Source organism: Duganella sp. AC917 (assembly GCF_979258245.1).
Genome location: NZ_OZ409848.1, coordinates 2,979,241 through 3,091,543, shown reverse-complemented (window position 1 = coordinate 3,091,543; position 112,303 = coordinate 2,979,241). Strand labels below are relative to the sequence as shown.

Here is a 112,303-nt window from a genome sequence, read left to right as displayed (position 1 = left end):
GCTGCCGTCGATCCGTCACCTGGCGCAGCAAAAGCGCCTGTCGGTCAGCACCGTCATGCAGGCGCTGCGGCTGATGGAGGATCGCGGGCTGATCGAGTCACGGCCGCAGGCGGGCTATTACGTGCGTCACCGTGCACGGACGATGGCGGTGATGACCGACGCCGCGCACCTGCAGGAGCCGGCCTATGTCGGCATCAACAACCTGCTGATGCGGGTGCTCAAGGCCAACGAGGACCCGCACATCGTCCAGCTGGGCTCGGCCTGGCCGCTCGACGAGCTGCTGCCGATGAAGCGCATGCAAAAGATCGTGGCGGCGGTGGCGCGGCGCGATTCGGCGCTGCTGAGCTCCGTGAGCTGTTACGAAACCAATCATCCCGAGTTCACACGACAGATCCTTCGCCGGGCGTTGGACTGGGGCCGCCTGGACCCGGCCGAGATCGTCGTCACCACCTCGTGCACCGAAGCGATCAGTCTGTGCCTGCGCGCGGTCGCCAAGCCGGGCGACACCGTCGCGATCGAATCGGCCAGCTATTTCGTGCTGCTGCAGCTGATCGAATCGCTCGGCATGAAGGCGCTGGAAATACCGACCCATCCCAAGACCGGGCCGTCGATCGACGCGCTCGAACTGGCGATGAACGCCGGCCTGGTGCAGGCCGTGCTGTTCGTCCCGAACGCCAACAATCCGCTCGGCTGCATCATGCCCGAGGCGAACAAGAAGCGGCTGGCCGGTTTGCTGTCGCAGCACAACGTGCCGTTGATCGAGGACGATGTCTACGGCGAGCTGTGCTTCACGCCCGAGCGGCCGTGGCCGGTCAAGGCATACGACACCAGCGGCCACGTCATGCTGTGTTCTTCGTTTTCGAAAGCGGTCAGTCCCGGCGCCCGCGTCGGCTATGTGCTGGCCGGGCGCTACGCCCAGGATGTCGCCGTGCTCAAGATGGTGTCGAGCGGCGCCACCAGCCACTTCTTCCAGGCCGTGCTGGCGGACTTCCTGACCGGCAGCGCCTATGAGAACCAGCTGCGCAAGATGAGAAGGGCGCTGTCGCAGCGCATCGCCCGCATGTCGGACGCGGTGTGCGCCGCGTTCCCGCAACAGTGCACGGTTTCGGAGCCGCAGGGCGGCTTCGTGGTGTGGGTCAGCATGCCGGAGCAGGTCGACGCGCTGGTGCTGCACCAGCGCGCGCACGAGGAGGGTGTGGCTTGCATGCCGGGCCAGCTGTTCTCGGCGTCTGGCAAATACGGCAACTTTGTCCGCCTCAACTGCGGCAACGCCTGGAGTCCGCAGGTGGAGGCGGCGGTCGCCAGGCTCGGCGCGCTGGTACATAGACTTTCGGACGAGGCACGACCGTTGCGCACCGCCGCCTGATCCTCTACATGCCCCCGGGCATCGCCATTTTTTGCACTTCATCCGCCGTTTCTGGCGCTTCGTCGCATCCCGGTGGTTTCGCATACGCCCTTTAGGTACAGTACAACCATACCAAAGCGGCAGACATAAGTCGGTCGAAACCACCACCCAGGGAGCTATCATGAACATCGCTAAAAACATGGAAATCATCTTCGTCACCGTTGCCGTCATCGCTTGCGCAACCGGCTTCGCCACCGCCGCCGACGCACCCGCGATCAAGGTCGCCGCCGACACCCGCACCGCCCATGTCGCCACCGCCCAGGTCGACATGCCGGTGGTCACCGTGACCGCCAAGCGCCTGACCGCCGCCGAAAAAGCCGCGCTGTAATCCCCGGCGGCTTTTCCCCAGCCGGCGGGCTGCTCAAAACTCGCGAGGAAGTGGCATCCTCTTGGTACAATTGACGTTTTCGATACAAACGGCACTTGTCCCCATGATTGATATCCAACTTCTCCGCAAAGATATAGCCAACGTTGCCGCGCGCCTGGCAACCCGCAAGTACCAGCTCGATGTGGACGCGTTCAACGCGCTCGAAGCTGAACGGAAAGCGATCCAGACGCGCACCGAAGAGCTGCAGGGCAAGCGTAATTCGCAGTCCAAGCTGATCGGCATGATGAAGGGCAAGGGCGAAGACACCACGGCGATCATGGCTGAAGTGGCCGGCCTGGGCGACGAGCTCAAGGCCAACGAAACCGCGCTGTCGGCGGTGCAGGCCAAGCTGGGCGATTTCATGCAGGCGATCCCGAATCTGCCGCACGAATCGGTCCCGCAAGGCACGGATGAATCGGGCAACGTGGAAGTGCGCAAAGTCGGCACGCCGCGCAGCTTCGACTTTGAGGTGAAAGATCACGTCGACGTCGGCGCGCCGCTGGGCCTGGACTTTGAAGTGGCCACCAAGCTGACCGGCACGCGCTTCTCGGTCATGAAGGGCGGCATCGCCCGTCTGCACCGCGCGCTGGCGCAGTTCATGCTCAACACGCACACCGACGAGCACGGCTACACCGAGTGCTACACGCCCTACATGGTCAACGCCGACTCGCTGCGTGGCACCGGCCAGTTGCCGAAGTTCGAAGCCGACCTATTCTCGGTCAAAAAAGGCGGCGTCGAAGGCGAGGGCGAGACCTTCTACCTGATCCCGACGTCGGAAGTATCGCTGACCAACATCGTGCGCGACGAGATCGTAGCCGCCGACACCTTGCCGCTGAAGATGACCGCGCATACGCCATGCTTCCGCTCGGAAGCGGGCAGCTACGGCCGCGACACGCGCGGCATGATCCGCCAGCACCAGTTCGACAAGGTCGAAATGGTGCAGGTGGTGCACCCGGACACCTCGTACGCCGTGCTCGACGAAATGGTCGGCCACGCCGAAACGATCCTGCAGCGCCTGGGTCTGCCGTACCGCGTGATGTCGCTGTGCACCGGCGACATGGGCTTCGGCGCCACCAAGACCTTCGATCTGGAAGTATGGCTGCCGGCGCAGAACACCTACCGCGAAATTTCGTCGCTGTCGAACTGCGAAGCCTTCCAGGCACGCCGCATGCAGGCGCGCTTCCGCAACGCCCAGGGCAAGCCGGAGCTGCTGCATACGCTCAACGGGTCGGGCCTGGCGGTGGGTCGCACGCTGGTCGCCGTGCTGGAGAATTACCAGCAGGCCGACGGCAGCGTCGAGATCCCGGAAGTGCTGCGTCCGTACATGGGCGGGCTGACGCATTTGAAACCGTAAAAATAGTCCTTCCCTTTTTGTTGGGGGCTGCTATAATCTTGCCTTCTCGCAGCAGTGACGCGGGAAAAGGAGAGGTGGCAGAGTGGTCGAATGTACTTGACTCGAAATCAAGCGTACGTTAAATCGTACCGTGGGTTCGAATCCCACCCTCTCCGCCAGTATTGAGAAAAACCCGCTTCGGCGGGTTTTTTGCTTTCCGGGGATGAACGAACGCCGGTTGCATAAATCCCATTTTGGCACTTCCGTCTTTTATCACCGGCTGTTATAATCTTGCCTTCGCCGAACAGGCGGTGCAGGACCATTAGGAGAGGTGGCAGAGTGGTCGAATGTACTTGACTCGAAATCAAGCGTACGTTAAATCGTACCGTGGGTTCGAATCCCACCCTCTCCGCCATGATTGAGTAAAAAAGCTCCCGGAAGGGAGCTTTTTTATTTTCCGCGCCGGTGTTTGCGCGGCACGGTTGGTTTGCGCAAAAAACATGTTTTTCGCCAAGATCGCGTAGCATTAGCGCGGAGAAATGGAGGAAACATGGAACGTGCAGTTACCCGGTCATGGACTCTGGACAACGCAAAGATTGTTGCTTACGCCCTGTTGATGGGCGCGGCGTTGCCCGCCTTGGCGCAGCGAGCGCCGCAAGCGGTTAAGGCGCAAGCGGCTGTCGCCACGCCGCACGAGCTGTTCGGCCCCTTGTTCGAGGCGGTGCAGGCGGCGCGCATTTATCCCGACGCCAAAACGTTCGCCGACGCGGTCGCCAAGGAAGATCCGCAAACCATACTTGCGCATTACCAGCGGGAGCAGCCCAAGGATGCGGCCGCGCTGAAAGCCTTCGTCGAGCGCTATTTTTTGCTGCCGACGCCCACCGCCGTCACATTGCGCCAGCACATCGCCTCGCTGTGGCCGGTGCTGACCCGTCCGCCGCTGGACCCGCCCAAATGGTCGTCCGCGCTGGCGCTGCCGGCCAATTACGTGGTTCCCGGCGGCCGTTTCCGTGAAATCTACTATTGGGATTCGTACTTCACGATGCTGGGTCTGCAGGCCGACCATCGCGGCGACCTGGTCGATTCGATGATCGTCGACTTCAAAAGCCTGATCGAACGCTACGGTTTCATTCCGAACGGCACCCGCAGCTACTACCTGAGCCGATCCCAGCCGCCGTTCTTTGCCGCGATGACCCAGCTCAAGCCGCTTGGCGACCGCGCCGACGACGCCAAGGTGCTCGCCGCGCTGAAGACCGAACACGCGTTCTGGATGCGCGGTAGCGCTTGCTTGCCCAAGGCCGGCGCCGGCGCATGCGAGCGTGTGCTGCGACTGGCCGACGGCACGGTCCTGAATCGCTACTGGGATGCCAAAAACTCGCCGCGCGACGAGGCGCTGGGCGAGGACGTCGCCACCGCGCGCGAAGTGCAACGGCCGGCGCCCGAGGTCTACCGCGACCTGCGCGCGGCGGCGGAAAGCGGCTGGGACTTCTCGTCGCGCTGGCTGGACGACCCGGCGCGGTTGTCGTCGATACGCACCACGTCCATCGCACCGGTCGATCTCAACAGTTTGATGTACCAGCTGGAAGGGGAGATCGAAAGGCGCTGCAAGGCCGCTAACGACATGGCCTGCACGACCCAGTTCCGCCGTGCGAAGGAAGTGCGCGCCGCAGCCGTGCAGAAACATCTGTGGCTTGCCGCCGAACGGCGCTACGCCGACTTCGACATTGTCAAAAACGCGCCGACGACGGTGCGCAGCGCCGCCATGCTCTACCCGTTATGGGTCGGCATGGCGACGCAAGCCCAGGCCGACGCGGTCGCCGCGACGACCAAAGGCGAATTGGTGGCCGAAGGCGGTTTGCGCACCACGCTGGTCCGCAACGGCCAGCAATGGGATACGCCGAACGGCTGGGCGCCGTTGCAGTGGGTGGCGATCGACGGCCTGGAGCGCTACGGCCACAAGGAACTGGCGCACGAGATCGCCCGCCGCTGGGTCGGCACGGTCGCCCGGACCTGGGCCGAGACCGGCAAGCTGCTGGAGAAGTACGACGTGGAGGAACGCAAGAGCGGCGGCGGTGGCGAGTATCCCACGCAGGATGGCTTCGGCTGGACCAACGGCGTCACCAGCGCCTTATTGGAGCGCTATCCCGACTTGAACCAGTAAGAACCGACGCATAATAGTTCCTCACGGTTAGCTGAAAGCGCGCCGAGTCACACCGCCGTGGCGTGGCACGTGGCACAATCTGCCAACTTTCAAGGGGATATTCATGTTCGGATTCGATTTGCGCGCGGCCAAGGTGACGTGGACCGTGTTTCTGGTGGCGCTGCTGCTGTTTGTCGGCTACCTGATTTCTTCGACGCTGCTGGTGGTGGCGTTCGCGGTGTTCTTCAGCTACCTGTTGTACCCGCTGGTCGAATTGGCCGAGCGCTTCCGGCCCCGGCGTGTCTCGCGCACGGTGTCGATCGGCGTGGTGTTCGTGCTGGTGATCGCCCTGGTGGCGGTGGCCGGCACCTTGTTCGGCACCCAGATCGAGCAGCAGGCGAGCAGCCTCAGCCAGCAGTTGCCCGCCTTGCTCAAATCCGGATCGCTGATCGACCGCATCCCCTTGCCCGATTTCATGGAGCCGCTGCGCGCGCGCATCCTGGCATTTCTGCAAACCCAGATGGACGCCGGAACCGACCAGGCCGTGCCTTTCGCCAAGCAGTTCGGCGTCGGCGTGCTGCATGCGGCAGGCAATCTGATTTATCTGGTGCTGGTGCCGGTGCTCAGCTTTCTGTTGATCAAGGAGGCGCCGGCCATGCGCGTGGGGCTGCTGGCGATGCTCAAGCCGGCCAAGCGCGGCTTGTGGTCCGGCATCATCGCCGACCTCGATTTGCTGTTGTCGCGCTATGTGCGCGCCGTGCTGATCCTGTCGATTGCCACCTTCATCGCTTACGGCATCGCGTTCTCGCTGCTCGGCGTGCAATATTCGCTGCTGCTGGCGGGCGTGGCGGCGGTGCTGGAATTCATTCCGTTTGCGGGACCGCTGGCCGCCGCCGCGCTGGCCGTGCTGGTGGCCGGCTTTACCGGCTACGAGCACATGCTGTGGCTTGTCATGTTCATCGTGGCTTACCGGCTGGTGCAGGATTACGTGATCAACCCTTACCTGATGAGCGAAGGCGTCGAAGTGAGCCCGCTGATGGTGATTATCGGCTTGCTGGCCGGTGAACAGCTGGGCGGTGTGGCCGGCATCTTCCTGTCGGTGCCGGTGATGGCGGCGGCCAGGTTGTTGTTCGTGCGCCTGCGCGCCGCCCGGGCAAGCGAGCTGGCGCCCGATCCGGCGCCGGTGCGTATCGTCGGATAAGGCAAACCCGACCGGCGGCTATTTACCGTCGCCGCAGCACTTCTTGTACTTCTTGCCGCTGCCGCAAGGGCAGGGATCGTTGCGGCCGACCTTGACGGCTTTCACCGGTTCGGGATGCCAATGGGCGTTGATGCGGATGACCGACTGAATCAGCGCGTGCTCCCAGTCTTCGCCTTGCCTGTGAAGCGGCGCGAACCATTCGGGCTGGGCCGCTTGCAGCGGCGCCCAGCCTTCGGCGTCGAGCGCCATGCCGGTCTCGAAACCGGCGGTCCACGCCTCGGCGCTCCAGGCGCCGCCGCACTCGTAGATCGGCTCGAAGCTGCCGGGATCCTGCGCCATCCATTTGCGCATGTATTCAAGGTGGCGCAGGACCAGGCCGGTCGCCGCCTCGGTGCCGGCCGCCTGGCCGCCGCCCCACACCTTGTCCAGCCACAGCGCTTGCGGCACCGGGCGCGGGCCGATCACCAGCGCCGTCAGCAAGCCTTCCAGCGCCGAGACGTCTATTGCCTGCTCGCCGATGTCGCGCAACAAGTCGTCGAGTTGGTCGTATTCTTCGTCGCTGAGGGGTGTTGTAAGCATGGTCTGAACCGATAGTCTGGGGGAGACGACATTCTACCTGCAAGTGACGATCTCAATCAGGCAAGCAATTTTATTGAATTCGCAATATGATGCGTGCCAACATTAATTCATTCCAAATCCCAAGGAGTCGACATGAAACCTAGCATTTTCCTGGCTGCGGCCACCCTCACGATCGCCGGTTGGGCCAGCGCCGCCGCGCCCGACGCGGTCCAGGTCAAGGCCGCCCACGATCTGCTGGCGTCGATGCAGGCGGAAAAGCTGCTGCGCATGACGGCCGGCATGAGCAAGTTTCCCAGCCCGGCGCAGCGCGAGCTGACCATGGCCAAGGTCGAAAAGCTGACGCCGGAGATGGTCTATACCAAACTGTCGCAACCGGTGGCGCGCCTGGTCAGCACCGAGACGGCGGTCGAGATGACCCGTTACTACCAGTCCAGCTACGGCCAGCGGCTGCTCAAGGAAACCTACAACGGCGGCCCACGCATGTACGCGGCCGATCCGACCCCGACGCCGGCCGAGAAAGCCGAGCAGAAGAAGCCGGCCTTCGTCAAAGCCCAGAAGGAATTCAAGGCGGTCGAGCCGGCCATCCGCCATGAGGTGTTCGTGCTGCTGACGGAGATCAACAAAGGCAAATAACGCAGTTGCAAATTGAAAATTATTAAAAAATAAAGCATACTAAGTCCTTAACTTTCAAGGACTAGTCGATGCTGAAGAAATTTGCTCTCGTGCTGGCGCTGTCGTCGGCGCTGTCGCCATTCGCCGTGCGGGCCGCCGATCTACCGACTTACCCGTTCATCCACGTCAGCGGCGAGGGTTTTGTCATGGTGGCGCCGGACATGGGCGAAATCGACTTCGACGTCAGCGCCTTCGATGCCGACCCGGCGGTTGCCGTGGCGTTGATCCAGACGCGCGTGGAGGAAATCCGCGCGCTGCTGGTCGAGCATTCCGGACCGCCCGAGGGCGACAGCGCGGCCGGCGCCGAAGTGCAGGACATGCGCAAGGAAATGCGCAAGTCCGCCAATCCCGATCCGGCGGCATCGCCGGAATACGATATCCGCAGCTCGGTCCACATCGTGGTGCGCGACCTGACCAAATGGGGTCCCATCATGCAGGCGCTGCTGGACATGAAGAACATTGACCATATGTCGACCACGTTCGGCAAAAGCGATCGTCTCAAGGTGGAGGAGGAGCTCACCGCCGCCGCCATCAAGGATGCGCTGCGCCGCGCGGAGGGCATGGCGGCCGGGTTCGGCAAGAAGGTCGGACCGGTGACGGCGATCTCGTCGAGCCCGCTGCGCAACCTGACCAAGGCCATCGGCCTGATGCCCACCGATTACTACAATCCGGATCGGCGCACGCAAGCGAAGACCAGCGAAAAGGATTTCCTGTCGATCACGGTGTTGCGCTGGACGCAGAACGTCGACATGATTTTCCGCATCAAATAACGACAAGATGGCTTGCGACCGGCTGCGTGCGTTCACGCACGTAACTGAACAATCAGGCGCTTGTGAATCGCGACATGTGCCCGATCTGCATCTGGAACACACTTAGGAGGAATCAGCCATGACCGCCATCGATCAATACGCCGCTACGCAGCGCGCCCATTCGACACCCGATCCCGAGGTGCCGCCGCCGCAGCCGGAAAAAGATCCGCCACCTGACGATATGCCGGTGCCGGACCAGGCGCCTATCGAGGAACCGACGCCGAAGGCACCGCCACTGAAGGTGTAGCGGCGGGTTCAAGCGTGAGGCAGGGGTTAAGGGTGCGGCGCCTGCTTGGGCTTGCCGCTCCCGTTGTCTTCCGGCAGTGGCGGGATGCTTTTGATCTCCTCGTCGGTTTCGCGCTGGGCAGGCGTGCGTTCGCCGCTGCCGATGTCGGCTTCGTCAAGCATGTGGCCGCCTTCAGCGGCGTGCTCGTCGCGGTGAGGGGTGGTTGATTGATTCATGATGGACTCCGTGGTTGACTAAAACCCATGCTAGCAGTTTGACGCCGTGACCGGCGCACCGTGGACCGTGTGAGAAAGTGTGACTATCGTTGCTCGATAGATACAAATTTATATGATTGTGTTCGACGTCACACTGCCGTCATGAAACTCTTCCTATAATTTAGTCATGTCATCGTTTTTCGTTCACGGAGAGCATCATGGGCAATTCCTTACACAACAAAATCTACCTCGGTCGTCGTAGTGTCGCGTTGAGCGCGAAGCGTGTGCAGGCCCTGATTTGTATCGCCGCCTTCGCCAGCATCGGCCTGGTGTGGCTGGCGATCCGGGCGCTGTAAAGTCCATTCCGCCGTTTTCCAGGTGGGCAGAGCGTTTCGTTGGAAACGCGTTGGCGGCGCATTTTCTTGCCGTCATCCCGCCGGGCGCGTACCATGAGGGCCGCAGCAGTCTCTTATGGAAAAAATGGCAATGAAGAACGAGAAATTAACGCAGGACGAATACAACGCGCTCGACGAAGTCAAACGCGGTATCAAGGGCGAGCGCGTCAGCGCTTGCGTCGGTCGCAACACCAAACGCCTGGCCGGCCTCAAACTGTTCACCATCGCCAAGAACGGCCGCATTTCGCTCACCGACAAAGGTGAGGAAGTCTTGTTCCTGCGCCGTTGCATCCTTGGGTTGCGCGCCATCGAGGCCGACCCCGCCAGCCCGCTGGACGCCGACGTGGCCATGTTCCTCGGCAAAAAATCCCACATTGTCCCGCGCGCCGAAGGCGGCTTCGAGCTCAGCGACAAAGGCCGCGAATCGCTGGCCGATATCGCCAATCAAGGTTTGTGATCAAAAAACGCTCCGCTGGAGCGTTTTTTTTGATGTAATGTAGTAATGATTGAGCAACTGGCGTAAAGGGAGCACGCATCCCGTGATGAGAGTCGAAACCCTGCGAAGGTTTAACAAACTGTTTGGCGTGATGCTGATCGCCGTTGCCGTCGTCTTGCTGGTCGTCTTGTTGGGGATCGCCCATGTGCTCAACCAGAGCCGGCTGCGTTATTACGCCGCCGCCGACGAGACCGCGCGCAACCTGGCCGTCACGCTGGAAAAGTTCCTCAACGCGCATATCCTCGAGGTGGACCTGGCGATGCGCCGCGCCGGCGTCGAGTTCCAGGCCATGCACGCGGGCGGACGCTTCGATGATGAAAAGTTCAGCGCCTACCTGCGCTCGCTGAAGGAGCGCATCCCGCAAGCGGACGCCGTGCGGGGCGCCGACGCCGCCGGCCGCGTCATCTACGGCGAACGGATCGACCGCGCCAAGCCGCAGGACCTGAGCATCCGCGAATTCTTCCAGCGCGCCAAGAGCGAACAGGAGCTTATCATCGGCACGCCCGCCAGGTCGCGCATCAGCGACGAATGGGTGTTGCCGCTGGCATTTCCGCTGACCATGCCCGACGGCGGTTTCGGCGGCACCGCCTACGTACTCATGAACAGTTCGCGCCTGACGTCGGCGTTTGCGGCGCTTAACATCGGTCAGCACGGCGCCATCGTACTGCTGGATAACCGCAAGCGCGTGCTGCACCGCTACCCGGAAGCGGAGGACATGCTCTTCGGCACCACCATCAAGGTCAACGCCATCACCCAGCGCATCATGGACGGCAAGCAAGACCGTGGCACCTACACGGTGATCAGCCCGCGCGACAATCGCGAGCGTACTTTGAGCGTGTCGCGGGTGGGCGCCTACCCGATGTATGTGGTGGTGGGGCTGGCCAGCGACGATTTCCTGGCGCCGTGGCGCAAGGAAGTGCGCAACGCCGGCATCTTCGCCGCGCTGCTGGTGCTGCTGTCCGCCGGTTTGCTGATGAGTGTGCGCTTCGGCCTGCGCAAGCAATACCAGTCGGTCGAACAGCTGGTGGAAAACAAACAGGCGCTGCAGGATTTGCTGACCCAGCTGACGGCTTCCGAGTCGCGCTGGCGCTCGCTGACGGAAGGCTTGCCGCAGATGGTGTGGACCGCCACGCCGAGCCTGCGCGTCGATTTCCTCAGCCACCACTGGGAAGAGTTCAGCGGTATTCCGCCCGAGCAGATGATGGGCGACGACAACTGGAACAGCGTGATCCACCCGGACGACATCGCCGCGATGGCGGCTGCGTCGCGGCAAGCCAGCAGCGAGGGCACCGAATTCCGCTGCGATTGCCGCATGCGCCGCCGCGACGGCGTCTGGCGCGTATTTGACAACCACGCGCTGCCGCAGCGCGACGCCGGCGGCCATATCGTCAGCTGGGTTGGCAGCAGCACCGACCGCACCGAGTCGCGCGCCTCGCGGCTGGCGCTGCAACAGGCCAAGGAAGAGGCGGTTCAGGCCGGCCGCGCCAAATCGGACTTCGTCGCCAACATGAGCCACGAGATCCGCTCGCCGATGAATGCCGTGCTGGGCATGCTGCAACTGCTGCAGCAGACCGAGATGAGCGAGCGCCAGCAGGACTACACGTCCAAGGCCCACTCCGCCGCCAGCGCCTTGCTGGGGCTGCTCAACGACATCCTCGACTTTTCGAAGGTCGAGGCCGGCAAGCTGGCGCTGGACCCGCATCCGTTCCGGCTCGACAAACTGTGGCGCGACCTGGCGGTGATCCTGTCGGCCAATGTCGGCAGCAAGAATATCGAGGTGCTGTTCCGCATCGATCCGGCGCTGCCCGACCTGATCGTCGGCGACTGCCTACGGCTGCAGCAAGTGCTGCTCAACCTGGCCGGCAACGCCATCAAATTCACCGAACACGGAGAGGTCCTGCTGTCGGCCAAGCTGCTGGCGCGCGACGGCAAACGGCTGTCGATCGGGTTCGCCGTGCGCGATACCGGCATCGGCATCTCCCAGGAGCAGTGCCGCCACATCTTCGACGGCTTCTCGCAGGCCGAGGCCTCGACCGCGCGGCGCTTCGGCGGCACCGGACTGGGCCTGGCGATCAGCCAGCGGCTGGTGGCGTTGATGGGCGGCACGCTCGGCGTCGACAGCACGCCAGGCAAGGGCAGCGTGTTCGACTTCACCGTCGAGTGCGAGGCGGCGGAGCAGCAGCCGGCGCGCGAGGCGCAGCCCGGTGTGCAGCCGGCCGACGCGTTGATGCGCGGCCTCAAGTGCCTGGTGGTCGACGATAACCCGGTAGCGCGCGTGGTGCTCAGTGAAATGGCCGGCTCGTTCGGCTGGCAGGTCGATCTGGCGGCCAGCGGCCAGGAGGCGCTGGCCGCCGTGACCGAACAGGTCGCCCAGGCGCGCGCCTATGACGTGGTATTCATCGACTGGCGCATGCCGACGCTCGACGGCTGGGAAACGAGCTGCCAGATCCGCAAGCTCGCGCCGTCGGGCAAGATGCCGTTGATCGTCATGGTCACCGCGCACGACCGCGAACTGCTGGCGCAGCAGCATGAGGATTTGTCGCCGGTGCTGGACGGCTTCGTGGTCAAGCCGGTCACGGCCTCGATGCTGTTCGACGCCGTGGCCGACGCCCGCATGGAACGGCGCGCGCCGCTGTCGCTGGTGGCGGTGCCGTCCAGGCAGCGGCTGGCCGGCTTGCGGCTGCTGCTGGTGGATGACAATCCTGCCAACCAGCAGGTCGCCAGCGAGTTGCTCGGCAACGATGGCGCGCGGGTCGAGGTGGTCGCTTCCGGTGCGTTCGCGATCGAAGCGGTCACGCGCGGCGGGCCGATGCCGGATCTAATCCTGATGGATATCCAGATGCCGGAGATGGACGGCTACGAAGCGACGCGGGCGATCCGCCGGCTGCTGGGCGACGGCGCGCCGCCGATCGTCGCCATGACCGCCAACGCCATGGCGGCCGACCGGGTGGCCGCGCTGGAGGCCGGCATGGTCGACCACGTCGGTAAACCGTTCGATCTGGCGCAACTGATTGACGTGATACTTAAACACGTCGGGCGAGCGGCCAAATCGAGCGGTACGGCCGGGTCGCCGGCGGCGACCGCCAGCGACAGCGGCGCGATGGCGCTGCCCGAGGCCGGCCTGAACAGCACCGCCGCGCTCAAGCGCATGGGCGGTTTGCAGCCGGTCTACCTGATGGCGCTGCGCAGCTTCGCGGTCGAATCGGTCAAGCTGGCTGAGCAATTGAAGGAGGCGCGTGCGGCCGGCGACGCGCAGTTGGCGTTGCCGGTGCTGCACACGCTCAAGGGACTGTCCGGCACGGTGGGCGCCGACCGCATGGCCGCCCTGGCGCAACTGGCGGAAGCGGCGTTGAAGGAGGGCGCCTCGGCACGCGCGTGGGATCAGCTGGGGCTGGTCTTGGACGCCGCCCCGGGGCTGGTCGCCGACATCGAGCAAGTGCTGCGCCAGCTAGCCCCCGCAACACCACGGACCTGAAACCGTCAGAAAAACGCAGGGCGGATTAGCGAAGCGTAATCCGCCAGGCTCCGTCAGCGGCCGCGCACGGAGGGCGGACGAAGTTGAGAAGCAATCCAAACGACAAGGCCATCGCGCCACAAAACGATTTTTATAACTAAACTAGGGAACAAACAATGGAAAAACCAATGACCTGGTCGGCCCACGAACTGAGCATGACGGTGCTGATGACTCCGGACATGGCCAACTTCTCCGGCAACGTGCACGGCGGCACCATCCTCAAGTACCTGGACAGCGTCGCCTACGCCTGCGCCAGCCGCTATTCGGGCAGCTATGTGGTCACGCTGTCGGTGGACCAGGTGATGTTCCTGCAACCGATCCACGTTGGCGAGCTGGTCACGTTCCTGGCCTCGATCAACTACACCGGCCGCACGTCGATGGAAGTCGGCATCCGCGTGGTCACGGAAAACATCCAGCAGCGTCTGGTGCGTCACGCCAACAGCTGCTACTTCACGATGGTGGCGGTCGACGCTGGTCGCAAGCCGGTCGAAGTACCGACCCTGGTGCCGGAATCCGACGAACAGCGGCAGCGCTGGGAACAGGCGCTGCTGCGCAAACAGTCGCGTCAGATGGTGCACGACGGCGCCCGTAAGGGCTGATCACGGGAGCGCGCGAGGCGTCGCTTGCTGAGCGTGATGTCCGCTGGCCGGCTTCGCCTTGCAAGCGCACTAGCCGACGCATTCTGCCCACACCTCACAAGGATGAAAGTGAATCGATACACGCTAAAAAATTTCTTAATGGCCTCGACAATTTTCTGTCTCAGCCTACCGCTTGCCGCACTTTGTGCCAACCAGAACCCAGATAAAATAAAGTTAGCAAAGGCGGCATGCCCAGCCCCAAGCAAAAGCAATGCTGTGTGCATGAAGGCGATTGTCCCTGAAAACTACGATTTACCCCTTGGTCGCCAAATCAGCTTGGATTTGATCATTCTCAAAGCGGCCACCCCGTCTAGCCCGCCACGATCAATTTTTGTACTCCAGGGTGGTCCGGGTCAAAGAACTACTTCGACAATAGACGACGAATCCGAGGTCTGGAAAAAAGTAGGACGGACGCACGACTTGGTATTTATCGATCAAAGGGGCACCGGCATTTCGCCAGACCTGCATTGCGCGAACCCTGATGAAGACAAAAGCGTATTGCTGAGAGATCTATGGCCGACTGAAAACCTCGCCAGATGCGCTAAGCGCTTGTCAGCCACCGTCGATCTGACGCGATATACAACCACCGAAGCCGCACGCGACTTAAACAATGTTCGGGCAGCTTTGTCTTACCACCAGATCGGTATAGTGGCTTACTCTTATGGCACTCGCTTGGCACAGGAATATCTTCGCCACTATGACAATTCGGTGCGCGCCACTTTGTTGATGGGCCCAGAGGCACCAGCGGCGTATGTACCAGCAGGTCTCGCCAGCGAGACTGAAATCTCGTTGACCGACATATTAAACCGATGCAAAGCCGACAAAGAATGTTCAACCGCGTATCCAGATATCTTTGGCGATCTACAAAAGTTGAAGGCTATTCTCAAGGAACGTGGCCTTGTTCTGCGCGGAGCATCGAAAGACCGAGCCGAGGACCTGCATATTTCTTCCGGCGTCGTGGCGTCATATTTGCGTATGTATCTTTACGCAGTATCAAGCGCAGCGTCCCTGCCGCGGTTGATACACACGCTTGCTGACGAAGACAAGAATCAAGAAGAGCTCGCGTTGATTGTTCAATGGCGCGACCAATTTGCAGCGGCGGCGCCTTGGGCGTTGTACATGGCGATCACATGTAATGAGGATTTACCTTTTGTCGATGAGGATAAAGAACGGTCCGCTGCCGCAGGCACCCTTATTGGATCATTCCGGATCGATCAACAGTTTGCCGCGTGCCGAACATGGCCGCGTGGTCAGGTAAGTCCAGCACTCCATACTCCTGTGCATTCCGACAAGCCAATCTTGCTGCTTGCTGGACAATTTGATCCAGCTACCCCGTCAAGCAACAGCGAAAAAATAATCTCCCACATGCCGAATGGCAGGGTGGTCTTTGTTCCCAACAGATCGCACATCATGTCCGAAGATTGGGGCGAGTGCCTTGAAAAGGTAGCGACCAATTTCCTGGAAAATGCGAATCCAAGAAAAATCGACACGGTCTGCTTGAAACGCCTCAGGTTACCGAAGTTCGACACCCCGCGTTCGTAGATATTGGTGCTTCAAGAATACACACCAAAAGGTAACGGCCTTTGGTCTGATAAACATAATCGGCAAGCCCAGTTTGCAATCGGCCGCGCCGTTGCAGCGCGCGCATCGTGCCGCACGGGAGCACATGATGGCGCTTGTTCCGCAGGGTATCGAACACCCGCGCCTGCCGCTAATTGGATAGCATCGTAGACATCGTTTGTCGTGTTCCGGAGTTCAAATGAAGGCCTTCCACCAGACTCTGCAGCGGTCCGCGCTGCGCGTATTGTTACTGCTGTCATTCCTCGTCTTGAGCGGGTGCGCCAGCCTGTCGGCGACTGACCAACAGAATGTCGCCGGTAAAACCTATGTGATCACGGGCGCATCGAGCGGCTTCGGGCGTGGCGTAGCGCTGAGGTTGGCTGGCATGAAGGCCAACGTGGTGCTGGCCGCGCGCCGCACCGCAGTGTTGAACGAGGTCGCCAGCCAGGCCCAGGCGGCTGGCGGCACGGCGCTGATCGTCACCACCGACGTCTCGAAGCCGGAGGACGTGAGCAGGCTCGCCGATGCCGCCGTGCAGCGCTTCGGCCGTATCGACGTCTGGATCAACAATGCGGCCGTTGGCGCGATCGGCGCCTTCGATACCATTCCCGTCGAGGACCATGCGCGCGTGGTCGATGTCAACCTGAAGGGCGTGATCTATGGCAGCCACGCGGCGCTGCGCCAGTTCCGCAAGCAGGGCGCGGGTGTGCTGATTAACATCGGCTCGGTCGAGAGTGAAGTCCCGCTGGCCTATCACGCCTCGTATTCGGCGACCAAGGCGGCGGTGCTGAGTCTGGGCCGTGGCCTCAACGAGGAGCTGCGACTTGCCGGCCTGCGCGGTCCGATCGAGGTGGCAACCGTAATGCCCTGGGCAACCGACACGCCGTTCTTCGAGCATGCCGCCAACTACACGGGCCGCACCGCGCGCGAGCCGGCCATGGATGGGCCGGAGAAGGTGGTCGAGTACATCGTCTACACCTCCCTGCATCCGAGCGAGGAGGTGCCGACCGGCTGGAAGGCACGCACGGCGATTTGGTCGCACCACCTCGCGCCGGACCTGACCGAGCATGTGTCGGGCAACATCTCGCACACATCGCAGATGGAGCATGCGCCTGCGACCCAGCCGCTAACCACCGGGTCGCTGTATCAGCCGATGCCAGGGGGTACCGGGGTCGATGGTGGCGTGCGGGCGCGCATGGAGCGCGAGGATGCGGAGCGTCAGAAGGCCGAGCAGCGGCAGTAAGCTGGCGGTGACCGCCTTGATTGCCTCCTCGTCCTTGAACGAGCGCCAATAAGTCATGACGTGCCGAATAAACTACGGCTCTATTCTGCCGCGCGCACGATTCGGGGGCTTTCCTGTGGTCCCAGGTAACTTGGTCGCAATCCTCCCGCGTCGAGCACAAGCCGCTGCAGCACAAGTCCGGGGTCTAGCGACCAGAACTTCAACGTGTGCTTGCCGGGTTGGTCAATCTTGTGCGTCGTGACGAAGGTCGCCACGCCGTCCGATACGATTCGGCGCCAGTTATCTTCGGACTGGTCGGCGTGCACGTTGACTTCCTGGGGCGGACCCTCATCGATCGAGACAGCGTAGCGGAAGCCGGCGCCGGGTTGGAATTTCAGCGTCGGTGACAAGACCATTTGCAGTTTTACTTCTCCCGCACTGAACAGATGCACGTCGTACTCCAGGCGCATGCCGTCCTGCATAGTGAGGGCCGGCGCCGCCCCGGGCATCGCCGTCACGCCCGACAGTGTCCGCCCATAGCCAGGGATCGTCTGCCACCGTCTGCCCGCCGGCGCCAGTGCACGGGTGTAGTGTTCGGCCTCGATGGCGATCACGCCGCCCGTCTCAACGTAGCCTTCCACCGCACCCTGGCGCGCATGCACCGGCACCTTGATCACCACACTGGCCTTGTCCGGACCGCGTACGGTCAGCTCCGCCTCCGTCACGCCGGCCGGCACGGCATCCCAATCGACATCGACGGCGATACGGCTATCCTTGCTCACCCGGCCGGAAGGCTCGCTGATCTTGAGCCACGATTGGCTGGCGGTGATCGTGTAATCGAACGCTCCGCCGCTCCGGTTGAACAGGTCGACATGGCGGGGCTTGCGTTCGTACCGGTCCAGCGCCGGCAGAACCAGCTGGCGGATCGGGAAGACGGGCCACGCGACCGGGCTGCCGTCGACCGCCACGCCCATTTGGTCCGAAGGGTGGATGCCGTTCGGCGCGGCCAACTGGCCGGGTTCGGGAACGCGCAGCTCGGACACGGCCGGCATCACATCGCGATAAGGCTGGTCCCAGTTCGTGTAGCCGAAACGCGTTTGCGACATCATGTGATTCCACTTGCCCGCGCTGATGCTATGCTGGTATTGGCGCGCCAGTTCGGCGTCGTGCTGGAACAGTCTGCGCACCCGCGCCGCCATATCGTTGGTGCTGACCCGTCCCTGGCGCGCGTAGAGCTGGTTGCGGCCGGCGGAGATAGACAGATCGACCGCGTTGGCGGAGGCCCGCACCGGGTACTCCACGAGCTGGAAGTAGGCGTCGCGCATGGCCTTGGGCAGCGTCTTGCCGATGCGTTGTGCTCGGTCCGCCAATTCGGTGTAGTCGGCCAGCACGCGTTCGGCCTCGTCATAGTTCACCAGGCTGTAGGTGTCCGGTGCCAGCTGTTCAGGCCGGCGGCGCGCGTTGTAGCGGGTGTATTTGTCGACGATGTCGGCAATCTGGTGTGCGTGCTCCGTCCCGAATTCGCGGGCGGCCCACTGGCGCAGATAGTCCGGAAGGCGCTCGGCGGGCCAGGCCGCCGGGTTCCATGCGTAGGAGAGGAAAAATTCGGTTGGCACCTCCATCGGCTTCAGGTCGCCCACGTTGACGATCCACATCCGGTTTGCGCCGTACTCGTTCGCCAGGTTCATCTGCTCCCACACCTTGCCGATCTGGGTCACGTTCAGCCATTTGTAGGAGCGGGGCACTCCGACGTAGTCGAAGTGGTAATACACTCCGGCGCCGCCGCGCCGCTTGCGCTCCTCGGCCGTGGGCAAACGGCGGATATTGCCCCAGTTGTCGTCGCACCACAGCAGCAGCATGTCATCCGGCACGCGCATGCCTTTTTCATAGTAGTCCTGCACTTCCTTGTACAGCGCCCACAACTGGGGAACGGTCTCGGGCTCACGCCGCCATTCTTTGCGGATCAGGTCGCGCTGGTCGGCGACGATGCGTTCGAGTAGCCCCACGTTTGCGCTTTCGGACATCGGCTCGTCGCCGTCGCCGCGCATGGCCATCGTGATGACGCTTTCGTAGTTGCGCGTATTGCGCAGGCCGCCGACCCAGAATTCGCGCAGCGTGTCGCCATTTTTCTGGTAATCCCAATGGCCTTTGCCATAACGATGCCATTCCTGCTGGGCGCGCATCATTGGTTCATGGTGCGACGTGCCCATGACGATGCCCATCGTATCGGCCAGCTCGCCATTGCCCTTGTCGTCGTCGTAGAACGACGAATACCACATCGCGGGCCACAGGTAATTTGTCCGCATGCGTAGCATCAGTTCAAACAGTTTTTCGTAAAACTGCCGGTTGAAGCCGCCGAAACGTTCCTTTGCCCAGTTGGTGAGCGCCGGCGCCTCGTCGTTCAGGAAAATGCCGCGGTATTGCACGACGGGCTTTTCCGCAACGCGCGTGGCGAGCGGAATGGTGAGCGAACGGTGGCGCGGCGTCGGCACATCGGCCCACCAGTGCCAAGGCGAGACGCCGATTTGTTCGGACAGCGTGTACAGGCCAAAGATCGTGCCGCGTTTGTCGCTGCCGGCGATGACCACCGCGCGCTTCACGCCGGGCATCGGATCGACGACGGCCTGGATCAGAAACCCTTCCCATTGCCCGGCAAGGTTCACCGCATCGATTTTTCCTTCCTTCGCCAACCGGTCGATCACGGCGTGCCGGCCCAGCGTGCCGGCGATAATGATGTCGCCCGCCGTGGTCACCGTATCCGTGCGCCACGCCGGGGTGGCGCCGCTGACCTTGGCGATATCACGCTGCACATCGCGCGCCGCCCGCAGCACGCCCTGGAAATCGCCGGGCGACACCAGCAGTGGCGCCGCGCGGCCTCCGGCTGCAATGACAACGCCGTCGCCGCCGTCCATTTGTACGAAGCGGGCGGTGCCCAGCGCGTGGGCTGCGTTCGCGGCCGCCAGCCAGGCCAGTGTCGCCAGCAGCCGCGTGAGCCGGGCGACGCTGATGGTGCGGTGCCGGGTCACGCTGGGAGGAGGCTCCCTCATCACCGCACCATGCACGGACTCTTGTTGTTGAACTTCCAGCCCGGGATCAGGTACTGCATCGCCACGCCGTCGTCGCGCGCGCCCAGGCCCATGCCCAGGTAGAGCTGGTGGGCGGCCTCGACGGCATCCATGTCGAGCTCGACGCCGAGGCCGGGCTTGGCCGGCACCTTGACCATGCCGCCTTCGATTTTTAACGGTTCGCGCGTCAGGTGCTGGCCGTCCTGCCAGATCCAGTGGGTGTCGATGGCGGTGATCCTGCCCGGCGCGGCGGCGGCCACGTGGGTGAACATCGCCAGCGAGACGTCGAAGTGGTTGTTCGAGTGCGAACCCCACGTCAGGCCCCATTCATGGCACATCTGCGCCACCCGCACCGAACCCTGCATGGTCCAGAAATGCGGATCGGCCAGCGGAATGTCGACCGATTGCAGCTGGATCGCGTGGCCCAGCTCGCGCCAGTCGGTGGCGATCATATTGGTGGCGGTCAGCAGGCCGGTGGCGCGGCGGAACTCGGCCATCACTTCGCGGCCCGAATAGCCGTTCTCGGCGCCGCACGGATCTTCGGCGTAGGCCAGCACGTCGTGCTGGTCGCGGCACAGGCGGATCGCGTCCTTGAGCAGCCAGCCGCCGTTGGGGTCGAGCGTGATGCGGGCGTCGGGGAAGCGTTCGGCCAGCGCCGTGACCGCTTCGATTTCCTCTTCGCCCCGGAACACGCCGCCCTTGAGTTTGAAGTCGTTGAAGCCGTAGCGCTGATACGCCGCTTCGGCCAGGCGCACCACCGCCTCCGGCGTCAGCGCCGCCTCGTTGCGCAGGCGCAGCCAATCATCCGGGGCGTCGGCCGGCGTGTCGGCGTAGGGCAAGCCGGTGGCTTTGCGGTCGCCGATGTAGAACAGGTAGCCGAGCATTTCGACGGCGTCGCGCTGCTGGCCGTCGCCAAGCAGGGCGGCGACCGGGACGTTCAGGAACTGGCCGAGCAAGTCGAGCAGCGCCGCCTCCAGCGCGGTGATGGCGTGGATTGCCACGCGCAGGTCGAAAGTTTGCAGGCCACGGCCGCCGGCGTCGCGGTCGGCGAAGGCGCGGCGCGCGTGGTTCAGCACGGCGTTGTAGTCGCCCAGCGCGCGGCCGATGACCAGTTCGCGCGCGTCCTCCAGCGTCTGGCGGATCGCTTCGCCGCCCGGCACCTCGCCGACGCCGGTGCGGCCGGCGCTGTCGGTCAGGATCACGAGGTTACGGGTGAAGTAGGGGCCGTGGGCGCCGCTCAGGTTGAGCAGCATGCTGTCGCGGCCGGCGACCGGGATGACGCGCATGGCGACCACGCGCGGAGTGTCGTTGCCGGAGGGAGTGGGTTGTTGTGACATCGTGATTCCTGTTTGACGTGCTAATGATTGCGCTATCATTCGATCATACCGGCCGACCTTGGAAATTTCAACACAAATTTACGCATCGGATGGCATTTAAGCCTGCCATAAATGATTGAAAATGATGTGCTGATGTATAATCCATTGTTATGGATAACAAAAAACCCGCCAAGCCTGCCGTGAAGAAGGCCAAGCCCGCTACCAAAGGCGCCGTCAAAGCCACCGGTAAAAACGCCCCCCAAAGTGCGGCGGTCAAGAGTGCCGTCAAAAACGCCGAGAAGAACGATTTGCGGGTGTTGCACACGCCCACCGCCGACCTGAGCGTCAGCGGCGCGACCTTGATCGACGTCGCCAAGGTGGCGGGGGTGTCGCCGATCACGGTATCGCGCGCGCTGAACCAGCCGCATCTGGTGCGACCGAACACGGTGGCCAAGGTGCAGGAGGCGGTGCAACAGACCGGCTACGTAAAGAACATGATGGCCGGCGCGCTGGCGTCGAACCGCAGCAAGCTCATTTCGCTGGTGCTGCCGACCATCGCTACGCCGATCTTCGCCGACATGGTGGAGGCGGCCAGCGACCGGCTGACGCAGGCCGGCTACCAAGTGCTGCTGGGCTTGTCGCGCTACGAAGCCTGGCGCGAAGAGGTGCTGGTCGAGACCATTCTGAGCCGGCGTCCGGACGGCGTCATGCTGACCGGGACCTTGCATACCGATATCACCCGGCGCCGCCTGCAACTGGCGCGCATACCGGTGGTGGAGGCGTGGGATATGTCGCCGTCGCCGATCGACATGGTGGTTGGTTTCTCGCACGAGGGCGTCGGCCACGCGCTGGCGCGGCATCTGGTCGAGCGCGGCTACCGGCGCATCGCCGTGCTGTCGGCCGACGACCCGCGCGCCGAGCGGCGCAACCAGGGTTTGCAGGCCGAGCTCGCCAGAATGGGGATCGCCGTGGCGGCGGTGCAGACGATGCCGCCGCCGACGACGATGCAGGCCGGCCGCGAGGGTTTAACCCGGCTGCTGGCGCTGGCGCCGGATATCGACGCGGTGTACTGCAGTTCGGACACGCTGGCGCACGGCTTGATGATCGAGGCGATGAGCCGTGGTTTGAAGGTGCCGGAGCAGCTGGCGGTGATCGGCTTTGGCGATTTGAATTTCGCCGCGCACACGCATCCGCCGTTGTCGACGGTGCGGGTGGACGGGCGCAATATCGGGCTGGTGGCGGCGCAGGCGATCCTGGACCGCATCGATGGCGTGACCGCCGACACGGATACGGCGTCGCGCGTGTTCGATACGGGGTTCCAGCTGATTCAGCGTGGTAGCAGCTGAAGTCGGGCCCGGGCCGCGAAAACAGCTTATTGCCGGCCGCTCCACCTTAGCTTCAGCACCGTCCAGTGCGCCAGCAGCCGGTTCAGCACCGGCAACGGCAATCCATGACTGCGCGCCACCTTCTGCTGCATCGCCAACGCCGGCGAGGGGGCATTGCCCTTGACCGCGAATAAAATCCGGTTGTTGCCCGCAATGCCACGAAACCAGCAGATCCGCCCCTGGAAAGCGTGTCGCAGCCGCCGCAACATGGCGCCGTAGTGCTCGTCGTAACTGAAGATATTGGCCACCAGCACGCCGCCGGGACGCAGGGCGCGGCGGCAGTCGGCGTAAAACGCCGCGCTGCCCAGCTCCGGCGGCAGGCCTGCCGCGTCGAAACCGTCGACCAGCAACACATCGACCGCTCCGCGCAACTGTCGCATATACACGGCGGCATCGGCCTCGACCACGCGAAAGCGCGCATTGTCGCGCGGGATGGCGAATTGTTCGCGCAGGGCGATGACGTCGGCGCGCAACTCGAGCACGGTGATGCGGCTGTGCGGCAGGTAGCGGTAACAGAACTTGGCCAGCGAGCCGCCGCCCAACCCGACCATGACGATGTGCTCGGGCCGTGGATGAAACAGCACAAAACACATCATCGCTCGCGCATAGCTCAGGATGAGATCGTCCGGGCGCGACAGCCGCATCTCGCTTTGGATCATGCCCGGCTCAAATTCAAGCGAGCGCTTGTCGCCGCGCGTGTGGACCAGGGGGCGAGAGGTGGATGGCGTCAAGATTTGTTGTCTTGTGGATTTATATGGGCGATTTATAGTAGCATGCCGGTCCGGTACCACGGGGCAAAAGTACTGCGATTGTGTCACCGGAGCTCGCCGCCGCCATCTTGCATTTACAGACGGAAAAATAATAGGTACATTGACGTTAGCCCCGGCAGCCCCCTGGCTGCCATCTTGGAGAGAGACGATGTTTTTAGATCACCCTACGCTTACCGCCACCAACAGCCTGACCGAACCGGACCGCATCGAGCGGCTGACCCGGATCTACGGTTACGTTGTCGCCCTGGCAGACGTGGCCGGCAAGCCGACGTTCATCGAGAAGGTCAGCCAGCTGCACGACCACAAGGGCACGCTGATCGTGTTCTGGCACGACGCCCCGGCCGAGGACGAAAAAGCGTACTTCACGCAGGCATGGGCCAGCAAAATTGGCGACGGCAGCACCAACGTCGAGCACGAGGTCTGACCAGCCCCCGGTCATGGATATAAAAACACTGGTACTGGCGCTGGCGCTGGGCAATTTGAGCCTGTGCGCGGCGCTGTTCTTTTTTGAGCAGCAACAGGGCGTCGCCGCTGGCGCTGGCCAGGCGCGCACCGCCACCTGGTCCCGGGCCAAGCTGTTCCAGGCCGTCGCCTGGACCTTGCTGTACCTGCGCGGCACTTTGCCCGATTTCCTGACAATTCCCTTCGCCAACGCCTTGCTGTTCGCCGGCTTCGCGCTCGACGCTTCGGCGCTGTGGGAGCAGGCCGGCCGGCGCGTGTGGCGCCGCTATCTGGTGCCGATGCTGACGGCGTCGATCGCGATCTTTGTCAGCGCCTGGCTGCTCGACAAGCCGGCGCCCGAGCGCATCGCCATCACGTCGGTCGTCACCGGGTTCTTCTTTGTCGCCGGCGCGGCCGCGCTCGGGCGCGGCTGGTCGGCCGGCAGCATGTTGCGCCGCTATCTGGTAGTGGCCATGCTGGTGCTGTCGCTGGCGGTGGTGGCGCGCGGCTTGCTGTCGCTGGCGCTGCCCGACGGCTGGGGCTGGGTAAGCCCGACGCTGATCCAGGGCGTTGGCATCGCCGCGCTGTATTTGATGATGCTTAGCAACGCTTTCGGCTACCTGCTGCTGGGGCACGAACGGCTCGACGGCGAGCTGGCGCGGCTCGAGGTGCTCGACGCGCTGACCGACGTGCCGAACCGGCGCGGCTTCTACCAGGCGCTGACGCCGTGGATGGCGCTGGCGCGCCGTCCGGGCCTGCCGACGGCGCTGATCATCCTCAATCTCGATCATTTCAAGCGCATCAACGACGATTATGGCCACGCCGTGGGCGACATGGTGCTGGTGGCGATGGTCGACGTCTGCAAAAAACAGCTGCGCGACAGCGATTTGATGGGGCGCCTGGGCGGCGGCGAGTTTGCCATCCAGCTGCCGCGCACCACCCAGGACGACGCCATGATGGTGGCCGAGCGTATCCGCAACGCCATCGCCTTGCTGCCGATAAAGGCCGAAAAAGCCGTCATCAACATGACGGCCAGCCTGGGCGTGACGACCATCCGCGCCGACGACAGCCCCGTGAGCCTGTTCAAGCGCGCCGACGAGGCCCTGCGCGAGGCCAAGGCGTCCGGCCGCAACCGCGTGGCGGAGGCGCAGTCGCCCGCCAGCGCGCTGGAGGCGTAAGCCGTTCTGTTGGGCGCGTCCGACAGTGCGCGCGCGCTGGCGTCATCACGCTGTCATAATGGGCGCATATCGTGATGATTTTCGCAACCGTGTAAATCGTTTAGTTTGATTCCGGTTCGGTCCGAACCACCGCAAGCCTTCGTAGCCGTTTGCACAGAGAGGCTTTCAATTATGTACGCAGCAGTAGATTTGGGTTCCAACAGTTTCCGCCTGCACGTCGGCAAGCACGACGGCGATGCGATCCGCGTGCTGAAAAGCGTGCGCGAGCCGATACGCCTGGCCGCAGGCCTGGACGACAAGGGCAACCTGACGCCGGCGGCGATGCAAAGCGCGCTCGCCTGCCTGAAGAATTTCCGCGCCGTGCTGGACGGCTATAAGCTCGACGGCGTGCGCGTGGTCGCCACCTCGGCCATGCGCGTGGCGCGCAACGCCGCCGCCTTCCTGCCGCAGGCCGAACTGGCCATCGGCCATCCGATCGAGATCATCTCCGGCGAGGAGGAGGGGCGGCTGATCTACATGGGCGTGGCCAATGCGCTGGCCACCCCCGGCGAGCGGCGGCTGGTGATCGATATCGGCGGCGGCTCGACCGAATTGATACTGGGGCGAGGCCAGGAGATCGAAAAGGTCGAATCGTTCAGCGTCGGCACGGTCAAGCAAAGCCTGGCCTTCTTTGTCGGCGGCCGGGTCGACGCGCCGTCGTTCGAGGCGGCCATCCTGTCGGCGCGCAGCCATTTCGAGGACGCCGCGCCGCCTTACCGGCCGCAGTTCTGGAAGCAGTGCTACGGCTCCTCGGGCACGGCCCGCACCATCGCGGACATCATCGTCAAGAACGGCATTGGGCGCGAAGTCAACGCCGTTACCCTGAGCGCCCTGAAACAGCGCTTCATCGACTTCGGCCATGTCAGCAAGATCGAAATGGCCGGCCTGCGTCCGGATCGCGCCGGCACCATCATCGGCGGCCTGGCGATTTTGATTGGCCTGGTGCGCGAGCTCGATATCCCGGCGGTGCAGCCGATCGAGGCCGGCCTGCGCATGGGCGTGATGTGGGATTTGCACCTGCGCTCGACCAAGCGCGATCGGCGCGAGCAGTCGGTGCAGGCCTGCCTTCAAAAATTCCACGTCGACGAGCGCCGCGCCAACCGCGCGGCCGACGACGCGCTGGCCCTGTACCTGCAGACCAAGCCGGCCACCGAGGAGTACACGCGTCATCTGTACTGGAGCGCGCTGCTGCACGAGGTGGGCCTGGTGGTGTCGCAGACCGGATACCACAAGCACGCCGCCTACATGATCGAGAATGCCGACCTGCCGGGTTTTACCACCCGCGAGCAAAAGGTCATGAGCCGCCTGATCCTCGCCCACAAGGGCAATCTGCGCAAGGTGGTCGAGGTGCTGTCGGAGCCGGACTTCGCCAAGGCGGTGGTGGCGCTGCGGCTGGCGGTGCTGTTCATGCACTCGCGTATCGATATCGATTTCAGCCTGCTCAAGCTGCGCGTGAAGAACCGCATCGAGCTGGAGATCCGCCGTGAATGGGTGGCCGAGCATCCAACGCTGTCATACTGGCTGGAGAAGGAACAGGAGAACTGGGACGAAGTGGGCGTGGATTTCAGCATTCGCACCAGCGGCTAAGCAATATCAGGACGGGAGACGCCGATGACCCAACACCACCATGTTGTGCGTAGCTTTACGCGCACGGTCATCGCCTTGGCGGCGCTGGCCGTGCCGCTGGCGTCGCACGCGGCCGACAAGCCGAAGGAAGTCGTCTCCCTGTGTTTCGAGGCGCAGGACGTGCTGCCGTGGCGTACCGAGAAGGGCGGCGGCCTCAATTTCGAGCTGCTCAAGATGGTCGAGCAGCGGCTCGACATCCAGTTCAATTACCTGAGCATTCCGTGGAAGCGCTGCCTGGCGCAGCTCAAGTCCAACGCGGTCGACGGCGCCTTCGCCGTCAGCTTCAAACCGGACCGGCGCGAGCTGGGGGAGTACCCCGGCGGCGAGCAAATCGACATCACAAAGCGCATGCACGTCGACCGCTATGTGGTGCTGCGCAAAAAAGGCAGCAAGGTCGAATGGGACGGCAAGAGCTTCCGCAACCTCGATGGCCCGATCGGCTTCCAGCTTGGGTATTCGGTGGGCGATGTGCTGCGCGCGCAGAACCTGGAAGTGGACGAGGGCAGCCAGCGCGCCGTCGAACTGGCCCGCAAGCTGATCGCCGGGCGCGTGGCGGCGGCCGCCGTCGGCGGTAGCGACGCCGGTGGCCTGATGCGCGGCCCGCTCAAGTCGGAACTGGAGCAGTTGCCGATTCCGATCATCGAAAAACCTTATTTCCTGATCCTGTCGCACGCGATGGTGGCCTCGCGCCCGGAATTGTCCGAGCGGATCTGGCGCGCCGTCGAACAGTCGCGCAACAGCGCGGCGTACAAAAGGCTGGAACGGGCCGAAAGTGCCAGCCATTGACACCAGGCGGCCTGCCGCCGCCAGCGATGCCGCCGCCGACGCGGTGCTGCTGCGCGGGCGCGGCCCGCTCGCGCGGCTGCGTGGCGCTTGGCGCCGCAATATCTTCCTGCGGCTGGGGTTTGGCATCTTCTTCGCACTGGCCGTCTCCACCGCCATCTATACCACCTATGTGATGCAAACGCTGCGCACCGAGGCGGAGCAGAACCTGCGCGAGAGGGCGGAGCGGCTCACGGCGGTATTGTCGCGGGCGCTGGCGCGGCCGCTGTTCGACATCAACAGCGCGGCCGTCTCCAGCGTTGTCGACGCCTCCGGCGCCACGCCGGAAGTGCTGGTGCTGCGCGTGCTGGCGCCAAGCGGCGCCGAGATGGCCAGCTACGTCTCGCCGCTGCGTGAGCCGGCGGCCGCGATCCACGTGCGCCGCGCCATCAGCTTCAGCGACGCGCGCCGCACCTATGAATTGGGCAGCATCGAGCTGTCGTTCTCGCGCCAGAAGATCGACGAGGACCTGCGCCGCCGCATTGTCGATACGGTGGCGGCCAACCTGCTGCTGGCGCTGGGCATCGGACTGTCGATTTTCGTCGTCGCGCGCCGCGCGGCGCGGCCGTTCTCCGATATCCAGGCCGGCCTGGAAAAGCTGACGCACGGCGAGACCGACATCAAACTGTCCGGCATCGGCCGCGAGGACCAGGTGGGGCGCATGTCCGAAGCGGTGCTGCGCTTCCGCGATACGCTCACGCGACTGCGCGACGCCGAGCGAGAGCTCCGTGATCTGAACGCCGACCTGGAACAGCGCATCAGCGAGCGCACCCGCGAGCTGACCGAATCGATGCTGATCGCCGAAGATAGCGAAGCCAAGCTGCAAACCATCGTCGACACGGCGCTCGACGCGGTGGTGCGCATGAATCCCGAAGGCTGCATCGTCGGCTGGAATACCCAGGCCGAGCGGATCTTCGGCTGGCGCCGCGACGAGGCGCTGGGTCGTGAACTGGACCAGACCATTATTCCGCCGCGCTTCCGCTACGACCATCACCGCGGCATGCGTCGGCATGCCCTGGGAGGTAGTGGCGGAGCGCTCGATAGCCGCATCGAGGTGTTCGCGCTGCGCCGCAACGGCGAGGAATTCCCGATCGAGCTGTCGATCACCAAGGTCGCCACCGACGCGCAGGGCGGCTATGAATTTTGCGCCTTCATTCGCGACATCAGCGTGCGCCGCGAGCGCGAGCAAAAGCTGGTCACCGCCAACGCCATGGCGGAAGCGGCCAGCATCGCCAAATCCGAATTCCTGGCCAATATGAGCCACGAGATCCGCACGCCGATGAGCGCCGTGCTGGGCATGGCGTATCTGGCGCTGCGCACGGAGATGACGCCCAAGCAGCACGATTACATCAACAAGATCCACATGGCCGCGCTGTCGCTGCTGGGGATCATCAACGATATCCTCGACTTTTCCAAGATCGAAGCGGGCCGTCTGGAGTTGGAGGCGATTCCGTTTTTGCTGGACGATGTGCTGGCCCATGTCTCCAGCGTGACGGCGCAGCGCGCCGCCGACAAGCAACTGGGCTACGTCATCGACGTTGCCCCTGACGTGCCGCGCTATCTGGTGGGCGATCCGCTGCGACTGGGCCAGGTGCTGATTAACCTGGTCAACAACGCGGTCAAGTTCACGCCGGCCGGGTCGCTGGAACTGCGCTGTGCGCTGGTAAGCGGCCATGCCGCGGCCGACAGCGAGGCCAGGCTGGCTTTTTCGGTGCGCGACACCGGCATCGGCATGACGCCGCAGCAGAAGGGCAAGTTGTTCCGCGCCTTTATCCAGGCCGACGGCTCGACCACGCGCCAGTACGGCGGCACCGGGTTGGGATTGTCGATTTCGCAGCAGCTGGTGCGGCTGATGGGCGGGACTATCGAGGTCGAGACGCAGGTCGGTCACGGCTCCACCTTCCGCTTCGATGTGGAACTGGCGGTGTCCGACGCGGCGGCGCTGGCGGTGCGTGCGGCCGTCTACGATGGACCGGTCGGGGAGCTCAAGCTCGACGCCTCGCCGCGCCGCACCGCGCGCGTGCTGCTGGCCGAGGACAGCGCCGACAACCAGGATGTCACCAGGGGGCTGCTGGCATTGCAAGGCCTGGACGTTGAAGTCGTCGGCAACGGCCAACTGGCAGTGGAGCGGCTGCTGGCGGCCGGGCCGCACGCCTACGACCTGGTGTTGATGGACCTGGGCATGCCGCTGCTGGACGGCTACCAGGCCACCCAGCAGCTGCGCAAGGACGTTCGCTTCAACGAGCTGCCGGTGATCGCCGTGACCTCGCACGCGCTGGCCGACGTGCGCGCCCGCTGCCTGGCCAACGGGATGCAGGACTATGTGACCAAGCCTATCGATCCCCAGCGGCTTTACCGGGTGCTTTCGCGCTGGCTGGGCATGTCGATGAAGGTGGTGCCGCCGCTGCCGCCGCGCGCACAAGTCCGGATCTTCAGCGAGGAGGAGGCGCGCCTGGCGATCGCCGGGCTGCGCGTGCTGCTGGCGGAGTTCAGCGGCGAGAGCCTGGATTACTTCGAGAGCGTGCGGGCGAGTCTGGCGACGATATTGTCGCCGCAGACCATGGGGCGCCTCAAGCACCACATGGAACAGTACGAGTTTGAAGCTGCGGACAAGTTGCTGGCCGCCGCCGCTGATGAAGAGAAAGAATAAGGAAGCGCCATGAACATGAAATCCATTAATTCCGACGACCGCGCAACGGTGTTGATCGTCGACGATACGCCCGACAACCTGACGTTGATCGCCGGGTTGTTGAAGGACCGCTACAACACCAAGGTGGCGACCAGCGGCGCGACGGCGTTGCAGATCGTCGCCTCGGCGAAGGTGGATCTGATTCTGCTCGATATCATGATGCCCGACATGGACGGTTTCGAGACCTGCCGCCGCCTCAAGGCCGACCCGGCCAGCAGCGCCATTCCGGTGTTGTTCTTGACCGCGAAAGGTCAGGCGGAGGACGAGGTGATGGGGCATAAGGCGGGCGGCGTGGATTTCCTGCGCAAGCCGGTCAGCCCGCAGCTGCTGTTCGCACGGGTCGCAGCACATTTGCGATAACGCAAGCAAAATTTACGTAAATGATATATATTGTTTATATTGTTGATTAAATTGGAGTAAGTATGAACAAGCCCGTAAACGGTCTGGCCAACGGAAAAGCGCCAACGACCAAAGCCGCCGCCGTCAAGCCAGCAGCAAAGATCGCCGTCGCACCGGCCGCAAAGCCAGCTGCAAAGCCAGCCGAAAAAACCGCTAAACCAGCCGCCAAGCCAGCTGCCGCAGCAAAACCGGCAGCAGTGAAACCAGCCGCCGCTAAACCGGCCGCGAAGACTGTCGCCAAACCGGCGGCCAAACCGGCAGCCAAGGCAGCCGCCAAGCCGGCGACGAAAGCCGCCGCCAAGCCGGCGCCGAAGGCAGTCCCAAAGGCCGCCGCAAAGCCGGCTGCTAAAGCCGCCGCGCCAAAAGCCGCACCGAAAGCCGTCGCGCCAAAATCGCCTGCCGACACTTCCAAGACTGCGGCCGTCAAGCCAGCCGCACCGGATGCCGCCAAGCAAAAACTGCCAAAGGAAAAGCTGGTGCGCGACAGCTTCACGATGCCTGAACAGGAATACGCTGTGCTAAGCCAGGTCAAGAAAGCGTGCCTGAAGGCCGGTTTCGAGATCAAAAAGAGCGAATTGTTGCGTATCGGCGTAGCGCTGATCAGCCAGATCGACATGGCGACGTTGCAAAAAGTGTTGGGCAGCCTGCCGCAGCTGAAGACCGGCCGTCCGAAGAAAAGCTGATTTAAATACAACACTTGTGCGCATGTCACGGAACGGACATTAAGTTGTCATTTCCTTGAAGTATTCGACCGGTACGCTTGCTTCGTCTTCCACAGAAAGGATGAAGCATGCAAACCTCGATCATACAAGCGGACGTCCGAGCGACTTCCGGCAAGCTGGTGCTGAGTATGGCAAGCACGCCCGAAGAACTGCGTGAAGTGCAGCGCCTCCGCTACAAGGTCTTCATCGAAACGATGGGACTGAGTTCGCTGGTGCGCGAGGATGGTCTCGACAGCGACGAATTCGACGAGCATTGCGATCATCTGGTCGTGCGCGACGCGAACACGCTCAAGGTGGTGGGCACCTACCGCCTGCTGAGTGCATCGCGCGCCCGTAAAATCGGCCGTGTCTATTCCGAAGGCGAATTCGATCTGGGCCGCTTGAACAACCTGCGTGGCCGCATGGTCGAAGCGGGGCGCGCCTGCATCCATCCCGACTATCGTGGCGGCAGCGTCATCATGCTGCTGTGGTCCGGCCTGGCCGACTACATGCGCCGTGAGAATTGCGACTATCTGGCCGGCTGCGCCAGTATCAGCCTGGCCGATGGCGGTCACAATGCCGTCGCCGTGTTCCAGTCGCTGATCGGCCAGCACATGGCGCCTTCCGAATACCGCGTCACGCCGCATTTGCCATTCCCTTTCTCGAAGCTGGAAGCTGCGCAAAAACCGCAGGTGCCGCCGCTGCTCAAGGGTTATCTGCGTTCTGGCGCCTGGATTTGCGGCGAACCGGCGTGGGATCCCGATTTCGAAAGCGCCGATTTGTTCCTGCTGCTGCCATTGGCCAATCTGGATGGACGTTATGCGCGCCACTACGGCGTGGCAAACGAGCCGTTGGCCGCTTAAGGCAAGTCTCTGCGGCGCTCGCCCGCCCCGTGTAAAATGGTTTATTTGCGGGGCGGTAGCGATGAAACTGGATAGTGAAGTAGAACGGGCGGGCTTCCAGTTGCGCCCAGCGGTGCGTCATCGCGGCACGGCGCCGCAGGACGCCTCCAGCACCACCGACCGCGTGGCCGAGGAGCTGCCAGTGGCGCTGGTAATCAATGGCATATCGCACGCCGTCATGATGGTCACCCCGCGCGAGCTCCAGCCTTTCGCCATGGGCTTCGCGCTCACCGAGGGCCTGGTGGCGCAAGCCTCCCACGTCTACGATATCGAACTGCACGAACATGCGCGCAGCTTCGAAGTTGAAATCACGATCGCGCAGGAAAACTTCGTACAGCTCAAGCAGCAGCGCCGGTCGATGGCGGGCCGCAGCGGTTGCGGCGTGTGCGGCATCGAGAGCCTGGAGCTGCTGGACCTGAAGCCGGGTCGCATTACCGCACCCGCGCTGCACGACGAGGTGTCGCTACCGCCGGCGATCGCGCGTGCGGCGGCGGAATTGGGCGCGCATCAGCAGTTGATGAAGGCGACCGGCGGCGTGCACGCGGCGGCGTGGTGCGATGCCGACGGCGCGGTGCTCAAAGTATGCGAGGACGTGGGGCGCCACAACGCGCTCGATAAGTTGATCGGCCATCTGGCGCTGGACGGTGTGGATATGCGCTGCGGTTTTGTTTTCATGTCCAGCCGTGCGAGCTATGAGCTGGTGCGCAAGGCCGCGCGTATGAATATTCCGATGCTGGCGACCATCTCCGCCCCAAGCACGCTGGCGATCGATATCGCCAGCGAGGCCGGCGTCAAGCTGGTGAGCTTTTGCCGGCAGGACGGGTGCGTGGAGTACACCTGAGCGCTTATTCCGCCGGCGACTGCTCCGCTGACAACGACAACAGCACGGGGATCGACTTCGACGTCGGCGTGCCGGCGCCGTCGGCGGTGCTGTGCAGCGGCACCAGACCGTTCGTCTCCGGGAAGTAAGCGCCCAGGCAGCCGCGCGGGATGTCGTATTCCACCAGCGCGAAACGTTCGGCGCGGCGTTCGACGTCGTCGTCCCACACGCTGACAATGTCGACATACTGACCGTTCTTCATACCCAGCATCGCCAGATCTTCCTTGTGGATGAACACCACGCGGCGCAAGCCGAACACGCCGCGATAGCGGTCGTCCATGCCGTAAATCGTCGTGTTGTACTGGTCGTGCGAGCGCGCCGTCATCAGCACCATCAACCGTTCGCCGTGCAGTGCGCGGGCGCGGTGGATCGGCGTATCGGTATCGACCGCGTGCACCACGAACTGCGCCTTGCCGCTGGCGGTGCGCCATTCGCGCTCGCGCGAGGCCACCTTCAGATGGAAGCCGCCCGGCTTTGCTACCCGCGCATTGAAGTCGTAAAAATCGTCGAAGACCTTGGCGACGGCGTCGCGGATGCTGGCGTAGTCGCTGCCGTAGGCGTTCCAGTCGATTTTGTCGCTGCCCAGGGTCGCGTGGGCCATGCGCGCGACGATGGCCGTCTCCGACAACAGGTTTTTCGATGCCGGCTGGTTCATGCCATACGACAGATGGACCATGCTCATTGAATCCTCCACCGTCACGCCTTGCGGCACGCCGTTTTGCATGTCGATCTCGGTGCGGCCCAGCGTCGGCAGGATCAGCGCCTCTTTGCCGAGGATCAGATGGCTGCGATTCAGTTTGGTGGCCACGTGCACCGTCAGGTCGCAGGCGCGCAGCGCGTCGAAAGTCAGCGGAGTGTCCGGCGTCGCCATGGCGAAATTGCCGCCCATGCCGAAGAAGACTTTCACTTTCCCGTCCAGCATGGCCTGGATGCTTTCGACCACATCGTAGCCATGCTCGCGCGGCGGCTCGAAATCGAATACTTTTTGCATGCGGTCGAGGAAGGCCTTGGTCGGCTTTTCCTCGATCCCCATGGTGCGGTCGCCCTGCACGTTGGAGTGGCCGCGCACCGGGCACAGGCCGGCGCCTTTGCGGCCGATATTCCCGCGCATCATCATCAGGTTGGACAGCATCTGGATCGTCGCCACGGCGCCCTTGTGCTGGGTCAGGCCCATGCCCCAGGTGCAGATGACGTTTTTGCCGTTGATGTAAATCTCGCTCAGCTCCTCGATCTGCGCGCGCGGCACGCCCGATTCGGTCACCAGCTCGGCCCAGCTTTGGGCGCGCAGGTCCTGCGCGAACGCCTCGAAGCCGCTGGTGTGTTCGGCGATGAAGGCGCGGTCCAGCAGGCCGGCCTGGCCGGCTGCCATGGCCTCGTCGTCGCGTTCGACCAGACGCTTGGCCAACGCCTTGATCAGCGCGAAGTCGCCACCCAGCGTCGGCTGGATGAACAGGGTGCTGATGGTGGTGCTCGAATTGGTCAGCATCTCCAGCGCGTGGGCCGGGCTGGTGAAGCGTTCCAGGCCGCGCTCGCGCAGCGGATTGATGGAGACGATGCGCGCGCCGCGCTTGGCGCAGTCGCGCAATTCGCCCAGCATGCGCGGGTGGTTGGTGGCCGGATTCTGGCCGAAGATCAGCAAGGTGTCGGCATGCTCGAAGTCCTCCAGCGTCACCGTGCCCTTGCCGATGCCGACGGTGCCCGGGAGGCCGCGGCTGGTCGGCTCGTGGCACATGTTGGAGCAGTCCGGGAAGTTGTTGGTGCCGTACATGCGCACGAACAGCTGGAACAGGAAGGCGGCCTCGTTGCCGGTGCGGCCGGACGTGTAGAACGCGGCCTGGTTCGGGTCGGGCAGCGCCTTCAAATGGCGGGCGATGAGCGCGAAAGCGTCGTCCCAGGCGATCGGCAGGTATTTGTCGCTGGCGCGGTCGTAGACCATCGGGTCGGTCAGGCGGCCGTGCTGTTCAAGTTCGTAGTCGGACTGGCGCAGCAGCTCGGCGACGGTGTGCGCGGCGAAGAACTCGGGCTTGACGCGCTTGCTGGTCGCTTCGGCGGCAACGGCCTTGACGCCGTTCTCGCAAAACTCGAAGGTCGAGGCGTTTTCGCGGTCCGGCCAGGCGCAGCCCGGGCAGTCGAACCCGTCGGGCTGGTTTTGCTTGAGCAAGGTCTTGAAGTTGCCGCCGCTGACCTTTTCGCGCACCAGGTTGATCGCCACCTGTTTCAACGCGCCCCAGCCGCCTGCGGCGTGGTGGTACGGTTCGACGTGGCCATCGGGTTTATCTTTTTGCATGTTGCTTTCCGGTAATATATTGTATTTCCGAGAGTATAGTGCAGAATCAAAATGTCGGCAGAAAACAGATCAAGGATGGCGGTACATGGATGATGAAGTGATGGCGGCGCTGATCGGCGTGCTGGAGGCGTTGTGGCGCATCGAACTGGAGCACCCCGACAAACCATGCTCGCTGGCAAAGCTCAGCAAACAGGCACAACGGCCGATGAGCGTGTTGCGGCGCCAGCTGGTGATGCTGGTGGAGGCGGACTGGGTCGAGCTGCGGCTGGACGAGGGCGGCATCACCGGCACCGTGGGCTTGAGTGTCGCTGGTCGGCAACTTTCGAAGGAACTGTTCACCTGAAAAAATCGCTTGCGTCCGCCTCGGGATGGCAGTAGACTGCTTGTACCGTTTGGTACAACCATTGAAAGCCCGCCATGAGCCGTCCGCCGCTGCCTCCGTTCACCCGCGACACCGCGATCCAGAAAGTCCGTATGGCCGAGGATGGCTGGAATACCCGCAATCCGGAAAAAGTATCGCTGGCCTACACCGAAGATTGCCGATGGCGCAACCGCGCCGAATTCGTCAGCGGTCGCGCCGAAATCGTCGGCCTGCTGACCCGCAAATGGACGCGCGAGCTCGACTATCGCCTGATCAAGGAGTTGTGGGCCTTCGAAGGCAACCGCATCGCGGTGCGCTTCGCCTATGAATACCACGACGATTCCGGCCAGTGGTACCGCGCCTATGGCAACGAGAACTGGGAATTCGCCGCGGACGGGCTGATGCAACTGCGCCTGGCCAGTATCAACGAAGCGCCGATCGCGGCGGCAGACCGCAAATTCCACTGGGATGCCAGCGCGCCGCGCCCGGCCGGCCACGCCAGCCTGAGCGAGTTGGGGTTCTAACCGTGGCTAGGGTGATGGGCGAGCGCGGCGACGTGGTGCCGCTGTTGGCCGAAGTGTTCCGCACCTATGGCTTCGAGGGCGCCAGCCTGGCGCGCATCACCGAAGGCACCGGCCTGGGCAAGGGCAGCATCTACAACTTCTTCCCCGGCGGCAAAGATGAGATGGCCGAGGCGGTGCTCACTAATATAGATGGCTGGTTCCGCGACCAGGTGTTCCAGCCGCTGCGCGCGCACGCCGACGCGCGCCAGGGCGTGGCCGACATGTTCACGGCGGTCGGCCGCTATTTCCTGTCCGGACGCAAGGTTTGCCTGGTGGGCGTGTTCGCGCTCGGCCATGAACGCGACCGCTTTGCCGTGAGGGTGCAGGCCTATTTCGCCGAATGGGTCGATGCGCTGGCGGCGGCGCTGCAACGCGGCGGACGTGCGCCGGAAGCCGCGCGCGAATTGGCCGAGGACGCGGTCGGCGGCATCCAGGGCGCGCTGGTGCTGGCGCGCGCTGCCGATGAGCCGGAGCTGTTCATGCGCGCGCTGGAACGGATGCGGCTGCGGCTAGGATAGCGCCAGCGTTCAGATCAAGCCCAGGTCCTGGCCTTTTGTGCCGAAGATGCGCTCCACCTGGCCCGCGTCCAGCCCGTACATGCGGGCGAACAGTCCGCCTAACATGGCGCGGTATTCGTTGAGCACCGGGTAATCGCGGTTCTGGAACAGCGTGTTCTGTTCCAGGCGTATCTGCTCGCCGCGCACCCGGCCGCCGGCGACGCCGCCGCCCAGCACCCAGTAGACGCTGCCGTGTCCATGGTCGGTGCCACGGTTTCCGTTCTCGCGGAAGGTCCGGCCGAATTCGCTGACCACCACCACCACCGTGTCGTTCCAGTCCGGCCCCATTTCCTTTGCGTAGGCGGCCAGGCCGCGCCCCAGCTCCTCGAAGCGGCCCGCCAGATAGCCGGTCGCGCCGCCCTGGCCGACGTGGGTATCCCAGCCGCCGACATCGACAAAGCCGATATTGTATTTTTCCTTCATCAATTTGGCGATGCGGCGCGCCTCCAGCTCGAAACCCTTGGTGGTGATGGCGTTGCGGTTGGCCGCGTCCATCTCGCCGATCATCTCCTTCATCACGTCCTCGCGCACCACGAAGCCGTCGCGCACCTGCCGCGCCAGCGGGGTGTCGCCGTACATCGAGGCGATCATCTTCGCCTGGCGCGCGTCGATACCCGGTTTGCCGATCGAGCGCAGCGCCATATTTGGTACCTGCGCGCCGCCCTGCATGATCAGCGGCAGCTGGTCGGTGAAGGAGATGGCGCCGCCGCCGACGCTGGAACGATCGGCGTTCAGCGTCGCCGCCAGCCGGTTCAGGAAGCCGGAGCGGTAGTCGCGCGTGCCGTCCAGCGCCTGGCCCAGTTCTATGCTGTCCTGCGTTTCAAAATGGCTGCGCGAGATATCCTCGGTGCCGGCGAACGGCACGAACGCCACCTGGCCGATGGTGAACAGCGGGTAGATACTCTCGCGCAGGGCCGGATGCAGGCCCCAATCGGTGTTGATCGGCAGCGCCGCATTGAGGTCGTCGCCGGGTTTGGGCACCGCGATGTTGGGCCGCGCCTTGTAATAGAACTGGCTGGAGATCGGCACCAGCAGGTTGGTGGCGTCGTAACCGCCGCGCATGAAGACGACCAGCAACCGCGTTTTGCTGGCCGGCGCCGCCCACAGCTTGCCGGCCATCGTGGCAAAGGGCAGTGCGGCCATCGATTGAAGCAGGGTGCGGCGTTTCATCGTGCGTCTCCTCGGTGCTTGTCCTGGGTGCTTATTCTCTGCCGCCCCGGCGTCAGCGGTGCATCAACTCGGGCGACGACAACAGGAAGGTGTTCCATTCCTGCGGCGACGTCGCCTGTTCGAGCACCTGGCGCGTGGGCTGGCCCAGTGTTTTTTGCAGCGTTTGATAGTACAGCGCGTTGGCCAGTTGCGGGAAGGCGGGGCGCTCGGTCGGCTGCGGGCCGTCGGTCTTGAACAGGCCCGCGTTGCCGGAGCCGATGGCCTTGGCGATTTCAAAGCGCGTCGTCATCTGGCCCGGACTGGCCCAGCCGGATTCGGTGAGCGGATAGCCGTCCGGCGTCTGGCGCCCGTACAGCGGTTCGGCCATGCGGTTGAGCCACGACAGCATCGGGCCCGTGTTGAGGATCACCTTGTCGTCGTAGGTCAGGCGCACGGCGGAGACCACGTAATGGACCGGGTCCTTGAATTTTCGCCCCAGCGATTGTGCGAATTCGTCGGCGCTGAACATCGTGCGCAGCACCGCCGCGATGTCGCCGTCGCTGGCGCGGAAGGTGGCGGCCATGCGCTCGACCAGCGCCGCCGGCGGCTCGTCGGCGACGAAGTACACCGCCAGCTTGCGGCTGATGAAGCGCGCCGTGGCCGGATGGCGGCTCAGGCGGTCGATCGCCTCGTCGACCTCCGCCAGGCCCCGGCCCCTGACGGTCTGGCCGAGGAACGCCTTGTCGCCGTAGTCGTGGCGGCCGGGATTGAACTCGAACAGGCCTTGCCGCACATACTGCGCCTGCAGCTCCTTCTTCACTTTCGGTTCGGTCGTGCCCAGGTTGACGCCGACGCCGGTGAGGATGCGCGCCAGTTCCTGCACGTCGCGCTGGCTGTAGCCGCCGTCCACGCCCAGCGTGTGCAGCTCCATCAGCTCGCGCGCGTAATTCTCGTTGATGCGGTTGGCGGCGTTCTGTTCGTTGTCCAGATAGCGGATCATGGCCGGATGGCGCACGGTGGCGGCCAGCAGATCGCGGAACTTGCCCAGCGCGTGCGGGCGCACCGCCTTGTCCTCATAGTCGCCGACCAGCACGCGCAGGTTGCTCTTGCCCTGGTGGACGTTGAAGTGGTTCATCCAGAACCACGTCATCTGCTCCTGCAACTGGTTGGGCGAGTACAGGTCGCGCAGCAGCGAGCGCGCCGCCGCTTCCTTGGCGACGCGGTTCAACTCCTGTTGGTAAGCCTGCTGCGCCGCCTTTTTGTCGTCGTCGACGGTGATCTTCTCGATGTCCTTGCGTTGCTGGTCCAGTTCCTGGATCAATTGCGGCAGCGGCTTTTGCGTGATCGTCATGGCGTCGATCTGCGCCTGCGCGGCCGGTGGCAGCACCGCCGGTGCGGGATGCAGCTGCCGATCGAGCCAGCTGTCGTAGCCGAGTTTTTCGGCCTGCTGCCAGGTGCTCTGGTTGACGCCCCAGCTGACGCGGTTCAAGGCGCCGGCCAGTTGATCGGGCTTGACCGCCGAGGTGTCGGCGGGTGAGAAAGGCGTGGCGCAGCCGCCAAGCACCAGCAGGGCGGCGCAGGCGGCCAGGGAGCCGAATCGCAAGGACAATGTGGGCATGGTGATCGTCATAAGCCTGTAGAGTACGCCAATCCCGGCGAACTGCTATATTTGCCATGTATCGTGTGCTACAACATGTTACCGTGGCGCGCGGCCCTCCCCAAACAATTCCTGAACAAGGCGATAGAAAATCCCATGGCCCGACATTCGCTTCGCCTTTTGTCGCTGTGCGCCGCGCTGGCGGCCAGCCACTGCGCTTTCGCCGCCGTCACGCTGCAGGTCACCGCCTCGGTGCACACCGACTCCGCCAAAGGGGTGCCGAACCCGCCGGCCGATACGCGCCAGGTGATGGACGTGACGCTGTCCGACGACTACACCGCCGTGCGGATGCCCAAGGTCGAATTGATCTACGACTTCAAGTCGCGCCGCTACTATGTGCTCGACACGGTCAACAAGGCGTATGTCGACTATTCGCTGTTCAGCATTGCCGGCTTCCGCACCATGGAGCTGAAGAACCGCGAAAACATCAACGCCATGCTGGCCAAGGCGAAGATCGATACGCCCCTCAGCCGCCAGGTGGACCGCGAGCAGGAGCTCTCGGTGGCGGACGACGACGCGGTCAAGATCGATGAAAACGCCGGCGACGGCACGCTGGAGTTTTCCAGCGAGGGCCGCAAGCTGGCGTCGTGGAGCAAGGCCGGCACCAAGGTCGGCGCGGCTGACGCGGCACGCTTCGCGCAGTTCCTGCGCTATACGCAGACCGGGCATCCGCAACTGCTGGCGCGGCTGGCAAGGGATGGCGTGATTCCCGGGCAGTTGACGTTCACCGTCAACACCGCCGTGGGCGTGCGCACCGTCAGCATCGATGTCGCCGAAGTGAAAAAAGCGCAGCCGCCGGCCTATGACCTGAAAGGCTACGCGCCCCGCGCGGCGCAGGCGGGCGAGCTTGATATCATGCTCGACCGGATGGCGTCGCTGCCGCCGGAGCGGCTGGCCGCGCTGCGCGCCGCCCATCCCTGCGACACGGCGGCCGAGTACCGCGAGGATCAGCTGCTCGACACGATGCTGGGCCGCACCGAGTGCGTGCTGGCCACCGGCGAGCCGATGCTGCCGTTCACGCCCGCGCAACTGGAGAAGATGCGCGAGGACCCGGCGGTGGCGCTGATGATGGCCGCCGTCAGCCCGAAGAACAAGGAGGAGTTCGAGGGCGCGGTCAAGACGCTGGCGGAGCTGCGCAAACAGGCGCCGCGCAAGGCCTACGTCCTCAAACTTCTGGAAGCGAACAACCGCCTGCGGCTTGGCCAGCGCAAGGAGAGCCTGCAGCTGTTCGGCGAGGTGTTGGAGGCCAATCCGGTGTTGGGCGGCGCGTACAAGGATCTGGGTGATTTGCTGCTGATGACCGGCGATAGCCCGCGCGCATGGCGCAGCTGGGACATAGGACGCGGCATCGCGCCGAAGGTGCCGAACTTCACGGTCGTGAACGACTTCGAGGCGCAACTGTTAAAGCGGCATCCTGAGTTCTTCTGATTGGTTTTTGTGTTCGGTGGAGCAGGGGGCTCGAGGGAGAATTAATGCTGCGTTCAGCGGGGTTTGGGCTGACGCGTTGGTGCATTAAGGGGGCGCCGGTACCGCATGCCGGCGCTTGGCATGGCAAGATCAGCTAAGCTGCTCAATGCATTGAAGCGGTCGACAGATCTTTCAATTCCCGTATGCTGATCTCTGATTTTTCATGCATACGCAGCAAAATCGTGGCTCCAACTGCCAGCTTGCGGTGTCGGATTTTGCTGATGATGGGAGGCTGCACTTCTAAAACTCGGCACAATTCCGCGTCGTTTTTCAAGTTCATTTTTTCGATCAAGGTATCAAGCAACTTGTTCGGGACGAAGCTGGATGGTTCCAGCGCCCGAGCACGATTCATGGCCTCGATCAGTTCCAGCTTTTTTTGCCGTACGTTCATGATTTGCTCCTCCTTTGCTCAAACGTGTCAAAAAGACGTTTCCCAGCAAGGCTAGCGTCCACTTATTTGTGATTTGAAAGTGGCTCGCGGCTCAACATTCTTGATAACCATGCAAGTTAATTCAAATAATACTACTTCGCGCGGAAAAAAGCAGGGTTTAACAAATGAATTATCTTGTTTATTGCTTAAACGGGTTGACGTTTGTTGTTTCTTGTATGCAGCTTTTCGATAGTTGTAGGACTTTGTCTGTCATCTCGGCCGCGATTTGGGAGTGGGTCACCATGATGGCGCACGCGCCGGTGGATTTAATTTCGCGCCGCAATAAGGTAAGGATGCTGTGCGCGGTATCGGGATCGAGGTTGCCGGTGGGTTCGTCGGCCAGCACCAGCGCCGGACGGTGCACCAGCGCGCGGGCGATCGCCACGCGCTGCATTTCGCCGCCGGACAGCTGATGCGGAAAGTCGTTGCCGCGCCCGCCCAGGCCGACGGCGTCGAGCATCTCGGCCGCGCGCGCCGTGGGCAGGCCGTTGAGCAGCAGCGGCAGCGCGACGTTTTGCAGCAGTGTCAGATGCGGCAGCACGTGGAAGGCCTGGAAGATGAAGCCCATGCGCGCGCGCCGCAATTTGGTGGCGGCGTCGTCGTCGAGCCCCGACATCGGCACACCGTCGACAATGATGGGCGACTCGCCCGGTGCGGCGTTGGGATCGACATCCGGCGTATCGAGGCCGGCGATGAGGTTGAGCAGCGTGGATTTGCCGACGCCGGAATCGCCCATGATGGAGACGAATTCGCCCGCCTTGAAGGTCCATGAGAGGTTGGACAGCACGGGGCGGCCGCTGGCGTAGGATTTGGACAGGTTGCGCAGTTCGAGCATGGGACGGGCTCCTGTAAGGACGCGGATTGACGGTTTGGCGGTTTGGCGGACGATGGGATCGTATCAGCGCGTGAGCGCGCGGCGCATCGCGAAGCTGATGGCGTCGACCAGCGCGACCAGCAGCAGCATGGCGATGATGACGGTGGCGGCCTTCTGCATCTGGAACAACGACAGGTGATATTTAAGCATCTGCCCCAAACCGCCGGCGCCCACCACGCCGAGGATGGCGGCGGCGCGGATATTGTTCTCCCAGCGGTACAAGGTATAGGACAGCATTTGCGGCAGCGTTTGCGGCAGCGTCGCGTAAAAGAAGGCGCTGATGGCGGAGGCGCCGTTGGTGCGCAGGCTTTGCTCCGGCAGCGGCGCGGCGTTTTCCAGCGAATCGGCGAACAGGCGTCCCAGCACGCCGGCCGTGTGCGCGGCCAGCGCCAGCGTGCCGGCGAACGGACCCAGGCCGGCGGCGATCAACAGGATCGAGGCCCACACCAGCTCCGGGATCGAGCGCAGCACGTTAAGCGCTCCGCGCACCGCCGCGCGCGGGGCGCGGCCGAAGCGGCCCGACGCCGGCAGCGACAACGCCAGCCCGGCCAGCACCGCCAGCAAGGTGCCCAGCGCCGACATCGACATCGTTTCTATCGTGGCCCACGCGGTCTTGGTCAGGAAGCGGGGCGACAGGTCCGGCGGCGCGAAGCCGGCCAGCAGTTCGACCACGCTGTTGATTGCGTCGACGGTGAAAAACTCGCGCCACTTGAGCGGCAGCGCGGCAAAGCTGGCGATCACCAGCACCGCCACCAGCGCCATCAGCGCCAACACGGTCCAGTCGCGCGCCGGTGGCTTGGGCATCATCGGTCGGTTCATCCGAGCCGCCTGCGCAGGATTTTGGAGAACAGGTCCGCCAGCGCGACCAGCGCCACGAACACCAGCAGCATCGACGAGACCTCGGCGCCGGCCAGCATCTTCATCGATTCGTCCATGCGCTGACCGAGGCCGCCGGCGCCGACAAAGCCCATCACCACCGAGCCGCGTATCGCACACTCCCAGCGGTAGACCGTGTACGACATCAGCTCCGACGCCGATTCCGGCAGCGCGCCGTACAGCAGCGCACCGAGCCTGCCGCTGCCGTTGGCCATCAGGGTGTCGGTGGCGTGGGCGTCGGACGATTCCAGGATCTCGGCGTAGACCTTGCCCAGCATGCCGCAGTAGGTGAGGGCGATGGCCAGCACGCCGGCGGTGGGACCGAGGCCGATAATGCGCACGAACAGCAATGCCCATACCAACTCCGGCACGCTGCGCAACAGCACCAGCAGCCAGCGCACGCCCTGGCGCAGCAGCCTGGCGGGAAGGCGCATGCGTCCCGTGCCGAGCGCGGAAATCGACAGTTTTTCGTTGATGATCAGGGTGGCGGGGATGGCGCCCAGCAGTGCCAGGGTCAGCCCGGCGGTGGCGATGGCCACGGTCTGCCAGGTTTCGCGCAGCAGCATCTGCAGGAATTCGGCGCCGTGCGCGGGCACCAGGAAGTCCGACAGGAAGCGCCCGGTGGCCGACAGGCTTTGCCAGTCCCACAGCAGCCACGGTTTGAATTCGCTCACGACCAGCATCGGCCACAGGACCACGACGGCGGCCGCGCAGGCGATCAGCCGGCCGCGCCAGGCCGGATCGGCGTGCAGGTGAGGTGGGAAGACAGTCATTACAGACAAGCGCCGATCCCCAGCTTGACGGCCAGCGCCTCGTGGTCCGGCGGCGGCGGGCTGACGATTTGCTCGCCCTGATACAGTTCGTCGATCATCTGTTGCGTGACCTGCGCGCGCGGCAGGTCGAATTCGATGCGGCCGTTACGCAGGGCGACGATGCGCGGGAAGTGGCGCAGCGCCAGATCGACCTGGTGCAGGCTGCATATGAGGGTGGCGTCGCGCGACGCGGCTTCCTCGCGCAGGGTGGCCAGGGTCAGCTCGGACAGCGCCGGGTCGAGCGCCGACAAGGGCTCGTCCACCAGCAGGGCCTTGGCCGGCGACAGCAGCAGGCGCGCCAGGCCGCAGCGCTGGCGCTCGCCGCCGGACAGCCGGTCGACGCGCGAGTACAGCTTGTCGCCCAGGTTGAAGCGCGACAGCGCCTGCCACGCCGCTTGCGGGTCGGCCGGTTTGAAGAGCGAAACGAGCGCTTGCCACACGCTCCATTGCGGCAGGCGCGCGGCCAGCACCGCCGTCACCACGCGCTGGCGCGGCGGCAGCGGCGGCGTTTGCGGCGCCAGGAACAGCTGCGCGCGCAGGCGGTGGCGCGCGCCTTCGCCCAGCGCCCAGGGATCGGCGCCGAAGGCGTTAAAACTTCCTTCGGCCGGTCGCTGGGCGCATGCCAGCGTTGCCAGCAACGTGGTCTTGCCGGCGCCGGAAGGGCCGATCAGCGCCAGTTGCTCGCCCTGTTCCACGGTCAGCGAGATCGCGTGCAGGGCGGGCGGCGCGGCGGCAGCGGAAGCCGGTGCGCCGGCGTGGCGCACCGTCAGGTTCCGCAATTGGTAGGTGTGCATCGAGTACTTTTAAACCTTACTTCTTCAGCAGGCCGGCGTTTTGGGCGGCCGCTTCGATCGCGGTGTAGTTCTCGGCCTTGGTCGGGATGAACTTGGAGGCGCGCTGCAGATCCATGATGATCTTGTCCTGCGGGTTCTTCGGATCGAGGGCCAGGAAGGCGTCGGTGATCTTCTTCTTCAGGTCCGCGCTCATGTCGGTGCGCACGGTCCAGTTGTAGTCGAAATAGCCCGGGGTGGTGTAGAACACGCGCACCACGGCAGGATCGACCTTCTTCTCGGCGACCATTTTTTCCCACACCGAGATATTCAGCGCGCCGGCATCGACCTTGCCGCCGGCGACAGCGGCGACGGTGGCGTCATGCGCGCCGGAGAAGGCGATGCGTTTCAGATCGCCGTCCGGATCGATCTTCGCGGCCAGCAGGTAGGAGCGCGGCATCAGGTGGCCCGAGGTCGACGATTCCGAACCGAAGCTCAGGGTGCGGCCCTTCAGGTCTTCCAGCTTGTTGATATCCTTGTTGGTGGTGATGAACACCGAGCGGAATTTTTCATCTTCCGCGCGCTGCACCAGCGGCGTGACCTGGTTCTTGCTGCGGTCCTTGGCCTGCACGAAGGTGAAGCCGCCGAACCAGACCATGTCCACTTTTTTATTGATCAGCGCCTCGACCGACGCCGCGTAATCGGTCACCGGGGTGAACTCGACCTTCAAGCCGGTTTTTTTCTCCAGATACTCACCCAGCGGCTTGAACTTGCGCTGCAGTTCCGTCGGCGCCTCGTCCGGGATGGCGGACACGCGCAGCACGCGGTCGGCGGATTGCGCCTGGGAATGGGCGGCCGCCAGCAGCAGGCCTGTCGCCAGCAGGGTTTTGAGCGTGTTCATCGGGGAAAATTTCATCGGTGGTGCCCTATGTAAGGATTATGTTTCTATTTATATGCGCGTAACTGTGCGTGCAACTCTGTTTATAACTCATCCGAATGTGAAAGGCCGCACGGTCTTAGGCCGGGCCGGGCCTCAAAATGGATATTCAGCTATCATAACAAAAAGTTTGTCCACGGCAGGGAGATCGCTGGCGGGGCACGCACCTTCATTAAAGGCAGAGTCACCATGCAAATGTCCCGCCCTCACGGCAGCGATGCGGTCATCGCCGAAATCAGCGCCGGTCTGATGGCAACCAATGCGCACACTTCGCCAAAATATCTGTACGACGGCCTGGGTTCCAAGCTGTTCGAGGCGATTTGCGAACTGCCGGAATATTATCCCACCCGTACCGAGGCCGGCATTTTCGCCGCGCACGGCGCCGACATGGCGCGCGACATCGGAACCGGCACCTCGCTGATCGACCTTGGCGCGGGCAATTGCGCCAAGGCGGCCGGCCTGTTCCCGCTGCTGCAACCGGCGCAGTACGTGCCGGTCGATATTTCGCGCGATTTCCTGCTCGATGCCGTCTCGCGCCTGCAGGAGCGGTTTCCGCACATCGACATGACGCCGCTGGGACTCGATTTTTCCAGCGGCTTCACGCTGCCGGACAGCGTGCGCCATCGCCGCCGCTTGTTTTTCTATCCCGGCTCGTCGATCGGCAATTTCGAGCCGGAACAGGCCAAGGTTTTCCTTCGCGGGCTGCACGCCAACGCCGGCGACGGCGGCGGCCTGCTGATCGGCGTGGACCTGATCAAGGACAGCGCGGTCCTCGATGCGGCGTACGACGACGCCATCGGCGTGACGGGCGCCTTCAATCTGAACATGCTGCGGCACGTGAATCACCTGATCGGCGCCGATTTCGACGTGCGCCAATGGCGCCATGTGGCGTTCTTCAACCCGGAGCACAGCCGCATCGAGATGCACCTGGAGGCGCGCAGCGCGTTGACGGTGCACTGGCAGGGCGGCGAGCGCCGCTTCGCTCAGGGCGAGCGCATACACACCGAAGACAGTTATAAGTACACGCGGCAGTCTTTCGTCGGCCTGCTCGAGCAGTCCGGGTTTGCCACCAACCGTGTGTGGACCGATCCGGCGGGCTGGTTCGCCGTCATCCACGCCCGCGTGATCCGCGACTGACAGGAAGAGACACATTATGGACATGCGTTTGCCCCGGCAGCCACTTTTCGCCCAACTCGGCGCTCGTTATCACGCGGTGCGTCATCGCTCGTTGCTGCTGGCCGAACCCTTGACCGACGAGGATTGCGGCGCGCAGTCGATGCCGGACGCCAGTCCAATCAAATGGCACCTGGCGCACACCACCTGGTTCTTCGAGACCTTTATCCTCGAGCGCATGGAGCAGGGCTTCCAGCCTTTCCATCCAGCCTTCCGGGTGCTGTTCAACTCTTATTACAACGGCGTCGGCGAAAAGCATCCACGCGCCCAGCGCGGCCTGTTGACGCGGCCGGCGATGGCGCAAGTGCGTGCCTACCGGGCCGATGTCGACGCGCGCGTGGCGCGCTTGCTGGCGTCCGACCTCGATGGACCGCAACGCGAACAGCTCGAGACGCTGATCACGCTGGGGCTGCAGCACGAACAGCAGCACCAGGAGCTGATGCTCACCGATGTCAAGCACCTGCTGGCGCAAAGCGCCTTGCTGCCCGCTTATATGGAGGTGCCGGTGGCGGCGGCTCCGCTGGCGCCGGCGTTGACCTGGGTGGACTTTGACGGCGGCCTGACCGAAATCGGCTACGACGGCGACGGCTTTTGCTTCGATAACGAGCTGCCGCGCCACAAACAGTATGTGGCGCCGTTCCAGCTGGCGTCACGGCTGGTGACCAATGGCGAATACCAGGCGTTCATCACCGCCGGCGGCTACTTCAATGCCGCGCTGTGGCTGGCCGAGGGCTGGGATTGGGTGCGCAGCCAGAACCTGAAGTGTCCGATCTACTGGCAGCAGGACGACAACGGCAACTGGATGGAGTTCACGCTGCGCGGCGCGCTGCCGCTGGACCCCAGCCTGCCGGTGACGCATCTGTCGCTGTTCGAGGCGGACGCCTACGCCCATTGGGTCGGCGCGCGCCTGCCGACCGAGGCGGAGTGGGAAGTGGCCGCCGCGCGGGCCGCCATCGAAACCGGTGAGCTGCATCCGGCCGCAGTGGCTGTAGCCGATGCCGCCGCCGTTGCGGACGGGGAGCTGCTGCAGATGTTCGGCCATTGCTGGCAATGGACCAGCAGCAGCTACTCGGCATATCCGGGCTACCAGACCGCGCCGGGCGCGCTGGGTGAGTACAACGGCAAATTCATGCTGAATCAGTATGTGCTGCGCGGCTCCTCGTGCGCCACGCCCGCCGGGCATGCGCGCGCCAGCTACCGAAACTTCTTCCCCGCCGGCGCCCGCTGGCAATTCACGGGCATCCGGCTGGCGCGGCAAGTCTGAAGGTGACGTTCTCTTCGCCTTCGACTAGCCGCGTTGCGACCCCAATTCTTATACAAGCTGCATTAGACCTGTCATAAATGTCATACGAACGATCTTAATTACCATAAGAGGGTTAAGTTTCATCCGTGCGCCCCTATTCGCTTGCTATTGGTAGTGAGGTAAATGATAATTTATGCATCGTTCGATTCCACTTTTTTATCTTTCTCTTATTATGCCTATTCTCATACGCCGATTAACGCCCGCAGACGCCGCAGCTTTTCAGTCATTGCGCCTTTCCGGCCTTCGTGAAACCCCAACCGCTTTTACCTCCAGCTATGAAGAGGAGTGCAATACGCCGATCCCGGTGACCGAGGCGTACTTCGAATCGGAGGCTGGCCGCAACCGTTTCGGCGCCTTTGACGGCGACCGCCTGGTCGGCATGGTCGGTGTCGGCCGCGAATCGCAGATCAAGCTGCGCCACAAAGCCTACATCCGCGGCATGCAAGTCGATGTCGCCTATCGTGGCACCGGCGTGGGCCGCCAGCTGATGGAACACGCAATGGAGTTCATCTCCACCATGGAGGGCGTCACCAAAGTCACCTTGGCCGTCACCGTCGGTAACGCGGCGGCGATCACCTTGTACGAATCGATCGGCTTCAAGGTCTATGGACGCGAGCACTGCGCGTTGATCGTCGACGGCGTGCCGTACGACGATGTGCTGATGGATATCCAGCTGTAACAGCAGGTCCCGCCGCAAAACCGTCAACGCGAGCGATGTATTCTTGCGTGCAGGATGAAAGTTAGGCTAATATTGAGAATAATTCTCATTCATAAAGTCTAATGTTGGCCGCATCCCTCCATTCCGAACAGGTCAAATCGATCTACGACGCCCACCACGGCTGGCTTGAGCGCTGGCTGCGGCAAAGGCTGGGCAATGCTTCGGATGCCGCGGACATCGCGCAGGATACTTTCGTGCGCGTGCTGGCGAGGGAGATGGCGATCCGTGAACCGCGCGCGATGCTCACCACGATCGCGCAGGGCATGGTGGCCAACTTATACCGGCGCCGCGACATCGAACGGGCGTACGAACAGGCCCTGGCTGCGTGGCCGGAGCAGCACGCGATGTCGCCGGAGACTCGTGCGATCATGCTCGAGACGCTGGTTGAAATCGACACTTTACTAAACAGCCTGCCGCCGCTGGTGCGCGAGGCGTTTCTGCTGTCGCAGCTCGATGGCATGGGGCAGGCCGATATCGCCGAACGGCTGGGCATCTCGCTGGCCACCGTCAAGCGCCACATCGCCAAGGCCATGCTGCACTGCTGTTTCGCCGACTGACATGACGACACCCCCGATTTCCTCCGAAGTGCGCGCTCAGGCCGTGGACTGGCTGGTGGAGCTGCAATCGGAGCCTGCCGACGATGACCTGCGCCTGCGCTGGCGCCTGTGGCACGACGCCGATCCCGCGCACGCGCGGGCGTGGGCGCGCGTGGAGGCGTTCGGCGACAAGCTCCAAAACCTGAATCCCGACATCGCGCACGCCACCCTGAACGGCGCCCGTTCGGAGCGGCGCAAAACGCTCAAAACGCTGGCGCTCCTGATGGGCGTCGGCGCCGCCGCCTGGATGGCGGAGGAGCAGACGCCATGGCGGGAATGGTCGGCCGACCATCGCACCCGTGTTGGCGAGCGCTCGGTGCTGATGCTCGACGACGGCACCCGGGTGCGCATGAACGCCGATACCGCCCTTAATATTCGTTACACCGGCAGCGCGCGCACGCTGCAGCTGCTGCGCGGGGAAATTCTGGTCACCACCGCGCACGAACCCGTGTACGAGGGTGCTACGGCGCGTCCCTTTTCGGTCGACACGGCAGAAGGCTCGGCGCTCGCGCTCGGAACCCACTTCCAGGTGCGCCGGCTGGACGGCCGTAGCGTGGTCTCCGTGTTAGACGGCGCCGTGGAGATCCGCCCGGCGGCCGGTGGCGCCGTCACCGCCGTCAGGCTGGACGCTGGCCGGCAGGCCGGCTTCACGCGTTCCGCCGTCGGCCCCGTGCAGGCGGTGGACGATGCCGTCACGGCCTGGATCGAAGGCATGCTGGTAGCGCAGGACATGCCGCTGCCCGAATTTCTGGCCGCATTGAACCGCTATCGTCCCGGGAATCTGCGCTGCGCGCCATCTGCCGCGCACCTGTCGGTCAGCGGAACCTACCCGCTGGCGGACAGCGACAAAGTGCTCGACATCCTGCAAACCACGCTGCCGGTGAAGGTTGAGCGCTACACCCGCTACTGGGTCACGGTCGGCCTCAAAAAATAAATCACATTAGTTGAGCTGTTTTGGTTTCTCGCGGGGCAATGGGGATAAGAAGCCTTTTTATCCTAGCCATCCGGGAATCCAGATATGCACCAGAATTCACCCTCTTTAATCGAGAAAACCAAGCGCCGCGCCATCGCTTGCGCCATCGGCCACGCGCTGCATGCGTTCCCGGTCGGCGCGATCGCCGCCGCGCCGTTGGCCATGATCGCCGCCGCAGCGCAGGCCCAGGAAGTCGACAGCCTGCGCAACTTCGCCATCCCGGCCGGCCCGTTGGCCGGCACCTTGAACCGCTTCGGCCGTGAGGCCGGCATCATGCTGTCGTTCTCGACCCAGGCCACCCAGGACATGCAAAGCCCGGGCCTGAGCGGCGTCCATACGCCTTCGTCAGGGCTGGCGGCGCTGTTGAAAGGGACCGGACTGGCCGCCACGCGCCAGTCCAACGGCGGCTACGTGATCGCCGTGTCTGGACCTTCTGCGGCGCAGGTCGACAACGCCGCCGCGCTGCCGATGGTGCACGTGGTGGCGCAGACGCAGGGCGCGACCACCGAAAACTCCGGCTCCTATACGGGCCGCGCGACCACCATCGGCAAAATGGAACAGTCGATCCGCGACACGCCGCAATCGGTCAGCGTGATCACGCGCCAATTCATGGACGATAAAAACCTGGTGACCCTGGACGAGGTGATGGCGCAGGCCACCGGCGCCACCCGCTCGCAACGCAATTTCGGATCTCACACCTTCACCATTCGTGGCTTTGCGATGGACACCTACCTGGTCGACGGCGTGGCCGGCACGGTGTTCGATCCCACCGGGTGGATGCCGACCGATATGGCGATCTACGACCGCGTGGAGGTGCTGCGCGGCGCCGCCGGCCTGATTGTCGGCGCCGGCGATCCAAGCGGCGCCGTGAACCTGGTGCGCAAGCGTCCGCGCAAGGAGGCGCATGTCGACGTCAACCTGAGCGCCGGCTTGTGGGACAACTACCGCACCGAAGTCGATGCCGGCGCGCCTCTCAACGCCGATGGCACTTTGCGCGGCAGGGTGGTGGTGGCGTATCAGGACAAGCACACCTTCCAGGATGTGACGCGGTCGCGCGAGCCCTTGCTGTATGGCGTGATCGAGGCCGATCTGGGGCGCGACACCACCTTGACCATTGGTGCGCGCCGGCAGGAAAACACCATCGACGGGTACACCGTCTTCGGGCTATCGCGCTACAGCGACGGCGGCGCGCTCGATGTGCGTCGATCGACGTCGATGGCGCAGGACTGGAACCAGCATGACGCCACCTTCAACGACGTCTTCGCGGAGGTCGAACACCGCTTTGGCGCCGGCTGGAAGGCACGCTTGGCCGCCAACTACAACGACGGTGGTTTCGAGCAGAAGGTCGGCATCACGCGCGGCGCGGTGAACCGCGCCACCCTGCGTGGCGCCACGCTGTACGACCTGTATTTCAAGAATCTCGACGTGTCCAGCTACGGCGTGGACGCCAGCGTGACCGGCAGTTTCAACGCGCTGGGTGGCCGGCACCAGGTGGCGGTGGGCGCCAACTGGTCCAAGCAGGAGCAGAACAACAAGACCGCCGACATCCGGACCAACATTCAGGTCAATATCTTCAACGTCAACCACGCGGCCGTGGCCGAGCCGGCGCGCCCGGCATGGACGGTAGATGCCGATACGCGCGACCAGCGCTACGGCGTCTACGCCAGCGCGCGGCTTGAACTGACGGAACCACTGCACCTGCTGCTGGGCGGGCGCGTGAGCTGGCAGGATTATTTGCAGGTCAACCGCCTGACCGGCGCCAAGTTGGCCGATTATCAGCAAGACCACGAGTTCACGCCGTATGCGGGTCTGGTGTACGACTTGAACGCGCAATGGTCGCTGTACACCAGCTATGCCGACACCTTCCAGGTGCAGAGTACCTTTCTGAGCGCGGACGGCGCGCCGTTGAAGCCCGCCGTTGGCGCCAACTACGAGGCTGGGATCAAGGGCGAGCTGTATGACGGCCGTTTGAACCTGTCGCTGGCGGTGTTCAAAATCCGCAAGGACAATCTGGCGGTGCTCGACGAGGCCAATCTGGGCCTGTGTCCCGGCTCGCTGTCGACCAGCGATTGCTATCGCAACGGCAGCACCCTGCGCAGCAAGGGCGTGGAGCTGGAGGCGAGCGGCGAGCTGGCGCCGGGCTGGCAGGTATCGGCCGGCTACACCTATGTCACCAGCCGCGACGACGCGGGCGCCAGCATCAGTTCCGAGACCCCGCACCATTTGCTGCGCGCGTCCACCAGCTACCGCTTGCCGGGCCAGTTCAAGGCGGTGACCGTGGGCGGCGCGGTCTCCGCGCAAAGCGGCTATGCTTTCCCGGCGTCGGACAATACCGCCGTGACGATGGGCGAGGGCGGCCGCGCAGTCTGGGATATGAACGCGGCCTACCGCATCAACGACAAATGGACGGCGCAGCTGAACCTCAACAACCTGTTCGACCGCCGCTACTATTCGATGCTGGGCTCTCTGACGCGCGGTAACTACTACGGCGAACCGCGCAGCGTCGGCCTGATGCTGCGCGGCTCCCTGTAATCGCGGCGAGGTGGTGGTATGAGGGATAGTTGGCGTCTTTCGATGGGATGGCTGCACACGTGGGGTGGCCTGATAACGGGCTGGCTGCTGTGCGCCATCTTCCTGACCGGGACGCTGAGCGTGTTCCGCGAGCCGATCACGCGCTGGATGCAGGCCGCGCCGCAGGTCGCCGCACCGGCGCGGCCGATTTCCGCAGGGGCGTCGGTCCAACAAGCGCTTGGCTATCTGGCGGTGCAGGCGCCCAAGGCCCGCTTCTGGCGCGTCGAGCTGCCCGCGCGTCCGGACGAGGCGCTGCGGCTGTTCTGGCGCGATAAAAGCGGCGAGCGGCAGCAGGCCATCGACCCCGCCAGCGGTGCCGTGCTGCCCGCGCCGTGGGGGCGTGAGACGCAGGGCGGCCGGTTCTTCATGACCTTTCACTACTCGCTGCAGGCCGGCCTGACCGGGTTCTGGATCGTCGGCGTGCTGTCGATGGGGATGCTGGTGGCATTGGTGTCGGGCGTGATCGTCCACAAGCGCATCTTCAGCGACTTCTTTACTTTTCGACCCGGCAAAGGGCAGCGCTCCTGGCTCGACGCGCACAATCTGTTTGGCGTATTGACCTTGCCCTTCCTGTTCATGATCACGCTCACCGGGCTGGCGATTTTTTATTCGAGTTTTATCCCGCTGCCGCTGCGCGCCGCCTACGGCAGCGACGAGCAGGCGTACGAACGGATGGAGCACGATCTGGCGGCGGAAGCGCCGGCGCCGCGCCGCAAGATGACGGGCACGCCGGCGCCGTTGCCGCAAATGGCGCCCTTGCTGGCAAAGGCGCGGGCGCTGCTGGGCGGAGAGGTGCGCATGCTGGTGATCGAACGGCCCGGCGACGCCAGCATGGCGGTCAGGGTGTTCGGCCGCGCGATGGACGACGGCGATACTGGCCGCATCCTGAACCAACCTGGCGTCGTCCTGTTCGATGGCGTCAGCGGCGCGGTGCTGCAACTGAAGACACCAGACCCGGTCGAGGAATCGGTGGGACAAGCCACGCATCGCGTGATGGAACATCTGCATTACGCCCGCTTCGGCGGCTGGACCATGCGCTGGCTGTATTTCATGAGCGGCCTGGCCGGCACGGCGCTGATGGCGACGGGAACCATCCTGTATCTGATCAAGCGGCGTCAGAAGAGCGGCGGCGAGTTCGGTTCCGCGACGGCTGGCGTCTACCGCTGCATCGACGCTATCAATACCGCCTCGACCAGCGGCGCGGTGCTGGCCTGCATCGGCTATTTTTATGCCAACCGGCTGATGCCGGCGGATCTGTCGGCGCGCCCCGGCTGGGAGATCGGCGCCTTCTTCATGGTGTGGCTGGCGACGCTTCTGCACGCGGCCGTGCGTCCGCGCGCGTCGGCGTGGATCGAGCAGCTGGCGCTGGGCGCCTTGCTGTGCGCCGGCCTGCCTGTGCTGAACGCGCTGACGACCGGGCGCCACGTTGGAAGCTATATCGCCGCAGCCGATTGGCAAAGCGCCGGCGTCGAGCTGACCGCCATCGGTTTCGGCGTGCTGCTGGCGACGGCGGCGCTCAAGGTCCACCGCAAGGGACGCAAAATATGACTGCAAAACGCAAGGGCGCCGTGACCGCGCGCTATCGCTGGATGGTGGTATCGCGCTTGCTGGCGGCGACCGTCGGCGGCTACGTGGTGGCGTCGCTATGCGGCGCGCTGACGGCGTTCGGCCTGCCGATGCTTTCCGGCCTGACCTTGGCCGACGGCGTGGTGATCGGCACCATGCTGGGCTTCGTCGTGCATGCGGGCTTGTTCGTGTTCGCGTTTTCACCCGTGCGTGCGGGCAGGGTGTGGGGATGGCTGCTGGGCGCAGCGCTGGTGATGGGCGTGATGCTGTGGGCGGCCGGCGGAAACGCGTTGTTCCCGCCGGCGCCACATTAAAAAAGCTTAGGCCGTTACCGCGCCTTTGGCTTGCGCCGCTTCGATGGTGTTCAGCTGGCGGTTGACCGCGCTGAGCACCGCCTTGAACGAGGCGGTCAGGATGTTGCTGTCGGTGGCCGCGCCGAACAAGGTCGGGCCGTTGGCCAGGCGCAGTTCCACATAGCAGGCCGCCTTGGCGTTGGCGCCCGAGCCGATCGAGTGCTCGTGGTAGTCCATCAGTTTGATGTCCAGGCCGAGCGCGTCGACGAAGGCGTCGATCGGGCCATTGCCGCCGCCTTGCAGCGCCATCGGCGCCTGGCGGTGGGTCAGGTTGATGTCGATCTGCACCGGCTCGTCGCTGCTGGTGTCTTCCACCATCTTGTGCGAGTTGTAGGCGTACGGCGAGTTTTGCTCGAAGTACTCCTTGTTGAAGATGTCGTAGATGCCATCGGCGGTGATTTCCAGGCCGGTGGCGTCGGCAACCGCTTGCACCGCGCGGCTGAACTCAATCTGCAGGCGGCGCGGCAGCACCAGGCCGTAGTCCTGCTCCAGCAAGTAGGCCATGCCGCCTTTGCCGGACTGGCTGTTGACGCGGATGACGGCGTCGTAGCTGCGACCCAGGTCGGCCGGATCGATAGGCAAGTAAGGAATCTCCCAGATCGCGCCTTCCTTCTGCTGCGCGAAGCCCTTTTTGATCGCGTCCTGGTGCGAACCGGAGAAGGCGGTGAACACCAAGTCGCCGACGTACGGGTGGCGCGGATGCACCGGCAACTGGTTGCACTCTTCGACGCACTTGCGCACTTCGTCGATGTCGGAGAAGTCCAGGCCCGGATGCACGCCTTGCGTGTAGAGGTTCAAGGCCAGGGTGACCAGGTCGACATTGCCGGTGCGTTCGCCGTTGCCGAACAGGCAGCCCTCGACGCGGTCGGCGCCGGCCATCACGGCCATCTCGGCGGAGGCGACGGCGGTGCCGCGATCATTGTGCGGGTGGACGCTGATGATCAGCGAATCGCGGCGCGCCAGCTTGCGCGACATCCATTCGATCTGGTCGGCGTAGACGTTCGGCGTGCTGCATTCGACCGTCGACGGCAGGTTGATGATCATCTTCTTGTTCGGCGTCGGCTCCCAGATCGCGGTGACGGCGTCGCAGATATGCTTGGAGAAATCGAGTTCGGTGGTGGAGAACGACTCCGGCGTGTACTCGAAGCCCCAGTCGGTTTGCGGGTGCTGCTTGATCAGCTCTTTGACCAGGGTGGTGCCGGTGGTGGCGATGTTGGTGATCTCTTCGCGCGACATGCCGAAGACGACCTTGCGGAACACCGGCGCGACCGAGTTATACAGGTGGACGATGGCGCGCTTGGCGCCGGCCGCCGCTTCCACCGTCCGGCGGATCAGTTCATCGCGCGACTGCGTCAGCACGATGATGGTGACGTCGTCCGGAATGCGGTTCTCCTCGACCAGCTTGCGCACGAAGTCGAAGTCGGTCTGCGAGGCCGAAGGGAAGCCCACTTCGATTTCCTTGAGGCCGATCTTGACCAGCAGTTCGAAGAAGCGCAGTTTTTTCTCGGGGCTCATCGGCTCGATCAGCGCCTGGTTGCCGTCGCGCAGATCGGTGCTCATCCAGATCGGCGGCTTGGAGATGATGTTGTTGGGCCACTGGCGATCGGACAATTGAACTGGTGGGAAGGCGCGGTACTTCGCTGCTGGGTTCTGCAACATCATGGGGTGCTCCTGGGTCTTTTAAATTGGGAAGTGCTGGGATGCCGGCGGGTGCTGGCGCTGCGTGTGGCGAAAGGCTGCCGGGCGGCCACGGAACGCTAGGCCAGGCAACCGATCGGTAGTTTTAGCAGTAGCAGTGCCGGGCCAAACGCACGCGCGTCAGCCAGCAGCGCGATCGAATCGCCGGTGCGGGATGGAGCATGGGTGGCCGTGGTGAGCATCGGTGCGGACTTTCCTGGGTTTTGAAGACGGGTGCGGCTTGTGGCCGGCACGGGGTGCGTTGAAAACGCGGCTGGAACGCGGATTAAACGCGTGCTAGTAGGCGCGCTGCTAGCGATAGGCCAGCAGACGGCAGCAGGAAAGCGGATAGGTGCAGATGCGAAGTCATAGGCCTTAATGTACGAGATCGCCTGCATGGCTGTCAAGGGAATTGATGCGCCACGTGAAAACGCGCGGCTAGTTTGCCAAGTCGCTGGTCGAGTGTCCACAGCCTGGCGGCAGGGGTGAGCAGGGTGGATGCCAATAAAACCAAGTCAACCAGCCCGCATCCTAAGCCGTATAGCGTTTCGCGTTCAATGAACGCCGTCTTGGCGCAGCAGGATCTCCAACGCGGCGTTACGGCGCCGGAAGTGGTCGACCCATACCGAAGTATCGACAAGCACGGCGCTCATCAGGTCGGCTCGGCTGGGCGGCGCGGCACGTCGGCCATGTCTGGGGCGGCGCCGCCTAAGGCCGCCAATCGCTTAGCGGCTTGGGCCCGCACAAAGGTTTTTATGGCCTCGCGAAACAGATCTGCCTTGTCCATGGCTGGGTCCGCGACCTCCAGAGCCTGGTTGTAAAGCTCGTCGTCAATCGTGACAGTGGTTCTCATGGCGCTCCTGAATCAATCTTGATGGTAAGCCGCATCTATTTTAGCATCGTTAAATCTAGACGATGGCTTGGTTCCAGGTCGGGCGGCTATGTTGATGTTTTTGCCATATTCCCATACTATCGACGTCTCATCTTTATAGGATTCCCAATGTATCGATTTGTTCGCGCGGCAGTGTTGATGGTGTTGATTGGCGCAGGCGGCGCGCAGGCGGCGCCGCCCAAGCCGGTGGCGACGCCGGAGGACGCCGCAGCCATCTCGGCCGTGGCCACCGACTTCCAGGCCGCGCTCAAGGCGAAGGATGCGCGCAAGCTGTCATCGTTGATGCTGAACTCGAACATCCTTTTCGCCTCGCCGGCGAGCGACAAGCAGGTGGCCCGAATCCGCAAGGAGGTCGATCCGAACTTCGACGGCGTGCGCGCCGGCGGCTACAACGATTTTGTCCAATTCGTCAAAACAGAGAAGCGGCAGGTCGAAGAGAAGTTTTACGACTTGAAGATCACCCAGGACGGCGATCTGGCCTGGGTGATGTTCGATTACGAGTTCCTGTTCGACGGCGTGGTGCAGAACCATGGCGTCGAGGCCTGGCAGATGGTCAAGCGCGACGGGCTGTGGAAAATCTATTCCGTCACCTGGTCGGCCAATTACAGGGACAACAAATAGGACAGATCAGAGCAGCAGGCCGCCCGAGGCTTCGATGCGCTGGCCGGTGATCCAGCCGGCGTCCCCCGTCAGCAGTGTCGCGACCACGCCGGCAATGTCGTCGGCGCTCGCGTTGCGGCCCAGCGCAGTCATGCTGGCCAGCTGCGCATTCATGGCGGCATCGTCGCGCACCTGGCCCCCGCCGAAGTCCGTCGTGGTCGGCCCCGGGGCGACGACGTTGACGCTGATGCCGCGCGGGCCCAGTTCTAGCGCCATGTAGCGCGTCAGCACATCGACCCCGCCTTTGGCCGACGCGTAGGCGGCGTAACCGCCGAAGGTGAAGCGGGCCAGCCCCGACGACGTGTTGATGATGCGGCCCCCGTCCGCAATCAACGGCAGCAGCTTCTGGGTCAGGAAGAAGGTGCCTTTCAGGTGGGTGTTGATCATCAGGTCGAATTGTTCCTCCGTGGTCTCGGCCAGGGAGGCGTGGATGCCGCCACCGGCGTTGTTGACCAGGTAGTCCAAGCGCTCGCGCCCCCAGGTGGTTTGCAGCGCCGCACGCACGCTGTCGGCGAAAGCGGCGAACGTGCCGGCGGCGCCGACGTCGAGGCGCAAAGCGACCGCGCGGCGGCCCAGCGCCTCGACCTCCTTGACCACGGCGGTGGCCTGTTCTTCGCCGTTCAGATAAGTGATGATCACATCGACGCCGCGCGCGGCCAGTTTCAGCGCGTGGCTGCGGCCGATGCCGCGGCTGGCGCCGGTGACGAGGGCGATGCGGTTTGCTTGGGGGATCGTGTTCATGGATGCTCCGGATGGATGAAAGAGGTCCCCACTTTACCGTTCTGTTTATCGAAGATAAATCGTTATAAAATGAATGAACTGTTTCGTCAAAAAGAACAATCGCATGGATCTGAGTGAGTTGAGGGTATTTTGTCGCGTCGCCGAACTGGCCAGCTTCACCCGGGCGGCCGAGGAGCTGGGCCTGGCGAAGGGCCGGGTCTCGACCTTGGTGCAGGCGCTTGAGGCGGAGGTGGGCGGACGCCTGCTGCAGCGGACCACGCGCAGCGTGCGGCTCACGCCCGACGGCGAGGCCTTCCTGGCCCGTTGCAGGGAGCTGCTGACCGAGGCCGACCAGTTGCAGGGGATGTTCCGGCCCGCCGCCGGCGCGCTGCGCGGCAAGGTGCGCATCGACATGCCCGGCATGTTCGCGCAGGAGCTTGTGATGCCGCACCTGCAGTCGCTGCTGGCCGAGCATCCGCTGCTCGACCTGGGCATCAGCGTTAACGACCGCCGCATCGACATGGTGCGCGAAGGCTTCGACGCGCTGGTCAGGATCGGGCCGCTGCCCGATTCGGATATGGTGGCGCGGCCGTTGGGCGCGATGGCGATGTGTAACGTCGCCAGTCCGGCGTATGTGCGGCGGCACGGCATGCCGCGCACGCTGGCCGACCTCGCGGGCCATCGCATCGTCCATTACTCCGCCAGTCTGCGCAGCGACGGTGCCGCCTTTCGCTACGTGGCGGATGGTGCGGTGCGCGAGGTGCCGATGCGCGCGGCGCTGTCGGTCAACAGCTCGACGTTCATGCAGGCGGGCTGCCTGAACGGACTGGGGATCATGCAGGTGGCGCTGGCGACCAACCGCCGCCTGATCGACAGCGGCGAGTTGGTCGAAGTGTTGCCGGAATTTCGCGCGCCGCCGATGCAGGTGTCGTTGATGGTGCCGCAGCGGCGCCACATCGCACCGCGCGCGGAGGTGGTGTTCAACTGGCTTATGCAAATCACCCGGCCGGCTATGGTGGAAGGCGTGGGCGATTAATCGGCGGGCCGGGCCTGATGCCCGGCCCGAATCTGCTTAGTGGCCTTCGCCGGCGTTGAACATGGTTTTGGCGTAGATCAGGCCGAGGCCATAGCCGCCGCCGTGCGCGATCGAGGTGGCCACGGTTTCGTTGTAGGTCTCGCCGCGCGCCCAGTCGCGCTGCAGTTCGAGCAGATACTGCAGCGAGGTCATTGGGCGGGCGCCCAATTGCACCATGCGTTCGACGGCGCGTTCGTGCGCTTCGTCGGAGACGTCGCCGCTGGCGTCGGTGATGACGTAGACTTCGAAGCCCTGGTCGAGCGCCGAGAGGGCGGGGCCGACGATGCACACCGACGTCCACAGCCCGGCCAGCACGATCTTGTCCTTGCCGATGGCGTTGACGCGGTCGGCGATGCGTGGATCTTCCCAAGTGTTCATGGTGGTGCGGTCGATCGCCACTTCGTCCGGGAAGACCGATTTGATTTCGTCGAAGATCGGACCGGAGAACGACTTTTCGGCGACAGTGGTCAGGATGGTCGGAACGGCGAAGCCTTTGGCCGCCTTGGCGACCAGCGCGACGTTGTTGCGCAGCTGGACCGGGTCGATCGACTTGGTGGCGAACGACATCTGCGACTGGTGATCGATCATGATCAGCGTGTGGTTGGTAGGGTTCAGCAGGGTGTTGCCTGGTTTGGCGATGGCGGTTGGCATGGTAGGCTCCTAGTTAATATTCAATAGTTTCGATTAGCGGATTCGCTTTTGTTTTCGCGTTTCTCGCTGCTGGAATGAAGTATCCGCGACGGCTGAAGAAAATAAAAGCGGAAAAAATACCGGGCTATGTTCGAAAATATCGAATATTAATTTTGGACGTTAAAAAAGCGCGGGGCGGATACGGCCGCGCCGCGCTTCGTAACGGATTTGCGGCCGGCTTACTCGACGCGCACGCGCGCTTCGCCTTCGGCCATGCGGCCGATGACGGCGGCCTCGCCGAAGCCTTCGCGGCGGAACAGTGCCAGTACTTCCTCGACGCTGCCAGCGTCACAGGAGACCAGCAGCCCGCCCGAGGTCTGCGGGTCGGTCAGCAGCATGTGCTGCGCCTGCGAGACGCCGGCGCCCAGCTCCACATCCTTGCCGTACGCTTCCCAGTTGCGGCCCGAGGCGCCGGTGAAATAGCCGTCGTGCGCCAGCTGTTCGACTCCCGGCAGCAGCGGAATCTTCGCCATCTCCAGATGCGCTTCCAGCTTGGCGCCGCGCGCCAGTTCCAGCAGGTGGCCCAGCAGGCCGAAACCGGTGACGTCGGTCAGCGCGTGCACGCCGGCCATCTCGGACAGCGCCTTGCCGGGCTTATTGAGCTTGGTGGTGTTGGCGATCATGGCCTTGTAGCCATCGGCGTCCAGCTTGTCCTTTTTCAGCGCGGCCGACAGCACGCCCACGCCCAGCGGTTTGCCCAGCACCAGCACGTCGCCGGCCTTGGCGTCGGCGTTGCGCTTGACTTTGGACGGGTGCACGAGGCCCAGCACCACCAGGCCGTAGATCGGCTCGACCGAGTCGATGGTGTGGCCGCCGGCGATCGGAATGCCAGCTTCGGCGCAGATCGATTCGCCGCCCTTGATGATCTGGCCGATGGTTTCGATCGGCAGTTTGTTGATCGGCATGCCCACCAGGGCCAGGGCCATGATGGGCGTGCCGCCCATGGCGTAGACGTCGGAGATGGCGTTGGTGGCGGCGATGCGGCCGAAGTCGAACGGGTCGTCGACGATGGGCATGAAGAAGTCGGTGGTGGCGATCAGCGCCTGTTCGTCATTGAGCCTGTAGACGGCGGCGTCGTCGGCCGTCTCGATGCCGACCATCAGTTCCTTCGGCACCGGGAAGCCGGTCGAATTCTTCAGGATCTCGGACAGCACGCCCGGCGCGATTTTGCAGCCGCAGCCGCCGCCGTGGGAGAAGGAGGTCAGTTTGATAGCGTCGTTGCTCATTTGTTCATTCCTTGGTTGGACTTGTTCGGTGCGCATTTGTTGATAAGCAGATTATCCACTAACTCCAGTAACGCCGCCCGTTCGGCGGCCGGCGCGAACAGCGGTGCGCGGGCGTCGCACTGGGCGCGCAGCAGTGCGTGAAAGGTCGGATCTTCGATGGAGCGGTCGATCAGGCGCGCCAGCGCGGCGGCATCGCCGGGCGGGAAGTAGCCGGCGTAGTCGTCGCCCAGCATGCCGCGATTGCCGTTGATGTCGCTCGCCAGCACCGGCACGCCGGCGCACACCGCTTCGATGATGACGTTGGCGCCGCCCTCCATGTGCGATGTCAGCGCCATCGCGTGGCTGCGTTTGAGGCGCTGGCGCGTGGCCGCATGCGGCATGGCGCCGAGCCAGTGGTAGCGCGGCTCTTGGCTGGCGGTGACTTCGGCGGCGGTGGCCAGCGCCGGCTCCAGCGCGCCGCCGATATGGATCAGCCGCGCCGACGGCGACGTCACCTGCTCTGCGGCGCGCATGAAGGTGAGCGGGTCTTTTTCGGCGCGCAAATGGCCGATCATGCAGATGACCGCGTTTTTTCGGGTGGTGGCGGGCGACGGCCGCAAGGTGGCGGCGGACTGGTAGATCACGCTGGCCTTGGCGTGTAATCGCGCCGGTAGCACCTGCAGGCCGGCAGGCTGCAGCAGCACCAGCGCGCCGGCTTGCTCAAGCGAGCGTTGCGCGGCCGCGTCGTCGTGGATGTCGCGATACAGGTCGGTTCCGGTCAACAGCAGGATGGACGGGCGATCCGGCCACGCTTGCGTCCAGGCGTCCAGCGACGCCGCCGAACGGCGCGCGTGCAGCGCGATCAGAAGGTCGGGCGGCGCGTCGGCCGGCGAGGGCGCCCCGGCGTCGGGCCATTGAAGGCTGATCGTGACCCGGTAGCGCGTGCGCAGGAAACGCGCCCAGCGGCTGGCGCTTTGCCAGTTGCCGTTGTTGGCGCGGGCGGACGCCGGGCTGACGATCCAGATGTGCTGTCGTGTCACTGGTGTTTTGCTTAAAAGTCGTTACAATCGCCCCATGAATTCCAGCCCATCCTCGTTCCGGAACGCCAGTCCACAGCAATTGGCGCAGTCGCTGCGGCATGCGCGCGATTATACGCTGCTGCTGTTCGATTGCTTTGCCGCCGCCGGCATGGATGTCGCGGCACGGGTGCCGCAACTGCGCATCATCAACCCACCGCTGTGGGAGCTGGGCCATCTCGCCTGGTTCGCGGAATGGTTCATCCTGCGCGAGGCGACGTCCAGCCATCCGGCCGACGGCAACGGCAACTGCCTGCTGACCCGTGGCGACGACTGGTTCGATTCCGCGCTGGTGCCGCACCGCAGCCGGTGGACGCTCGACCTGCCCGGCACCGGCGCGCTGAAGACCTATTGCCACGAGGTGCTCGACCGCGTGCTCGACAAACTGTCGCGCGAGCCCAACACCGACGAAGCGCTGTATCCATACCGGCTGGCGCTGGCGCACGAGGATATGCATGGCGAAGCGCTGCTCTACACTTTGCAGACGCTCGGCTTGGCGGCGCCGACGACGGCATTGGCCGCCTCGCAGGGGCAGGCGCAAATATTGTACGCGCCGTCGGAGATTGGTTTTCCCGGCGGGACCATCGAGATGGGCAGCGCCGGCGATGGCTTCGTGTTCGACAACGAGCGCGCCGCGCATGCCGTGCGGGTGGCGCCGTTCACCATCGACAGCAGCCTGGTGACCAACACCCAGTATGCCGATTTCGTCGCCGATGGCGGCTACGACAACCGCCAGTTCTGGAGCAACGCGGGCGCCGACTGGCTGATGCGCCAGGAACGCTCGGCGCCGCGCCACTGGCAGCGCGAGGGCGGCGTGTGGCGCACCATGCGCTTCGGCGAATTGACCACGCTGGCCGGCGCAGAACCGGTGCGCCACCTGACCTTGTACGAGGCGCAGGCCTACTGCGCCTGGGCCGGACGGCGCCTGCCGACGGAGGCGGAGTGGGAGTATGCCGCGCTGTCGGGCCACCCGGCGTTCCGCTGGGGGCAGCTGTGGGAGTGGACCTCGACGCCGTTCGAGCCGTATCCGGATTTCGCCCCGGACCGCTACCGCGAGTATTCGCAGCCGTGGTTCACCACCCACCAGGCGCTGCGTGGCGCCTCGTTCGCGACGCAAACGCGTATGGTCTCGGCCAAATACCGCAACTTCTACATGCCAGAGCGCGACGACATGTTCGTCGGCCTGCGCACCTGCGCCTGGCAAAAGTAGCTACACGTTTTCAGGGTTGCTCTGCTATTCTTTTCTTTTTTCCGAAAAGGGCGCACCCCATGAAGTTCAAGCATCTCCTGATCACCGCCGCCGTCCTGGGCGCCCCGGGCGCGGCATTGCCGTCCTTTGCCGCCGACGCCAGGGCGGAAGCCAAAGTAGTGGTCATCCGCGCCGGCAAGCTGGTCGACGTCGTGGGCGGCACTGTGCTCAAGGACCAGACCATCGTCATCACCGGCGAACGTATCACCTCGGTTGGCCCAAGCGCGTCCGCCAGAATTCCGGCGGGCGCGCAGGTGATCGACTTGTCGTCGCAGACCGTGCTGCCAGGCTTGATCGACATGCACACGCACTTGACCGCCAACGCTTATCTGGGCGGGTACAACACGCTGGGCGTATCCGACACCCGCGCGGCGCTGTATGGCGTGCGCTCGGCGCGCAAGACGCTGGAGGCGGGCTTCACCACCGTGCGCAACGTGGGCGCGGGCGGTTTCGGCGACGTGGCGCTGCGCGATGCCATCGACGAGGGCGATTTCATCGGCCCGCGCATGCGCACGGCCGGTTACGCCATCGGTATCCAGGGCGGCCATTGCGACGAGAACCTGCTGCCGCCGGATATGAAGATCACCGGCCGCGGCGTGGCCGACGGCCCGTGGGAGGCGCGCGCCAAGGTGCGCGAGATGGCCAAGTACGGCGCCGACGTGATCAAGATCTGCGCCTCGGGCGGCGTTCTGTCCAAGGGCGACGAGCCGGGCGCGCAGCAGTACACGCTGGAGGAAATGCAGGCTATCGTCGGCGAGGCGCACAAGCTTGGCCGCAAGGTGGCCGCGCACGCCCATGGCGCCAGCAGCATTCGCGATGCGATTTTGGCGGGCGTCGATTCGATCGAGCACGCGAGTTTGATCGACGACGAAGGGATCAAGCTGGCGCGCGAGAAGGGCACCTACTTGGTGATGGATATCTACAATGACGACTTCATTTTGCAGGAAGGCGAGAAGGCCGGCATGCTGCCTGAATCGATCGCCAAGGAGAAGGTTATCGGCCAGCTGCAGCGCGATAACTTCCGCAAGGCGTTCACCGGTGGGGCGAAGATGGCGTTCGGCACCGATTCCGGCGTTTATCCGCATGGCGACAACGCCAAACAGTTCGCTTACATGATCAAATACGGCATGACGTCGATGCAGGCGATCCAGGCGGCGACCATCAACGCGGCCGATCTGTTGGGGTGGAAGGACAAAGTCGGCTCGATCACGGCCGGCAAATTCGCCGATATCATCGCGGTCAAGGCCGATCCGTCCGAGAACGCGGCGGAATTGACCAGGGTGTCATTTGTGATGAAGGGTGGCGAGGTGATTCGCCGGTGATCGGCGCAACCCGCATCCCGGTGTTCAGGATGCGGGTTTGGTAATGCTTAGATCAGCGATTCGGCCAGGTCGGCCAGGTCGTTGGCGTAGTCGATCTCGATCAGCTCCTTGCGCGCCACGCCGCTGCGGTACGCTGCGGTGGCGATCTTCGGCGTGACGCCGCGCAGCAGGCGCGGGTCCAGCAGGCCAGGCACCACATAGTCCTTGCCGAAGCGCGCGTCGGCGCGCGCCATGTCGGCCAGCGCCACCACGCAGGCGCGCTTCATCTCCTGGTTGATCGTCGAGGCGCCGCAGTCGAGCGCCGCGCGGAACAGGTAGGGGAAGCACAGCGCGTTGTTGATCTGGTTCGGATAGTCCGAGCGGCCGGTGGCGATGATGGCGTCGGGCGCGACTTCGCGCACCAGCTCCGGACGCAGCTCCGGCTCCGGATTGGCGAGCGTGAAGACGATCGGGTGCGCGTTCATGCGCGTGATGTCGGCCTGCGACAGCACGCCCGGACCGGACACGCCCAGGAAGACGTCGGCGCCTTCCATCACGTCCGACAGTTTGGTGGCGGTGGTGTCCTGCGCCCACGCGGCTTTTTCGCCGTCGAGCGCGCGCACGGTGGTCAGCACGCCCTTGCTGTCGCAGACGAAGATGTTGTGCTTTTGCGCGCCCAAATCGACCAGCAGGTCGAGGCAGGCAATGGCGGCTGCGCCGGCGCCCGAGCAGACGATTTTGACGGTGGAGATATCGCGGCCCGTCATTTCAATCGCGTTGAGCATGCCGGCGCCGACGACGATGGCGGTGCCGTGCTGGTCGTCATGGAACACCGGGATCGACAGGCGCTCTCGCAGCTTGCGCTCGATGTAGAAGCATTCCGGCGCCTTGATGTCTTCGAGGTTGATGCCGCCGAAGGTCGGGTGCAGCGCGGCGATGATCTCCACCAGCTTGTCCGGGTCGGTCTCGTCGATTTCGATGTCGAAGGCGTCGATGCCGGCGAATTTTTTGAACAGAACCACTTTACCTTCCATCACCGGCTTGCCGGCGAGCGCGCCGATGTTGCCCAGACCGAGCACCGCGGTGCCGTTGGTGATGACGCCCACCAGGTTGCCCTTGGCGGTGTATTCGTAGGCCTTGGCCGGCTCGCGCTGGATCTCCACGCAAGGGGCGGCGACGCCGGGCGAGTAGGCCAGCGCCAGGTCTTCCTGGGTGCCGACGCTCTTGGTCACTTCGATGGCGATCTTGCCGGCCTTGCCGGCGCGGTGGTAGGCCAGTGCTTTCTGTTCGATGGTGCTCATGTTGTCCTTATTTTTGGTGACGCTCTATATGCGAAAAACGCCCGCACGGGCCGAAGCCGGTGCAGGCGCAAATTGCTGGGATTCGTTACATCATGGGTACAGGCCGCGGACCTCGCGGGCTTGCAGCACGCGCGTGCACGCCAAAATGAAGGTGGCGGTGCGCAGCGTAACCTTCTTCTCTTGTGACACGGACCACACGGCGTTGAACGCCTCCTGCATGATGCGCGTCAGGCGGGCATTGATCTCGTCCTCGCTCCAGAAGAAGCTGGAAAAATCCTGCACCCATTCAAAGTATGACACAGTTACGCCGCCGGCGTTCGCCAGCACGTCCGGCACGATCAGCACGTCCTTGTCGGTCAGGATGTCGTCCGCTTCCGGCGTGGTCGGGCCGTTGGCGCCTTCGAGGATGATTTTGGTGCGGATGCGCTGCGCGTTGTCGGCCGTGATCTGCTGTTCCAGCGCGGCCGGAATCAGGATCTCGGTTTCGATATCCCAGAAGGCGTCGCGGTCGAGGAAGGCCTCGGCGCCGGCGAAACCGGTGACGCTGCCGCATTCGGCCACGTGGTGGTGAAGACGGGCGATATCGAGGCCGCCCTGGTGCACCACGGTGCCGGTGTGGTCCTGCACGGCGACGACTTTGGCGCCGGCGTCGGCGAACATGGTGGCGGCGACGCCGCCGACATTGCCGAAGCCCTGGATGGCGACACGTGCGCCTTCGATGGAGACGCCGCGCTTGATGGCGGCTTCGCGGCCGACCACGAACACCCCACGGCCGGTGGCTTCGCGCCGGCCCAGCGAGCCGCCCAGCGAGATCGGCTTGCCGGTGACGACGCCGGTCGACAGGTTACCTTCGATCATGGCGTAGGAGTCCATCATCCACGCCATCACCTGTTCGTTGGTGTTGACGTCGGGCGCCGGGATGTCCTTGTTAGGTCCGATGATCAGACTGATTTCGCTGGTGTAGCGGCGCGTCAGGCGTTGCAGCTCGCCGCGCGAAAGGGTCTTCGGATCGACGCGGATGCCACCCTTGGCGCCACCGTAGGGCACGTTGACCGCCGCATTTTTCACCGTCATCCACGCCGACAGGGCCATCACTTCCGACAAGGTCACGTCCTGGTGGAAGCGCACGCCGCCCTTGCCCGGACCGCGCGACATATTATGCTGCACGCGATAGCCTTCGTAGTGGGCGATCGAGCCGTCATCGCGCTCGATCGGCACGTCGACGGTCAGAATGCGCTTCGGGCGCTTGAGCGTTTCGACCCAGCGCGACAGGCTGCCGAGGTGCGGCGTGACGCGGTCGATCTGTTGTAGATAAACGCCCCATGGACCCAGATCTTCCGGGTTGAGGTAGGACGGCAGTGCGTGCTGTTGGTGTGCGGTGGTCATGCTCAGGCTCCGTTGGATTTGTTTTTGTGAGGGCCGCTTTTGGCGGCGATCAGCTGGAACGAATCATAGGGTGGAGCCGCGCGAACGGGCCAATGCTGTATGCGCATTCGACTATGCGTTTCATGCATAGTTATTAAAAAGATAAATGAATCGTCAGCGTTCCGACACGGCGACGCGGCGTTTGCGGCCGCTATCGGTCTGCTGGCGCTCGAGGAAATCCCAAAGCCTCTCGACGATGGCTTTGCCGCGCCGTTGCGGCGTCGGACGCTCGCGATACAGTCGGATCTCCATCTCGATCTCCCACTCCGCGCTGTTGTTGTCGGCGCGCGCCAGCAGCTTTTGTTTGAGTTCGCGCGTGACGGCCGATTCGGGCAGGAAGGCGATGCCGCTGCCTTCGAGCGCCATCATTTTCAGACCTTCGGCCATATCGGTTTCGTAGTGCGGGTCGAGGTGCAGCGGCGTCTTGGCGTCGGCCAGGATCAGCTCCACCATGCGGCCCAGGTAGGCGTTGTTTGTGTACGATAAAAACGGCAGCGGCGCCTTTCGGGTACCGGGCAGCATAAATTCAGGCACCTTGTTTTTGTCGCAGCGGGCGTAGGCGCGCAGCGACTCGCGGCCCAGCACCAGCATGTCGTAGCGGCCCGGGTCCAGCTGCACCGGCTGGCGCGGATGGTGATAGCACAGTAGCAGGTCGCAGCCGCCTTCGACCAGCTGCAGCACGGCGTTGTGCACGTTGAGCGCCATCAGGCGGCTGCTGATCGGGGCGAAGTCGCGGCCCAGCGCCGTCAGCCACTTCGGCACGAAAGTGAGCGACAGCGTGTGCGGCACCGCCAGGTCGATGCTGGTCTGCGCGGCCGCGCGCTTGGAGCGCAGCATGTCGCGGGCGCCGTTGATTTGCGCCAGCATCTCGAGCGCCTGTTCGTAGAACACGGTGCCGGCCGGCGTCAGGCGTGTGGGGTAGGAGGTGCGGTCGACCAGGTCGGTGCCGAGCCAGTTCTCCAGCGACTGGATGCGGCGCGAGAAGGCCGGCTGCGTGACGTGCCGCAGCGCCGCCGAGCGGCTGAAGTTATTGGTCTCGACCAGTGAGATGAAGTCTTCCAGCCATTTGATTTCCATACCGGGTATCCTTATTACTGCCTGCTTACTGCGGGTTCGACGTGATGGCGCGCATCGGCGTGAGCATATACGCCAGCGCCGCGCACAGCACCAGTATCATGCCACCGCCGGCGAACAATTGCGACAGCGGGATTATCGTCAGCAGCCAGCCGGTGACGCCGGCCGACAGCGGCGCGAGGCCCATGAAGATGAACATGAAGATGCTCATGGCGCGGCCCATCATCCGCGGCGGCACGCGGCGCTGTATCCACGTGAAGACGTTGATCTGCATGAAGCCGGCCAGCACGCCGATCGCCAGCATCAGCAATGCCGCCTGCCACACCGTACCGACCGCGCCGAGCGGCATGACCAGCAGGCCGACGGCGCCGTCGATCAGCAGTATCAGCGTGCCGAAGGTGGCGAAGCGCAGGCGCGCGCCACCCATGGCCGCCGCGCCCATGCCGAGCAGCGTACCGGCGCCGTGTACGCCCATGAGCAGGCCGAGGGTCGCGGCGCCGTGCAGGGCGGCGGCCAGCACCGGCAGACCGACCTGCATGGCGCCGCCGATCAACAGCGAGACGGCGCCCCAGTAGACAAAGCAGGTGCGCAGCGGGACATCGCGCCACACCATCGCCAGCCCGTCGCCGACGGCGCGCAGCACGGAGGCCGGAGCCCCGGGCGCCGTTGGTGCATCCAGCAGTCGCACCTTCGATAGCGTCCACGCCGAAACAAGGAAACTGACGCAGTCCAGGCCAAACGCCAATGCCAGGCCGCGCGCGTCGGCCACCAGTGCGCCGGCGCCATGGCCTGCATCCGCGCCAGTGGCCAGCAGGCCCGCAGCGATCAGGGGACCGACCAGCATCGACAACTGGCGCAATCCCATTAACATGCCGTTGGCCGCTTGCAGCTGGTCGGGCGCGATCGCCAGCGGCATGATCGAGGTGCCCGACGGGATGCCGAACGCCTGCGCCAGGCCAATGCCGAAGGCCAGCGCGTAGATCGCCATCAGGGTTAGATGCGGCGTCATGACGACGGTCAGCGAGACCGCTGCGCCCACATCGAGCGTGTGCGCCGGCTGGTGGTCTAGCACCAGCACGGTCAGGATGGCAAGCAGCGCCGCGTTGGCGTATTTGCTCAGCATGAGCACGCGCTTGGGCGAGTGGCGGTCCACCAGCGCACCGCCGACCAGGATGAACACTGCGCGCGGAATGCTCATCAACGCGATGACGAGGCCCAGCGCGAGCGTGTCGCCGGTCAGCCTGAACACCAGCCAGGGCAGGGCAATCATCGTCAGCTGGTCGCCCAGCATCGAGATCACGCCGCCGCGCAGCAGCCATTTGAAGTTGGGGTCGCGCAGCAGCGCGGCGCGGGGCGGAATGGGCTCAGACATGGTCGGCTCGCTGGACGGTCGGAAGAAGGTTAAGAGTTCGTGGCGTTCATGCCGGCGATCAGGCCAAGCGCCGCGCTCAATTCAGCGAAACGCTCTTGCGGGCAGTTACGCAGCAAATCCTTGCTGATTTGCTCGGCGACGACGACGGCATTGTTCAGCAGTTCGCGGCCGGTGGTCGTGATGGCGGCATAGGCCACGCGGGCGTCACGCGGGTCTTGCTGACGTTCGACCAGGCCGATTTTTTCAAGCGGCAGCAGGGTGCGCGTAACGCCGGAGGCCGTCAATCCCTGGCGCTCGGCCAGATCGACCCGGCGTAGGCGTCCGCCGGGCGCGCGGTTCAGGTAATGCAGCAGCATGAAGTCGCCGAAGCTGATGCCGTGGTAGCCGCCCAGCACCTGGTCGAGCCTGCGTACCAGGGTTGCTTGCGCGCGCGCCAAGCGCAGCGCGAATTCCAGACTCGGGCTGACGGGCGCCGCTTCGGACGGGTTGATCCCGATGTCGTTGTTGTCCATAACAGATACCTTTTTCGTTGAGGGATGTTTGAGCGGTAATTGAAATATACTTGATTAAGCAAGTATATATCGGTATTTATGCAACTTCAAGGTTTTTTATCGGTCGACGTTATGGTATCGTTTCCAACGTTGTTGTTCCGGCGGCCACAGCAGTTGCCTGCAACACTGATTCATCTAAAAGTAAGTAAAAAAGTAGGGGACATCCAAAATGCATATGGGAACCACCGAGATCTTTCTGATCGCGATGTTAATTATCTTTAGCGTGCCGTATCTGATCTGGCGCTTCGGCAACACCGACTATTGGGCGCCGCTGGTGGTGGTGCAGATCATCACCGGCGTGCTGCTTGGCCCGGGCGTGCTCGGCCGCGCCTATCCGGAGTACTACACCTTCGTCTTCAATCCGCAGGTGGTGCAGTCGCTCAACGGCATCGCCTGGTGGGCGGTGATGATTTTCGTGATGATCGCCGGCATCGAACTGGATTTGAAAAAGGCGTGGGAGCACCGCCGCGAGAGCTCCATTACGGCCGGTCTGGCGCTGGGCACGCCGTTGCTGTTCGGCTGCGTGGCCGCGGTCGGCATGCTCGGTTACTCGGGCTGGATCGGGCCGAAGGCGCAAAACTGGCAGTTCGTGCTGGGCGTGGGCATGGCGTGCGCGGTCACCGCGCTGCCGATCCTGATTTTGCTGATGGAAAAACTGGAAATCCTGCGCCAGCCGATCGGCCAGCGCATTCTGCGGTACGCCAGCCTGGACGACATCGCCATCTGGGGCGTGCTGGCTGTCATCATGCTCGACTGGGAGCGCGTCACGCGCCAGCTCGGCTTCCTGGTGCTGTTCGCCGTGGCCACCAAACTGTTCCGCATGATGATGGTGCGCATTCCGGAGACCGACCGCTGGTACGTGTCGCTGATCTGGCTAGCCATCGTCTCGTTCGCGGCCGACTGGGCGGGGCTGCACTTCATGGTCGGCGCCTTCCTGGCCGGCGCCGTCATGGAGGCGGAGTGGTTCGACCAGAAGCGCATGGACTTCATGCGTCAGAATATGCTGCTGGCGATCATGCCGGTGTACTTCCTCAGCGCCGGGCTGCGCACCAACTGGGGCGTGGGCGGCTCGGCCGTGTTCGTCGCGGCCGGCGTGCTGCTGGCGGTGTCGCTGTCGGGCAAACTGATTGGCACGCACATCGCCGGCAAGATCCTCAAGTGGGGTCCGGGGGAGGCGTCGATCATCGGCTGGCTGCTGCAGACCAAGGCGCTGATCATGATCATTTTCTCCAACATATTGCTCGACAAAGGCGTCATCACCAACGAGACCTTTACGGCGCTGTTATTGATGGCCATCGGCAGCACGATGCTGACGGTGCCGGTGGTGTATCCGAAATTGCAGCGCGTCGCGCAGCTGATCTTCAAAACCAGCTGATATAATGGCGCCATGAACGATACTACTCAACTCCCTCCGCTGCCCGATCGCCTGTCGATCGATCCGCGCAGCCCGCACCATGTCGCGGCCGTGTTCGAACACGACGTCGGCATCCGTTTCAACGACAAAGAGCGTCTGGACGTCGACGAATATTGCATCAGCGAAGGCTGGATCAAAGTCCCGGCCGGCAAGAGCCTGGACCGCAAGGGCAATCCTATGCTGATCAAGCTCAAAGGCAAGGTCGAAGCGTTTTACCGTTAATCCACCGCTCTGAAAACAGAGAGGCCGCCTGGTTGTTACCGGCGGCCTTTTTTTATTGCGGGCGGTGTTCGCTGCGCAGCTTGTCGAGCATTTGCAACGTTGCCGGCAGCAGGTTCATGATGCCGTGATAGGCGCAATACTCACAAAACGCCTCCTCCGGGCTCATCGCGTTGATGCTGCTGTCGGAGTGTCCGCGGCGACGCAGCGCCCGCAAACAGGCCGCATCCATATTTCTGGCGTTCATGCAATTGCTCCCTTCGAGTTGATGTATTGATTATCACTCCGGCCATTATAGTGGGAAAATAGTTCTGTGTGGCAACTAAGTTAGGATTTCTTAATGGGGTGGAGTTTTCACCAATATTAGGGATGCATAAACCTTTACACCGTGGTTGCCATGCCGCGTTGCAGCCGCCACACCAGCCATAACGCCAGCAGCGAGGTTCCCACGACAACGTAGCCGATCACGTCGAAGTGCTGCAGCTTGCCGTCCGGCGCCTGGGTGACGATATGGCCGGCCACCACCGAGGCGACGCCGCCCGACAGCTGCTGCAACGAGGCGCTGATGGCGTTGAACGAACCCCGCTGCGTGGCGGGCGGCACCGACGCGGCCATCGCCTGGAACGGAATCATGCGCGAGAAGATACCGACGAACATCAGGGAGTTGATCCCCACCAGCGCCGCCAGCGAGATGGTGCCCAGGTGGGTATAGACCACCACTATCAGCATCGACAACAGGCTGCCGAACACGAACACGGGGAACTTGCCGCGCTTGTCGGCCGCCTTGCCGATCAGCGGGCCGGCGAAAATCGTGCACACGCCGGTGATCAGGTAGACGGTGGGCAGGTGGTGCATGTCGATGCCGAGGTTGTTGACGATGTAGGCGCTGCTGAAAGGCATCAGCATGAAGCCGCCGGTGGTCAGCAAGGCGGTGATGGCGAAGGCCAGCAGATGGCGCGGCACCGTGACGGTCTGGTACAGGTGCGCCCATGGGCTGTGCGTTTGTGGCTGGCCCAGGTGGGCGTTGACCGGTTGCATTTTCCACGCGACCAGCAGGCCGCCGACCAGGCCGAACGCGGCCATGGCGAGGAAGGGAATGTGCCAGTCCCATTTATTCGACAGATAAATGCCGATCGGGATGCCCAGCACCTGGCTGGCGGCAAAGGCGGTCTGGATCAGGCCCATGACGCGGCCGCGCATCTGCGGCGGGAACAGGTCGGTCGAGATGGCCAGCACGATGGAACCGATGACGCCGCCGAACAGGCCGGTGACCACGCGCGCGGCCAGCAAGCTTTCGAAGCTTTGCGCCAGCCCGCACCAGACGGTGCCGAGGATGAAGCCGGTGTAGAAGAACAGCAGCAGCTTTTTGCGGTCGTAGCGGTCTGCGAAACCGGCCGTCAGCAGGCCGGAGGCGCCGGCGCTGAAGGCGTAGGCCGACACCACCAGGCCGAATTCCATCGGCCCGATGTTGAGGCCCGGCATGATGACCGCGCCCAGCGGCGACATCAGCATAAAGTCCAGGATGACCGCGAACTGCAGGAAGGCCAGCATCGCGACGACGATTTTTTGGTAGGGCGTGAAATTCGCCGCCACGGCGGCGTTGGTTTTTGTCATTTTTATTCCTTGGTGTTTTCTTTGGTGCAGTCACGACCGTGGCCCCAGAAGCGGCCCTTCTGGGCGGCACGGAATTGTTCGCGTTCTTCCGGGGTCATCTCTTGCCAGCGCTGCCAGCGTTGCGCACCGCCTTCATGGTGGTGGCGCCCGCCGAAGCCGCCGACCAGGATGCGGCACAGCACCAGCAAACCGAGCGCGCGCCAGTAATCCAGCGGCGCGACAACGGTAAACAGGTGGGGCACGATCCAGTTCCACAGCAACATCACGATCCAGCCCAGCAGCGCCATGATAACCAGCATCTTGGGGATGAGCAGCAGTTTATATTTAATCATTTCAACTCTCCATTCATTCGTTGTACAGGTCTTGCAGGCGCGCGCGCAGATGCAGCACGGCGTAGCGTTTGCGCGCCAGCAAGGTGTTGACGGACACGCCGCTTGCAAGCGCCATCTCCTTGAAACTCAGGCCGTCGAGCTCGTGCGCGATAAACACCTCGCGCTGATTCGGCGGCAATTCTTCCAGCGCCGCCTGCAGTTGCTCGAGCAGCATGGCGCGGTGGTACGCGTGTTCGGGACCGGCATCGGCGGACGGCAGCAGCAGGTCGAGGCGGCAGGCTTCACCATCCTCGTCGACCATGTCGTCCAGCCGCACTTCCTTCTTCTTGCGGAAGCGGTCGATGATGCGGTTGCGCGCGACCCGGTAGAGCCAGGCGCTGACTTGCTCGATCGGTTCGGGCAGGCGGTGGGCCTGGGTGAACTCGTAGAAAACGTCCTGCAGGATGTCTTCGGCGTCGGTCTGGTCGGCCACGCGGCGGCGGATGAAGCTGCCCAGCTTCGAACGCTCGCGCAACACCGTCGCGGTGATGGATTGGTCCTGGTCGGCGGTGGTTTGGGTGTGCGGCGGCATGTAGGTGAAGACGGCCAGCCGTCACGGATATTGTGTGAACGATACAAATTGTTGTCCGCCGGACGCGAAAACTAGTCGGCCGACGTCACCTTGTTGGGCTCGATGTAGACCTTGCCGCCCTGGTAATCGAACAGAATGTTCAGCTGCCGCAAAATGCCGTTGCTGATGTTGCCCGCGAGGGTGGGGCTGTTCATGGTGCCGCCGCCCCGCGTCGACAGTTCCAGGGTCGGGTCGGCGATTTGCACGCCGCCCAGCTCGAACAGCTTGCCGCGCGTTTTCAGCACCTCGGTGGTGCCGCCGATGACCTGCGCCCTCTGCACCGTGTTGCCGGCCTGGTATTTCTCGACCAGGCCGTAGCGCTCGACGAACGGCTTGCTCATCGTCAGCGAGAAATCGCTGCCGGTGTCGATGGTGAACTTGCCGGGCAGACCGTCGAGCACGGCTTCGATTTGCGGTGTCTTGTCGTGGAACGACAGCGGCGTGGCGGCGGCCGGGCCGCGATAGACGAAGCTGTTCGGATCATGGAAGGTCAACTGGCGCGCGGCGTAGTCGATCAACGTCGGCGTCAGCCACAGCCACTCGTAGCCGATGGTGCCGTCGATCGGCAGGTTGTCGAGCGTGGGACTGGTGAAAAAGGCCTGGCGGTCCAGGGTCAGGCCGGCCATGCCGATCTGCTGCACGGTGGTCAGCACGCCGCGCTCGGTTTGCTGGCCGAGGCCGGACAACACGGCCACGCCCTGGGCGGGCAGGCGCAAGCGGCGGTAGAGTTTGTCGCTGATGACGTTGCGGGCGCCGGTATCCAGGATGAATTTGAACGGACCTTGACCGTTCAACGTCAGCATCACGCAGATGTGCGCCTCGCAGGGCTCGAACGGCACCGTCACCGCCGGCCGCTGGGCGGAAAAACCCTGCATGACGGCCGGCTGCGGCAGCGAAAAGTCCATTTGCGCGGCGGGGCGGTTGAGCACGATGGTGGACACGCGCAGCGTTTCCTCGTCGGCCTCGTCTTTGGCGTCGCGCACGCTTTCCTCGAAGGGCAGCGTGACCGCGCCGACGCGGCGGAAATCGCGGTAGTCGATGGTCAAGGTTTTACCGTCGATCACCTCCTGGCGGCGCTCGATGCGGTGGGTGGCGTCGTTGATCCAGTAGTCGAAGGCGATGCCCGATGCCAGCTCTACGCGAACCACCGCGTAATCGATGCCGGCGTGCGTGCGCGGCGCCTTCAGTTGCAGCCGGCGCGCCTTGGCGCCGCGCGCGAACCACCAGGCGTACGATTGGCGTCCCAGATGCAGCTCGGGATCGCGCGCCGCGCCTTCCTGTTTTTCCAGCTTGCCCATGCGCTGGCGCCAGAAGTTCTGGCCGTCCGAGCGCGACATCAGCCGCGCCACCGCCGACGAGGGGATGCGCTGGGCATAGCGGCCGCTGGCGAAATCGATGTCGCTGCTGCCCGCCTCGTCGTGGTCGAGGTAGGTGCGCACGAACTGCGTGTGCTGGGTCTTGACCTGCCGCCAGGCGTTGCCGCCGACCGCCTCCCGCGCCTGGGCGAGCAGGGCCGCCGCGTCCTCGGCGGCAAAGCCTGGGATGCTGGCGATGGCAAGGCACAGCCCGGCGGCGACGCGGATCACGCGAATGGTGCTGATAAGCTGGCGAACTAGCAAAAATGAATCCTTGGTTTGGCGTCACCGCGACTGGCGCATGGTGCAAAAACAGCCATGTTAGCTGAAAAGCCCGCTGCCGCGCCAGCCATCCTGCGGCCGGACGCAAAAGCGGCCACCAGATCGCTCTGGTGGCCGCTTTTATTTGTCGCTAACGCTGTGCTAATGACGCCGATTAACGGTCGCTGAAGCTGCGGCGGGCGCCGTCGGTGCTGCGCGGGTTGCTACCCTTGTAACCGCCGCCAGTGCTGCCTTCCTTGCGCGGAGCGCTAGGCTTGCTGAATGTACGCTGGCCTGGCTTGGCAGCGGTGCGGTTGTCGCCCGGTTTCCAGCCGCCTGGACGCGAGGTCGAACGGGCCGCCGAGGCGGTTTTCTTCGGCTCGTAGCCTTCGATGACATTGACCGGGATCAGCTGCTTGGTGAAACGCTCGATGCGCTTGACGTTCATGCCTTCGGCGTGGTTCACCAGCGAGATCGCCAGACCGTTGCGGCCGGCGCGGCCGGTGCGGCCGATGCGGTGGACGTAGTCCTCAGGGAACTTCGGCAGATCGTAGTTGAACACGTGCGTGATCGTCGGCACGTCGATGCCGCGGGCGGCAACGTCGGTGGCGATCAGGATCTTGACCTGGCCGCGGCGCAGGCTGTCGAGCGTGCGGTTACGGGCGCCCTGGTGCATGTCGCCATGCAGTGCGGCAGCCGAGAAACCGGCGATGTTCAGGCGGTCGGCGATGGTGTCGGCGTCACGCTTGGTGGCGGTGAACACGACCGCCTGGTCGAGCGAGTCGTCGCGCAGCAGGTGGTCCAGCAGGCGGTTCTTGTGCGACAGGTCGTCGACGAAGTGCACGCGCTGGGTGATGTTCTCATGCTTGTTGGCGGCGCTGAGGATCTGGATGACTTGTGGATCCTTGGTGATGCGGCGCGCCATGTTGCCGACGACGCCGTCAAGCGTGGCCGAGAACAGCATGGTTTGACGGGTCGAAGGCGTCGCGTCGACGATTTTTTCGATGTCGTCGATGAAACCCATGTCCAGCATGCGGTCGGCTTCGTCCAGCACCAGGATTTCCAGTTGCGAGAAGTCGATCTTGCCCGATTCCATGTGGTCGATCAAACGGCCAGGGGTGGCGACCAGGATCTCAGGATTCTTGGCCAGCAATTGCATCTGTTTCGGGTAAGGCATACCGCCCAGGATCGACACGGCCTTCAAACGGCGCAGGTTGACACTGTACTTGTCGGTATTCGAGGTTACTTGCAGGGCCAGTTCGCGGGTTGGGGTCAACACCAGCATTTTTGGCTGTGCGGCTTTGAAACGCGGACGCTCGCCACGGGCACGGGCGGCTTGCATTTCTTGATTTGGAGTCTTGCCGGCGGCGGCCGGGTCGATCTCGGACAAACGGTGCAGCGACGGCAGCATGAATGCTGCGGTCTTGCCGGAACCGGTTTGCGAGGAAACCAACAAGTCCTTGCCTGCGATCGCGGCAGGGATGGCCTGCTGCTGGACGGGAGTCGGCGCGGTGTAGCCGGCGTCGGTCAGGGCTTTAATGAGGGACGTGTTGAGACCTAGTGCTTCAAATGTCATGCTGTTCTTTCGTAAAAAACCTGCGCCCGTGCAAACGCCGAACGCGAAATAGCAACGCCTACCAAAACGAAATGACTCAATCAAAATCGAAAGAAATTTCGGCACAAAAGCTTTGCGCCGGGACGGTGTCAGGTGCGACACCAAAGGCGGGAGGGCTTCATAAGCGACATCAGGGTGATGCGCTAAGGCTTGCGTAGCTGCTAGTAATACCTGGCTGATCAACCGGCGCCGCGGTCTGTCGCGGCACGCTCATTGCAGCGCACAGGCGACACTATACAGTAGTTTGCGCAGGGCTGTACAGTTAATTGCCCGTTTTACCGTGCAACGCAGCAAAACCGTGGGTGTTGGCGGCCGGGGCCAGCGAGAACACGCCCACCACGCGCGCCAGATGGCTGGCTTGCTCGTGCAGCAAGGTGGCGGCCGCGCCGGCCTGTTCGACCAGCGCGGCGTTTTGCTGCGTGGCCTGGTCCATGCCGCCGACCGCCGCGCCGATGCGGGCAATGCCGCTGGTTTGCTCCTCGCTGGCGGCGTCGATCTGGCTCATGATGTCCGTCACCCGGCCCACGCTGGCGACGATCTCGATCATCGTCGCGCCGGCCCGGTCGACCAGTGCGGCGCCGGTGTCGACCTGGCCGACCGATTCCTCGATCAGGCCCTTGATCTCGCGCGCGGCGGTGGCGCTGCGCTGGGCCAGGTTGCGCACTTCGCTGGCGACGACGGCAAAGCCGCGTCCCTGCTCGCCGGCGCGCGCCGCTTCCACCGCCGCGTTCAGGGCCAGGATATTGGTCTGGAAGGCAATGCCGTCGATCACGCCGATGATGTCGGCGATGCGCCGCGACGCCCGGTTGATCGCGCCCATCGTGTCGACCACCTGGGTGACGACCGCGCCGCCCTGTGCCGCCACTTCGGAAGCCGACAGCGCCAGCGCGTTGGCGCGCCGGGCGTTGTCGGCGTTGCGCTGAACCGCGCCGTTGAGCGCGCCGATGGCCTCGGTGGTCGCCTCGAGCGAACTGGCCTGTCTTGCGGTGCGCGTGGAGAGGTCTTCGTTGCCGGCGGCGATCTGGCCGGAAGCCGACGCCACGGCGTCGGTGCCGGCGCGCACCTGGGTGACGATGCTGCCGAGCTGGTCGCGCATGTCGCGCATGGCGTGCAGCAGGCTGATCCGGTCACCCGCGGCCAGCTGGACGTCGACGGCCAGGTCGCCGGAAGCGATACGACGGGCGATGCCGGCCGCCAGCGCCGGCTCGCCGCCGAGCTGACGCCGCAGCCCGCGCATGATCAGGTTGGCGGCGGCCACGCTGGCGGCCAGCGCGGCCACCAGGATCAGTGCGCACTGCCACTGCGCGGCGGTGATGCGCTCGCGCGCGGCCGCCTCGTCGAGCTCGGACTGGCGCGTGGCCAGCTGGACGACCTGGTCGATGACCTTGCGGTGCGTCTCGTACAGGCCGGCGAGACGGGCCAGCGCGGCCGCCACGGCGTCGCGGTCGTTGCTGGCCAGCGCCGGAATGAAGCTGTCGAAGGCGGCCGCGTAGAAGGCCAGCGCGGGCGCGTGGGCCTGCTCCAGCATCAGCGGACCCATCTGGCCGGGCAGCACCTGGCCGAGCCAATAGGCGTGGCGGGTGTCGTAGTCGGCCTTGAGCGCCTGCAGCCGCTTGGTCAGCGCCTGGCGCGCATCGGCGGCGCTGTCGCCCGGGGCGAGGTTGGCCATCTGCAAGCACACCAGATACGACTCGATGATGTATTCGGGCGGCGGCAGGATGTCCGCGATCAAGTCTTTGCTCTGGACGATACGCTGGTAGATCGGACCATTGACCTGGACCTCCTTGATCACTTTGAACGACCACGCGCCATAGACGGCAAAGCCGGCCAGGAAGCAACCCAGAAGGATAAGAAAACGCGTCCTGACATTAACCTGGTCGAGCATGGTGGTCCCCGTGATACCGCCGCCGATTCGTGGTCGGAACGGTTCTATGAATCTGGATGAATGTTCTAGTGGGACGACAATAGCAACATTCGGCCGGGAACCATAGCGGCTTGCATCTCAATTGCATCATTTGTTGCGCAACGACATCTAAACATTGTCGGTAACGTCAACATGCGGGAGCGCGATGTCGGCAGCGGACGTGAAAACGCCCCGCATGCGGGGCGTTTTCCGACGGACCGGGTGGCGCGGGATTACAAGTAGTCTTCCGCGTTCAGGCCCATCACGTGCGAGAAGCCGCCGTCGACGTAGGTGATCTCGCCGGTGATGCCGGACGCCAGGTCCGACAGCATGAAGGCGGCGGTGTTGCCCACTTCTTCGATGGTGACGTTGCGGCGCAGCGGTGCGTGCGACGAGGCAAAGCCCAGCAGCTTGCCGAAGTCCTTGATGCCGGAGGCGGCCAGGGTCTTGATCGGGCCGGCCGAAATGCCGTTGGCGCGGATGCCCAGCTTGCCCAGGTTCTCGGCCAGATAGCGTACCGACGCTTCCAGCGACGCCTTGGCCAGGCCCATGGTGTTGTAGTACGGAATGGCGCGGACGGCGCCCAGGTACGACAGGGTCAGCAGCGACGAGCCTTCCTTCAACAGCGGCAGCGCGGCCTTGGCCATGGCCGGGAAGCTGTAGGCCGAGATGTCGTGGGCGATGCGGAAGTTTTCGCGCGTCAGGCCGTCCAGGAAGTCGCCGGCGATCGCTTCGCGCGGCGCGAAGCCGATCGCGTGCACCAGGCCGTCGAGCTGCGACCAGCTTTTGCCCAGGTCGGCGAACAGGGCGGCGATTTGCTCATCGCTCGAGACGTCGCAATCGAACACCAGCGTGCTGTTGAATTCGGCGGCGAACTCGGTGATGCGGTCCTTGAAACGTTCGCCGACGTAGGTGAACGCCAGTTCGGCGCCTTCGCGGTGGCAAGCCTTGGCGATGCCATAGGCGATGGAACGGTTCGACAGCAGACCGGTGATGAGGATTTTTTTGCCTTGCAAGAACGCCATGATGACTCCGATTGCGACTGCGTCGGCGCCGGCTCGGACAGCGGGCGGGGCGACGTCAGCGGGGTTTGTTTTTAGGGTGTGAGGCCGTTCGCCTGGCACGCAAGTGCGAGATTGTAGGACGTGTCAGCTTGGACTGCAACCTTTGATCGCCACCAGACCCCGGCGGCATGCGGGCCGGCCGGGGTCTGGTGGGGGCCGAAACGGCGTCAGTTGCTGGTTTTGCGGGCCGATTTGCCCTTGACCGCATCACGCGGCACGCGCGCCTTGACCAGCGACACCGGGCCGCCCTTGGTGGTCTTGGTGGCGCCGGCGCGCTTGTATCCCGACTTGGAGACATTGGCGGCACGCTCGGCTTCGAACGCCATCGTGGCGTTGTCGGCCACCTCGGGCGCGATATCCAGGTAGGCCGAGGTCGAAACCTTGGGCACCAGGATGGTCGAGCCGGCCTTGAGCATGGAGCGCTGCGGGATGTTGTTGGCCTGGCGTATCACTTCCGGCGTGGTGTGGAAGCGCGACGCCAGCGCGCCGATGCTTTCGCGCGCGCTGGTGATCTTGTGCGTGGTCCAGGTCGACAAGTCCTTGCCCCATTGCGCCAGGTTCAGCTGGAACTTGGCGGCGTTTTCCTTCGGCAGCAGGATCTTGGTCTGCTCGTCGCCGGTGATGACCGGGCGCTTGAACTGCGGATTGAGCGCCTTGAATTCGGCCACCGACAGCTCGGCCAGGTGGGCGGCGATGGTCAGGTCGATATCGCTGGTCTTGTCGACGGCGGTGAAGTAGGGCGTGTTGTCGACCGGCGGCAGGGAGACGCCGAACTGGGTCGGGTTGCCGATGATGTTTTTGACGGCTTGCAATTTCGGCACGTATTCGCGCGTTTCGGTCGGCATCAGCTCCGATAGGCTCTGGAAGTCGGTCGGCTTGCCGGCCGCCTGGTTTTTGGCGATGGCGCGTTGCACCGAGCCTTCGCCCCAGTTGTAGGCCGCCAACGCCAGTTGCCAGTCGCCAAACATGTCATACAGGCGCTGCAGGTAGCTCAGCGCGGCGTCGGTCGAGGCCAGGATGCCGCGGCGCTCGTCCTTGAAGGCGTCCTGCTTGAGGTTGAAGTCGCGGCCGGTGCCGGGCACGAACTGCCACATGCCGGCGGCATTGGCGTGCGACAGCGCCTCCGGGTTGAAGGCCGACTCAATGAACGGCAGCAGCGCCAGTTCGGTCGGCATGCCGCGCTTTTCAAGTTCGGTGACCACGTGGAACAGGTAGCGCGAGGCGCGTCCGGTGGTGATTGCCATGTGGTCGGGACGGGCCGTGTACCACTTGGTATGTTTTGCCACCAAATCGTTGTTAATGTCCGGAATGGCGTAACCGCTGCGAATCCGGCCCCATACGTCTTTTTCGCGGAAAGCATCTTCGTCGACCACTTTGGCCGGCTTGTTGATTTTCAGGGAAGACAGATCGAGGGCGGGGGACTTCGGCAGGGCGGCGAGCGGGGCGGGTGCGGCCGGCGGCAGGTTTGCCGCCTCGTCGTAGGCGTGGCTGGCGGTCGGCGCCAGCAGTGCCAGCAAGGCCGCCAGGGGCGCCGCCACGGCGGCGCGTTTAGGAATTCGAGGATGCATAGTTTTCCATTGTTGTCGACTGAGAAACATCGAACCGACCATGAATAAACGTGGAGTGTACGAAGGTACCTTTGATGAGTCAAGGTTTATGTCAGGCATATGACGAATTAATTTATGCAATAGTTCCGCGAAGATATGGCCGCGATGGCGGCAGAATGCGCGGAGTATGAGATGGCGCAAAGAATGCGTACAATTCCGTCTTTAAGAGAGTCTTCAAGGAATCGCATCATGAGTAGTAGCGCCACCGATCACGCCGCCGTCGTCGCCACCACCGTCGACTGGCTGGAAAAGGCCGTCATCGGCCTGAACCTGTGCCCGTTCGCCAAGGCGGTCCACGTCAAGGGGCAGATCCGATATGTCGTCACCGACGCCGACACGCCGGAAGAATTGCTGGAAAAGCTGATGGAGGAGCTGCAATACCTGGCCGACGCCGACCCGGAAAAGGTCGATACCACGCTGCTGATCCATCCGAACGTGCTGGGCGACTTCGAGGACTATAACGAGTTCCTCGACGTGGCCGACGCCGCGCTGGAGGATTTGCAGCTCGACGGCGAGCTGCAGGTGGCCAGCTTCCACCCCGACTACCAGTTTGCCGACACGCACAAGAACGACATCGAGAACTATACCAACCGTTCGCCGTACCCGACCTTGCACCTGCTGCGCGAGGACAGCGTCGAGCGCGCCGTCGAGGCGTTCCCGGAGGCGTCGGACATTTTCGAGAAGAACATCGCGACCCTGCGCGCGCTCGGGCACGACGCCTGGGACAAGTTGTTGCAGGTGAAGGGATGAGTGACGGCAAGGGCGATGCGCCGGTGCGCCCGGACACGCCATGCGTGGCCGTGTGCTCGACCACCTTCGACGAGATCTGCCGTGGCTGCGGACGCAGCGTGGTGGAGGTGGCGCACTGGGTGTCGATGAGCGCCGACCAGAAGGAACTGGTCTGGCAGCGCATCCTGGCGCAGGGTTACCCGCGCCGCAATAAGTAAACCGGACCCGCCCGGTCGGGCGGGTTGGCGATCAATAGGTGCCGATGAAGTTCTTCTTGCCGATGTCCAGGCCGTTGTGGCGCAGGATGTCGTACGCGGTGGTGGCGTGGAAGAAGAAGTGCGGCAGCGCATAGTGGAACAGATACGTCTGGCCAGTGAAATGCTTGGTCTTTTCGCCGCTGCCGGTGGTGATGGCGCGCTCTTCGCTGCCGGCGATGGTGTCTTGCGGCACGCTGTCGATGTAGGCCAGGGTCTTGACGATGCGCGCCTTCAGGTCCGCGAAGCTCACTTCGGTGTCCTCGTACGACGGCACGTCCAGGCCGCCCAGGCGCGCGGCGGCGCCCTTGGCGAAGTCGCAGGCGATCTGGATCTGGCGGGTGAACGGCAGCATGTCAGGGAACAGACGGAACTGCAGCAGCGCGGCCGGCTCTATCTTTTTCTCGGTGGCATGGGCCTCGGCCTTGTCCAGGATGGCCAGCAGGCTGTTGAGGATCTGCTTGAACACAGGAATCGAGGCGGAATACATGGAAAAAGTGGTCATGGCGTTGTCCTTTTGGGAGATCTATTTGGAGATCGATGTGGAGATCTATGTGGAAATTGAGCCGCGATAATAGCCCGACCTGAGGTTTTTTGCTTGGTGTGTGCCTTGCACGGCAATTTTCCGTGCATAATTCCACTAAGTAATTTTGTAACATGACCTCCACGACAATGCGACCTTTCTCCCTGCCGCGATTTTGTTCGCCCCTCGATGACTAGCGTGATCCACCGCCTGCGGACCAGGCTGGGGGCGCTGTACGGGCTGTCGATCTACGGCGCCCTGTTGCTGGTCGTTTTCGGCGGCCTGGTGATACCGGCCATTATCGGCAGTTATCTGCTCATCGGCGTGCACGAGCAGCAGTCGGCGCGCGTGGCGCTCAACGAGTCGCTGCAGCGCAATGCCGACATCCTGGCGCTGGGCATGCAGGAATCGCTGTGGAACATGAACTCCGAATCGGCCCATTCGCTGGTCGAGTCGGTCATGCGCGACCGCTCGGTGCTGCAGGTGGAGGTGGTCGGCCAGGCCGACGCCCAGTTCATGCACGTGCGTTCGCCGCGCCTCGCCACCGGCAACGTCTACCGCGCCGAGCGCGAGATCCTGGTGCGCGGCGAGAAGATCGGCCGCATCATGGTCGAGATGGACGACGCCCGCAGCCAGCAGGAGCTGCGCGAAAAACAATGGTCGTATGTGTTCGTGCTGGCCGCGCAGCTGACCGTGTCGCTGGCGCTGATCGTGTTGTTCCTCAATTCGCGCCTGATCAAGCCGCTGCGCAAGCTGATGGGCTTTTCCGACCGCCTCTCGCGCGGCGACTTCGAGACCCGGCTCGACCTGGCCGGCCGCGACGAGCTGGGACGCCTGGGCAAGCAGCTCGAGCAGATGCGGGTGGCCATCAAGCGCCTGTTCGAGGACGTCGGCCAGCGCGAAGAGCGCTTCCGCACCATCGTCACGCAGGTGCCGGGCGCGGTGTTCCGCTTCCGTCCGGACGGGCCGATCGACTTCGTCTCCGACGCCATCGAGGACATTTCCGGCTATCCGGCCGCGCAGTTCATGCGCGGCACGACCGACGCCTGGACCAACCTGATCGCGCCGCACGACCGCAAGCGGCACCGCCGCATCATCTCGCAGGCGCTGGGCGACGGCCTGCCGTACGAGGTCGAATACCGCATCGTCGACGCCGCCGGCACCGAGCGCTGGGTGGCCGAGAACGGCCAGCCGCAGCCGCGCGGCGCCGATGGCAATTCGCCGTGGGTCGACGGCATCATCGCCGACATCAGCCAGCGCAAGCACAACGAGATGCGCATCGAGGGCTTGCTGGCCGAGCAAAGCGCCATCCTCGACAACGTCATGTTCGGCGTCATGTTCGTGCGCAACCGCCACATCGTCTCGGTCAACCGCCGCTGCGAGGAATTGTTCGGCTACGAGCCGGGCGGGATGACGGGCGCCTCGACCGCGATCCTGTTCCCGGACCCGTTCGAGTACGAGGCCGCCGGCGCGCGCCAGTACCCGTCGCTGGCCGAGGGCGACTACTTCAACGAGGAGCGCAACTACCGGCGCCCGGACGGCAGCACTTTCTGGTGCATGGTCAGCGGCTATGCGCTCGACAAGCACCGCGCCAACGAGGGCAGCATCTGGGTCTACGCCGACATCAGCGCCCGTAAAGAGGCCGAGGACAAGCTGCGCCTGTCGGCCACCGTCATCGAGCACATCGCCGACGGCGTGGTGGTGCTCGACAAGGACGGCACCATCGTCGCCATCAACCCGGCCTTCACGCAGATCACCGGCTACTCGGAGGCCGAGGCGCTGGGCCACGACTACACGCTGACGCGCTCCGGCCGCCACGATCAGCGCTTCTACGACGACATGTGGCAGGAACAGGTGGACACCGGTTTCTGGCGCGGCGAGCTGTGGAACCAGCGAAAAAACGGCGAACTGTATCTGGAATGGCTGACGGTGAGCGCGGTGCGGGACAGCCGCGGCGTGGGCACCCACTATGTCGGCGTGTTCAGCGACATCACCAAGGCCAAGGAATCGCAGGAAAAGCTCGACCACCTGGCCCACCACGACCCGTTGACGGCGCTGCCGAACCGGCTGCTGTTCCACGACCGCCTGCAGCACGCGCTGCTGCGCGCGGCGCGCGACGGCGAGCAGCTGGCGCTGTTGTTCATCGACCTGGATCGCTTCAAGAACGTCAACGACACGCTCGGCCACCACATCGGCGACGAGTTGCTCAAGCAGGTCGCCAATGCGCTGCTCGAGCGCCTGCGCGAGGGCGATACGCTGGCGCGGCTGGGCGGCGACGAATTCATCGTGCTGCTCGAGGATATCGACAACCAGTTCGGCGCCAGCCAGGTGGCCGAAAAGCTGGTGCAGATGTTCGACCAGCCGTTCACGGTGGCCGGCCACGAATTGTTCGTCACCTGCAGCGTGGGCATCAGCCTGTTCCCGGACGACGCCACCGATCTGAATATGTTGATCCGCAATGCGGACGTGGCGATGTACCAGGCCAAGGCGCGCGGGCGCAACGGCTACAGTTTCTACGCGCCGTCGATGACGGGCGAGGGCGTCGAGCGCCTGCGCCTGGAGACCTTCCTGCGCCGTTCGATCGAGAAGGACGAAGTCTTCCTCAATTACCAGCCGCAGGTGGAAATCGACAGCGGGCGCCTGATCGGGGTCGAGGCGCTGGTGCGCTGGAACCACCCGGAGCTGGGTTTGATACCGCCGATCCGCTTCATCCCGCTGGCCGAGGACACGGGCTTCATCAACCAGCTTGGCAAGTGGGTGCTGGAGGAGTCCTGCCGCCAGATGGTGCGCTGGCAGGAGGCCGGCCTGCACGTGCCCAAGATCGCGGTCAACCTGTCGGCCAAGCAGTTCGAGCGTGGCAGCATCGTCAACATGGTGGCCGACATCCTGCGCGAGACGGGCCTCGAACCCCAGCGCCTGCAACTGGAAGTGACCGAATCGGTGATCATGAACACCGGCGACGCCATGGTCTTCATCAACGACCTGCACTCGATCGGCGTCGGCCTGGCGATCGACGATTTCGGCACCGGTTACTCGTCGCTGGCGTATCTGAAGCAGCTGCCGGTGCAAACGCTCAAGATCGACCGGTCCTTCATCAAGGACATCTCGACCGACGCCAACGACGAGGCGATCGCCATCGCCATCATCCAGCTTGGCAAGAGCATGAACCTGTCGGTCATCGCCGAGGGCGTGGAGACCGAGGAGCAGGCCGCCTTCCTGCTGCGTCACGGCTGCCACCTGGCGCAGGGCTATTTCTATAGCAAGCCGCTGGCCGCCGCCGACATACTGGCGCGCTGGCACTCAAAATAAAAAAACCGGAGACCTCCATGCATGGAGAGAAAAGAAGTGCCCGCCGCAGTTTTCTGTTCGGCGGCGTGGCCGCCGTCGGCGCATTGGTGGTCGGCTGGGGCGTGCTGCCGGTGCGCCAGCGCCTCGACGGCGACCATCCGCTGCCGCTGACGGGCGGTTCGCTGGCGCTCAACGGCTGGGTGGGCGTGGCGCCGGACGGCACCGTCACCGTCGCCATGCCGCGCAGCGAAATGGGGCAGGGCGTGCACACGGCGCTGCCGATGCTGGTGGCCGAGGAGATGGACGTGCCGCTATCCGCCATCAGTCTGGTGCAGGCGCCGATGGATAAGATCTTCGGCAATATCGCCATGCTGCGCGACGGCCTGCCGTTCCATCCCGACGACGACGGCCGCATGAAGGCGGTCGCCCAATGGACCGTCGGCAAGGTCGCGCGCGAGCTGGGGCTGATCATCACCGGCGGCTCGTCGAGCGTCAAGGACGCGTGGGGACCGATGCGCGAGGCCGGCGCCACCGCGCGCGCGATGCTGGTGGCCGCCGCCGCCGGGCAGTGGAAGGCGCGCGCCGCCGACTGCCGCACCGAGGATGGTTTCGTGATTCACGCCGACGGCCGGCGCCTGGCCTACGGCGCGCTGGCCGCAGCGGCGGCGACCTCGCGGCCCGGCGAGGTGCGCCTCAAGACGCCACAGGAGTTCCGCCTGATCGGGCGCCCGCAGCCGCGCCGGGATACGCCGGCCAAGGTGAATGGGCGCGCGGTATTCGGCATCGACGTGCGTCCCGAAGGCCTGTTGTACGCGGCGGTGCGCATGTCGCCCGTGATCGGCGGGACCGTCGCCGGCATCGATACGAATGCGGTGCTGACCATGCCGGGCGTGCTGCGCGTGGTCGACTTTTCCGCCGCGCTCGGGCCGCATTCGGGCGCCGGCGCCGGCGTGGCCGTGGTGGCCAAGACCTGGTGGCAGGCCCGGACAGCCGCGCAAACCTTGCCGGTGCGCTGGACCGACGGTCCGAACGCGGGGCTCTCGAGCGCCGGCGTCTACGCCCAGTTCGCGGCGCTGCTGGACAAGGAATCCGGTTACGCCTATCACCAGAGCGGCGACATGGACGCCGTCGAAGGCCAGGTCGCCGGCATCGCCAGAACCGTCAGCGCCGAATACCGCGCGCCGTATCTGGCGCATGCCGCAATGGAACCGGTCAACTGCACCGCGCAGATCAGGGACGGCAAGGTTTATCTGTGGGCGCCAACCCAGTCGCCCGGTTTCGCTGTGCGGGCGGCGGCATCCGCTGGCGGCGTGGAAGTGGAGGACGTGGTGTTGCAGGTGACGATGCTGGGTGGCGGCTTTGGACGCCGGCTCGACGTCGACATGGTTGCGCAGTGCGTCGCGGTGGCCCGCCAGTGCGGCGGCGCGCCGGTGCAGATGATCTGGTCGCGCGAGGACGACACCACGCACGATGTGTATCGTCCGGCGGCGCTGGCGCGCTTCGTCGCCACGCTGGATGCGGCGGGCAATGTGCTCGGCTACGATAACAAATCGGCCAGCGGTTCGGTGTCGCAGCAGTTCTTCAAGCGTAACCTTGGCTTGCCGGCCGGTGGCCCGGACAAGACCACCGCTGAAGGCGAATTTGATATGCAGTACGAATTCGTCAATCAGCGCATCCGCCACGTGATCGTCGACAGCCCGGTGCCGCTGGGTTACTGGCGCTCGGTCGGCCATTCGCATAACGCCTTCTTCAAGGAGAGCTTCATCGACGAACTGGCGCACGCCGCCGGCAAGGACGGCGTCGAGTTCCGGCGCGGCCTGCTCAAGCGCCATCCGCGCCAGCTGGCGGTGCTCGACGCCGCCGTGGCGCGCGCCGGCGCGGCACCGGAAGGCCGCGCGCACGGCGTGGCGCTGCACCAGTCGTTCGGCACCATCGTCGCGCAAGTGGCCGAGGTGTCGGTCGAAGGCACGGAGATCCGCGTGCACCGGGTGGTGTGCGCCATCGATTGCGGCATGGCCGTCAATCCCAACATCATCGCCCAGCAGGCCGAATCGGGCGTGGTGTTCGGCCTGTCGGCGGCGTTGTACGGCGCGGTGACGATCAAGGACGGCAAGGTCGAGCAATCCAGCTTCCACGACTACCCGGTCGCACGAATGAACCAGGCTCCGGTCGTCGAAACGATTATCATGCCGAGTGCGGAGCACCCGGAAGGCATGGGCGAGCCGGCCACGCCGCCGATCGCGCCGGCGGTGGCCAACGCAATATTCAAATTAACCGGCAAGCGCTTGCGTAGCTTGCCGTTGACGTTATAGGAGAGATGGATGAAGCGTGTTTTATTGTTGGGAGCATGGTTGGTATCGGCGCTGGCCGGCGCCGCCGAGGTGACGGAGACCGGCGTTTTTACGATCGGCGCCACCGAAGTGGTGGGCTATAAACTGAGCCAGGAGGGCGCGCCCGATGTCGAGTACTTCATCTCCAAGACCAAAGAACCGGCGCCGCTGGTGGTGCTGATCCAGGGCTCCGGCTGCGCGCCGGTGTTCAGTGGCCTGGACACCTCGCGCCGCGCGTCCAACGTGTTCGGCTACATCGATCTGGCGCAGCAGGGTAAATACGCGGTCATGGTCGTCAACAAGCCATACTCGCCGAAGGAAGCGCCGGCCGGCGGCGGCATCATCGCCTGCCCGACCGAATTCAATGAGTACTTCACCTTGGAGAACTGGGTGCGCGATCTGGGCCGGGCCTACGACCACGCTGCCCAGCAGCCGTGGGTGCGGGCCGGTTCGTCGCTGGTGCTGGGCGTGTCGGAAGGCGCCACCGCCGCCGCCGGCCTGGCCGAGAAGGAAGGGCGCGTGACCGACGTCGCCATCGTCTCCGGCAGCGGCCCGTCGCAGTACTTCGATTTCGTCGCCGGCGCCTATGCGGCCGGCGGCAGCGACGAGGACATCAAGCGCCGGCTCGATGAGCTGGAAGCGACGCGCGAGAAGATCGCGGCAGACCCGGACAGCGCCAAAGTGCTGGCGTGGGGGCATCCGTACAAACGTTGGAGCAGTTTCTTCCGCGCGTCGTCGACGCGGTCGCTGTTGAAATCGCAGGCGCGGGTCTACATCGTCGGCGGCATGAAAGACACCAGCGTGCCGATGCTGTCGGGCGAAACCATGGCTGCCGAACTGCTGGGCGCAGGTCACGACGTGACGCTGCGTCGGATTCCCAACGTCGGGCACAACTTGCTGCCCGCCGGCGCGGCGGCCGGCAACATGTGGCCGGAATACCAGCGCATCGTCGAATGGTACGCGCGCGGACAAGCCCTGCGCTGACAGCAACCCCAACCAAAGAATCGCCGAGCACGCGCTCGGCGAAAAACTGTTGACATCCCTGATCGTTCGTTTATCCTTACTGAATCGTTACAGTAAATCGATACAGTGAATCGATATAGTAAATAAATGCCGCAGATCGGTCCAGCAATGGTCAACCGACGCGTAAAAGAATGAATGGGGATCGATACCCCATCTTTTTTACCGGTTTACTGTAACGTTACAGTAAACCGTTGCAGTGCCAACAAGATAAATATAAGATACGGAGACAATGATGACTGGACCAACAATGCCCGGCGCCGCGCGCTGCCGACTTACCCCGATCGCCTCGGCGATCGCGCTGCTGCTGATTGGCGCGTTGCCCGTCCACGCGCAGCAGGCAGGCGAGCAGCCGGCGGCCACGGCCGGCCAGCCAACGCTGGAAAAGGTGGTGGTGACCGCCAACCGCCGGGTGGAAAAACTGGAAGACGTACCGGCCTCGATCTCGGTGTTGGGCGAGGAATACCTGCAACGCAATAACGTGCGCGAGCTCGTCGACATCATCAACCTGTCGCCGGCGCTGTCCATGTCGGTCGGCACCCAGGTCGGCACCAACAGCATTAATATGCGCGGCATCGGCACCACCTCGAACAACCTTGGCATCGAGGGCGACGTCGCCATCATGGTCGACGACATCCCCTACGCGCAAACCCAGCAAGCGTTCCGCGACATGTCCGACATGGCCCGCGTCGAAGTGCTCAAGGGACCGCAAAGCACCTTGTTCGGCAAGAGCGCGATCGCCGGCGCGGTGGTGATGACCACCAAACCGATCGGCGCCGGCCCGATGCAGACCAAGGTTAGCCTCTACCACACCAGCGACCAGGAATACCGCGCCTCGGCCTCGCTCAGCGGCCGCTTGTCGGACACCGTCGGCCTGCGCCTGTACGCCAGCAAGACCAACTTCCCCGGCCTGCTGCACAACCTGACCGACGACTCGATGCAAAACGGCTCGGGCGGTAAAACCTTCATGGCCAAGCTGCAGTGGAAGATCTCGCCCGACCTGGATGTGCTGATCACGCCGCGCTACGACCACTCGCGCGCGACCGGCAATACGGAGGCCATCACGTCGATCGGCGAGGGCGTCGGCTACCTGTACAACCGCAAGTACACCGACCTGTCGAATACCGCCGTGCTGCGCGGGATTAACGTCAGCCGCTGGAACCGCCAGATCCGCAACGATTCGCCGACCGGCCTGGAAGCGACCGACCGCGCCATCGGCGTGCGCGTCAACTACGCCTTCCCGGACAGCTCGCCGCTGGCCGGCCATGCGCTGACGTCGATCACTTCGGTCGACAACAACCTGTCCAACGACTTCCGCGACAACGACAACATCGACCTGATCTCCACCTTCTATCAGGTCGACGCCAGCGGCAAGCCGTCCGGCATCGCCGAACCGCCGATGATCAACGGCACCATCGCCAGCAAGACGTCGACCCAGGAATTCCGCCTGACGTCGCCGGACAGCGGCGACTTCCGCTACATCGTCGGCGTTTGGATCGCCCGTAATTCGCTGTACCGCACCTACCTGCGCGGTAACGCCTTCGTCAAGGAAACCAATTACACGAACTACGACACCAATTCGGGCAGCCTGACGCACGCGATCTACGCCAACACCAACTGGGACTTCGCGCCGAAGCAAAGCCTGAGCGCGGGCCTGCGTTTCAACCGCGAGGCCAACGACTATCTGTTCCACACCATCGACAGCCTGTCGTCGAGCGCGCCGGACAACGTGCACACGGGCGAACACCTGTACATCGCGCCGCAGAACAAGGAAAACGCCGTGACCGGAAAGCTCGGCTACACCTACCATCTGAACGATGAGATGATGGTGTACGGGACCACCTCCACCGGTCACAAGGGCGTGGCCTACGACATGACCAGCGGCGCCAATAACGTCAACGTGTTTTCCCGCCTGCCGCTGGCGCCGGAAAAGGCCACCAGTTTCGAAGCCGGCTTCAAGGCCAACTTGTGGAACAACCGCGCCACGTTCAACGCGGCCATTTTCCAGACCCGCTTCCGCGATTACCAGACCTCGGCCACCGAGCGCTTCACCGACGGCAGCCAGGCCAGCGTGTTGTACAGCATTCCATCGCTGCAAACGCGCGGCTTCGAGGCCGACGCCACGGTGCTGGCCACGCGCGCCTTGCTGCTCAACGCCAGCTTCGCCTACACGCGCGCCGTGGTGCGCGACTGGAACCAGGGGCCGTGCTACAGCGGCGCCACCGATTGCACGACGCCAAACGAGCTGGTGCCCGGCTCGTTCCTGCGCGACGCCAGCGGCGGCGTGATGCCGAACGCGCCCAAATGGAAGCTGAACCTCGGCGGCGAATACACGCTGCCGCGCCTGGCCGGGTTGCCGGTTGTGGCAGCGATCAACGCCCAGTGGCGCACGCAATCGACGGCGCAGGGCGCGATCAGCCAGGACCCGACGCTGCAGCGGCCCGGCTACGGCATTTTCGACCTTGGCGCCTCGTTCAAGGACGCCAAGGGACAATACAAGTTATCGGTCGGCGTGAAAAACCTGTTCGACCACCATTACGAGTCGGGCAGCAGCGGCTCTTTTCTCAACTTCAAGCGGGCCGGCGGAGGCCCGGACATCCGGTCCTACGGCTGGAAGCCCGCCCGCGACGCGTTTCGTTACGCCACGATCCGTCTGGACGTGACGTTCTGAGCGCCTAACACCACAAGGACATCATGAGCGAATCAAAGATTCAGGACGTAGCGAGACTGGCCGGCGTATCGACCACCAGCGTCTCGAACTTTCTGAACAACCGTATGGGGCAGATGCGGCCCGATACCCAGCGCAAGATCCAGCAGGCGATCGAGCAGCTTGGCTATCGGCCCAACAACGCCGCGCGCCAGCTGAAGACCGGGGTTGCGTCCATGGTCGGGCTGCTGGTGCCGTCGCTGGCCAATCAGTTCTTCGGTTCGCTGGCCTGCGCGGTGGAGACGGCCGCCGCGCGCCACCAGTGCCATGTGATGACCTTCAGTACCTTCCGCGATCCCGAGCGCGAACGCGCCGTCATGGCCGATCTGCTGGCCTACGGTGCGCAGGGCATCATCACCGGCTCGGCGCTCAACGACACCGGCCACCTGGTCGGCATCACGGCGCGCTGTCCGGTGGTGGCGTTCGACATCAAGCGCTCCGACGACAGCCATGAACGCATCACCACGATCTCGGTCGACAACGTCGCGGCCACAACCATGGCGGTCGAGCATCTGGTGGCGCTGGGCCACCGCGCGATTGCGCTGGTGACGCCGCCGCCGTACACGCTAAACCGCCAGGACCGCGTGAAGGGCTTCGAGCAGGCGGTGGCGGCGGCCGGCATCAGCGGCGAGCTGGTAATCGCCGACGCCACCGACGCGCCGGCCGACCTGCACGGCGACACGCGGCTATTTGAGCTGGGTCGCAGCGCGGCGGCGCTATTGCTGGCCGCACGCAGCAAGCCGACGGCGGCGATCGCGATCAACGACATGATGGCGATCGGTATCGGCATCGGTTTGAAGCAGCTCGGCAAGCGGCTGCCGCAGGATTTCTCGCTGATCGGCATCGACGATATTTTCTTCTCCGCCGCCAACGACCCGCCATTGACGACGTTGCGCCAGCCGATTCAGGCCATGGCCGATGCCGCCGTCCAGCGCATCCTGGCGCCGGGCGCGGCCAACATCGGCGGTGAATTGTTCGCGCCGGAGTTGATCGTGCGGGCTTCGACGGCGGCGCCACCCACGTAATTAGTTATCACCCAACCACTCACTAGAAAGAACATCGCCATGGAACTTATCGGAAAACGCGCCCTCGTCATGGGCGGCGCCTCGGGCATTGGTAAAGCCAGTTCGCTGGCGCTGGCGCAGGCCGGCGCCGACGTCGTGCTGACTTATTGGAGCAGCGCCGACGAAGCGCAGGACGTGGTGGCGCAGATCCGCGCCCTTGGCCGCAAGGCCCAGGCGATCAAGGCCGACCTGACCGACGACACCATCGCCGAGCGGGTATTCGCGGAAGCCGAAGGCGCCATCGGCGAGATCGACATCCTGTTCGCCAACATCGGTGGCCTGATCCAGCGCTGCCGCGTGGCGGAGATGCCGCTGTCGCTGTGGAACGATGCCATGAACCTCAACCTCACCAGCACCTTCCTGATCTGCCAGGCGGCGCTGAAGCGCATGGAGCCGCGCGGGCGTGGCGCCATCATCACCATGTCCTCGCTGGCGGCGTTCGACGGCGGCGGTCCGGGTTCGGCGCATTACGCCGCGTCCAAGGCGGCCGTCGCCACCTTTACCCGTGCGCTGGCCAAGGAAGTCGGCCCGCTGGGTATTCGCGTCAACGGCGTTTCGCCGGGACTGATCGCCACGCGCTTCCACGACACCTTCAACACGCCGGCCAACCGGCAGGCGATCGCCGAGCGCACGCCGGCCCGCCGCGAAGGCGCGCCCGAGGATGTCGCCAACGTCGTCGTGTTCCTGGCGTCCGAGCGCGCCGCCTTCCTGGCCGGCGAAATCGTCCAGGTCAACGGTGGCCTCGGCCTGTATTGAGTCCTGATTCCCCTTTCGGAGCAATCGATGAATCACACCTTCTCACGGCGCCGTTTCCTCGGCGCCGCGGCCCTCACTTTGCCCGCGTTTTCGTTGTCGGACGCGCTGGCGCAGGACGCGCTGGAATCGCTGGGCACCATGCAGGGCAAGGCCGGCGCCGGTCCGCATCCGCTGGAAACGCTGATGAAGGCGCATCCGGCCGCGTTGCGCGCCGAGCTGCGCGGCGTTCATCCTCGCGTCTACACCACCAAGGAAGGCCTGGCCGCGTTGCGTCAGCGTGCGCAAGGCGAAGGACGCGCAGCGTGGCAACAGGCGCTGGCCGGCCTGACCGCGCTGCGCACCGCACCAGCCGCCGCGCCGGCGCAAAAGCGCCGCGCGCAGAACAACACCGCCATCGGCATCATCGGCGCGGCGCTGGCTTACCAGATCGAGGGCGACGCCAAGTACCTGGAAGCGGCCAAGCGCTATATGGACGCGGCGGTCAGCTACGACGTGTGGGGTTACACCTACAGTAAGCCGGATATCGATCTGGCCGCAGGCCATTTGCTGTACGGTTTGGGCGCCGGCTACGATTTGCTGTACGACGCGCTGACCGAAGAGGAGCGCAAGCGCTATCGCGACAAACTGATACGCCAGGCGACCATCCTCGCGAAGCACTTCGCGCCGAAGCCGGGCAAATCGTATTCGTACAGCCAAAACCACTGCTTCATTCCGATCGCCGGGCTGGCGGTGGCCGCCTACGCGGTATGGGACGACACGTCGGAGGCGGCCAACTGGGCGGCCCTGTCGCGCGCGATCTTCAGCCGCGTGCTGGAAGTGGCGTCGCCGGATGGGTATTTCTATGAAGGCGTGGAATACTGGATCTTCTCGATGCCGTGGATTATCCACGCGCTCGACGCCTTTGCCCATGCCGCCGGCGACGACATGTACGACACGCCGGCGCTGAGCAAGGCGCACCTGTACATGGCCCATTCGATCACGCCCAACGGCCAGGATATCTACGACTTCGGCGACGCCTTCGAAGGCGCCATCACGCGCTCGCGCGTGGGCGAGGAGCCGGCGCGCACGCACCCCGGTGGCAAGCTCAATTCCAACTACAACCTGCTGTACCGGCTGGCGGCACGCTTCAAAGATCCGGACGCGCAGGGAGTGGCCGACTGGATGGCATCGTTGGGCCACGTCTGCGCGGAAGACTTCTGGACCTTGCTGTGGCGCGATCCGGCGCTGAAGTCGACGCCGATGTCGGCGATCGCCCCGCATCATCACTTCGAAGACCTGGGCACGGTGTATTGGCGCAGCGATTGGACGCCGAAAGCCACCGCCTTCGCCTTCCGCGCGGGACCGCCGGAAGGCCACCACGTCGCCGCCATCCTCGACAAGCTGCCGGACTGGCATCTGGAGATGGGTCACGCGCATCCCGACGCCGGTAGCTTCATCCTTTACGGCGGTGGCACCTACCTGACCGGTCCTATGGGCTACGCGGGGATACCCAAGAGCGACTTAAGCAACACCTTGCTGATCGATGGCCAGGGCCAGGCTAACGAAGGCGGCGGTCACGACGCCTTCCGTGGCTATCCGTACGCGCGGCTCGACATGATCCGCATCGCCAGCGCGACGATGGAGAGCGGCCGGGCCGAGATTGTCGCGCAACTGGCCGGCGCCTACCGGCCGGAACTCGGTGTGGACAAGCTGGAACGTCGCTTCAGCTACAAGGGCGGCGTCTGGACGGTGACCGACACGCTGCGCGCCAGTAAACCGGTGGCGTTGACCGCGCTGGTGCACGGCGACCGCTCCATCACCAAGACCGGCGCGCGCAGCTTCGTTGTGGAGGGCCGGCCCAAGTCGCTGAAGGTGGCGGTGGCGACGACCGCTGCGCGCGCCGCGATCGCGCCGGGCGTGCTGGTGGCGGCCGGCCCGCCGGGCAATGTCGACAAGGGACCGAGGGAGGAGCGCGGCACAGTGCTCAAGGTCTCGCTGCCGGCGGCCAAAGAAGCCACCCTGACCACCACCTTGACCTTCTGAGGAGCCAGCGCATGGGAATACCCGATGTCGTCACCGTGGGCGAAGCGATGGCCCTGATGATCGCGCGCGAGTCCGGCCCGCTGGAGACGGTGCGCGAGTTCGAACGCGCCACCGCCGGCGCCGAGCTTAATGTCGCGGTGGGATTAAGCCGGTTAGGCTTCAAGGTCGGGTATCTCAGCCGGCTGGGACAGGACAGTTTCGGCCGGCACCTGCGCGCGTTCATGGAGGCCGAAGGTCTGGACCTGCGCCATTTACGCATAAATGAAGACGACCCTACTGGCTTTATGCTCAAGCAGATGGCGGAAGAAGGCGCAGATCCGCAGGTGGAGTACTTCCGGCGCGGATCGGCCGCCAGCCGCATGTCGACGCTGGACATGCCGGAGCAGGGTGATGACTTCCTGCGCGCGCGCGCGCTGCATCTGACTGGCATCTCGCCGGCGCTGTCCGCCGGTTGCCGCGAGTTGGTGCTGGCCATGGCAAGGCAGGCGAGGGCGGATGCACGGCTGGTCTGCTTCGATCCCAACCTGCGGCCACGCCTTTGGCGGTCGCCGGCGGAGATGATCGCCACCGTCAACGCGCTCGCCAGCCAGGCGGACGTAGTGATGCCCGGCCTGGCCGAGGGCCGCCTGCTCACCGGCCGGCAGGAAGCCGCCGACATCGCGGCCTACTACCTTGAACGCGGCGCGGTCCACGTGGTGGTCAAGCTCGGGCCGGAAGGCGCCTACGCCGCCAGTACGGACGGGCGTGCGGATACGGTTCCCGGTCGCCCTGTCCGCACGGTGGTCGATACCGTCGGCGCGGGCGACGGCTTCGCGGTTGGTGTGATCAGTGGGCTGCTGGACGGCTTGCCGCTGCACCAGGCGGCCGCGCGTGGCAACGCCATCGGCGCGCGCGTGGTGCAGTTTCGCGGCGACTGCGAGGGTCTGCCCACACGTGCCCAGTTAGCGGCGTCCTGAAGGCGGGCCGCTAAGGTGGCCCCCGCAAGCCCGAACATAAAAAACAATGGAGACAATCGCATGACAACAATCAAAGGTTTGCGCTGGCTGGTCATCACGCTGGTGGCCTTCGCCACCATCATCAACTACATCGACCGCTCGGCGCTGGCGGTGATGTGGCCGGGTATCGCGTCTGAGCTGGGCATGGACAAGCGCGACTACGCCAACATCGTCACCGTGTTCTTGATCGGCTATGCCATCGGCCAGTCGCTGTTCGGCAAACTGTTCGACGCGCTGGGCACCCGGATCGGCTTTCTGTTGTCGATCCTGGTCTGGTCGGGGGCCATCGCGCTGCACTTCGTCGCACGTTCGGCGATGTCGTTCGGCCTGTTTCGCGTGCTGCTGGGCGTGGGCGAGGCGGGCAACTGGCCCGGCGCCACCAAGGCCATCGCCGAATGGTTCCCGGTGCGCGAACGGGCTTTGGGGCAGGGGATTTTTGGTGCCGGCGCCTCGCTCGGATCGGTGATAGCGCCGCCGCTGGTGGCTTTCCTGTACGCTTACGTGGGCTGGAAAACCACCTTTCTGCTGATTGGATCGCTGGGCTTCCTGTGGATCGTCCCATGGCTGATCGTCTACAAATCGGGGCCGGGCACGCATCCATGGGTCAGCGCCGAGGAACGTGAGTACATTCTCACTGGCCAGCGTCCCGGCGCGGCCGCCGCGCAAGACGACTATGTGCCGACCTTGCGTCAGCTGCTGCGTCATCGCCAGAGCTGGAGCGTGATTGCCGCGCGCTTTTTCATCGACCCGGTGTGGTGGTTGTTCGTCAGCTGGCTGCCGCTGTACCTGAACGAGCGCTTCCACTTCGACGTCAAGGAAATCGGCATGTTCGCCTGGGTGCCGTATGTGGGGGCGGCGGTCGGCGCTTTGTCCGGTGGCTGGTTCTGCGGCCACCTGCTTGCGCGCGGCTGGTCGGTGAACCGCGCGCGCAAATTCGTCATCGCGCTTGGGCTGGTGATCATGCTGCCGGCGCTGCTGTTCAGCGCAGCCGCCGAAACGCCGTTGCTGGCGGTGCTGTCGATCGGCGTGATCCTGTTCGGCTTCCAGGCCGCCATCACCAACATCCAGACCTTGCCGAGCGATTTCTTCTCGGGCAGGACGGTCGGCTCGCTGGCTGGCCTGAGCGGTACGTCGGCGGTGCTGGGTGTGATCATCTGCATGCAGCTGGTGCCGGTGTTGACGACCGGCGGCGACTACACGCCTTTCTTCATCCTTGGCGCGCTGCTGCTGCCGCTGGTTTTCCTATCGATCTGGCTGGGCGGCCCGGTGGTGCGCGTGCAGCCAAAACACTAACCTGGAGACATTCATGAAAAATTCGATTTACGTCAGATTGCTGCTGGCCGCGCTGTTGGCGGTCGGTCAGGTGGGCGCGCACGCCGCCGGCGCCAAAGTCAGCGCGTCGGAAGCCGTTGAGAAACAGGACGACGGCGCGTTCCTTAAAAAGCACGAAGCCATTCTCGCGCGCGGCAAGAGTGGGCCCGTTGGTCTGCTGTTCCTGGGCGATTCCATCACGGAGCGTTGGCGCATTGCGCCGGAAGTATGGGACAAGTACTACGGCGCCCACCAGCCGGCCAACTTCGGCATCGGCGGCGACCGCACGCAGCATGTCATCTGGCGCATTGAACACGGTGAGCTCGATGGCTTGTCGCCCAAGGTCACGGTGCTGATGCTGGGCACGAACAACAGCCTCGATTACACGGCCGACGAAATCGCCGCCGCCGACCGCAAAATCGTCGGCATGATACGCGCGAAGCTCCCCGAGACCAAGATACTGGTGCTGGGTATCTTCCCGCGCGGCCCGCGCGAGCGCGATGGCTCGCCGGTGACTGAAAAGAGCGTCGCCGAGGCGGCCAAGCGGATGCAGACCATCGATGCGGTCAACCGCGATCTGGCCGGGCTGGATGATGGCAAGACGATCCGCTTCCTTAACATTAACTCAGTGTTCCTGGACCGGGACGGCCGCATTCCGCCGGCCATCATGCCCGACCAGTTGCACCCCGGTCCGGCCGGTTACCAATTGTGGGCCGACGCCATGCAGCCAACGTTGGAAGGGATGTTGAAATGAGCGCCGCCATCCGATACGCCGCAGCGGCCTTGCTTGCAGCTGTGCTGTCACCGGCCGGCGCGCAAGGGTTCACGCCCGAAGCTACGCTCAAGCGCATGTTCGCGCTCGAAGGTAATACGCCATATCCGTCGCCGTACGCGGGCGCGCTCAATTTCAGCGCGTTCAAGTCGAAATATGCCTCGCCCAATGGGCACGGCTATCGCAACGAATTGAAGGTGGTCGATGCCGAGCGGCTGAGCGTTTCCGATACGCGCGAACACTTCGCCGCGCGCATCACGGCCACCTTGCCGAACGTCGCCAAGACCATCGTCGCGCAGTACCACGTTGAGGGACTCGACACGATACTTAAAGTCTACGTGCAGGACACTCCGGATCGCCAGGGGCTGGACGGCAAGACCGGCAACGGCGTGTTCGACATCCTGGTGCGCATTCTCGGCGTCGACGGCAAGGAAGCGACGACCGCACTTGGCACGGTGCGCTCTGGAGAGAGCTTCGATCTCGATATCGTGTTCAACGCGGGCGAGGCGCTGGTGACCGCGCGCACGGCCACTAGCGGCACGCTCAAGACGCCGCTCACGCGCATCAAGTCCGACACGCGCAAGATCTATTTCAAGTTCGGCGACTACCTGCAGGCGCGCGATCCGGTCACCGGCGAACACACCACCAGCCCGGAAAAATGGGACGAATACTACCGCCAGAACCACATCGACAGCAGCCAGGTGCGGTTTAGCCACACCATCTTCGAACGCACCGGAGGCCAGCCATGAGCGCCACGATTCCAACCCAAGTGTCGGCGCAGACGCTGGCGACCTTGAAGACGATTGCCACCTCCACCATCACCACCTTGCTGTACAAGCGCGGGTTCCGTAATGTGTTCATTCAGGGCGCGCGACCGTTGAAGACGGGGCAGCGGATGGCCGCTCCCGCGTTCACCTTGCGCTACATCCCGGCGCGGGAAGACCTCGACGGACTCGATGCGTTTCTCGATCCGCGCCATCCGCAGCGGGTGGCGGTGGAGGAGATCCCGGCCGGCTCGGTGCTGGTGATGGACTGCCGGGGCGACGTCACGGTGGCGGCGGCCGGCAGCATCCTGGCGACACGCATGCAGGTGCGCGGTGTTGCGGGCATCGTCGCCGACGGCGGCCTGCGCGACGCCAGCGGCATTGCCGGGTTGGAGATACCGGCGTGGTGCGCCGGTCCGTCGGCGCCGACTAATTTGATCCGCCATCACGCGCTCGACCTGAACGCGCCGATCGGCTGCGGCGGCGTGGCGGTCTACCCGGGCGACATCATGGTCGGCGACGACGACGGCGTGGTGTGCATTCCGTCGCACCTGGCGGAGGAAATCGCCCGCGACGCGGTGCCGATGGAGCGTTACGAGGACTTCGTGCTGGAGCGGGTGCGCGGCGGCGCCAGCATCACCGGCTTGTATCCGCTCACCCAGCCGGAGAACCGCGCGCTGTTCGAGGCGTGGCTGGAGGACCAGAGCCCTGTGGGGTGAGTGGTTTGAGATCGGCGATCGTTACAAAGTACGTATATTGGTGGCGTGTTGGTGCGGTATAGTTTTTCATCCGAACAATATTGCCTTTATTATGAGCTTTGAATCCCGCCGCGCGAAAGCGTTAGAACTGTTGAAAGCCACTGGTATGTGGCCCAGCAACTACCAGCCGCCGATCTTGCGCGGCTTGTGGAAGCTCGGGTTCAACATCCCGCCGCCTCACTTTGTCCCGTTCTGGAAGACGACGCTGTTCGCCTCACTTTGGTTTGGCGGCGCGTGGGGTGCCGTCATGTGGCTGACGGTGTGGTCGCGACAAGGCTTTCCCCTGGGCGCCGCGCTGGGCGGCGCCGCGGCGGCGGGGCTCTGCTTCGGCCTGTTCATGTCGCTCTACTACGCCTACGGTCGACGCAAGCACCGCTTGCCGGAGTGGTCCTCGCTCGACGGACAATGAAATCCACTGACGACGTGGGACAACGCCGAAGAATTTCGATTCCATTACTGCTCAACTATCCCGGAAGCACATTGTCCTATGAGTTTGTCATTTCACATCGACTTCAACGGTGAGTGCGAAGAGGCATTCAATTTTTATGCGAAGTATCTGGGCGGCACGATAGGCACGATGCTAAGAGTTGCAGATTCCCCTATCCCGGCGTCGGTAACCCGCCTTGGTCACCACATCGTTCATGCAAATATCTGCATCGATGGTGTGGAGTTGGCCGGTGCAGATTTGGAAAAGAGCCAATATCAGAAACCGACAGGATTCTATGTGTTGCTCGGAGTGGACTCAACCGAAAAGGTCGATGCCTACTTCAGCGCGCTGCAAACCGATGGGCAGACAATTCTGGAACCTCAGCGGACGTTCTGGTCTCCCCGGTATGCGATTGTTGTCGACAGGTTTGGGGTGCCTTGGAAGATCAATTGCGGAACATGACAACGTCCGCGACGGAGCGGGAGTGCCGTTTTATTTCCCTTCCGAGTCTTCTCGTAATATCGCATCCAGTGCATCGAAACGCTGTTCCCACATTCGGCGGTTGACGTCCACCCAGTGTGCGAGGACGTCTAATCCGTGGCCGTCGAGCTCGCACATTCGAACGCGGCCGACTTTGCGCGTCTGCAGTATTCCGCAGGTTTGCAGGACGCGCAGATGCTGGGAGATAGCGGTCAGCGTCACGTTGAGCGCCGCAGCCAGGGAACTGACCGATTGCGGCCCCTGGGCGACCAGTTTGACGATCGCGCGGCGGGTGGCGTCTCCCAGCGCGGCGAAAACCTGGTCCGCCGCGTCCGTCTGCGTTGCTAGTGCCTGGCTCATGCGGTCTCCTTATTTGACCGCCAGGGCAGCATGCAATTGGTCCAGCAGCTGTTGCCAGCCGGCCCGTCGCAGCTCCGGGCCGTCGGCACCGTCAGCATACATGGCCTGATGGGTGAAGATCAGGCGTGTGGAGCCGGCTCCGTTGCTGAAGAACTCGAACGTGTGCAACGACGCGGAAAACCGCCGTTCGCCCATTGCCATCGTGGCGGCGGCGACGATGCGATGTTGCGGCACGATGTCAAGGAAGTATCCGTCCGATTCCAGCGCTACCCCCGCGAAGGGCGTACCGGGCTTGAAGCGGTAGCGCGCCAGCTCTCGTCCGCCAACCTGGAATTGCATGTCGTACTGTTCGATTTCATGCTGGTCGCCCTCGGCAAACCAGCGCTGCTTCTCGCGCGGATCGCTGAACGCCTGGAACACGCGCGCCAGTGGGGCCGCGAAGGTGCGCTCCAGCGTGAAAGTATCAAACTGCGCTGACTGAGCCATAATCTTCCTCCAATAGTGAAGTTGAAGCTTAAGTTTAGGAGTATTGAATGGTGAAGTCAACACTTCACTAATGTGGCGTTCGGCATCTTGCCGGCGGTGGATTTCCTCGTCGCTGCCGAGGCATCACGCCAACGCATTCCGCATCAACGTCCGTAAATTGCAATCATGTTGCCAGCGCGCACGTTCCTCGCTGTTGAGTGCCAGCGCTCTCAGCTCCTCATCGGTTTGCTGAGTCTGCGACTGCACCAGCCGGTGCGCCAGCCCGCCGTCCGGCAGCATGGTGCCGAAGAAGGTGACCAGCTCGTGATGCTGGATCAACAGGGTAGGGAAGTTCTCGACGTCCAGGTCGCCCACCACATCCGCGTGATCCTCGATGTCGATCCAGACGAAGAATTTGTCCGGATGGCGCGCGGCCAGCTCCTCGAACGTGGCGCGGTAGGATTCGCAGGTGCCGCACCACGCGGCGCACAGGCATGCGACGATCCAGCGGTCGCCTCCCAAGGCGGCGGCGATTTGTTGGCGATTGGCGGAATTCAGGGTCAAACTATGCATAGGATCGTCGATTAACAGCGTTCTCAGTGCCCAAAGGAGACATTCTACATGCCCGCACGGGGTCGCGCCTGCCACCGGGCCGGGTTAAAATACGGGATGCCTATTATTCTTGCCATTGAAACCTCGTCCGAACTGGCCTCCTGCGCGCTGCTGCGGGGCGAAACCGTCATCAGCCGCGTGTCGTCCGGCGTGCGTACCCATTCCCAATCGATCTTGCCGATGATCCAGGAATTGCTGGCAGAAGCCGGCATCGCGCTGAAGGATTGCGACGCGATCGCCTTCGGCTCCGGCCCCGGCTCGTTCACCGGCGTGCGCACCGCCTGCGGCATCGCCCAGGGACTCGCTTTCGGCGCCAGCCTGCCGGTGGTGCCGGTCGTCACGCTCGACGCGATGGCGCTCGCTTGCCGCCAGCGCCATGGCGCCGCCGACGTGCTGGCCGTGCTGGACGCGCGCATGGGCGAGGTCTATTGGGCACAATATCGTTTCGCGGCTGATGCGGGCGTCACCGCCGAGCCGGCCGCCGTGCTGCCGCCGAGCTTGTCTGCGCCGGATGGCGTGCGAGCTCAAGGCGAGCCTGTCGCTTGCGGCAACGGCTTGTCGGCGTACGCCGAGGCGTTCCCGGCCGGCGGTCATGCCGAGGTGATGCCGCACGCGGAGCAGATCGCGCAATTGGCGAGCATCGCTTTCGCCGCCGGCAAGACGGTCACGGCGGCCGAGGCGCAGCCGCTGTATCTGCGCAATAAGATCGCCTACACCCAGGCCGAGCGGCGTGATATGGCCACTGCGGCCGTCGCCAAGGCGGCGGAAGGCGTGGCATGAAGCAGTTGTGGGATCTGGCGCGCTTGAACTACGAGCCGATGCAGCGGGCCGACCTGGCCGAGGTGCTGGCGCTGGAGGAGAGCGTGTATCCACATCCCTGGAGCATGGGTAATTTCGCCGATTCGCTGAGCAGCAACTACGAGGCGTGGGTGTTGCGCGACCAGACCGGCGTTTTGCTCGGTTACTTTTTGCTGATGGCAATCGTCGACGAGGCGCATCTGCTCAACGTGGCGGTGTCTGCCGGCCATCAAGGTCAGGGGCTGGGATGCCTGCTGCTGAACCAGGCCGTGGCCTGCGCGCGGGGTCTGGGCATGACGTCGGTGCTGCTGGAAGTACGGCCGTCGAACGAGCGGGCGTTGAAGATTTACGAGCGCTATGGATTTAAACAGATCGGCCGGCGCAAGGGATATTATCCGGCGGCCGGCCAGCAACGCGAGGACGCCATCGTTATGCGGTTCGGAATATGAGTCAGACAGTAAGCCGTAGCGCGATATTCCTTGAGGAAATGGGTATTGGCGCCCATTGGTCCCTGCGCAACCGTCCAACGGCTCTGGCGCCGGCCGATGCTGCCGTGGATGCCTACGAGCCGTCAGCGGATGCCGAGGCTGAGCAATCCGCGTTCACGCAGGCGGTGATGCGGGCGGTGATGGAAAGTCCGGCGGTCGAACCGCCAGTGCGCGCGCAGCCAGTCAACGAACAGCCTGTCCACGAGCAGCCAGCCCCGGTAGCCGTCCGCGCACCGATGCCGGAAGCGCCGCCTGCCAGCGCTCGGCGCGTCTCCCCGGTTGTGGCCCCGTCCGCCCCGCACATCGATTCGGCGGCCGACGACTCCACCGCCTGGTTCGACCAGGCGCCGGCGCCGGCCCGCGCCGCGCCGGTCAGCGACGAGGCGATCGCCGCGATGGACTGGACGCAATTGCGCACCGCCGTCGCCACTTGCACCCGCTGCCAGCTGTGCAACACGCGCCGCAACGCCGTCAATGGCCGTGGCGCCACCGATGCGTCATGGATCGCACTTGCCGCCGGTCCGTCGCGCCTGGACGAAAAAGACAACCAGCCCGTCGCGGGCGAGGCCGGCCAGTTGCTGGACAACATGCTCAAGGCCATCGCGCTCAAGCCGGATGCGGACGTGTATGTGACCAATCTGGTCAAATGCCGCCCGGCCGCCGAGGACGGCGCCGATCGCCCACCAACCATCGACGAGCTGACTGCCTGTCGTCCCTATCTGCACCGGGAGCTGCAACTGACCGGCGCGTCGATGGCGATGACGTTCGGCCAGCACGCCGCCAAGGGCCTGATGATGGGCCCGGCCGCGCGCGGCAAGGTGATGCGCTACGGCGACGCCGAGCTGCCGGTCGTGGCGACCTACCATCCCGACGACTTGCTGCGCCGTCCGGAAGACAAAGCCAAGGCCTGGGGCGACCTGTGCCTGGCAAAGGCGGCCCGTGACTAGGCAGCCGCCGACGTCGCCCGACACCGCGCCCGATAGCTATCAGGCGCGTTTCGAGCGGCGTTGGGGTCACCTTACCCGTCCGCACGTGCGTGCGCTGGCCTGGCTGCTGGACGCGCCCGACTTGCTCGATCCCGCGTCGCCGCATTGGCAGGGCCGCATCGCCACCATGGGCGCGATGACGCCGTACACCGCCGATTGGCTGGCGGCGCTGGACGACGACCCGATTCCACTGGAAGCCGCGCTAGGCGCCCGGCATTACTCCCGTCTGGGCTTGTACGCTGAAAAGCTGATGGCCTTCTACTTTGCCGAGCATGGCAAGCTGGTCGCGCATGGCTTGCAGGTGCGCGCCAATCGTAACGATACCGTCGGTGAGTTCGATTTCCTGCTGCGCGAAGGCGATGACCTGGTCCACATTGAATTTGCCACCAAGTTCTACTTGCTGGACGCCCAAAGCGCAGGGGACGGTTTCAACGGTTTGATTGGTCCCAACCTTGCCGATACCCTTGGCGCGAAAATGCGCAAGATCTTTGATAAACAGTTGTCGCTGGCGCGGCATCCGGCCGCGCAGCCGCTGCTGCCGCAACCGGTGGCGCGGGCGCTGGCGCTGGTCAAAGGCTGGCTGTTCTATCCCGGCGACGAGGCCGGGCGCGGCATGGCCGGTATCTCCCAACCCCACTGCAATGGTTTCTGGATGTCGATGACGCAGGCGCAAAGCCTGCAGGGCGAGCGCTTTATCATCATGCATCGTTTGCTGTGGCTGGCGCCGTTGAAGGCGGCCGATGGTTCGTTGGATCTGGCAGGCTTGCTGGCGGCGCTGGACGAGCAAATGGCCAAGGTCAGCGCGCCGGTGATGGTGGCGGTGATGCGGGAAGAGGGCGGTTGGCTGGTGGAGCAGCGGCGTGGATTCGTGGTGCCCGACGATTGGCAGGCGCAGGCGGCGCAACGCCGGCAGGATGGGATTTTGCCGGCGTAATCCGTGTGCTGCCATCGGCGGCTCGCCGATGGCGGATTACGCTGCGCTAATCCGCCCTACGCTGCAGCAGGGCCATCAATAGCGATCAGTGCTTGGCTTGGCCGATCAGCGCGATCGAATCGAATTCGCGCTGGTTGGCCTGGTGCTTGCGCATGATGAAGAACATGGTGCCGGCCAGGAACAGACCGAAGATGAGGATGATGATGTTGAGGTTCAGGTGGCCGCGCAGCATCAGCGAGTACGCCGCCAGCATCACCAGGATCGACAAATTCTCGTTGAAGTTCTGCACGGCGATCGAGTGGCCGGCGCTCATCAGCACGTGGCCGCGGTGCTGCAGCAGCGCATTCATCGGCACCAGGAAGAAGCCGCCCAGCAAACCGACCAGCACCAGCAGCGGATAGGCCAGCGTTACAGACTTGACCAAAGTCATGCCCATGACGATGACGCCCATCGCGATGCCCACCGGGATCACGGTGAGCGATCTGCGCAAGGTGATCGAGCGCGCTGAAATGACTGCGCCGGCCGCCACACCGATGGCGACCACGCCGACCAGGCTGGTCGATTGCTCGTAGGTCAGCTTGAGCGTGCGGTTGGCCCATTCCAGCACAATGAATTGCAGCGTCTGCGCCGCACCCCAGAACAAAGTGGTGACCGCCAGCGAGATCTGGCCCAGCTTGTCTTTCCACAGCAGGCTGTAACAGTTGGCGAAGTCGGTGACCAGTTTGATCGGATTGCGCTCCTGGTGGCCGTAGCGACAACCGGTGTCGGGGATGCGGGTGTTGAAAATCGCCGCAATCACGTAAATGCCGACCACCACGCACAGCGCCGATTGGGTCGGCGTGGTGATACCGGTGTCGATCATCGGCATGTCGAAGCCGAGCAGATACGACGAGACCCGGCTGCCGACCAGCGCGCCGCCCATGACGGTGCCGAAGATGATAGACATCACGGTCAAGCCTTCCACCCAGCCATTGGCTGCGACGAGTTTTTCAGCCGGCAGCAGTTCGGTCAAAATGCCGTATTTAGCCGGCGAATAGACAGCGGCGCCGAATCCGACGATGGCGTACGCGAGCAGCGGGTGAACATTAGCGAAAATCAGCATGCAGCCGCCAACCTTGATCAGGTTGGAGATGAACATGACTTTCCCTTTTGGCATGGAATCAGCGAAGGCGCCAACAAATGCGGCCAACAGCACGTAAAAGAGCGTAAATGAAAGCTTCAGCAGGGGCGTGATCCACCCCGGCGAGTTCATATTGATCAGCAGGTCAATCGCAACAAAGAGCAACGCATTATCCGCCAGCGACGAAAAGAATTGCGCTGCCATAATGGTATAGAAACCACGATTCATTCTGGGATGCCTGAAAGCTTGTATTGGCTTGCTTTATACCACGCTTTGATCGGAATCCCCAAGAACTGAGCGGTGCGGCTTCACGCGTTAACGGCGGGCGCGCGGTAAAATACTGCTCCACTGTTTCTCATAAAGATAGCACTATGCCAAGGCCGATCGTCGCGACCATCCACATTGCATCACTGCAGCACAATTTGGCGCGCGCCAAGGCGAGTTCGCCCGGCGCCAGGGTGTGGGGCGTACTCAAGGCCAACGGCTATGGTCACGGACTGGAGCGGGCGATGCGCGGGTTTGCCGACGCCGACGGCTTGGCGCTGGTCGAGGTCGACAACGCGGTGCGACTGCGCGAGATGGGCTGGAAAAAGCCGATACTATTACTAGAGGGTTTCTTCGGTCCTGATGATTTGAACACCATGGCCGGCTACAACCTCGAGGCGGCCGTCCATTGCAACGAGCAGCTGGAATGGCTGGAAGCCGCGCAGGAGGCGCTGACGGCGCGCGGCATCAAACTCAATCTGCATCTGAAAATGAATAGTGGCATGAACCGGCTCGGCTTCATGCCCGCCGCGTTCGCCGCCGCGCATGCGCGCCTGGTGGCGATTACCTGTGTCGGCAGCATCACGCTGATGACACACTTCGCCAACGCAGACGACGCCAAAAACCTGCTGTTGCCGATCGATGAACAGATCCGCCGCTTCGAGGCGGCAGCCGCCGGCTTGCCGGGCATGCGCAGCCTGTCGAACTCGGCCGGCGTGCTGCGCCAGGACGAGCTGGTCGACATCCTGCGCAACGATTGGGTACGGCCCGGCATCATGCTGTACGGCGGCACGCCGGGCGGCAAGTCGGCCGAGGAATTCGGCTTGCTGCCGGCCATGACCCTGGCGAGCGAGATCATCGGCGTGCAGCAGATCGCCGCCGGCGACGTGGTCGGCTACGGCAGCCGCTTCCAGGCGGAGGGGCCGATGCGGGTCGGCGTGGTCGCTTGCGGCTACGCGGATGGCTATCCGCGCCACGCGCCGGTCGATACGCCGGTGCTGGTCGATGGTGTGCGCACCCGCCTGGTCGGGCGCGTGTCGATGGACTTGCTGACGGTGGACCTGACCGAGCTGCCCGACGTCAAAATCGGCAGCAAAGTGATCTTGTGGGGCAAAGGGTTACCGATTGACGAGGTTGCCAATGCGGCCGGCACCATCGGCTACGAGTTGATGTGCGCGCTGGGCCAGCGCGTGGCCGTGGTCGAGGACTGAGCGCATGGCCAAGGCAAAAACCAATTACACCTGCACCGAATGCGGCGCCATCTCCAACAAGTGGACCGGGAAATGTTCTTCGTGCCAGCAGTGGAATACGATGGTGGAGACGCTGGTTGAAACCGGCGGCAATAACCGCTATTCGCAGCCCCAGCACATGGCGCTGGCGCAGACCGCGCCGGTGCTGTCGCTGGCCGATATCGACGCCATCGATGTGCCGCGCTTCGGCACCGGCATCGAGGAGTTCGACCGCGTGCTCGGCGGCGGCCTGGTGGCCGGCGGCGTGGTGCTGATCGGCGGCGACCCCGGCATCGGCAAGTCGACCCTGCTGTTGCAGGCGCTGGCCAATCTGTCGCATTTGAAGAAGGTTTTATACGTTAGCGGCGAGGAATCCGGCGCCCAGATCGCGCTGCGCGCCAAGCGTTTGCAGGTCGACGCCCGCGATCTGAAACTGCAGGCGGAAATTCAGCTGGAAAAAATCCTCGGTACCCTGGCCGACCTGAAGCCGGACGTGGCGGTGATCGACTCGATCCAGACCGTGTATTCCGACGCGCTGAGTTCGGCGCCGGGCTCGGTGGCGCAGGTGCGCGAATGCGCGGCCCAACTAACCCGGGTCGCCAAGCAGACCGGCATCACCATCATTCTGGTGGGCCACGTGACGAAGGAGGGGGCGCTGGCCGGTCCACGCGTGCTCGAGCACATCGTCGACACCGTGCTGTATTTCGAGGGCGACAACCATTCGAGCTTCCGCCTGGTGCGCGCGATCAAGAACCGCTTTGGCGCGGTCAACGAGCTGGGCGTGTTCGCCATGACGGAAAAGGGACTCAAGGGTGTGTCGAACCCGTCGGCGCTGTTCCTGTCCCAGCATGACAATCAGGTGCCCGGTTCCTGCGTGATGGTGACGCAGGAGGGCACACGGCCGCTGCTGGTGGAGATCCAGGCGCTGGTCGACGCCAGCCACCTGCCCAACGCGCGACGCTTGTCGGTCGGCCTGGAACAGAACCGGCTGGCGATGCTGTTGGCGGTCTTGCACCGCCACGCCGGCATTGCCGCCTTCGACCAGGATGTGTTCATCAACGCGGTTGGCGGCGTCAAGATCACCGAGCCGGCGGCCGACCTGGCGGTGCTGCTGGCGATCAATTCGTCGATGCGCAACAAGCCGCTGCCGCGCGGATTTGTCGTGTTCGGCGAGGTTGGCCTGGCCGGCGAGATCCGGCCGGCGCCACGCGGCCAGGAGCGTCTGCGCGAGGCGGCCAAGCTCGGTTTCTCGGTGGCGATGATCCCGACCTCCAACGCGCCCAAGCAACCGATCGAGGGCATGACGATTATTGCGGTCGACCGCATCGATGATGCCTTCAATAAGCTGCGCGAAATCCAATAAGGATGTATTGTTATGTGTTGTAATCAGCAATGATGCTTAACACTTAATATTATGTCACTGAAGGATGGAATAAATTGTTAGTCGATCAACGGTCAGTGGCGCGCAAGATCGTGCGCGCCAAAGCAGTCGTGGTGATGGATGGTATGCCGCCTCAGCAGGGACGCACCATCGACCTGTGCGCCACCGGTTTATCGCTCACGTTCGACCACAAGCTGGCGGTCGGGCACACGGGGCTGGTGACGTT

Annotated in this window: 104 protein-coding genes, 2 tRNA genes and 1 pseudogene (2 of these 107 running past the window's edge); 67 read left to right on the top strand and 40 right to left on the bottom strand. The window is 64.0% G+C overall.

All coding sequences use genetic code 11. The features are described 5' to 3' along the window. The 7 genes from ACZ0BA_RS13345 to ACZ0BA_RS13315 form a co-directional block, all read left to right on the top strand. Positions 1-1,366, top strand: the 3' portion of a protein-coding gene (locus ACZ0BA_RS13345; RefSeq protein ID WP_463451748.1) for an aminotransferase-like domain-containing protein. 80 nt of this gene lie to the left of the window's left edge; only the last 1,366 of its 1,446 coding nucleotides appear in the window; its start codon lies beyond the left edge, outside the window; it ends in the stop codon at positions 1,364-1,366. 160 nt (positions 1,367-1,526) lie between these two features. Next, positions 1,527-1,733, top strand: coding sequence for a hypothetical protein (locus ACZ0BA_RS13340; RefSeq protein ID WP_463451747.1), 207 nt, complete (start codon positions 1,527-1,529; stop codon positions 1,731-1,733). A 103-nt stretch (positions 1,734-1,836) separates the two neighbouring features. Further along, complete coding sequence (gene serS, locus ACZ0BA_RS13335; protein WP_463451746.1) at positions 1,837-3,126, top strand: serine--tRNA ligase; 1,290 nt, start codon at positions 1,837-1,839, stop codon at positions 3,124-3,126. 68 nt (positions 3,127-3,194) lie between these two features. After that, a tRNA-Ser gene (locus tag ACZ0BA_RS13330) sits at positions 3,195-3,284 on the top strand. Between the two features lie 146 nt (positions 3,285-3,430). Further along, positions 3,431-3,520, top strand: a tRNA-Ser gene (locus tag ACZ0BA_RS13325). Between the two features lie 135 nt (positions 3,521-3,655). Further along, complete coding sequence (gene treA / locus ACZ0BA_RS13320; RefSeq protein WP_463451745.1) at positions 3,656-5,266, top strand: alpha,alpha-trehalase TreA; 1,611 nt, start codon at positions 3,656-3,658, stop codon at positions 5,264-5,266. Between the two features lie 103 nt (positions 5,267-5,369). Continuing rightward, positions 5,370-6,446, top strand: coding sequence for an AI-2E family transporter (locus ACZ0BA_RS13315; protein ID WP_463451744.1), 1,077 nt, complete (start codon positions 5,370-5,372; stop codon positions 6,444-6,446). 18 nt (positions 6,447-6,464) lie between these two features. Here ACZ0BA_RS13315 and ACZ0BA_RS13310 read toward each other — a convergent pair whose 3' ends face one another. Then, positions 6,465-7,025: a UPF0149 family protein gene (locus ACZ0BA_RS13310; RefSeq protein WP_463451743.1), complete on the bottom strand. Its 561-nt coding sequence runs from the start codon at positions 7,023-7,025 to the stop codon at positions 6,465-6,467. A 132-nt stretch (positions 7,026-7,157) separates the two neighbouring features. Between ACZ0BA_RS13310 and ACZ0BA_RS13305 the strand changes: the two genes are divergently transcribed. The 3 genes from ACZ0BA_RS13305 (at position 7,158) to ACZ0BA_RS13295 (ending at position 8,753) form a co-directional block, all read left to right on the top strand. Then, positions 7,158-7,658 (top strand): hypothetical protein, encoded by a 501-nt coding sequence (locus ACZ0BA_RS13305; RefSeq protein ID WP_463451742.1) that lies wholly within the window; start codon positions 7,158-7,160, stop codon positions 7,656-7,658. 68 nt (positions 7,659-7,726) lie between these two features. Further along, positions 7,727-8,467: an SIMPL domain-containing protein gene (locus tag ACZ0BA_RS13300; RefSeq protein ID WP_463451741.1), complete on the top strand. Its 741-nt coding sequence runs from the start codon at positions 7,727-7,729 to the stop codon at positions 8,465-8,467. A 118-nt stretch (positions 8,468-8,585) separates the two neighbouring features. Beyond that, positions 8,586-8,753, top strand: coding sequence for a hypothetical protein (locus ACZ0BA_RS13295; protein ID WP_463451740.1), 168 nt, complete (start codon positions 8,586-8,588; stop codon positions 8,751-8,753). A 26-nt stretch (positions 8,754-8,779) separates the two neighbouring features. Here ACZ0BA_RS13295 and ACZ0BA_RS13290 read toward each other — a convergent pair whose 3' ends face one another. Further along, positions 8,780-8,968 (bottom strand): hypothetical protein, encoded by a 189-nt coding sequence (locus ACZ0BA_RS13290; RefSeq protein ID WP_463451739.1) that lies wholly within the window; start codon positions 8,966-8,968, stop codon positions 8,780-8,782. Between the two features lie 197 nt (positions 8,969-9,165). Here ACZ0BA_RS13290 and ACZ0BA_RS13285 point away from each other — a divergent pair, with 197 nt between their 5' ends. From ACZ0BA_RS13285 to ACZ0BA_RS13260, 6 genes are all read left to right on the top strand, one after another. After that, complete coding sequence (locus ACZ0BA_RS13285) at positions 9,166-9,303, top strand: hypothetical protein (RefSeq protein ID WP_463451738.1); 138 nt, start codon at positions 9,166-9,168, stop codon at positions 9,301-9,303. 130 nt (positions 9,304-9,433) lie between these two features. Then, positions 9,434-9,799, top strand: coding sequence for a hypothetical protein (locus ACZ0BA_RS13280; protein ID WP_463454748.1), 366 nt, complete (start codon positions 9,434-9,436; stop codon positions 9,797-9,799). Between the two features lie 85 nt (positions 9,800-9,884). Then, positions 9,885-13,313, top strand: a complete 3,429-nt coding sequence (locus ACZ0BA_RS13275) for a response regulator (RefSeq protein WP_463451737.1) — start codon at positions 9,885-9,887, stop codon at positions 13,311-13,313. 155 nt (positions 13,314-13,468) lie between these two features. Then, the gene (locus ACZ0BA_RS13270; RefSeq protein WP_463451736.1) at positions 13,469-13,951 is read left to right on the top strand and encodes an acyl-CoA thioesterase; all 483 of its coding nucleotides are present in this window, start codon (positions 13,469-13,471) and stop codon (positions 13,949-13,951) included. Between the two features lie 108 nt (positions 13,952-14,059). Continuing rightward, positions 14,060-15,532 (top strand): alpha/beta fold hydrolase, encoded by a 1,473-nt coding sequence (locus ACZ0BA_RS13265; protein WP_463451735.1) that lies wholly within the window; start codon positions 14,060-14,062, stop codon positions 15,530-15,532. A 217-nt stretch (positions 15,533-15,749) separates the two neighbouring features. Further along, positions 15,750-16,793: an SDR family NAD(P)-dependent oxidoreductase gene (locus ACZ0BA_RS13260; RefSeq protein WP_463451734.1), complete on the top strand. Its 1,044-nt coding sequence runs from the start codon at positions 15,750-15,752 to the stop codon at positions 16,791-16,793. An 80-nt stretch (positions 16,794-16,873) separates the two neighbouring features. Here ACZ0BA_RS13260 and ACZ0BA_RS13255 read toward each other — a convergent pair whose 3' ends face one another. Continuing rightward, positions 16,874-19,819 (bottom strand): glycosyl hydrolase 115 family protein, encoded by a 2,946-nt coding sequence (locus ACZ0BA_RS13255; protein WP_463451733.1) that lies wholly within the window; start codon positions 19,817-19,819, stop codon positions 16,874-16,876. Continuing rightward, positions 19,819-21,174, bottom strand: coding sequence for a glucarate dehydratase (gene gudD, locus ACZ0BA_RS13250; protein ID WP_463451732.1), 1,356 nt, complete (start codon positions 21,172-21,174; stop codon positions 19,819-19,821). Before gudD ends, ACZ0BA_RS13255 begins: the two co-directional genes overlap by 1 nt. 149 nt (positions 21,175-21,323) lie before the next feature. Between gudD and ACZ0BA_RS13245 the strand changes: the two genes are divergently transcribed. Continuing rightward, positions 21,324-22,499: a LacI family DNA-binding transcriptional regulator gene (locus ACZ0BA_RS13245; RefSeq protein WP_463451731.1), complete on the top strand. Its 1,176-nt coding sequence runs from the start codon at positions 21,324-21,326 to the stop codon at positions 22,497-22,499. 26 nt (positions 22,500-22,525) lie between these two features. On the opposite strand, the gene ACZ0BA_RS13240 is transcribed toward ACZ0BA_RS13245, so the two are convergent. After that, a complete protein-coding gene (locus tag ACZ0BA_RS13240) occupies positions 22,526-23,269 on the bottom strand; it encodes a spermine/spermidine synthase domain-containing protein (RefSeq protein WP_463451730.1) in 744 nt (247 codons plus the stop codon). Positions 23,270-23,456: 187 nt separating this feature from the next. On the opposite strand from ACZ0BA_RS13240, the gene ACZ0BA_RS13235 reads away from it, so the two are divergent. The 9 genes from ACZ0BA_RS13235 (at position 23,457) to fdhD (ending at position 32,946) form a co-directional block, all read left to right on the top strand. Then, the gene (locus ACZ0BA_RS13235; RefSeq protein ID WP_463451729.1) at positions 23,457-23,732 is read left to right on the top strand and encodes a hypothetical protein; all 276 of its coding nucleotides are present in this window, start codon (positions 23,457-23,459) and stop codon (positions 23,730-23,732) included. Positions 23,733-23,745: 13 nt separating this feature from the next. Continuing rightward, a complete protein-coding gene (locus tag ACZ0BA_RS13230) occupies positions 23,746-24,927 on the top strand; it encodes a GGDEF domain-containing protein (RefSeq protein WP_463451728.1) in 1,182 nt (393 codons plus the stop codon). Positions 24,928-25,098: 171 nt separating this feature from the next. Beyond that, a complete protein-coding gene (locus ACZ0BA_RS13225; RefSeq protein WP_463451727.1) occupies positions 25,099-26,553 on the top strand; it encodes a Ppx/GppA phosphatase family protein in 1,455 nt (484 codons plus the stop codon). A 24-nt stretch (positions 26,554-26,577) separates the two neighbouring features. Continuing rightward, positions 26,578-27,378 (top strand): transporter substrate-binding domain-containing protein, encoded by an 801-nt coding sequence (locus tag ACZ0BA_RS13220; RefSeq protein WP_463451726.1) that lies wholly within the window; start codon positions 26,578-26,580, stop codon positions 27,376-27,378. Continuing rightward, on the top strand, positions 27,365-30,064 hold the full coding sequence (locus ACZ0BA_RS13215; protein WP_463451725.1) for an ATP-binding protein: 2,700 nt from the start codon (positions 27,365-27,367) through the stop codon (positions 30,062-30,064). Before ACZ0BA_RS13220 ends, ACZ0BA_RS13215 begins: the two co-directional genes overlap by 14 nt. 9 nt (positions 30,065-30,073) lie before the next feature. Beyond that, complete coding sequence (locus ACZ0BA_RS13210) at positions 30,074-30,463, top strand: response regulator (RefSeq protein WP_463451724.1); 390 nt, start codon at positions 30,074-30,076, stop codon at positions 30,461-30,463. 62 nt (positions 30,464-30,525) lie between these two features. Then, positions 30,526-31,185 carry a hypothetical protein gene (locus tag ACZ0BA_RS13205; protein ID WP_463451723.1) on the top strand — a complete coding sequence of 220 codons (660 nt, stop codon included), beginning with the start codon at positions 30,526-30,528 and terminating at the stop codon, positions 31,183-31,185. A 107-nt stretch (positions 31,186-31,292) separates the two neighbouring features. After that, positions 31,293-32,066: a GNAT family N-acetyltransferase gene (locus tag ACZ0BA_RS13200; RefSeq protein WP_463451722.1), complete on the top strand. Its 774-nt coding sequence runs from the start codon at positions 31,293-31,295 to the stop codon at positions 32,064-32,066. Positions 32,067-32,127: 61 nt separating this feature from the next. Then, complete coding sequence (fdhD, locus tag ACZ0BA_RS13195; protein WP_463451721.1) at positions 32,128-32,946, top strand: formate dehydrogenase accessory sulfurtransferase FdhD; 819 nt, start codon at positions 32,128-32,130, stop codon at positions 32,944-32,946. 4 nt (positions 32,947-32,950) lie between these two features. Here fdhD and ACZ0BA_RS13190 read toward each other — a convergent pair whose 3' ends face one another. Then, positions 32,951-35,272, bottom strand: coding sequence for an FdhF/YdeP family oxidoreductase (locus tag ACZ0BA_RS13190; protein WP_463451720.1), 2,322 nt, complete (start codon positions 35,270-35,272; stop codon positions 32,951-32,953). Positions 35,273-35,357: 85 nt separating this feature from the next. Between ACZ0BA_RS13190 and ACZ0BA_RS13185 the strand changes: the two genes are divergently transcribed. The 3 genes from ACZ0BA_RS13185 (at position 35,358) to ACZ0BA_RS13175 (ending at position 36,714) form a co-directional block, all read left to right on the top strand. Then, on the top strand, positions 35,358-35,615 hold the full coding sequence (locus tag ACZ0BA_RS13185) for an ArsR family transcriptional regulator (RefSeq protein WP_463451719.1): 258 nt from the start codon (positions 35,358-35,360) through the stop codon (positions 35,613-35,615). A gap of 74 nt (positions 35,616-35,689) precedes the next feature. Then, on the top strand, positions 35,690-36,157 hold the full coding sequence (locus tag ACZ0BA_RS13180; RefSeq protein WP_463451718.1) for a nuclear transport factor 2 family protein: 468 nt from the start codon (positions 35,690-35,692) through the stop codon (positions 36,155-36,157). Positions 36,158-36,171: 14 nt separating this feature from the next. After that, positions 36,172-36,714, top strand: coding sequence for a TetR/AcrR family transcriptional regulator (locus ACZ0BA_RS13175; RefSeq protein ID WP_463454747.1), 543 nt, complete (start codon positions 36,172-36,174; stop codon positions 36,712-36,714). A gap of 9 nt (positions 36,715-36,723) precedes the next feature. Here the strand turns inward: ACZ0BA_RS13175 and ACZ0BA_RS13170 are convergent, their stop codons facing one another. Together ACZ0BA_RS13170 and ACZ0BA_RS13165 are read right to left on the bottom strand one after the other, a co-directional pair. Next, complete coding sequence (locus ACZ0BA_RS13170; protein WP_463451717.1) at positions 36,724-37,923, bottom strand: DUF1501 domain-containing protein; 1,200 nt, start codon at positions 37,921-37,923, stop codon at positions 36,724-36,726. 52 nt (positions 37,924-37,975) lie between these two features. Beyond that, on the bottom strand, positions 37,976-39,520 hold the full coding sequence (locus ACZ0BA_RS13165) for a DUF1800 domain-containing protein (protein ID WP_463451716.1): 1,545 nt from the start codon (positions 39,518-39,520) through the stop codon (positions 37,976-37,978). A gap of 135 nt (positions 39,521-39,655) precedes the next feature. On the opposite strand from ACZ0BA_RS13165, the gene ACZ0BA_RS13160 reads away from it, so the two are divergent. Further along, positions 39,656-40,987, top strand: coding sequence for a tetratricopeptide repeat protein (locus ACZ0BA_RS13160; protein ID WP_463451715.1), 1,332 nt, complete (start codon positions 39,656-39,658; stop codon positions 40,985-40,987). A 142-nt stretch (positions 40,988-41,129) separates the two neighbouring features. Here the strand turns inward: ACZ0BA_RS13160 and ACZ0BA_RS13155 are convergent, their stop codons facing one another. The 6 genes from ACZ0BA_RS13155 to ACZ0BA_RS13130 all read right to left on the bottom strand — a co-directional run bounded on the left by ACZ0BA_RS13155 (position 41,130) and on the right by ACZ0BA_RS13130 (position 45,704). Then, positions 41,130-41,417, bottom strand: coding sequence for a hypothetical protein (locus ACZ0BA_RS13155; protein ID WP_090320664.1), 288 nt, complete (start codon positions 41,415-41,417; stop codon positions 41,130-41,132). 178 nt (positions 41,418-41,595) lie between these two features. Beyond that, the gene (locus tag ACZ0BA_RS13150) at positions 41,596-42,291 is read right to left on the bottom strand and encodes an ABC transporter ATP-binding protein (protein ID WP_463451714.1); all 696 of its coding nucleotides are present in this window, start codon (positions 42,289-42,291) and stop codon (positions 41,596-41,598) included. Positions 42,292-42,354: 63 nt separating this feature from the next. Beyond that, entirely contained in the window at positions 42,355-43,149 is a 795-nt protein-coding gene (gene phnE / locus ACZ0BA_RS13145) for a phosphonate ABC transporter, permease protein PhnE (protein WP_463451713.1), read from the bottom strand. Further along, positions 43,146-43,979: a PhnE/PtxC family ABC transporter permease gene (locus tag ACZ0BA_RS13140; protein WP_463451712.1), complete on the bottom strand. Its 834-nt coding sequence runs from the start codon at positions 43,977-43,979 to the stop codon at positions 43,146-43,148. Before ACZ0BA_RS13140 ends, phnE begins: the two co-directional genes overlap by 4 nt. Further along, entirely contained in the window at positions 43,979-44,812 is an 834-nt protein-coding gene (locus ACZ0BA_RS13135; RefSeq protein WP_463451711.1) for a phosphonate ABC transporter ATP-binding protein, read from the bottom strand. The genes ACZ0BA_RS13140 and ACZ0BA_RS13135 overlap by 1 nt, the downstream gene beginning before the upstream one ends. Positions 44,813-44,828: 16 nt before the next feature. Beyond that, on the bottom strand, positions 44,829-45,704 hold the full coding sequence (locus ACZ0BA_RS13130) for a putative selenate ABC transporter substrate-binding protein (protein ID WP_463451710.1): 876 nt from the start codon (positions 45,702-45,704) through the stop codon (positions 44,829-44,831). Positions 45,705-45,914: 210 nt separating this feature from the next. On the opposite strand from ACZ0BA_RS13130, the gene egtD reads away from it, so the two are divergent. The 8 genes from egtD to ACZ0BA_RS13090 all read left to right on the top strand — a co-directional run bounded on the left by egtD (position 45,915) and on the right by ACZ0BA_RS13090 (position 54,939). Beyond that, positions 45,915-46,862: an L-histidine N(alpha)-methyltransferase gene (gene egtD, locus ACZ0BA_RS13125; RefSeq protein WP_463451709.1), complete on the top strand. Its 948-nt coding sequence runs from the start codon at positions 45,915-45,917 to the stop codon at positions 46,860-46,862. A 16-nt stretch (positions 46,863-46,878) separates the two neighbouring features. Beyond that, the gene (egtB, locus tag ACZ0BA_RS13120) at positions 46,879-48,162 is read left to right on the top strand and encodes an ergothioneine biosynthesis protein EgtB (RefSeq protein ID WP_463451708.1); all 1,284 of its coding nucleotides are present in this window, start codon (positions 46,879-46,881) and stop codon (positions 48,160-48,162) included. Between the two features lie 172 nt (positions 48,163-48,334). Beyond that, a complete protein-coding gene (locus ACZ0BA_RS13115) occupies positions 48,335-48,880 on the top strand; it encodes a GNAT family N-acetyltransferase (protein WP_463451707.1) in 546 nt (181 codons plus the stop codon). Between the two features lie 101 nt (positions 48,881-48,981). Continuing rightward, on the top strand, positions 48,982-49,476 hold the full coding sequence (locus ACZ0BA_RS13110) for a sigma-70 family RNA polymerase sigma factor (RefSeq protein ID WP_463451706.1): 495 nt from the start codon (positions 48,982-48,984) through the stop codon (positions 49,474-49,476). A 1-nt stretch (position 49,477) separates the two neighbouring features. Continuing rightward, complete coding sequence (locus ACZ0BA_RS13105) at positions 49,478-50,449, top strand: FecR domain-containing protein (RefSeq protein WP_463451705.1); 972 nt, start codon at positions 49,478-49,480, stop codon at positions 50,447-50,449. 84 nt (positions 50,450-50,533) lie between these two features. Further along, entirely contained in the window at positions 50,534-53,020 is a 2,487-nt protein-coding gene (locus ACZ0BA_RS13100; protein ID WP_463451704.1) for a TonB-dependent siderophore receptor, read from the top strand. Positions 53,021-53,062: 42 nt separating this feature from the next. Next, entirely contained in the window at positions 53,063-54,607 is a 1,545-nt protein-coding gene (locus ACZ0BA_RS13095; RefSeq protein ID WP_463451703.1) for a PepSY-associated TM helix domain-containing protein, read from the top strand. Then, complete coding sequence (locus ACZ0BA_RS13090; protein ID WP_463451702.1) at positions 54,604-54,939, top strand: iron transporter; 336 nt, start codon at positions 54,604-54,606, stop codon at positions 54,937-54,939. Before ACZ0BA_RS13095 ends, ACZ0BA_RS13090 begins: the two co-directional genes overlap by 4 nt. 6 nt (positions 54,940-54,945) lie before the next feature. Here the strand turns inward: ACZ0BA_RS13090 and leuA are convergent, their stop codons facing one another. The 3 genes and pseudogenes from leuA to ACZ0BA_RS13075 all read right to left on the bottom strand — a co-directional run bounded on the left by leuA (position 54,946) and on the right by ACZ0BA_RS13075 (position 57,508). Further along, the gene (leuA, locus tag ACZ0BA_RS13085) at positions 54,946-56,640 is read right to left on the bottom strand and encodes a 2-isopropylmalate synthase (protein ID WP_463451701.1); all 1,695 of its coding nucleotides are present in this window, start codon (positions 56,638-56,640) and stop codon (positions 54,946-54,948) included. Between the two features lie 418 nt (positions 56,641-57,058). Then, positions 57,059-57,308, bottom strand: a pseudogene (locus tag ACZ0BA_RS13080) (hypothetical protein). Beyond that, positions 57,308-57,508, bottom strand: a complete 201-nt coding sequence (locus ACZ0BA_RS13075) for a type II toxin-antitoxin system VapB family antitoxin (protein ID WP_463451700.1) — start codon at positions 57,506-57,508, stop codon at positions 57,308-57,310. Before ACZ0BA_RS13075 ends, ACZ0BA_RS13080 begins: the two are co-directional and overlap by 1 nt. A 147-nt stretch (positions 57,509-57,655) precedes the next feature. On the opposite strand from ACZ0BA_RS13075, the gene ACZ0BA_RS13070 reads away from it, so the two are divergent. Further along, entirely contained in the window at positions 57,656-58,168 is a 513-nt protein-coding gene (locus ACZ0BA_RS13070) for a nuclear transport factor 2 family protein (RefSeq protein WP_463451699.1), read from the top strand. Positions 58,169-58,174: 6 nt separating this feature from the next. Here ACZ0BA_RS13070 and ACZ0BA_RS13065 read toward each other — a convergent pair whose 3' ends face one another. Then, positions 58,175-58,948, bottom strand: coding sequence for an SDR family NAD(P)-dependent oxidoreductase (locus tag ACZ0BA_RS13065; protein WP_463451698.1), 774 nt, complete (start codon positions 58,946-58,948; stop codon positions 58,175-58,177). A gap of 103 nt (positions 58,949-59,051) precedes the next feature. Here ACZ0BA_RS13065 and ACZ0BA_RS13060 point away from each other — a divergent pair, with 103 nt between their 5' ends. After that, entirely contained in the window at positions 59,052-59,963 is a 912-nt protein-coding gene (locus ACZ0BA_RS13060) for a LysR family transcriptional regulator (RefSeq protein WP_463451697.1), read from the top strand. Positions 59,964-59,999: 36 nt separating this feature from the next. On the opposite strand, the gene ACZ0BA_RS13055 is transcribed toward ACZ0BA_RS13060, so the two are convergent. The 3 genes from ACZ0BA_RS13055 to senB all read right to left on the bottom strand — a co-directional run bounded on the left by ACZ0BA_RS13055 (position 60,000) and on the right by senB (position 62,937). Beyond that, complete coding sequence (locus ACZ0BA_RS13055; protein ID WP_315218409.1) at positions 60,000-60,653, bottom strand: hydrolase; 654 nt, start codon at positions 60,651-60,653, stop codon at positions 60,000-60,002. A gap of 218 nt (positions 60,654-60,871) precedes the next feature. Continuing rightward, a complete protein-coding gene (selD, locus tag ACZ0BA_RS13050; protein WP_463451696.1) occupies positions 60,872-61,918 on the bottom strand; it encodes a selenide, water dikinase SelD in 1,047 nt (348 codons plus the stop codon). Beyond that, positions 61,915-62,937 (bottom strand): selenoneine biosynthesis selenosugar synthase SenB, encoded by a 1,023-nt coding sequence (gene senB / locus ACZ0BA_RS13045; protein WP_463451695.1) that lies wholly within the window; start codon positions 62,935-62,937, stop codon positions 61,915-61,917. Before senB ends, selD begins: the two co-directional genes overlap by 4 nt. Positions 62,938-62,971: 34 nt before the next feature. On the opposite strand from senB, the gene senA reads away from it, so the two are divergent. After that, complete coding sequence (senA, locus tag ACZ0BA_RS13040) at positions 62,972-64,183, top strand: selenoneine synthase SenA (RefSeq protein WP_463451694.1); 1,212 nt, start codon at positions 62,972-62,974, stop codon at positions 64,181-64,183. 59 nt (positions 64,184-64,242) lie between these two features. Then, on the top strand, positions 64,243-65,544 hold the full coding sequence (locus tag ACZ0BA_RS13035) for a Xaa-Pro dipeptidase (RefSeq protein ID WP_463451693.1): 1,302 nt from the start codon (positions 64,243-64,245) through the stop codon (positions 65,542-65,544). A gap of 47 nt (positions 65,545-65,591) precedes the next feature. Here the strand turns inward: ACZ0BA_RS13035 and ACZ0BA_RS13030 are convergent, their stop codons facing one another. The 5 genes from ACZ0BA_RS13030 to ACZ0BA_RS13010 all read right to left on the bottom strand — a co-directional run bounded on the left by ACZ0BA_RS13030 (position 65,592) and on the right by ACZ0BA_RS13010 (position 71,207). Then, positions 65,592-66,824, bottom strand: a complete 1,233-nt coding sequence (locus ACZ0BA_RS13030; RefSeq protein ID WP_463451692.1) for a malic enzyme-like NAD(P)-binding protein — start codon at positions 66,822-66,824, stop codon at positions 65,592-65,594. Positions 66,825-66,914: 90 nt separating this feature from the next. After that, positions 66,915-68,210, bottom strand: a complete 1,296-nt coding sequence (locus tag ACZ0BA_RS13025) for a Glu/Leu/Phe/Val family dehydrogenase (RefSeq protein ID WP_463451691.1) — start codon at positions 68,208-68,210, stop codon at positions 66,915-66,917. 153 nt (positions 68,211-68,363) lie between these two features. Beyond that, positions 68,364-69,326, bottom strand: coding sequence for a LysR family transcriptional regulator (locus ACZ0BA_RS13020; protein ID WP_463451690.1), 963 nt, complete (start codon positions 69,324-69,326; stop codon positions 68,364-68,366). A 25-nt stretch (positions 69,327-69,351) separates the two neighbouring features. Continuing rightward, positions 69,352-70,695, bottom strand: coding sequence for an MFS transporter (locus tag ACZ0BA_RS13015; RefSeq protein WP_463451689.1), 1,344 nt, complete (start codon positions 70,693-70,695; stop codon positions 69,352-69,354). 29 nt (positions 70,696-70,724) lie between these two features. Then, positions 70,725-71,207 (bottom strand): MarR family winged helix-turn-helix transcriptional regulator, encoded by a 483-nt coding sequence (locus ACZ0BA_RS13010; RefSeq protein WP_463451688.1) that lies wholly within the window; start codon positions 71,205-71,207, stop codon positions 70,725-70,727. Positions 71,208-71,415: 208 nt separating this feature from the next. Between ACZ0BA_RS13010 and ACZ0BA_RS13005 the strand changes: the two genes are divergently transcribed. Then, entirely contained in the window at positions 71,416-72,621 is a 1,206-nt protein-coding gene (locus tag ACZ0BA_RS13005) for a cation:proton antiporter (protein WP_463451687.1), read from the top strand. 12 nt (positions 72,622-72,633) lie between these two features. After that, entirely contained in the window at positions 72,634-72,882 is a 249-nt protein-coding gene (locus ACZ0BA_RS13000; RefSeq protein ID WP_090320741.1) for a DUF3297 family protein, read from the top strand. Between the two features lie 52 nt (positions 72,883-72,934). Here the strand turns inward: ACZ0BA_RS13000 and ACZ0BA_RS12995 are convergent, their stop codons facing one another. From ACZ0BA_RS12995 to ACZ0BA_RS12955, 9 genes are all read right to left on the bottom strand, one after another. After that, complete coding sequence (locus ACZ0BA_RS12995; protein ID WP_463451686.1) at positions 72,935-73,126, bottom strand: hypothetical protein; 192 nt, start codon at positions 73,124-73,126, stop codon at positions 72,935-72,937. A 134-nt stretch (positions 73,127-73,260) separates the two neighbouring features. Continuing rightward, positions 73,261-74,493, bottom strand: a complete 1,233-nt coding sequence (locus tag ACZ0BA_RS12990; protein WP_463451685.1) for an MFS transporter — start codon at positions 74,491-74,493, stop codon at positions 73,261-73,263. A 2-nt stretch (positions 74,494-74,495) separates the two neighbouring features. Further along, positions 74,496-74,825 (bottom strand): hypothetical protein, encoded by a 330-nt coding sequence (locus ACZ0BA_RS12985; RefSeq protein ID WP_463451684.1) that lies wholly within the window; start codon positions 74,823-74,825, stop codon positions 74,496-74,498. Positions 74,826-74,838: 13 nt separating this feature from the next. Beyond that, complete coding sequence (locus ACZ0BA_RS12980) at positions 74,839-75,396, bottom strand: RNA polymerase sigma factor (protein ID WP_463451683.1); 558 nt, start codon at positions 75,394-75,396, stop codon at positions 74,839-74,841. Between the two features lie 71 nt (positions 75,397-75,467). Then, positions 75,468-77,054, bottom strand: a complete 1,587-nt coding sequence (locus ACZ0BA_RS12975; RefSeq protein WP_463451682.1) for a retropepsin-like aspartic protease — start codon at positions 77,052-77,054, stop codon at positions 75,468-75,470. Between the two features lie 172 nt (positions 77,055-77,226). Next, positions 77,227-78,627: a DEAD/DEAH box helicase gene (locus tag ACZ0BA_RS12970; RefSeq protein WP_463451681.1), complete on the bottom strand. Its 1,401-nt coding sequence runs from the start codon at positions 78,625-78,627 to the stop codon at positions 77,227-77,229. Between the two features lie 301 nt (positions 78,628-78,928). Next, positions 78,929-80,551, bottom strand: coding sequence for a methyl-accepting chemotaxis protein (locus tag ACZ0BA_RS12965; protein WP_463451680.1), 1,623 nt, complete (start codon positions 80,549-80,551; stop codon positions 78,929-78,931). Between the two features lie 251 nt (positions 80,552-80,802). After that, a complete protein-coding gene (gene fabI, locus ACZ0BA_RS12960; protein ID WP_463451679.1) occupies positions 80,803-81,594 on the bottom strand; it encodes an enoyl-ACP reductase FabI in 792 nt (263 codons plus the stop codon). A gap of 206 nt (positions 81,595-81,800) precedes the next feature. After that, the gene (locus ACZ0BA_RS12955) at positions 81,801-83,201 is read right to left on the bottom strand and encodes a transglycosylase SLT domain-containing protein (RefSeq protein ID WP_463451678.1); all 1,401 of its coding nucleotides are present in this window, start codon (positions 83,199-83,201) and stop codon (positions 81,801-81,803) included. A 228-nt stretch (positions 83,202-83,429) separates the two neighbouring features. Here ACZ0BA_RS12955 and ACZ0BA_RS12950 point away from each other — a divergent pair, with 228 nt between their 5' ends. Beyond that, positions 83,430-83,990 carry a DUF1415 domain-containing protein gene (locus ACZ0BA_RS12950; RefSeq protein ID WP_463451677.1) on the top strand — a complete coding sequence of 187 codons (561 nt, stop codon included), beginning with the start codon at positions 83,430-83,432 and terminating at the stop codon, positions 83,988-83,990. Then, positions 83,987-84,187: a DUF1289 domain-containing protein gene (locus tag ACZ0BA_RS12945; protein WP_463451676.1), complete on the top strand. Its 201-nt coding sequence runs from the start codon at positions 83,987-83,989 to the stop codon at positions 84,185-84,187. The genes ACZ0BA_RS12950 and ACZ0BA_RS12945 overlap by 4 nt, the downstream gene beginning before the upstream one ends. A gap of 31 nt (positions 84,188-84,218) precedes the next feature. Here the strand turns inward: ACZ0BA_RS12945 and ACZ0BA_RS12940 are convergent, their stop codons facing one another. Next, on the bottom strand, positions 84,219-84,728 hold the full coding sequence (locus tag ACZ0BA_RS12940) for a DUF1993 domain-containing protein (RefSeq protein ID WP_463451675.1): 510 nt from the start codon (positions 84,726-84,728) through the stop codon (positions 84,219-84,221). Between the two features lie 207 nt (positions 84,729-84,935). Between ACZ0BA_RS12940 and ACZ0BA_RS12935 the strand changes: the two genes are divergently transcribed. From ACZ0BA_RS12935 to ACZ0BA_RS12870, 14 genes are all read left to right on the top strand, one after another. Continuing rightward, positions 84,936-88,055 carry a bifunctional diguanylate cyclase/phosphodiesterase gene (locus tag ACZ0BA_RS12935; RefSeq protein ID WP_463451674.1) on the top strand — a complete coding sequence of 1,040 codons (3,120 nt, stop codon included), beginning with the start codon at positions 84,936-84,938 and terminating at the stop codon, positions 88,053-88,055. A gap of 17 nt (positions 88,056-88,072) precedes the next feature. Next, positions 88,073-90,346, top strand: a complete 2,274-nt coding sequence (locus ACZ0BA_RS12930; RefSeq protein WP_463451673.1) for a xanthine dehydrogenase family protein molybdopterin-binding subunit — start codon at positions 88,073-88,075, stop codon at positions 90,344-90,346. A 9-nt stretch (positions 90,347-90,355) separates the two neighbouring features. Beyond that, complete coding sequence (locus tag ACZ0BA_RS12925) at positions 90,356-91,348, top strand: alpha/beta hydrolase family protein (RefSeq protein WP_463451672.1); 993 nt, start codon at positions 90,356-90,358, stop codon at positions 91,346-91,348. A 271-nt stretch (positions 91,349-91,619) separates the two neighbouring features. Then, positions 91,620-94,055, top strand: coding sequence for a TonB-dependent receptor (locus ACZ0BA_RS12920; RefSeq protein WP_463451671.1), 2,436 nt, complete (start codon positions 91,620-91,622; stop codon positions 94,053-94,055). A 23-nt stretch (positions 94,056-94,078) separates the two neighbouring features. Continuing rightward, positions 94,079-95,116 carry a LacI family DNA-binding transcriptional regulator gene (locus ACZ0BA_RS12915; RefSeq protein WP_463451670.1) on the top strand — a complete coding sequence of 346 codons (1,038 nt, stop codon included), beginning with the start codon at positions 94,079-94,081 and terminating at the stop codon, positions 95,114-95,116. A gap of 39 nt (positions 95,117-95,155) precedes the next feature. Next, entirely contained in the window at positions 95,156-95,911 is a 756-nt protein-coding gene (locus ACZ0BA_RS12910; RefSeq protein ID WP_463451669.1) for an SDR family NAD(P)-dependent oxidoreductase, read from the top strand. A 27-nt stretch (positions 95,912-95,938) separates the two neighbouring features. Then, the gene (locus ACZ0BA_RS12905; protein ID WP_463451668.1) at positions 95,939-97,933 is read left to right on the top strand and encodes a DUF4962 domain-containing protein; all 1,995 of its coding nucleotides are present in this window, start codon (positions 95,939-95,941) and stop codon (positions 97,931-97,933) included. An 11-nt stretch (positions 97,934-97,944) separates the two neighbouring features. Further along, positions 97,945-98,889, top strand: coding sequence for a sugar kinase (locus tag ACZ0BA_RS12900; RefSeq protein ID WP_463451667.1), 945 nt, complete (start codon positions 97,945-97,947; stop codon positions 98,887-98,889). Between the two features lie 60 nt (positions 98,890-98,949). Further along, positions 98,950-100,221, top strand: coding sequence for an MFS transporter (locus ACZ0BA_RS12895; RefSeq protein WP_463451666.1), 1,272 nt, complete (start codon positions 98,950-98,952; stop codon positions 100,219-100,221). A gap of 13 nt (positions 100,222-100,234) precedes the next feature. Next, a complete protein-coding gene (locus ACZ0BA_RS12890; RefSeq protein ID WP_463451665.1) occupies positions 100,235-100,993 on the top strand; it encodes a GDSL-type esterase/lipase family protein in 759 nt (252 codons plus the stop codon). After that, positions 100,990-101,760 carry a polysaccharide lyase family 7 protein gene (locus tag ACZ0BA_RS12885; RefSeq protein ID WP_463451664.1) on the top strand — a complete coding sequence of 257 codons (771 nt, stop codon included), beginning with the start codon at positions 100,990-100,992 and terminating at the stop codon, positions 101,758-101,760. The genes ACZ0BA_RS12890 and ACZ0BA_RS12885 overlap by 4 nt, the downstream gene beginning before the upstream one ends. Next, positions 101,757-102,494, top strand: a complete 738-nt coding sequence (locus tag ACZ0BA_RS12880; protein ID WP_463451662.1) for a ribonuclease activity regulator RraA — start codon at positions 101,757-101,759, stop codon at positions 102,492-102,494. Before ACZ0BA_RS12885 ends, ACZ0BA_RS12880 begins: the two co-directional genes overlap by 4 nt. Positions 102,495-102,585: 91 nt before the next feature. Continuing rightward, positions 102,586-102,942, top strand: coding sequence for a DUF6404 family protein (locus tag ACZ0BA_RS12875; protein ID WP_463451661.1), 357 nt, complete (start codon positions 102,586-102,588; stop codon positions 102,940-102,942). Positions 102,943-103,020: 78 nt separating this feature from the next. Beyond that, a complete protein-coding gene (locus tag ACZ0BA_RS12870) occupies positions 103,021-103,422 on the top strand; it encodes a VOC family protein (RefSeq protein WP_463451660.1) in 402 nt (133 codons plus the stop codon). Between the two features lie 30 nt (positions 103,423-103,452). On the opposite strand, the gene ACZ0BA_RS12865 is transcribed toward ACZ0BA_RS12870, so the two are convergent. The 3 genes from ACZ0BA_RS12865 to ACZ0BA_RS12855 all read right to left on the bottom strand — a co-directional run bounded on the left by ACZ0BA_RS12865 (position 103,453) and on the right by ACZ0BA_RS12855 (position 104,838). Further along, positions 103,453-103,800 carry an ArsR/SmtB family transcription factor gene (locus ACZ0BA_RS12865; protein ID WP_463451659.1) on the bottom strand — a complete coding sequence of 116 codons (348 nt, stop codon included), beginning with the start codon at positions 103,798-103,800 and terminating at the stop codon, positions 103,453-103,455. Positions 103,801-103,809: 9 nt separating this feature from the next. After that, positions 103,810-104,286: an SRPBCC domain-containing protein gene (locus tag ACZ0BA_RS12860; protein ID WP_463451658.1), complete on the bottom strand. Its 477-nt coding sequence runs from the start codon at positions 104,284-104,286 to the stop codon at positions 103,810-103,812. A 123-nt stretch (positions 104,287-104,409) separates the two neighbouring features. After that, positions 104,410-104,838, bottom strand: a complete 429-nt coding sequence (locus tag ACZ0BA_RS12855; RefSeq protein WP_463451657.1) for a thioredoxin family protein — start codon at positions 104,836-104,838, stop codon at positions 104,410-104,412. A gap of 96 nt (positions 104,839-104,934) precedes the next feature. Here ACZ0BA_RS12855 and tsaB point away from each other — a divergent pair, with 96 nt between their 5' ends. Genes tsaB through ACZ0BA_RS12835 form a run of 4 tightly spaced genes read left to right on the top strand, consistent with a single transcriptional unit; the run spans position 104,935 to position 108,083 of the window. After that, positions 104,935-105,657: a tRNA (adenosine(37)-N6)-threonylcarbamoyltransferase complex dimerization subunit type 1 TsaB gene (gene tsaB / locus ACZ0BA_RS12850; protein WP_463451656.1), complete on the top strand. Its 723-nt coding sequence runs from the start codon at positions 104,935-104,937 to the stop codon at positions 105,655-105,657. Next, a complete protein-coding gene (gene rimI / locus ACZ0BA_RS12845) occupies positions 105,654-106,124 on the top strand; it encodes a ribosomal protein S18-alanine N-acetyltransferase (protein ID WP_463451655.1) in 471 nt (156 codons plus the stop codon). Before tsaB ends, rimI begins: the two co-directional genes overlap by 4 nt. Continuing rightward, positions 106,121-107,110, top strand: a complete 990-nt coding sequence (locus ACZ0BA_RS12840; RefSeq protein WP_463451654.1) for a uracil-DNA glycosylase — start codon at positions 106,121-106,123, stop codon at positions 107,108-107,110. The genes rimI and ACZ0BA_RS12840 overlap by 4 nt, the downstream gene beginning before the upstream one ends. Continuing rightward, complete coding sequence (locus ACZ0BA_RS12835; RefSeq protein WP_463451653.1) at positions 107,103-108,083, top strand: DUF1853 family protein; 981 nt, start codon at positions 107,103-107,105, stop codon at positions 108,081-108,083. Before ACZ0BA_RS12840 ends, ACZ0BA_RS12835 begins: the two co-directional genes overlap by 8 nt. An 85-nt stretch (positions 108,084-108,168) precedes the next feature. Here the strand turns inward: ACZ0BA_RS12835 and lplT are convergent, their stop codons facing one another. Next, positions 108,169-109,431 carry a lysophospholipid transporter LplT gene (lplT, locus tag ACZ0BA_RS12830; protein WP_463451652.1) on the bottom strand — a complete coding sequence of 421 codons (1,263 nt, stop codon included), beginning with the start codon at positions 109,429-109,431 and terminating at the stop codon, positions 108,169-108,171. 143 nt (positions 109,432-109,574) lie between these two features. On the opposite strand from lplT, the gene alr reads away from it, so the two are divergent. The 3 genes from alr to ACZ0BA_RS12815 form a co-directional block, all read left to right on the top strand. Further along, complete coding sequence (gene alr, locus ACZ0BA_RS12825; protein ID WP_463451651.1) at positions 109,575-110,678, top strand: alanine racemase; 1,104 nt, start codon at positions 109,575-109,577, stop codon at positions 110,676-110,678. Positions 110,679-110,682: 4 nt separating this feature from the next. Next, on the top strand, positions 110,683-112,059 hold the full coding sequence (radA, locus tag ACZ0BA_RS12820) for a DNA repair protein RadA (RefSeq protein ID WP_463451650.1): 1,377 nt from the start codon (positions 110,683-110,685) through the stop codon (positions 112,057-112,059). 110 nt (positions 112,060-112,169) lie between these two features. Further along, positions 112,170-112,303 carry the start of a PilZ domain-containing protein gene (locus ACZ0BA_RS12815; protein WP_463451649.1) on the top strand. 151 nt of this gene lie beyond the right edge of the window, so only the first 134 of its 285 coding nucleotides appear in the window; the start codon lies at positions 112,170-112,172; its stop codon lies off the right edge, out of view.

Excerpts from the sequence above, each read along its gene's own strand:
- ACZ0BA_RS12945 (WP_463451676.1), top strand. The coding sequence starts at position 83,987 with ATGAGTGACGGCAAGGGCGATGCGCCGGTGCGCCCGGACACGCCATGC.
- ACZ0BA_RS13010 (WP_463451688.1), bottom strand. The coding sequence starts at position 71,207 with ATGGACAACAACGACATCGGGATCAACCCGTCCGAAGCGGCGCCCGTC.
- ACZ0BA_RS13140 (WP_463451712.1), bottom strand. The coding sequence starts at position 43,979 with ATGACTGTCTTCCCACCTCACCTGCACGCCGATCCGGCCTGGCGCGGC.
- gudD (WP_463451732.1), bottom strand. The coding sequence starts at position 21,174 with ATGTCACAACAACCCACTCCCTCCGGCAACGACACTCCGCGCGTGGTC.
- ACZ0BA_RS13175 (WP_463454747.1), top strand. The coding sequence starts at position 36,172 with ATGGGCGAGCGCGGCGACGTGGTGCCGCTGTTGGCCGAAGTGTTCCGC.
- rimI (WP_463451655.1), top strand. The coding sequence starts at position 105,654 with ATGAAGCAGTTGTGGGATCTGGCGCGCTTGAACTACGAGCCGATGCAG.
- ACZ0BA_RS13075 (WP_463451700.1), bottom strand. The coding sequence starts at position 57,508 with ATGAGAACCACTGTCACGATTGACGACGAGCTTTACAACCAGGCTCTG.
- ACZ0BA_RS13015 (WP_463451689.1), bottom strand. The coding sequence starts at position 70,695 with ATGTCTGAGCCCATTCCGCCCCGCGCCGCGCTGCTGCGCGACCCCAAC.
- ACZ0BA_RS13220 (WP_463451726.1), top strand. The coding sequence starts at position 26,578 with ATGACCCAACACCACCATGTTGTGCGTAGCTTTACGCGCACGGTCATC.
- ACZ0BA_RS13070 (WP_463451699.1), top strand. The coding sequence starts at position 57,656 with ATGTATCGATTTGTTCGCGCGGCAGTGTTGATGGTGTTGATTGGCGCA.
- ACZ0BA_RS13160 (WP_463451715.1), top strand. The coding sequence starts at position 39,656 with ATGGCCCGACATTCGCTTCGCCTTTTGTCGCTGTGCGCCGCGCTGGCG.
- ACZ0BA_RS13260 (WP_463451734.1), top strand. The coding sequence starts at position 15,750 with ATGAAGGCCTTCCACCAGACTCTGCAGCGGTCCGCGCTGCGCGTATTG.
- lplT (WP_463451652.1), bottom strand. The coding sequence starts at position 109,431 with ATGAATCGTGGTTTCTATACCATTATGGCAGCGCAATTCTTTTCGTCG.
- fdhD (WP_463451721.1), top strand. The coding sequence starts at position 32,128 with ATGAAACTGGATAGTGAAGTAGAACGGGCGGGCTTCCAGTTGCGCCCA.
- ACZ0BA_RS13030 (WP_463451692.1), bottom strand. The coding sequence starts at position 66,824 with ATGAGCACCATCGAACAGAAAGCACTGGCCTACCACCGCGCCGGCAAG.
- ACZ0BA_RS12950 (WP_463451677.1), top strand. The coding sequence starts at position 83,430 with ATGAGTAGTAGCGCCACCGATCACGCCGCCGTCGTCGCCACCACCGTC.
- ACZ0BA_RS12955 (WP_463451678.1), bottom strand. The coding sequence starts at position 83,201 with ATGCATCCTCGAATTCCTAAACGCGCCGCCGTGGCGGCGCCCCTGGCG.
- ACZ0BA_RS13235 (WP_463451729.1), top strand. The coding sequence starts at position 23,457 with ATGTTTTTAGATCACCCTACGCTTACCGCCACCAACAGCCTGACCGAA.
- ACZ0BA_RS13165 (WP_463451716.1), bottom strand. The coding sequence starts at position 39,520 with ATGCCCACATTGTCCTTGCGATTCGGCTCCCTGGCCGCCTGCGCCGCC.
- ACZ0BA_RS12885 (WP_463451664.1), top strand. The coding sequence starts at position 100,990 with ATGAGCGCCGCCATCCGATACGCCGCAGCGGCCTTGCTTGCAGCTGTG.
- ACZ0BA_RS13210 (WP_463451724.1), top strand. The coding sequence starts at position 30,074 with ATGAACATGAAATCCATTAATTCCGACGACCGCGCAACGGTGTTGATC.
- ACZ0BA_RS13065 (WP_463451698.1), bottom strand. The coding sequence starts at position 58,948 with ATGAACACGATCCCCCAAGCAAACCGCATCGCCCTCGTCACCGGCGCC.
- ACZ0BA_RS13300 (WP_463451741.1), top strand. The coding sequence starts at position 7,727 with ATGCTGAAGAAATTTGCTCTCGTGCTGGCGCTGTCGTCGGCGCTGTCG.
- ACZ0BA_RS12880 (WP_463451662.1), top strand. The coding sequence starts at position 101,757 with ATGAGCGCCACGATTCCAACCCAAGTGTCGGCGCAGACGCTGGCGACC.
- ACZ0BA_RS13155 (WP_090320664.1), bottom strand. The coding sequence starts at position 41,417 with ATGAACGTACGGCAAAAAAAGCTGGAACTGATCGAGGCCATGAATCGT.
- ACZ0BA_RS13285 (WP_463451738.1), top strand. The coding sequence starts at position 9,166 with ATGGGCAATTCCTTACACAACAAAATCTACCTCGGTCGTCGTAGTGTC.
- ACZ0BA_RS13230 (WP_463451728.1), top strand. The coding sequence starts at position 23,746 with ATGGATATAAAAACACTGGTACTGGCGCTGGCGCTGGGCAATTTGAGC.
- ACZ0BA_RS13290 (WP_463451739.1), bottom strand. The coding sequence starts at position 8,968 with ATGAATCAATCAACCACCCCTCACCGCGACGAGCACGCCGCTGAAGGC.
- ACZ0BA_RS12915 (WP_463451670.1), top strand. The coding sequence starts at position 94,079 with ATGAGCGAATCAAAGATTCAGGACGTAGCGAGACTGGCCGGCGTATCG.
- ACZ0BA_RS12860 (WP_463451658.1), bottom strand. The coding sequence starts at position 104,286 with ATGGCTCAGTCAGCGCAGTTTGATACTTTCACGCTGGAGCGCACCTTC.
- ACZ0BA_RS13310 (WP_463451743.1), bottom strand. The coding sequence starts at position 7,025 with ATGCTTACAACACCCCTCAGCGACGAAGAATACGACCAACTCGACGAC.
- ACZ0BA_RS13280 (WP_463454748.1), top strand. The coding sequence starts at position 9,434 with ATGAAGAACGAGAAATTAACGCAGGACGAATACAACGCGCTCGACGAA.
- ACZ0BA_RS12890 (WP_463451665.1), top strand. The coding sequence starts at position 100,235 with ATGAAAAATTCGATTTACGTCAGATTGCTGCTGGCCGCGCTGTTGGCG.
- ACZ0BA_RS13275 (WP_463451737.1), top strand. The coding sequence starts at position 9,885 with ATGAGAGTCGAAACCCTGCGAAGGTTTAACAAACTGTTTGGCGTGATG.
- treA (WP_463451745.1), top strand. The coding sequence starts at position 3,656 with ATGGAACGTGCAGTTACCCGGTCATGGACTCTGGACAACGCAAAGATT.
- ACZ0BA_RS13315 (WP_463451744.1), top strand. The coding sequence starts at position 5,370 with ATGTTCGGATTCGATTTGCGCGCGGCCAAGGTGACGTGGACCGTGTTT.
- ACZ0BA_RS13100 (WP_463451704.1), top strand. The coding sequence starts at position 50,534 with ATGCACCAGAATTCACCCTCTTTAATCGAGAAAACCAAGCGCCGCGCC.
- ACZ0BA_RS12855 (WP_463451657.1), bottom strand. The coding sequence starts at position 104,838 with ATGCATAGTTTGACCCTGAATTCCGCCAATCGCCAACAAATCGCCGCC.
- ACZ0BA_RS12910 (WP_463451669.1), top strand. The coding sequence starts at position 95,156 with ATGGAACTTATCGGAAAACGCGCCCTCGTCATGGGCGGCGCCTCGGGC.
- ACZ0BA_RS13105 (WP_463451705.1), top strand. The coding sequence starts at position 49,478 with ATGACGACACCCCCGATTTCCTCCGAAGTGCGCGCTCAGGCCGTGGAC.
- tsaB (WP_463451656.1), top strand. The coding sequence starts at position 104,935 with ATGCCTATTATTCTTGCCATTGAAACCTCGTCCGAACTGGCCTCCTGC.
- ACZ0BA_RS13025 (WP_463451691.1), bottom strand. The coding sequence starts at position 68,210 with ATGACCACCGCACACCAACAGCACGCACTGCCGTCCTACCTCAACCCG.
- ACZ0BA_RS12900 (WP_463451667.1), top strand. The coding sequence starts at position 97,945 with ATGGGAATACCCGATGTCGTCACCGTGGGCGAAGCGATGGCCCTGATG.
- ACZ0BA_RS13000 (WP_090320741.1), top strand. The coding sequence starts at position 72,634 with ATGAACGATACTACTCAACTCCCTCCGCTGCCCGATCGCCTGTCGATC.
- ACZ0BA_RS13245 (WP_463451731.1), top strand. The coding sequence starts at position 21,324 with ATGGATAACAAAAAACCCGCCAAGCCTGCCGTGAAGAAGGCCAAGCCC.
- ACZ0BA_RS12870 (WP_463451660.1), top strand. The coding sequence starts at position 103,021 with ATGAGTTTGTCATTTCACATCGACTTCAACGGTGAGTGCGAAGAGGCA.
- alr (WP_463451651.1), top strand. The coding sequence starts at position 109,575 with ATGCCAAGGCCGATCGTCGCGACCATCCACATTGCATCACTGCAGCAC.
- ACZ0BA_RS12990 (WP_463451685.1), bottom strand. The coding sequence starts at position 74,493 with ATGACAAAAACCAACGCCGCCGTGGCGGCGAATTTCACGCCCTACCAA.
- ACZ0BA_RS13035 (WP_463451693.1), top strand. The coding sequence starts at position 64,243 with ATGAAGTTCAAGCATCTCCTGATCACCGCCGCCGTCCTGGGCGCCCCG.
- ACZ0BA_RS13150 (WP_463451714.1), bottom strand. The coding sequence starts at position 42,291 with ATGCTCGAACTGCGCAACCTGTCCAAATCCTACGCCAGCGGCCGCCCC.
- ACZ0BA_RS13020 (WP_463451690.1), bottom strand. The coding sequence starts at position 69,326 with ATGGAAATCAAATGGCTGGAAGACTTCATCTCACTGGTCGAGACCAAT.
- leuA (WP_463451701.1), bottom strand. The coding sequence starts at position 56,640 with ATGATGTTGCAGAACCCAGCAGCGAAGTACCGCGCCTTCCCACCAGTT.
- senA (WP_463451694.1), top strand. The coding sequence starts at position 62,972 with ATGAATTCCAGCCCATCCTCGTTCCGGAACGCCAGTCCACAGCAATTG.
- ACZ0BA_RS13295 (WP_463451740.1), top strand. The coding sequence starts at position 8,586 with ATGACCGCCATCGATCAATACGCCGCTACGCAGCGCGCCCATTCGACA.
- ACZ0BA_RS12995 (WP_463451686.1), bottom strand. The coding sequence starts at position 73,126 with ATGAACGCCAGAAATATGGATGCGGCCTGTTTGCGGGCGCTGCGTCGC.
- ACZ0BA_RS12920 (WP_463451671.1), top strand. The coding sequence starts at position 91,620 with ATGACTGGACCAACAATGCCCGGCGCCGCGCGCTGCCGACTTACCCCG.
- ACZ0BA_RS13205 (WP_463451723.1), top strand. The coding sequence starts at position 30,526 with ATGAACAAGCCCGTAAACGGTCTGGCCAACGGAAAAGCGCCAACGACC.
- ACZ0BA_RS13110 (WP_463451706.1), top strand. The coding sequence starts at position 48,982 with ATGTTGGCCGCATCCCTCCATTCCGAACAGGTCAAATCGATCTACGAC.
- ACZ0BA_RS12925 (WP_463451672.1), top strand. The coding sequence starts at position 90,356 with ATGAAGCGTGTTTTATTGTTGGGAGCATGGTTGGTATCGGCGCTGGCC.
- ACZ0BA_RS13130 (WP_463451710.1), bottom strand. The coding sequence starts at position 45,704 with ATGAAATTTTCCCCGATGAACACGCTCAAAACCCTGCTGGCGACAGGC.
- ACZ0BA_RS13170 (WP_463451717.1), bottom strand. The coding sequence starts at position 37,923 with ATGAAACGCCGCACCCTGCTTCAATCGATGGCCGCACTGCCCTTTGCC.
- egtD (WP_463451709.1), top strand. The coding sequence starts at position 45,915 with ATGCAAATGTCCCGCCCTCACGGCAGCGATGCGGTCATCGCCGAAATC.
- selD (WP_463451696.1), bottom strand. The coding sequence starts at position 61,918 with ATGAGCAACGACGCTATCAAACTGACCTCCTTCTCCCACGGCGGCGGC.
- ACZ0BA_RS13305 (WP_463451742.1), top strand. The coding sequence starts at position 7,158 with ATGAAACCTAGCATTTTCCTGGCTGCGGCCACCCTCACGATCGCCGGT.
- ACZ0BA_RS12865 (WP_463451659.1), bottom strand. The coding sequence starts at position 103,800 with ATGAGCCAGGCACTAGCAACGCAGACGGACGCGGCGGACCAGGTTTTC.
- ACZ0BA_RS13180 (WP_463451718.1), top strand. The coding sequence starts at position 35,690 with ATGAGCCGTCCGCCGCTGCCTCCGTTCACCCGCGACACCGCGATCCAG.
- ACZ0BA_RS13095 (WP_463451703.1), top strand. The coding sequence starts at position 53,063 with ATGGGATGGCTGCACACGTGGGGTGGCCTGATAACGGGCTGGCTGCTG.
- serS (WP_463451746.1), top strand. The coding sequence starts at position 1,837 with ATGATTGATATCCAACTTCTCCGCAAAGATATAGCCAACGTTGCCGCG.
- ACZ0BA_RS13200 (WP_463451722.1), top strand. The coding sequence starts at position 31,293 with ATGCAAACCTCGATCATACAAGCGGACGTCCGAGCGACTTCCGGCAAG.
- ACZ0BA_RS13090 (WP_463451702.1), top strand. The coding sequence starts at position 54,604 with ATGACTGCAAAACGCAAGGGCGCCGTGACCGCGCGCTATCGCTGGATG.
- ACZ0BA_RS13135 (WP_463451711.1), bottom strand. The coding sequence starts at position 44,812 with ATGCACACCTACCAATTGCGGAACCTGACGGTGCGCCACGCCGGCGCA.
- ACZ0BA_RS13060 (WP_463451697.1), top strand. The coding sequence starts at position 59,052 with ATGGATCTGAGTGAGTTGAGGGTATTTTGTCGCGTCGCCGAACTGGCC.
- radA (WP_463451650.1), top strand. The coding sequence starts at position 110,683 with ATGGCCAAGGCAAAAACCAATTACACCTGCACCGAATGCGGCGCCATC.
- ACZ0BA_RS13055 (WP_315218409.1), bottom strand. The coding sequence starts at position 60,653 with ATGCCAACCGCCATCGCCAAACCAGGCAACACCCTGCTGAACCCTACC.
- ACZ0BA_RS13185 (WP_463451719.1), top strand. The coding sequence starts at position 35,358 with ATGGATGATGAAGTGATGGCGGCGCTGATCGGCGTGCTGGAGGCGTTG.
- phnE (WP_463451713.1), bottom strand. The coding sequence starts at position 43,149 with ATGAACCGACCGATGATGCCCAAGCCACCGGCGCGCGACTGGACCGTG.
- ACZ0BA_RS12965 (WP_463451680.1), bottom strand. The coding sequence starts at position 80,551 with ATGCTCGACCAGGTTAATGTCAGGACGCGTTTTCTTATCCTTCTGGGT.
- ACZ0BA_RS13115 (WP_463451707.1), top strand. The coding sequence starts at position 48,335 with ATGCATCGTTCGATTCCACTTTTTTATCTTTCTCTTATTATGCCTATT.
- ACZ0BA_RS12940 (WP_463451675.1), bottom strand. The coding sequence starts at position 84,728 with ATGACCACTTTTTCCATGTATTCCGCCTCGATTCCTGTGTTCAAGCAG.
- ACZ0BA_RS12980 (WP_463451683.1), bottom strand. The coding sequence starts at position 75,396 with ATGCCGCCGCACACCCAAACCACCGCCGACCAGGACCAATCCATCACC.
- ACZ0BA_RS12905 (WP_463451668.1), top strand. The coding sequence starts at position 95,939 with ATGAATCACACCTTCTCACGGCGCCGTTTCCTCGGCGCCGCGGCCCTC.
- ACZ0BA_RS13270 (WP_463451736.1), top strand. The coding sequence starts at position 13,469 with ATGGAAAAACCAATGACCTGGTCGGCCCACGAACTGAGCATGACGGTG.
- ACZ0BA_RS12895 (WP_463451666.1), top strand. The coding sequence starts at position 98,950 with ATGACAACAATCAAAGGTTTGCGCTGGCTGGTCATCACGCTGGTGGCC.
- egtB (WP_463451708.1), top strand. The coding sequence starts at position 46,879 with ATGGACATGCGTTTGCCCCGGCAGCCACTTTTCGCCCAACTCGGCGCT.
- ACZ0BA_RS13005 (WP_463451687.1), top strand. The coding sequence starts at position 71,416 with ATGCATATGGGAACCACCGAGATCTTTCTGATCGCGATGTTAATTATC.
- ACZ0BA_RS12985 (WP_463451684.1), bottom strand. The coding sequence starts at position 74,825 with ATGATTAAATATAAACTGCTGCTCATCCCCAAGATGCTGGTTATCATG.
- fabI (WP_463451679.1), bottom strand. The coding sequence starts at position 81,594 with ATGGCGTTCTTGCAAGGCAAAAAAATCCTCATCACCGGTCTGCTGTCG.
- ACZ0BA_RS13340 (WP_463451747.1), top strand. The coding sequence starts at position 1,527 with ATGAACATCGCTAAAAACATGGAAATCATCTTCGTCACCGTTGCCGTC.
- ACZ0BA_RS13190 (WP_463451720.1), bottom strand. The coding sequence starts at position 35,272 with ATGCAAAAAGATAAACCCGATGGCCACGTCGAACCGTACCACCACGCC.
- ACZ0BA_RS12930 (WP_463451673.1), top strand. The coding sequence starts at position 88,073 with ATGCATGGAGAGAAAAGAAGTGCCCGCCGCAGTTTTCTGTTCGGCGGC.
- ACZ0BA_RS12935 (WP_463451674.1), top strand. The coding sequence starts at position 84,936 with ATGACTAGCGTGATCCACCGCCTGCGGACCAGGCTGGGGGCGCTGTAC.
- ACZ0BA_RS12840 (WP_463451654.1), top strand. The coding sequence starts at position 106,121 with ATGAGTCAGACAGTAAGCCGTAGCGCGATATTCCTTGAGGAAATGGGT.
- ACZ0BA_RS12875 (WP_463451661.1), top strand. The coding sequence starts at position 102,586 with ATGAGCTTTGAATCCCGCCGCGCGAAAGCGTTAGAACTGTTGAAAGCC.
- ACZ0BA_RS12970 (WP_463451681.1), bottom strand. The coding sequence starts at position 78,627 with ATGACATTTGAAGCACTAGGTCTCAACACGTCCCTCATTAAAGCCCTG.
- ACZ0BA_RS13225 (WP_463451727.1), top strand. The coding sequence starts at position 25,099 with ATGTACGCAGCAGTAGATTTGGGTTCCAACAGTTTCCGCCTGCACGTC.
- ACZ0BA_RS13255 (WP_463451733.1), bottom strand. The coding sequence starts at position 19,819 with ATGAGGGAGCCTCCTCCCAGCGTGACCCGGCACCGCACCATCAGCGTC.